General features: G+C 61.2%; 80 protein-coding genes and 4 pseudogenes (1 of these 84 cut by a window edge). 54 read left to right on the forward strand and 30 right to left on the reverse strand.

Annotated features, from left to right (window positions below; all coding sequences use genetic code 11):
* The 3 genes in view from M727_RS0135000 to M727_RS0135010 are tightly spaced (at most 25 nt apart) and all read left to right on the forward strand, a layout consistent with a single transcriptional unit that may run on beyond the window.
* A protein-coding gene (locus M727_RS0135000) for a class I fructose-bisphosphate aldolase (RefSeq protein ID WP_027156389.1) crosses the window boundary here: on the forward strand, positions 1 to 93 show its 3' end. The gene continues 750 nt to the left of window position 1, outside the view; 93 of the gene's 843 nt are visible here — the last part of the coding sequence; the start codon falls outside the window, past its left edge; its stop codon occupies positions 91 to 93.
* A gap of 25 nt (positions 94 to 118) precedes the next feature.
* A complete protein-coding gene (locus tag M727_RS0135005) occupies positions 119 to 1,633 on the forward strand; it encodes an FGGY-family carbohydrate kinase (protein WP_027156390.1) in 1,515 nt (504 codons plus the stop codon).
* Complete coding sequence (locus tag M727_RS0135010) at positions 1,630 to 3,252, forward strand: GMC family oxidoreductase N-terminal domain-containing protein (protein ID WP_027156391.1); 1,623 nt, start codon at positions 1,630 to 1,632, stop codon at positions 3,250 to 3,252. The genes M727_RS0135005 and M727_RS0135010 overlap by 4 nt, the downstream gene beginning before the upstream one ends.
* Before the next feature lie 45 nt (positions 3,253 to 3,297).
* On the opposite strand, the gene M727_RS0135015 is transcribed toward M727_RS0135010, so the two are convergent.
* Positions 3,298 to 3,552: a helix-turn-helix domain-containing protein gene (locus M727_RS0135015; RefSeq protein WP_027156392.1), complete on the reverse strand. Its 255-nt coding sequence runs from the start codon at positions 3,550 to 3,552 to the stop codon at positions 3,298 to 3,300.
* Between the two features lie 228 nt (positions 3,553 to 3,780).
* Complete coding sequence (locus tag M727_RS0135020) at positions 3,781 to 4,569, reverse strand: class I SAM-dependent methyltransferase (RefSeq protein WP_027156393.1); 789 nt, start codon at positions 4,567 to 4,569, stop codon at positions 3,781 to 3,783.
* Positions 4,570 to 4,730: 161 nt separating this feature from the next.
* Between M727_RS0135020 and M727_RS0135025 the strand changes: the two genes are divergently transcribed.
* From M727_RS0135025 to M727_RS43700, 4 genes are all read left to right on the forward strand, one after another.
* Positions 4,731 to 5,813, forward strand: coding sequence for an ABC transporter substrate-binding protein (locus M727_RS0135025; RefSeq protein ID WP_051505900.1), 1,083 nt, complete (start codon positions 4,731 to 4,733; stop codon positions 5,811 to 5,813).
* Positions 5,803 to 6,870: an iron ABC transporter permease gene (locus M727_RS0135030; protein WP_027156395.1), complete on the forward strand. Its 1,068-nt coding sequence runs from the start codon at positions 5,803 to 5,805 to the stop codon at positions 6,868 to 6,870. Before M727_RS0135025 ends, M727_RS0135030 begins: the two co-directional genes overlap by 11 nt.
* Positions 6,864 to 7,649: an ABC transporter ATP-binding protein gene (locus tag M727_RS0135035; protein ID WP_027156396.1), complete on the forward strand. Its 786-nt coding sequence runs from the start codon at positions 6,864 to 6,866 to the stop codon at positions 7,647 to 7,649. Before M727_RS0135030 ends, M727_RS0135035 begins: the two co-directional genes overlap by 7 nt.
* 268 nt (positions 7,650 to 7,917) lie before the next feature.
* Positions 7,918 to 8,412, forward strand: a complete 495-nt coding sequence (locus M727_RS43700) for a hypothetical protein (protein WP_245269220.1) — start codon at positions 7,918 to 7,920, stop codon at positions 8,410 to 8,412.
* 130 nt (positions 8,413 to 8,542) lie between these two features.
* Here M727_RS43700 and M727_RS38960 read toward each other — a convergent pair whose 3' ends face one another.
* Positions 8,543 to 9,487: a lipid kinase gene (locus tag M727_RS38960; RefSeq protein WP_051505882.1), complete on the reverse strand. Its 945-nt coding sequence runs from the start codon at positions 9,485 to 9,487 to the stop codon at positions 8,543 to 8,545.
* A 160-nt stretch (positions 9,488 to 9,647) separates the two neighbouring features.
* On the opposite strand from M727_RS38960, the gene M727_RS0135050 reads away from it, so the two are divergent.
* The 12 genes and pseudogenes from M727_RS0135050 to M727_RS0135105 all read left to right on the forward strand — a co-directional run bounded on the left by M727_RS0135050 (position 9,648) and on the right by M727_RS0135105 (position 21,427).
* Positions 9,648 to 9,881 (forward strand): AbrB/MazE/SpoVT family DNA-binding domain-containing protein, encoded by a 234-nt coding sequence (locus M727_RS0135050; protein WP_027156398.1) that lies wholly within the window; start codon positions 9,648 to 9,650, stop codon positions 9,879 to 9,881.
* Positions 9,878 to 10,274, forward strand: a pseudogene (locus M727_RS38965) (type II toxin-antitoxin system VapC family toxin). Before M727_RS0135050 ends, M727_RS38965 begins: the two are co-directional and overlap by 4 nt.
* A 156-nt stretch (positions 10,275 to 10,430) precedes the next feature.
* Positions 10,431 to 11,513, forward strand: a complete 1,083-nt coding sequence (locus M727_RS0135060) for a DUF1611 domain-containing protein (RefSeq protein ID WP_027156399.1) — start codon at positions 10,431 to 10,433, stop codon at positions 11,511 to 11,513.
* Positions 11,492 to 13,072, forward strand: coding sequence for an ABC transporter transmembrane domain-containing protein (locus M727_RS0135065; RefSeq protein ID WP_027156400.1), 1,581 nt, complete (start codon positions 11,492 to 11,494; stop codon positions 13,070 to 13,072). Before M727_RS0135060 ends, M727_RS0135065 begins: the two co-directional genes overlap by 22 nt.
* A 291-nt stretch (positions 13,073 to 13,363) precedes the next feature.
* Entirely contained in the window at positions 13,364 to 15,208 is a 1,845-nt protein-coding gene (locus M727_RS0135070) for a TRAP transporter large permease subunit (protein WP_027156401.1), read from the forward strand.
* A 29-nt stretch (positions 15,209 to 15,237) separates the two neighbouring features.
* Positions 15,238 to 16,254: a TRAP transporter substrate-binding protein gene (locus M727_RS0135075; protein ID WP_027156402.1), complete on the forward strand. Its 1,017-nt coding sequence runs from the start codon at positions 15,238 to 15,240 to the stop codon at positions 16,252 to 16,254.
* Between the two features lie 80 nt (positions 16,255 to 16,334).
* On the forward strand, positions 16,335 to 17,138 hold the full coding sequence (locus M727_RS0135080) for an SDR family oxidoreductase (RefSeq protein WP_027156403.1): 804 nt from the start codon (positions 16,335 to 16,337) through the stop codon (positions 17,136 to 17,138).
* A 2-nt stretch (positions 17,139 to 17,140) separates the two neighbouring features.
* On the forward strand, positions 17,141 to 17,995 hold the full coding sequence (locus tag M727_RS0135085) for an IclR family transcriptional regulator (RefSeq protein ID WP_027156404.1): 855 nt from the start codon (positions 17,141 to 17,143) through the stop codon (positions 17,993 to 17,995).
* Positions 17,992 to 18,168 carry a hypothetical protein gene (locus tag M727_RS42180; RefSeq protein WP_156941742.1) on the forward strand — a complete coding sequence of 59 codons (177 nt, stop codon included), beginning with the start codon at positions 17,992 to 17,994 and terminating at the stop codon, positions 18,166 to 18,168. The genes M727_RS0135085 and M727_RS42180 overlap by 4 nt, the downstream gene beginning before the upstream one ends.
* Positions 18,168 to 19,793: an acyl-CoA synthetase gene (locus M727_RS0135095; protein WP_027156405.1), complete on the forward strand. Its 1,626-nt coding sequence runs from the start codon at positions 18,168 to 18,170 to the stop codon at positions 19,791 to 19,793. Before M727_RS42180 ends, M727_RS0135095 begins: the two co-directional genes overlap by 1 nt.
* 10 nt (positions 19,794 to 19,803) lie before the next feature.
* On the forward strand, positions 19,804 to 20,562 hold the full coding sequence (locus M727_RS0135100; protein WP_027156406.1) for an SDR family NAD(P)-dependent oxidoreductase: 759 nt from the start codon (positions 19,804 to 19,806) through the stop codon (positions 20,560 to 20,562).
* 10 nt (positions 20,563 to 20,572) lie between these two features.
* Positions 20,573 to 21,427 carry a DUF296 domain-containing protein gene (locus tag M727_RS0135105; RefSeq protein ID WP_027156407.1) on the forward strand — a complete coding sequence of 285 codons (855 nt, stop codon included), beginning with the start codon at positions 20,573 to 20,575 and terminating at the stop codon, positions 21,425 to 21,427.
* Positions 21,428 to 21,524: 97 nt separating this feature from the next.
* Here the strand turns inward: M727_RS0135105 and M727_RS0135110 are convergent, their stop codons facing one another.
* The 5 genes from M727_RS0135110 to M727_RS0135130 all read right to left on the reverse strand — a co-directional run bounded on the left by M727_RS0135110 (position 21,525) and on the right by M727_RS0135130 (position 26,201).
* Complete coding sequence (locus M727_RS0135110; RefSeq protein WP_236473244.1) at positions 21,525 to 22,448, reverse strand: branched-chain amino acid ABC transporter permease; 924 nt, start codon at positions 22,446 to 22,448, stop codon at positions 21,525 to 21,527.
* A 59-nt stretch (positions 22,449 to 22,507) separates the two neighbouring features.
* Entirely contained in the window at positions 22,508 to 23,395 is an 888-nt protein-coding gene (locus M727_RS0135115) for a branched-chain amino acid ABC transporter permease (protein ID WP_027156409.1), read from the reverse strand.
* A gap of 69 nt (positions 23,396 to 23,464) precedes the next feature.
* Positions 23,465 to 24,661, reverse strand: a complete 1,197-nt coding sequence (locus M727_RS0135120; RefSeq protein ID WP_027156410.1) for an ABC transporter substrate-binding protein — start codon at positions 24,659 to 24,661, stop codon at positions 23,465 to 23,467.
* Positions 24,662 to 24,706: 45 nt separating this feature from the next.
* A complete protein-coding gene (locus M727_RS0135125; RefSeq protein ID WP_027156411.1) occupies positions 24,707 to 25,453 on the reverse strand; it encodes an ABC transporter ATP-binding protein in 747 nt (248 codons plus the stop codon).
* Positions 25,446 to 26,201 (reverse strand): ABC transporter ATP-binding protein, encoded by a 756-nt coding sequence (locus M727_RS0135130; protein WP_027156412.1) that lies wholly within the window; start codon positions 26,199 to 26,201, stop codon positions 25,446 to 25,448. Before M727_RS0135130 ends, M727_RS0135125 begins: the two co-directional genes overlap by 8 nt.
* 406 nt (positions 26,202 to 26,607) lie before the next feature.
* Between M727_RS0135130 and M727_RS0135135 the strand changes: the two genes are divergently transcribed.
* Entirely contained in the window at positions 26,608 to 28,776 is a 2,169-nt protein-coding gene (locus M727_RS0135135; RefSeq protein ID WP_036264583.1) for an amylo-alpha-1,6-glucosidase, read from the forward strand.
* A 277-nt stretch (positions 28,777 to 29,053) separates the two neighbouring features.
* Here M727_RS0135135 and M727_RS42735 read toward each other — a convergent pair whose 3' ends face one another.
* The 4 genes from M727_RS42735 to M727_RS0135155 are packed head-to-tail and all read right to left on the reverse strand — an operon-like array spanning position 29,054 to position 31,202.
* A complete protein-coding gene (locus M727_RS42735) occupies positions 29,054 to 29,227 on the reverse strand; it encodes a hypothetical protein (RefSeq protein ID WP_198032760.1) in 174 nt (57 codons plus the stop codon).
* Positions 29,228 to 29,260: 33 nt separating this feature from the next.
* On the reverse strand, positions 29,261 to 30,388 hold the full coding sequence (locus M727_RS0135145; protein WP_027156414.1) for a WD40 repeat domain-containing protein: 1,128 nt from the start codon (positions 30,386 to 30,388) through the stop codon (positions 29,261 to 29,263).
* A 14-nt stretch (positions 30,389 to 30,402) separates the two neighbouring features.
* On the reverse strand, positions 30,403 to 30,729 hold the full coding sequence (locus M727_RS0135150) for a hypothetical protein (RefSeq protein WP_036264587.1): 327 nt from the start codon (positions 30,727 to 30,729) through the stop codon (positions 30,403 to 30,405).
* A complete protein-coding gene (locus M727_RS0135155) occupies positions 30,726 to 31,202 on the reverse strand; it encodes a hypothetical protein (RefSeq protein ID WP_027156416.1) in 477 nt (158 codons plus the stop codon). The genes M727_RS0135150 and M727_RS0135155 overlap by 4 nt, the downstream gene beginning before the upstream one ends.
* A 568-nt stretch (positions 31,203 to 31,770) precedes the next feature.
* Here M727_RS0135155 and M727_RS0135165 point away from each other — a divergent pair.
* The 8 genes from M727_RS0135165 to M727_RS0135200 all read left to right on the forward strand — a co-directional run bounded on the left by M727_RS0135165 (position 31,771) and on the right by M727_RS0135200 (position 40,745).
* Positions 31,771 to 33,438, forward strand: a complete 1,668-nt coding sequence (locus tag M727_RS0135165) for an aromatic/alkene/methane monooxygenase hydroxylase/oxygenase subunit alpha (RefSeq protein ID WP_027156418.1) — start codon at positions 31,771 to 31,773, stop codon at positions 33,436 to 33,438.
* A 54-nt stretch (positions 33,439 to 33,492) separates the two neighbouring features.
* Complete coding sequence (locus M727_RS0135170) at positions 33,493 to 34,554, forward strand: 2Fe-2S iron-sulfur cluster binding domain-containing protein (protein ID WP_027156419.1); 1,062 nt, start codon at positions 33,493 to 33,495, stop codon at positions 34,552 to 34,554.
* 50 nt (positions 34,555 to 34,604) lie between these two features.
* Positions 34,605 to 35,663, forward strand: coding sequence for an aromatic/alkene monooxygenase hydroxylase subunit beta (locus M727_RS0135175; protein WP_027156420.1), 1,059 nt, complete (start codon positions 34,605 to 34,607; stop codon positions 35,661 to 35,663).
* 17 nt (positions 35,664 to 35,680) lie between these two features.
* Entirely contained in the window at positions 35,681 to 36,052 is a 372-nt protein-coding gene (locus M727_RS0135180) for an MmoB/DmpM family protein (protein ID WP_023799649.1), read from the forward strand.
* A gap of 73 nt (positions 36,053 to 36,125) precedes the next feature.
* Positions 36,126 to 37,148, forward strand: a complete 1,023-nt coding sequence (locus M727_RS0135185) for an amidohydrolase family protein (RefSeq protein ID WP_027156421.1) — start codon at positions 36,126 to 36,128, stop codon at positions 37,146 to 37,148.
* A 5-nt stretch (positions 37,149 to 37,153) separates the two neighbouring features.
* On the forward strand, positions 37,154 to 37,954 hold the full coding sequence (locus tag M727_RS38975) for an iron-sulfur cluster assembly protein (protein ID WP_036264591.1): 801 nt from the start codon (positions 37,154 to 37,156) through the stop codon (positions 37,952 to 37,954).
* Between the two features lie 77 nt (positions 37,955 to 38,031).
* Positions 38,032 to 39,663: a molecular chaperone GroEL gene (locus M727_RS0135195; RefSeq protein ID WP_027156422.1), complete on the forward strand. Its 1,632-nt coding sequence runs from the start codon at positions 38,032 to 38,034 to the stop codon at positions 39,661 to 39,663.
* A 38-nt stretch (positions 39,664 to 39,701) separates the two neighbouring features.
* Positions 39,702 to 40,745, forward strand: coding sequence for an NAD(P)-dependent alcohol dehydrogenase (locus tag M727_RS0135200; protein ID WP_027156423.1), 1,044 nt, complete (start codon positions 39,702 to 39,704; stop codon positions 40,743 to 40,745).
* Positions 40,746 to 40,925: 180 nt separating this feature from the next.
* On the opposite strand, the gene M727_RS0135205 is transcribed toward M727_RS0135200, so the two are convergent.
* The 3 genes from M727_RS0135205 to M727_RS0135220 all read right to left on the reverse strand — a co-directional run bounded on the left by M727_RS0135205 (position 40,926) and on the right by M727_RS0135220 (position 44,497).
* Positions 40,926 to 42,926 (reverse strand): sigma-54-dependent Fis family transcriptional regulator, encoded by a 2,001-nt coding sequence (locus M727_RS0135205; RefSeq protein ID WP_027156424.1) that lies wholly within the window; start codon positions 42,924 to 42,926, stop codon positions 40,926 to 40,928.
* A 178-nt stretch (positions 42,927 to 43,104) separates the two neighbouring features.
* Positions 43,105 to 43,578, reverse strand: a complete 474-nt coding sequence (locus M727_RS0135210; protein ID WP_027156425.1) for a hypothetical protein — start codon at positions 43,576 to 43,578, stop codon at positions 43,105 to 43,107.
* A 268-nt stretch (positions 43,579 to 43,846) separates the two neighbouring features.
* Entirely contained in the window at positions 43,847 to 44,497 is a 651-nt protein-coding gene (locus M727_RS0135220; protein ID WP_027156426.1) for a GntR family transcriptional regulator, read from the reverse strand.
* A gap of 200 nt (positions 44,498 to 44,697) precedes the next feature.
* Between M727_RS0135220 and M727_RS38980 the strand changes: the two genes are divergently transcribed.
* The 3 genes from M727_RS38980 (at position 44,698) to M727_RS0135235 (ending at position 49,211) form a co-directional block, all read left to right on the forward strand.
* Positions 44,698 to 46,092, forward strand: a complete 1,395-nt coding sequence (locus M727_RS38980) for a malonyl-CoA decarboxylase (RefSeq protein WP_084647043.1) — start codon at positions 44,698 to 44,700, stop codon at positions 46,090 to 46,092.
* A 22-nt stretch (positions 46,093 to 46,114) separates the two neighbouring features.
* Positions 46,115 to 47,635, forward strand: a complete 1,521-nt coding sequence (locus M727_RS0135230; protein WP_027156427.1) for a malonyl-CoA synthase — start codon at positions 46,115 to 46,117, stop codon at positions 47,633 to 47,635.
* Between the two features lie 226 nt (positions 47,636 to 47,861).
* Positions 47,862 to 49,211 carry an SLC13 family permease gene (locus M727_RS0135235; RefSeq protein ID WP_027156428.1) on the forward strand — a complete coding sequence of 450 codons (1,350 nt, stop codon included), beginning with the start codon at positions 47,862 to 47,864 and terminating at the stop codon, positions 49,209 to 49,211.
* Between the two features lie 196 nt (positions 49,212 to 49,407).
* On the opposite strand, the gene hutC is transcribed toward M727_RS0135235, so the two are convergent.
* From hutC to M727_RS0135275, 8 genes are all read right to left on the reverse strand, one after another.
* Positions 49,408 to 50,139: a histidine utilization repressor gene (gene hutC / locus M727_RS0135240; protein WP_027156429.1), complete on the reverse strand. Its 732-nt coding sequence runs from the start codon at positions 50,137 to 50,139 to the stop codon at positions 49,408 to 49,410.
* Entirely contained in the window at positions 50,136 to 51,158 is a 1,023-nt protein-coding gene (locus tag M727_RS0135245; RefSeq protein WP_027156430.1) for an alcohol dehydrogenase catalytic domain-containing protein, read from the reverse strand. The genes hutC and M727_RS0135245 overlap by 4 nt, the downstream gene beginning before the upstream one ends.
* 6 nt (positions 51,159 to 51,164) lie before the next feature.
* Positions 51,165 to 52,487, reverse strand: a complete 1,323-nt coding sequence (hisD, locus tag M727_RS0135250) for a histidinol dehydrogenase (protein WP_027156431.1) — start codon at positions 52,485 to 52,487, stop codon at positions 51,165 to 51,167.
* Positions 52,488 to 52,521: 34 nt separating this feature from the next.
* On the reverse strand, positions 52,522 to 53,322 hold the full coding sequence (locus tag M727_RS0135255) for an ABC transporter permease (RefSeq protein WP_027156432.1): 801 nt from the start codon (positions 53,320 to 53,322) through the stop codon (positions 52,522 to 52,524).
* Positions 53,319 to 54,263 (reverse strand): ABC transporter permease, encoded by a 945-nt coding sequence (locus M727_RS0135260; protein ID WP_027156433.1) that lies wholly within the window; start codon positions 54,261 to 54,263, stop codon positions 53,319 to 53,321. Before M727_RS0135260 ends, M727_RS0135255 begins: the two co-directional genes overlap by 4 nt.
* Before the next feature lie 66 nt (positions 54,264 to 54,329).
* The gene (locus M727_RS0135265; RefSeq protein WP_027156434.1) at positions 54,330 to 55,436 is read right to left on the reverse strand and encodes a PotD/PotF family extracellular solute-binding protein; all 1,107 of its coding nucleotides are present in this window, start codon (positions 55,434 to 55,436) and stop codon (positions 54,330 to 54,332) included.
* 35 nt (positions 55,437 to 55,471) lie between these two features.
* Positions 55,472 to 56,617: an ABC transporter ATP-binding protein gene (locus M727_RS0135270; RefSeq protein ID WP_027156435.1), complete on the reverse strand. Its 1,146-nt coding sequence runs from the start codon at positions 56,615 to 56,617 to the stop codon at positions 55,472 to 55,474.
* A gap of 102 nt (positions 56,618 to 56,719) precedes the next feature.
* A complete protein-coding gene (locus M727_RS0135275; protein ID WP_027156436.1) occupies positions 56,720 to 57,493 on the reverse strand; it encodes a glucose 1-dehydrogenase in 774 nt (257 codons plus the stop codon).
* Between the two features lie 237 nt (positions 57,494 to 57,730).
* Between M727_RS0135275 and M727_RS43705 the strand changes: the two genes are divergently transcribed.
* On the forward strand, positions 57,731 to 57,973 hold the full coding sequence (locus M727_RS43705) for a hypothetical protein (RefSeq protein ID WP_027156437.1): 243 nt from the start codon (positions 57,731 to 57,733) through the stop codon (positions 57,971 to 57,973).
* Between the two features lie 211 nt (positions 57,974 to 58,184).
* Here M727_RS43705 and M727_RS38985 read toward each other — a convergent pair whose 3' ends face one another.
* The gene (locus M727_RS38985) at positions 58,185 to 58,427 is read right to left on the reverse strand and encodes a hypothetical protein (protein WP_036264594.1); all 243 of its coding nucleotides are present in this window, start codon (positions 58,425 to 58,427) and stop codon (positions 58,185 to 58,187) included.
* A gap of 579 nt (positions 58,428 to 59,006) precedes the next feature.
* Here M727_RS38985 and M727_RS0135290 point away from each other — a divergent pair.
* The 3 genes from M727_RS0135290 to M727_RS44135 all read left to right on the forward strand — a co-directional run bounded on the left by M727_RS0135290 (position 59,007) and on the right by M727_RS44135 (position 61,056).
* Positions 59,007 to 59,579 (forward strand): transglutaminase-like cysteine peptidase, encoded by a 573-nt coding sequence (locus M727_RS0135290; protein WP_245269222.1) that lies wholly within the window; start codon positions 59,007 to 59,009, stop codon positions 59,577 to 59,579.
* A gap of 273 nt (positions 59,580 to 59,852) precedes the next feature.
* Positions 59,853 to 60,620, forward strand: a complete 768-nt coding sequence (locus tag M727_RS0135295; RefSeq protein WP_027156439.1) for a TylF/MycF/NovP-related O-methyltransferase — start codon at positions 59,853 to 59,855, stop codon at positions 60,618 to 60,620.
* A 307-nt stretch (positions 60,621 to 60,927) separates the two neighbouring features.
* Positions 60,928 to 61,056, forward strand: coding sequence for a hypothetical protein (locus M727_RS44135; protein ID WP_287138750.1), 129 nt, complete (start codon positions 60,928 to 60,930; stop codon positions 61,054 to 61,056).
* 181 nt (positions 61,057 to 61,237) lie between these two features.
* On the opposite strand, the gene M727_RS0135300 is transcribed toward M727_RS44135, so the two are convergent.
* A complete protein-coding gene (locus tag M727_RS0135300) occupies positions 61,238 to 61,765 on the reverse strand; it encodes a class I SAM-dependent methyltransferase (RefSeq protein WP_027156440.1) in 528 nt (175 codons plus the stop codon).
* Between the two features lie 173 nt (positions 61,766 to 61,938).
* A complete protein-coding gene (locus tag M727_RS0135305; RefSeq protein ID WP_027156441.1) occupies positions 61,939 to 62,871 on the reverse strand; it encodes a GSCFA domain-containing protein in 933 nt (310 codons plus the stop codon).
* A 418-nt stretch (positions 62,872 to 63,289) separates the two neighbouring features.
* Between M727_RS0135305 and M727_RS0135310 the strand changes: the two genes are divergently transcribed.
* The 8 genes from M727_RS0135310 (at position 63,290) to M727_RS0135355 (ending at position 73,044) form a co-directional block, all read left to right on the forward strand.
* Positions 63,290 to 63,937: an FkbM family methyltransferase gene (locus tag M727_RS0135310; RefSeq protein ID WP_027156442.1), complete on the forward strand. Its 648-nt coding sequence runs from the start codon at positions 63,290 to 63,292 to the stop codon at positions 63,935 to 63,937.
* A 163-nt stretch (positions 63,938 to 64,100) separates the two neighbouring features.
* Positions 64,101 to 65,081, forward strand: coding sequence for a glycosyltransferase family 2 protein (locus tag M727_RS38990; RefSeq protein WP_051505889.1), 981 nt, complete (start codon positions 64,101 to 64,103; stop codon positions 65,079 to 65,081).
* Between the two features lie 308 nt (positions 65,082 to 65,389).
* Positions 65,390 to 67,195 carry an ABC transporter ATP-binding protein gene (locus M727_RS38995; RefSeq protein ID WP_084647044.1) on the forward strand — a complete coding sequence of 602 codons (1,806 nt, stop codon included), beginning with the start codon at positions 65,390 to 65,392 and terminating at the stop codon, positions 67,193 to 67,195.
* 6 nt (positions 67,196 to 67,201) lie between these two features.
* A complete protein-coding gene (locus tag M727_RS0135325; RefSeq protein WP_027156443.1) occupies positions 67,202 to 68,380 on the forward strand; it encodes a hypothetical protein in 1,179 nt (392 codons plus the stop codon).
* Positions 68,381 to 68,550: 170 nt separating this feature from the next.
* Positions 68,551 to 69,573: a hypothetical protein gene (locus M727_RS0135330; RefSeq protein WP_156941745.1), complete on the forward strand. Its 1,023-nt coding sequence runs from the start codon at positions 68,551 to 68,553 to the stop codon at positions 69,571 to 69,573.
* The gene (locus tag M727_RS0135335) at positions 69,563 to 70,735 is read left to right on the forward strand and encodes a hypothetical protein (protein ID WP_027156445.1); all 1,173 of its coding nucleotides are present in this window, start codon (positions 69,563 to 69,565) and stop codon (positions 70,733 to 70,735) included. Before M727_RS0135330 ends, M727_RS0135335 begins: the two co-directional genes overlap by 11 nt.
* A gap of 153 nt (positions 70,736 to 70,888) precedes the next feature.
* On the forward strand, positions 70,889 to 71,962 hold the full coding sequence (locus M727_RS0135340) for a hypothetical protein (RefSeq protein WP_027156446.1): 1,074 nt from the start codon (positions 70,889 to 70,891) through the stop codon (positions 71,960 to 71,962).
* Between the two features lie 395 nt (positions 71,963 to 72,357).
* Complete coding sequence (locus tag M727_RS0135355; RefSeq protein WP_027156447.1) at positions 72,358 to 73,044, forward strand: sulfotransferase; 687 nt, start codon at positions 72,358 to 72,360, stop codon at positions 73,042 to 73,044.
* A 21-nt stretch (positions 73,045 to 73,065) separates the two neighbouring features.
* Here M727_RS0135355 and M727_RS0135360 read toward each other — a convergent pair whose 3' ends face one another.
* On the reverse strand, positions 73,066 to 73,983 hold the full coding sequence (locus M727_RS0135360) for a sulfotransferase family protein (RefSeq protein ID WP_027156448.1): 918 nt from the start codon (positions 73,981 to 73,983) through the stop codon (positions 73,066 to 73,068).
* Positions 73,984 to 74,157: 174 nt separating this feature from the next.
* Between M727_RS0135360 and M727_RS39485 the strand changes: the two genes are divergently transcribed.
* The 7 genes from M727_RS39485 (at position 74,158) to M727_RS0135405 (ending at position 83,707) form a co-directional block, all read left to right on the forward strand.
* Entirely contained in the window at positions 74,158 to 75,327 is a 1,170-nt protein-coding gene (locus M727_RS39485) for a glycosyltransferase family 4 protein (RefSeq protein WP_051505891.1), read from the forward strand.
* A gap of 108 nt (positions 75,328 to 75,435) precedes the next feature.
* Entirely contained in the window at positions 75,436 to 76,251 is an 816-nt protein-coding gene (locus M727_RS39005) for a glycosyltransferase family 2 protein (protein ID WP_084647046.1), read from the forward strand.
* Between the two features lie 78 nt (positions 76,252 to 76,329).
* Positions 76,330 to 77,061 carry a hypothetical protein gene (locus M727_RS39010; protein ID WP_051505892.1) on the forward strand — a complete coding sequence of 244 codons (732 nt, stop codon included), beginning with the start codon at positions 76,330 to 76,332 and terminating at the stop codon, positions 77,059 to 77,061.
* 1,445 nt (positions 77,062 to 78,506) lie between these two features.
* Positions 78,507 to 79,226: a Crp/Fnr family transcriptional regulator gene (locus M727_RS0135390; protein ID WP_051505893.1), complete on the forward strand. Its 720-nt coding sequence runs from the start codon at positions 78,507 to 78,509 to the stop codon at positions 79,224 to 79,226.
* Positions 79,227 to 79,633: 407 nt separating this feature from the next.
* Positions 79,634 to 80,404: a response regulator transcription factor gene (locus M727_RS39015; protein WP_051505894.1), complete on the forward strand. Its 771-nt coding sequence runs from the start codon at positions 79,634 to 79,636 to the stop codon at positions 80,402 to 80,404.
* Between the two features lie 59 nt (positions 80,405 to 80,463).
* Positions 80,464 to 82,404, forward strand: coding sequence for a GNVR domain-containing protein (locus tag M727_RS0135400; protein WP_236388973.1), 1,941 nt, complete (start codon positions 80,464 to 80,466; stop codon positions 82,402 to 82,404).
* A gap of 436 nt (positions 82,405 to 82,840) precedes the next feature.
* The gene (locus tag M727_RS0135405) at positions 82,841 to 83,707 is read left to right on the forward strand and encodes a sugar transferase (protein ID WP_084647047.1); all 867 of its coding nucleotides are present in this window, start codon (positions 82,841 to 82,843) and stop codon (positions 83,705 to 83,707) included.
* 72 nt (positions 83,708 to 83,779) lie between these two features.
* Here M727_RS0135405 and M727_RS0135410 read toward each other — a convergent pair whose 3' ends face one another.
* Positions 83,780 to 84,022, reverse strand: a complete 243-nt coding sequence (locus tag M727_RS0135410; RefSeq protein ID WP_051505895.1) for a hypothetical protein — start codon at positions 84,020 to 84,022, stop codon at positions 83,780 to 83,782.
* A 150-nt stretch (positions 84,023 to 84,172) separates the two neighbouring features.
* Here M727_RS0135410 and M727_RS39020 point away from each other — a divergent pair, with 150 nt between their 5' ends.
* Both M727_RS39020 and M727_RS42185 read left to right on the forward strand, forming a co-directional pair.
* The gene (locus tag M727_RS39020; RefSeq protein WP_051505896.1) at positions 84,173 to 85,606 is read left to right on the forward strand and encodes a hypothetical protein; all 1,434 of its coding nucleotides are present in this window, start codon (positions 84,173 to 84,175) and stop codon (positions 85,604 to 85,606) included.
* A 77-nt stretch (positions 85,607 to 85,683) separates the two neighbouring features.
* Positions 85,684 to 85,948, forward strand: a pseudogene (locus M727_RS42185) (transposase); the annotation flags it as partial.
* 17 nt (positions 85,949 to 85,965) lie between these two features.
* Here M727_RS42185 and M727_RS42745 read toward each other — a convergent pair.
* The gene (locus M727_RS42745; protein ID WP_027156455.1) at positions 85,966 to 86,154 is read right to left on the reverse strand and encodes a hypothetical protein; all 189 of its coding nucleotides are present in this window, start codon (positions 86,152 to 86,154) and stop codon (positions 85,966 to 85,968) included.
* On the opposite strand from M727_RS42745, the pseudogene M727_RS41270 reads away from it, so the two are divergent.
* Together M727_RS41270 and M727_RS39025 are read left to right on the forward strand one after the other, a co-directional pair.
* Positions 86,147 to 86,308 (forward strand): annotated as a pseudogene (locus M727_RS41270) (transposase); the annotation flags it as partial. The gene M727_RS42745 and the pseudogene M727_RS41270 overlap by 8 nt on opposite strands.
* Positions 86,309 to 86,408: 100 nt before the next feature.
* Entirely contained in the window at positions 86,409 to 87,206 is a 798-nt protein-coding gene (locus M727_RS39025) for an FkbM family methyltransferase (protein ID WP_051505897.1), read from the forward strand.
* A gap of 34 nt (positions 87,207 to 87,240) precedes the next feature.
* Here M727_RS39025 and M727_RS42190 read toward each other — a convergent pair.
* Positions 87,241 to 87,496: pseudogene (locus tag M727_RS42190) on the reverse strand (integrase core domain-containing protein); the annotation flags it as partial.
* Between the last annotated feature and the right edge of the window lie 264 nt (positions 87,497 to 87,760).

Below are 87,760 nucleotides of genomic sequence, written 5' to 3' on the forward strand. Positions count from 1 at the left end.
TCCAACCCTCGCGCCGTCGTGAGGGGACTGATGGCGATCATCCATGAGAATGCCGACGGTGCGGCGGCCTGGGAGCTCTACCAACAAGGATAATCTTTGTAGCTTGGGAGGAGCTTCAATGCAGCGATACATTTTTGGCCTTGATGCGGGCAATACCGTCATCAAGGCCATCATCTTCGACACCGCAGGTCGCGAGCTGGCGCTTGCCACTCGTGACGGCCGTTCCTGCATGCCAGAGCCCGGCCATGTCGAGCGGGACCTCGGCGAATTGTGGCGCAACGCCGTCGAGGTCATCCGCCAATGCCTCGACCAATCGGGCATCGACCCCCACGAGATCGCGGTGATCGGCTGCGCCGGCCACGGCAACGGGCTCTACGCGCTGGACCGCGGCGGCGACCCGCTGCTCGGCATCCAGTCGCTCGACACGCGCGGCGTCGGCATCGTCAGCGAATGGGCGGCCGCAGGCGTTGGCGACCGGACCTATATGCACTGCCTGCAACGGCCCTGGGCGGCGCAGACTCCGACCCTCCTGGCGTGGCTCAAGCGCCACGATCCGGCACTTTTTGCCAAAATTGGCACCGTCTTCCTGTGCAAGGATTTTGTCGTCAACCGCCTCACCGGCGCACGCTCGACCGAGACCTCGGACATGTCGGGCTGCGGGCTTTTGCACATGCCTGGCCGACGCTACGAGCCTGAGTTGCTGGCCGCCTACGGTCTCGACGATTGCATGGAACTGCTGCCGGACGTGCTGGAAGCCTCCGACATCGCCGGCCATGTCACGCGCGATGTCGCCACTGCCACCGGCCTTCTTGCGGGCACGCCTGTGGTGGCCGGCCTGTTCGACGTCGTCGCCAGCGCCATCGGTTCGGGCGTCACCAGCACCGGCGCCGCCTCGATCATTGCCGGCACCTGGAGCATCAACCAGGTTATCACCGAAAAGCCGATCCGCGACCCGTCGATCTTCATGCTGTCGACGTTCGATCCGCTGCGCTACCTCGCCATCGAATCGAGCGCCACTTCGGCCGCAAATCTCGAGTGGCTCGTGCGTGAGTTCTTCGAGTATGCGCCGCCGGCAGGCGCATCGCCATTCGAGATCTGCAGCGAGCTTGTTGCTTCCGTCGATCCCGCGGGAGACGTGCCGATCTACCACCCATTCCTTTACGGCTCGCAGCAGAACGGCAAGGCGCGTGCCGGTTTCTACGGCATCGCCGGCTGGCACACGCGGGCGCATATGCTGCGCGCACTGTTCGAGGGCGTCGTCTTCGAGCACCGGCGCCATGTCGAGACGCTGCGTCGAGCGGGAGCGACTGTCAGCCAGGCGGTTCTTTCGGGCGGCGGCTCGCGCAGCGCCGTCTGGCCGCAGATATTCGCAGATGTGCTGGACGTGCCGGTGACCGTGGCGCGCAGCCGCGAGACAGGTGCGCTGGGAGCTGCGATTGCAGCCGGGACAGGCGTCGGCTTGTTTGCCGACTTCTCTGCGGGCGCCGCCGCGATGACCGCGCCCGACCGCTGCTACCAGCCCAACAGCGCAATCGCACCGGCCTATGAGCAGCGCTATCGTCTCTATGGCGAGATCAACCAGGCCATGGGTCCGCTATGGGACAGGATGGCAAGCGAACGGACGCCCAATTGACACAGACCGCTGCCGATTTTGGACACTACGACTTCATCATCGTCGGCGCAGGTTCAGCCGGCTGCGTGCTGGCCAACAGACTTTCGGCCAATCCAGCCATGCGCGTGCTGCTTCTGGAAGCCGGCGGCAGCGACCGCTACCACTGGGTCAACATTCCCATCGGCTATCTCTACTGCATGGGCAACCCGCGCACCGATTGGCTGATGAAGACCGAGCCGGAGCCCGGGCTGAACGGTCGTGCGCTCAACTATCCGCGCGGCAAGCTTCTGGGCGGCTGCTCATCGATCAACGGCATGATCTACATGCGCGGCCAGGCGGCCGACTATGATGGCTGGCGGCAAGCCGGAAATCTCGGTTGGGGCTGGGATGACGTGCTTCCGTATTTCCGCAAGTCCGAGGACCATTTTGGTGGCCCCAACGACCTTCACGGCGCCGGTGGCGAATGGCGCGTCGAGCGCCAGCGCCTGTCGTGGCCGATCCTCGATGCCTTCCGCGATGCTGCCGAGGAACTCGGCATCCCCCGGACCGAGGACTTCAACGGCGGGACCAACGAAGGGTCGGGCTATTTCGAGGTCAACCAGAGGAAAGGCGTGCGCTGGAATACCTCGAAGGCGTTCCTGCGCAGCGCGCTGCGACGGCCGAATTTGCGCGTCGTCACCGGCGCCGAGACCGAGACGCTGGATTTCGACGGAGCTTGCGTCACCGGCGTCGTCTTCCGCATGGGCGGCCAACTGCATCGAGCGCGGGCAGGCGGGACGATCCTTGCCGCCGGTGCGATCAATTCGCCGAAGCTGCTCGAGCTTTCCGGCGTCGGCCGACCTGCCGTGCTTGGCGCAGCAGGAATCCCGGTTCGCCACGCGCTGGAAGGCGTCGGCGAGAACCTGCAGGATCATTTGCAGATCCGCACAGTCTTCAAGGTCGCCAACGCCTCGACGCTAAACCAGCACTACCACAATCTGTTCAGCCGCGCGGCCATGGGCGTCGAATACGCCATCCGTCGCAGCGGACCGCTGTCGATGGCGCCGAGCCAGCTTGGTATCTTCGCCAGGAGCGACCCACGCCTGGAGACGCCCGATCTCGAATACCATGTCCAGCCGTTGAGCACTGACCGGCTGGGCGAGCCGCTGCATCGCTTCCCCGCGGTCACGGTTTCGGTCTGCAATCTCAGACCGGAAAGCCGCGGCACCGTCCACATGGAGGCGTCCGATCCGCAGGCGGCTCCGAAGATCCGGCCGAACTATTTGTCTACCGAGGGAGACAGGACCGTGGCTGTGGCATCGCTCCGCCACGTCCGCCGCTTGATGAAGGCGCGCGCCATTGCCCGTTTCGCGCCTGAGGAAATGCTGCCCGGTGCACATTATGAAAGCGACGAAGAACTCGTCCGCAAGGCCGGCGATATCGGCACGACGATTTTCCACCCGGTCGGCACCTGCAAGATGGGCTCAGGCTCGACGGCAGTGGTCGACGGCCGGCTGCGGGTGCACGGCATTTCTGGCCTGCGCGTCATCGATGCTTCGATCATGCCGACGATCGTTTCCGGCAACACCAACTCTCCAGTGGTCATGATCGCGGAGAAGGCATCGGAGATGATCCTGCAGGACGCCAACCAGGAGAAATAATCCGCGGTGGCGCATCTAGTGGAGCGCGGCCGCGCGGGCGTCCCATCAGAACAGGTCCTCGATGTCGGCGGCGCTGCCCTTGGTGCGCGGGCGGATGACGATTTCCAGGTCGAGCGCCGAGAGCGCGGCCATCAGCGTCCGCAGTTGGACCGCGGGCTCTCCGGCCTCGAGGCGTGAAACTGTTCCCTGGCGCAGGTGAATGCGATCCCCCAGTCCGCCTTGGGTAAGGCTGGCCTGTTTGCGGACGCGGCGTACAATGGCGCCGAGCTGTTTTTCCGTTCGGGCGATTTGCTCGGTCATGGAGCGCCTCCAATAGAGAATATACGCGAAGACGTATAGATCGGAAATATACGTATTCGCGTATATTCCAATCTTATACGCATCTTGGAGTAAAGCTAAAAAAGGCGCGTACGCGGATAACCGAAGATAACGACCATGCTTCGTCCACATGACGGCTTGGGAGGGACGGCCGCGGGTGGTGGCCTTTTAAGGTGGCATGGAGCGACCGATTCCGGCAGCGCCGAGGTGTTACTGCGGCTTTTTCGCGCAGATCGCGAAGCGGTGTTGAGTGGCGCGTTCGAGCGCCTTGGGCCAACTCATCCGTCGAGCCTGGGCGCGATGGATCGCGCCCAGTTTCCAGTCCACGACCGGCTGCTCGAACCCGGCTTCGGCCAGCAAGCGAACTATCTCTTCCGCTCGTGCGCCGTCTGAGAAATAGACACGGGCAAGAATGTTCTGATGACGTCTGGCCATGGCGGCGCCGTCATTGTCCGAGACCCGGGACGTGCCAGCCGTGAGCTTCTCCCAAAGTTCCCGCATACGCGTCGCCCAGTTGCGGCTGACAAAATCGCCATCGATGACCAGCAGCCTGCCGCCGGGCTTCAGCAGCGAGAACCATTCGGCAAAGGCCGCCTTCGGATCCAGCAGCGTCCAGACCAGGTGACGGGTGACGATGACATCGTAGCTCGCCCTGTCCTCGAGCGTGCGTTCGGCATCCCTCACGGTGAAGCGGATATCGGCGGAGCGTTCTTGTGCCTTGGCGCGCGCCTTGGTGAGCATGGCTTCCGACCAGTCGAGGCCTGTCACCACAAAGCCCAGATCGTGCATCAGATGCGAAATGACGCCTGTCCCGCAGGCGAGATCCAGGGACGCCCGCCCGGCGCCTGGCCCAAGGTGCCTGGTTATGAGCGCGTGCCAGGCGGCACGCTCCTGCTCGGAAAAAATCTCGTGGCCGACCTGCAGGTCGAATGTCTCGGCGCGGTCGGACCAATAGTCCCGAATCTCGTCGCGCAGCGAATAGTTTGCGTGAGCCGTCATCGCCCGAAACGCACTCCCCAAAGCGGCTACATTGGAATTGCTCTAAAAGAAAATTCTTGATTATACAATTCATGTTTCATAAGCGGGGCCGGCAACTGAATTGCGAGAGCCCAATGATTTTGAAATCGATATTTGCGGCCGCGGTCGCGCTCGCGGCCTTGATGCCGCTTGCCCCAGGCGCGCGCGCCGAGACCGTCACCGACATTGCCGGCCGCAAGGTCGAGGTGAAGACGCCGGTCGAGAAGGTCATCCTCGGCGAAGGCCGGCAGATCTACCTGATCGCCGCGCTCGATACCGACAACCCTTTCAAGCGCATCGTTGGCTGGCGCGAGGATTTCTCCCAGGCCGATCCCGACAATTACGCCGTCTATCTGGAAAAATTCCCGTCGATGGCGGCGATACCGACCTTCGGCGGTTTCAAGGACGGCACCTTCGACATCGAGCAGGCCATCGCGCTTGACCCGGACGTGATGATCATGAACATCGAGTCCAAGCAGGCAACCGAGGACGCGCAATATATCGAGAAGCTCGCCGCCGTCGGCATTCCGGTGGTCTATGTCGATTTCCGCGAGCAACCCTTCACCAACACCGAGCCGAGCATGCGCCTGATCGGCAAGCTGCTTGGCCAGGAACAGCGGGCCGAGGCGTTCATCGCCTACCGCGCGGCCCAGATCGCGCGCGTCACCGATGTGATCGCCGAGAAGAATCCGAAGCGCCCGACCGTGTTCATCGATCGCGCCGGGGGCTATTCCGATGATTGCTGCATGAGCTTCGGCAACGACAATTTCGGCAAGTTCGTCGACATGGCCGGCGGGGCCAATATCGCGGCCGACCTGATCCCGGGCACGTTTGGCGCGCTCAATCCCGAACAGATCATCGCCAGCGATCCCGACCAGGTGATTGTGACGGGCGGCAATTGGGAGGCCTACGTGCCGGGCGGAAAATGGGTCGGCGTCGGTCCCGGCGCCGACGAAGCGGCGGCACTGAAGAAACTCAAGGGCCTGACCGAGCGGCCCGCGCTAACCGGCATCAAGGCGGTGGAGAACGGGCAGGTCCACGCGATCTGGCACCAGTTCTACAACAGCCCCTATCAGTTCGTCGCCATACAGCAGATGGCCAAATGGCTGCATCCCGACCTGTTCGCCGATCTCGACGCCGAGGCCACCTTCAAGGAGTTGCACGAGAAGTTCCTGCCGGTCGGGTACAGGCCTGGCCATTGGGTCTCGCTCTCCGATGAGCAGTGAACCGGCCGCACTGTCAGCCAAGCAAGGGCGCGGGCTCTACCGCGCCCTTGTCCTGCGCAAGCAGCTGATCCTGGCGGGGCTCGCCCTGGCGCTGCTGCTGAGCCTCTGCATCGACCTCGCGCTCGGGCCCGCAAGCTATAGCCTCGACCAGGTGGTGCTCGCCCTGGTTTCTCCCGGCAGTGTGCCGCTTCAGGTGCGCGTCGTGTTGTGGGACATCCGGCTTCCCATCGCGCTGATGGCAGTGGTCGTCGGCGCAGCACTGTCGGTCGCCGGTGCGCAGATGCAGACCATCCTCAACAATCCGCTCGCCAGCCCGTTCACGCTCGGCATTTCGGCGGCGGCCAGCTTTGGCGCAGCACTCGCTCTCGCCTTCGGCGTCGCGCTGATCCCGGCCGCGATCGAATATATCGTGCCGCTCAACGCCTTCGTGGTGGCGATGCTGACCGCGCTCGTCATCCACCTTCTGAGCCTCAAGCGCGGCGTGACGGTCGAAACCATCGTGCTTCTCGGCATCGCGCTCGTATTCACCTTCAATGCGCTGCTGTCGCTCGTCCAGTATCTTTCCTCCGAGCAGGCGCTCGCCGCGGTCGTGTTCTGGACGATGGGAAGCCTCACCAAAGCCACTTGGCCCAAGCTCATCATCACCAGCCTCATCCTTCTCGCAACACTTCCGATATTCGTGCGCCGCGCCTGGGCGCTGACGGCGCTGCGGCTAGGCGAAGACAAGGCCGCGAGCTTTGGCGTCAAGGTCGCACGCCTCAGGCTCGAAACCATGATGATGGTGAGCCTCCTTGCTGCCATTCCCGTCGCCTTCGTCGGCACGATCGGCTTCATCGGGCTTGTCGGTCCGCACATCGCCCGCATGCTGATTGGAGAAGATCAGCGCTTCTTCCTGCCCGCCTCGGCGCTTTCGGGGGCGCTCATCCTTTCGGCGAGTTCGGTTGCCAGCAAGTCGCTCGTTCCAGGCACGATCTTCCCGATCGGCATCGTCACCTCGCTTATCGGCATTCCCTTCTTCATCTCGCTGATCCTCTCGAATGTGAGGCGCTCATGGTAACGATCAGGCTCGATGGTCTCGGCGCCTTCCACGGGCCACGGCTCGTCCTTTCGGATGTTTCAACTCCCATTTTCCGGGGTGGCGAGGTTGTCGCCGTGATCGGACCCAACGCAGCGGGGAAGTCGACGCTGTTCAAGCGCATCGCAGGACTTCTGAAGGGCCCGGGACGCGTCTGCCTCGAGGGAGCGGTGAAGGGGCCGGACGGCATCTGCTATATGCCGCAGGATACGGCAGCCAACGCGGTGCTGACCGTCTATGAATCGATCCTGCTCGCCCGCAAGCAGGGCTCGGCCTGGTCGGTCAGCGACGGCGACCTCGCACTCATAGACGGCATCCTGGCCGCGCTCAGCATCTCGGATCTTGCCTTTCGCAACGTCGGAGAATTGAGCGGGGGGCAAAGGCAGGTGGTAAGCATCGCCCAGACCCTGGCTCGCGAACCTGAAATCCTGCTGATGGACGAGCCGACGTCCGCGCTTGACTTGCACCGGCAGGTCGAGGTGCTGACCTTCATGCGCGGGCTTGCGCGCAAGCACGGGATCGCAGTGCTGATCGCAATTCACGACCTCAATCAGGCCCTGCGCTTCGCCGACAAATGCATCGTCATCGCCGAGGGCCGGATGATCGCCTGCGGCACGCCGGAAGAGGTCGTTACGCCGGCACTCTTGCGTGATGTGTACCGCGTCGAGGCGAGGATCGAGCGCTGCTCGCGGGGCATCGGTCATGTCATGGTGGACGGCGTTGCCGCCGAAACGGCAGCGACTGCGTCGATAGCAGCCTGAGGCATCTGCGGTCGAAAGCCAAACCTGGAAAATAGATCAGAATTCTGGCGTAAATCCTTGAATCAAAAATATTTGCTATCACCATGGCGGCTATTTGGGCGAGGAATGGAGGCGTTCGCTTACGACCGCTGCACGTCCCTCGACGAGCCACTGTCGTACGAGATACCTTGGGTAGACAGAGGTCATGAAAACGCGCGATAAGGTTAGCCTGCGCTAGATTCAGAGATGGCCGGGGCACCAGATGATGGCACGCCGAATGTGCAACGCAATGCTTGGCTTCGCGGCGCTTGCCATAACCGCGTGCCAATCGGCTCCTGAAACGCCGCGACCCACTGTCGAACCTGCGTTAGAACCTGGACCCATTCCTGCCCAAACCGCCTCGGATCCTGCCGCTGTTCCTTCCGGCTCGGCAATTATTGATCAATCCGTGGCGGTCACTCCCCCTGCCAAGACCGTCCCGACAAAATATGCTGCTTTTTCGGGTCTATGGGCCGGACGATTGGATGGGATGTATGACGCCAAACTTGCTGTTCAGACGATTTCTTCCAATGGCAAGGTGACGGTCACCTATGCGTGGGGAACTCTGGGCGACAACCATCCAGGAGAGGCCGCCGGCACTGGAAGAATTGTGGGGACTACGTTGAAGCTCGAGCGCCTGCCGAATGGCGCAGACGTCAGTTTTGTCATGCGGCCCGACAGAACCCTGGCGGGAACCGTCAGGCTTGCCGGTCAGACCTACACGGGCGCGTTCGTCAAGCAATGATCGAAGACATGCCCGGAAGGCTATGTTGCTGTTGCCAGATCAGCCCGCGTCCTTCTTCCAGAGCGCCGACTCCTGATCGAGAGATGACCGCAGGCAGTTGGGTTTATTCGACGCGCGCTTGATCGCCAGTCTAGCCGCCGTTTGCGCTGACCGCGTCACCAAGCACCTTTGTGCGGGGCTGTATGCGCGCCACGGCAGGCGCGAACACCGAAATTGCCTTCGGGTGGACCTTGAAATGCGCCGGGGTCGAGGTGACGATCTCACCGTCAGTGTTCACCGGCATCGGCCTTTTCGTCTCGATGTCGAACTCGACGCATCTGGCCGTGCGAACCTCGCTCCAGGCGCCGTGCGTGCCGGAGCGGAACGAGCGCAACAAGAGCGCCATTTTCCAGAGATTCGTCATTTCCAGGCTGTACAGGTCGAGATGGCCGTCATCGATCTCCGCGGTCTCCTCGACGACGTTGCCGCCGCCATAGTGGCGGCCGTTGCCGACCGCTATCTGGTAGGTCTCGACTTCGGTCGTTGCGCCCTTTTCGGTAATCCTTGCTTCAAAGTGGCGGGCCTTGGTCAACACTTTCATGGCCGCCAAGGCATAGCCAAACCTGCCGAAACGCTTCTTCAGCGCCGGATCCAGCCCCTGGGCAAGATCGGTGCTGAGGCCGATGCTCGCGACGTTGAAGAAGGCGTGACCATTGACGGTCCCGATATCGATCAGACGTCGTCCGCCCTCTACTATCACGTCGGCCGCCTTCCCAAGATCCAACGGTATCTCGAGGGTGCGCGCCAGATCGTTCGCCGTCCCCATCGGAATGATGCCCATCGGCAGCCCGCTTTCCATGACCGCGACCGCCGCCGAGGACACCGAGCCATCGCCGCCGCACACGATCACAAGATCGGCCCTATGGCGAAGGCGCACGATGTCGCGTGCTATCTCGGGCAGTGCCTCAAATGTCTCGACGCTGACGCGGAGCCCTCCGGTTTCCAGCCGCTCGACGACCGGTGCGAGAGATTCCTGCCCGCGTCGTGCCTTTGGATTGATGAGTAGAAGCGCGCGTCTGTTCGTGATGTCATTCATGCGGCGTAGATAGGGTGCGTGCCTGCGGATTACGACGTCGACAGGCGCCTGGGAAAACAAGTCACAAAATCATGGCTTTGGCAGCCGTTTGCGGAGGTTGAAATTCGGCTGACATGGTAATACCTTGTGGAAAATGGGTATTACCAAGGTGCAAGATGAGATGACCAACACAGTCACAGCCAAAGGACAGGTGACCATCCCGAAGCCGGTCCGTGACCTGCTCGGAATCGTTCCGGGCAGCAAGGTTGATTTCCGCCGCACCGATGACGGCAATGTGGTGATTGTGCGTAGTGACAAGAAGCAGCCCGCGAGCCGCTTCGCGAAATTGCGCGGCCATGCCGGCAAGGGCCTCGACACCGACGCGATCATGGCACTGACGCGTGGCGACGCGTGACGCTGGTCGACACCAACGTTTTGCTCGATCTTGTCACGGACGATGCGAACTGGGCGGATTGGTCGATCGCCCGGCTTGAGGCGGCAAGCCTCGATCGCCGTTGTTGATCAACGATGCGGTCTATGCCGAACTTGCCGTCCGCTATGACCGCATCGAGACGCGTTTCTTGACGAAGCCGGTCTCCAAATGGCTCCGATGCCCCGGGCAGCACTGTTCCTCGCCGGAAAGGTCTTTACGCAGTATCGCAAATCGGGCGGATCGCGCACTGGCGTGCTGCCTGACTTCTTCATTGGCGCCCATGCGGCCGTCAATGGACTGCCGCTGCTCACCCGCGACGTTGGCCGCTACCGCACCTATTTTCCATCGCTGAAACTGATCGCACCGGGCGCCTGAACAGCCCGCCTGCCCGAGAACATGTGTGCGTAGGCCCCGCGGCTTGGGTCTACGCCATCGTGGCGAAAAGAATTGCAACTCCACCGAGAATAATCCTGGTTCAACCGCGTTCTCCCCCAAGGTAACAGCGCCCCCTTGGTGACCGGAGAGACCACAATGGAAATTCTTGACTGCGAACGCATCGCGAAGGCCAAGCGGGCTTTCACGACCCGCCGAATTCCCACTGAGCGCATGCGGATGTTGCTTTCGCCTCCTGCCGAACCGAAGGCAGGCGACCTGGTGCTCGCGCGGATCGAGGCGCTCGGTCACCACAAGTCGGTCGAGCTGCCCTCGGGACGCAAGGCGGCACTTGCCGCGACGGACGAAGTCGTCCTGGCCTACGGCAACCGCTACGCCCCTGATCAGTTCGAGGCGATCGTGCCGGCAGATCTCGGGCCGTGCCATATGGTGGCGGCAGGCGGAGTGGCTTCGCGGGCGTTGGCATGGCACGACAAGACCATGTCTCCGACTGCGATCGTGCCGCTCGGCCTCGTCACCAACTCATGCGGCCGCGTTCTGAACGTTGCAGACTTTGCGGTCGCGCCGCAGCCGGCGCGGCTCACCCCGCCGACAATCGTTGTCTTCGGAACGTCGATGAATTCGGGCAAGACGACAACAGCTGCAAGCCTCGTGCGTGGTTTGACCAGGGCAGGTTTCTCAGTTGGTGCGGCAAAGGTGACCGGAACCGGAGCCGGCAATGATCTCTGGTCGATGATGGATGCCGGAGCATGCGCCGCTCTTGATTTTACTGATGCCGGCTTTGCCACGACCTATCTTGCCCCAATCGATGCCATCGTCGAGGGCGCGCAGCATTTGCTGCATTCTCTTGCCGCCACCGGGGCGGAGATCGCGGTTCTGGAGGTCGCGGATGGGCTATTCCAGTCCGAGACGGCCGCGCTGGCAAAGTCCCCGAAATTCCGCGAGCTGACCGGCGGCGTGCTGTTTGCCGCAGGCGATGCGATGGGCGCGGTGGCGGGCTGCGAAAGGCTGCGCGAGCTTGGATACGACGTGCTCGGGCTCAGCGGGCTCCTGACATGCTCGCCGCTGGCGCGCCGGGAAGCAGGCGCTGCCAACGTCCCTGTCTATGGCGTCAAGGAACTCACCGATCCGGCGACCGCGGCAAGCATAGTCTCAGGGATATTGAACCCGCGCCTGATGGTGATCGCTGGAGGTGCACAATGCCTCTACCAGGAATCCTGATCGGCACGCGACTGGTCGCCCTTGCGGTTCTTGTCGCCATCGGCTTTGCCAAGGCCGCCACGTCGCTCGCTCTTGTCGCCATCGTCGGTGCGGCGGTTTCCGGGAAACCGCAGCCGCTCGGGCAGGGCAGGCTGATCGTGGCCAGCCTTTCGCTCGGCATCGCGCTCTTCGCACTCGGGGTGATGCAGCGCCGACAGGGGGCAGCTTTTGCACTGGACTATGTGCGCGAGGTCCGCAAACTGCTGGTCGAGCAGCTCTTCGCGTTGCCGCCTGGCGCCGGCCGGACCGGTCTCGGCCTGGTAATGACCCGCCTCGTCACCGACCTCTCCGCCATCAGATCCTGGCTGGCCGACGGCGTCGCTTCCCTCTTTGTTGCGGGTCCTTCCGTCGTTCTCATCGTGCTTGGCGCCTTCTGGCTTGCCCCGGGGGTTGCGCCGTTCCTGCTTTGCGGCGTTCTTGCCTGGTCGATCGTCTGTCTTGTTGCCCTGCCGTTTCTTCACCGGGCCATCCGCGAAAGCCGGCGGAGGCGGGGACGGCTTGCCGGCCGTCTCGGCGACATCGTTGTCGCCCGGGCGGCGTTTGCCCATTTCGGCAAAAGCGGAACGTCCACACGCAAGATCGACCGGATGTCGGAAGCGCTCAACATGTGGCTCGTTCGCCGGGCAGGGTGGTCGGGGGCTGCGCGCGCGTCCAGCGACTTCGTCATGCCCGTGATCGTCGTTATCCTCGTGGCCTATGCGTTTTCGGGCCGCCCGGCGATTCTCGTTGGCGATCTCAGCACGCTATTGCTCCTCGCCGGACTGACGGTTGGCCAGCTTTCCGACCTCGCTCGCGCCGCCGATTATCGGCTTGCCTATGTCGAGTCCCGCCGCCGGATTGCCTCCATCCTGGCAAGGCCGGTGCTTGCGGATCCTGTGAGTCCAATTCCCCTGCCGCGCTCGACGTCAGGCCGGCGGCTGCGCATCGAATTTCATTGCCGAAACGGCACGCCGTCAAAAGTGCTGGAGGCCGCGCCCGGCGCCTCGATCCTGCTTGGCGGTGATACGCCTGAAGCACGCAGCGCGCTTTTTTCCAGCATCGCAGGTTTTGAGGAAAACAGCGGCCTGGCGGTTTTCCTTGATGACATCCCCGTCAACAAGATTTCGCAGCGCGACCGGCGCCGGGCAATCACCCTTTTGTCGCCGGCGATCCCGTTGGTGCGGGCAACGATGGTCGACAATATTGCCCTGGGAGCGCCCTCAGCGACCTCGCAGGAAGAGATAATCGCCACGGCCTCGCTGTGCGGCCTGGCAGTCGATGGACCTCCAGACAGCAGCCAAAGGCGACTGGAGCCTGCTCGCGTCAGTGCAATGCAGGCCGCCCGAATCCGTGCCGCACGAGCGCTGGTCCGATCAGCGGCCGTGCTCCTTATCGACGACATCGATGTCTGCAAGGACCGGGACTTGCTTGCGGCCGTTCTTGCACACGCGCGTGCCGCGCAAACGACAGTGATCGTCTCGTGCGAAGCAGCCACTGCGGGCATGGAATTCGATGATACCTGGCTTCTCGATTGCGCGTGATCGAGAGATCGCCCTTGCGCCGCTGCATGTCTTGCTGCAACCATAAACAGTCGCGACTAGCGACATCGATCCACAATATGGATCGAATTTTCGCCGCAAGTCGCTGATATACAGCCGATTGGATGGCAAAAATCGGTTATGCGAAATAATTGGTCCATGATATAGACCTGTATGCGAAAATCTGGAATGAGCGGGAGGAGATCGCTTCGTTCCCGATTTCGGCGTGAGCAGGCGTTGTTGCCTGGTCCGAGCGGAGGAGCTTGAAGCATGGCAGCCGCCAGCAACAACACGATGATCGTCGATACGCCGGCCGAGGTGCTGGATGCGCGGCCAGGGTCGCGGCTGATGTGGCCGGTCGAGGCGGTGGCCTCGATCCTGCTCCTCTTCGTCATCGGTCTGCTGCTCGCCGGCGTCATCTCGCGCTACGTGCTATCGCTGCCGATCGTCTGGATCGATGAGGCCGCCTCCATCTCCTTTCTCTGGCTCGCCATGCTCGGCTCGGCGATTGCCATCGACCGCAACGAGCATCTGCGTCTTACCATCTTCCTCAACCTGATCCCCGAGCGCGGCCGCCACTTCGTGGACGCCCTCGCTTTGCTCGTGGTGGCGACCGTGCTGCTCGCGCTGATCGTGCCGGCAAGCCAGTATGTACAGGAAGAGTGGTACGTCACCTCGGCGGCGCTCAACATTCCGATGAGCTTCCGCGCCTCGGCAATTGTCGCCGGGCTGGCATTGATGTCGGTTATCGCCGTGGGCCACGCGATCCGCGCAGCGACGCTCGCCAACCTGGCCGCCGCTGTCGCAGTCATTGCCGCACTGGCCGTGGTCGGCTGGCGGCTTTCGCCATTGTTCCTCACGCTCGGCTACGCCAACATCGTCATCTTTCTCGTCGGCGTGGTGGCGGTCTGCCTTCTGCTCGGCGTGCCGATCGCTTTCTGTTTCGGCGTCGGCACGATCGCCTTCATCGCCTTCAGCACGCACGTGCCGATGATCGTGCTTGTCGGCCGCATCGACGAGGGGATGTCGAGCCTCATCCTGCTGTCGGTGCCGATCTTCGTTCTGCTCGGCTGTGTGCTCGACGCGACAGGCATGGGCAAGGCGATCGTCGAGTTCATGGCGTCGCTGCTCGGCCATGTGAAGGCCGGCATGTCTTACGTGCTGCTGGGCTCCATGTTCCTCGTCTCGGGCATTTCCGGTTCGAAGGTTTCCGACATGGCGACGGTCGCTCCGGCACTTTTCCCCGAAATGAAGCGTCGCGGCCACAAGCCCAAGGAGATGATCGCGTTGCTCGCAACCGGCGCTGCGATGGCCGATACGGTGCCGCCGTCGATCGTGCTGATTGTGCTCGGCTCGGTCGCCGGCGTTTCGATCGCCGCGCTTTTCACCAGCGGCTTCGTCATCGCCGTGGTTCTGTTGCTCGTCCTTGCGGTGCTCGCGCGCTGGAAGGCTTCGGGCGAAAGCATGGAAGGCGTCCATCGCGCTCCGTTCTCGCTCGTCTGGAAGACGTTGCTCCTCTCCGCCCCCGCACTGGTGCTTCCCTTCCTGATCCGCGGCGCCGTCGGCGGCGGCGTCGCCACCGCCACCGAGGTTTCCACAATCGCCGTGCTCTATGCGCTGGTCATCGGCGCGTTGTTTTATGGAGGCATCGGCGCGAAGAAATTCTACGCCATGCTGGTCGAGACGGCGGCGCTGTCCGGCGCCATCCTGCTCATTCTCGGCACCGCCTCGGCAATGGCCTGGGCGCTGACGCAAACCGGCTTCGCCAACCAACTGGCCATCTACATGACTGACCTGCCGGGAGGCTGGTTCTCCTTCATGCTCGTCACCATCGCCGTCTTCATGGTTCTCGGCTGCGTCCTTGAAGGTCTGCCAGCGATCGTTCTGATGGCGCCGATCATGTTTCCGATCGCCGCTCGGCTGGGCATCAACGACGTGCACTATTCGATGGTCGTCGTGACGGCGATGAACATCGGGCTCATGGCCCCGCCTATCGGCATCGGCTTCTACATCGCCTGCAAGATCGGCGACGTCTCGCCCGACGAGGCCATGAGCGCCATCTGGCCCTACCTCGGTGCGTTGCTTGCCGGCCTGTTGCTGATCGCCGCCGTCCCGGCGCTGTCGGTAGCCTATCTCTAGCCACTCGGATTCAACCAGGAGGAAACACGATGACCATCACCCGCCGCAGCTTGATGATTGGCGCAGCCGCATCCATCCCGCTCGTGAGCACCATTCGCTACGCCGGGGCGCAGGCGGCGGAGTTCAACTACAAATACGCCAACAACCTGCCGCTCACCCACCCGATGAACCTGCGCGCGCAGGAAGCCGTCGAGAAAATCCGCGAGGAGAGCGGCGGCCGCGTCGCCATCCAGATATTCCCCAGCAACCAGCTCGGCGCCGACACCGACATGCTGAGCCAGGTTCGCTCGGGCGGCGTCGAATTCTTCACGCTGTCGCCGCTGATCCTTTCCACGCTCGTCGCCAATGCCTCGATCAGCGGCATCGGCTTTGCCTTCTCGGACTACCACGCGGTGTGGGCGGCGATGGATGGCGACCTCGGCAAATATGTGCGCGGCGAGATCGAGAAATCGAACCTGGTCGTCATGGAAAAGATCTGGGACAACGGCTTCCGCCAGATCACCAGTTCCGTCGGCCCGATCGAGACGCCCGCGAACCTCGAAGGCTTCAAGATTCGTGTTCCGGTCAGCCCGCTCTGGACCTCGATGTTCACCGCCTTCAGGTCGGCGCCGGCCAGCATCAACTTCGCCGAAGTGTATTCGGCGCTGCAGACGAAGATCGTCGACGGGCAGGAAAACCCGTTCGCCATCATCTCCACGGCCAAGCTCTACGAGGTGCAGCAGTTCTGCTCGGTCACCAACCACATGTGGGACGGCTTCTGGTTCCTCGCCAACAAGCGGGCCTGGGAGGCGATGCCGCAGGACATGCGCGAGATCGTCGCTAGGAACCTCAACGAGGCCGGCGTGAAGGAGCGCGAGGACGTCGCCAAGCTCAATGCCACGCTTGAGCAGGAGCTCGCCGCCAAGGGCATGAAGATCAACCATCCGGATGCGGCCCCATTCCGGCAGACGCTGAAGGACGCCGGCTTCTACTCCGAGTGGAAGGGCAAATACGGCGACGAAGCCTGGGCCATCCTGGAAAAGGCTGTTGGCGCCAGCCTGACCTGAGTGCAGGGCAGTTCCCGGGCGGGCAGGGCATGTGGCTCAACCGCCCGATAACAGCCGCGATTTTTGTAAGGAATTCGATGGTGGTCGACCGGCTCAGGGGAAAATCCGCAATCGTCTTCGGCGCGGGGTCGTCCGGACCCGGCTGGGGCAACGGCAAGGCAGCGGCGGTCGCCTTCGCGCGCGAAGGCGCTCGTGTCGCCTGCGTCGATCTCGCAGCGGCGGCCGCCGCTGAAACCGCGGCGATCATCCGCGACGAAGGCAACCAGGCGATCGCGTTGTCGGCCGACGTGACCAATCTGGCCTCAGTCGAGTTGGCAGCAGCGGCGGCAATGGAGGCGTTCGGCGCCATCGACATCCTGCACAACAATGTCGGCGTGACCCATATGGGCGGTCCAGTTGAACTCGATGAGGACGCGTTCCAGGCCGCCCTCGATCTCAATATCGGACCGGTCTACCGCACCGCCAAGGCGGTGTTGCCGCATATGCTCAAGGGCGGCGGCGGTGCGATCGTCAATATCTCGTCACTCGCCGCGATACGCTACGTCGGTTATCCTTATTTCGCCTATTATGCGGCCAAGGCCGCGGTGAACCAGGCCACCGTGGCGCTGGCCATGCAATATGCCCGGCAAGGTATTCGCGCCAACTGCGTCATGCCGGGCCTGATCGATACGCCGATGATCTACAAGCAGATTTCCGGCCAATACGGTTCGGCCGACGAGATGGTGGCCGCCCGCAACGCCATGGTGCCGATGGGCAGGATGGGAACAGCGTGGGACGTCGCAGCGGCGGCCGTGTTTCTTGCCTCCGAGGAAGCGCGCTTCGTCACCGGCGTTTGCCTGCCTGTCGATGGCGGCCAAAGCTGCGCCGTCTGCGAGCTCCGCTGACCATGGACATCGCGCCCCCGGAACGCGATCAGACCGGCTCGCAGAGCGTCGACCGGGCGCTCAGCCTTCTTTCGATGGTCGGCCGGCACGCCGACCGTGGTGTTTCGCTCTCCGATATCGTCGAAGAAAGTGGGCTCAACAAGCCGACAACGCGCCGCCTGCTGCTCGCGCTGATGCGCGCGGGAATGATCGAGCAGGACGAGACGACGCGGCGCTATTATCTCGGCGAGGAGGCCTACGTGCTGGGCAGCCTCGCCTCGCGACGTTTCGGCTTGCTTCAGGTCTCGATGGAAAGTCTGCTGCGCCTTTCGAAGAAGACCGAAGATGCCAGCTTCCTCTCGGTTCGCCGCGACACATATTCAGTCTGCCTCTATCGCGAGGAAGGGACCTACCCGGTCAGGACCCACGCGCTGCAGGCCGGCTTCGAGCATCCACTGGGCGTCGGCGCCGGCTCGCTCGCCATGCTCGCCGCACTCCCCGACGAGGAAGTGGAAGCGGTGCTGGCCGCCAATGACGCGGTGCTCAAATCCGACTACCCAATGCTCCCGGTCGAGCAGATCCGGCGCGACGTCGAAACGACGCGCGCCAACGGCTATTCGCTCAATCCCGGCCGCATCGTCGCCAATTCCTGGGGCGTCGGGGTTGTGCTTCGCAGCGCGGACGCACGGCCAGTCGGCGCACTGTCGATCGCGGCGATCGACAGCCGGATGCAGCCGGCAAGACAAATCGAACTCGTCGGATATCTCATGCAGGAGGCAAAGCGCGTCGAGGAACGGCTTGCCCAGATGTTTGCCTCGCGCGCGCATATGCGCGAGCACCCCACTTTAAAGCCGCGCACCAGGAGGTTGTCACAATGACGGAGGCTCACACCGACGGACGGGCGCATTCCGCGTTAGGAAAGTCGGAATTGGAAAACACCGGGCAGTTGATGGCGACGGCAGCGGCGCCCACGCCTGCTCATGCCGGTGTCGAGCCCTGCGACGTCGCCGCCATCTTCGTCTACGTGTCGTCGCTGGGGCGCGCGAAGTGATGACCATGGCTGCAGGCGGCGTGACGCCTCCCTCCACGCGCGTCATGAACCTCTCGCATTTTTTGACCCAGGCGGCACGCCGCAATCCGCACGACATCGGCTTCGTCTGGCGCGAGCGGCAGTGGACATGGCGCGAGATGGAAGCGCGGGTCAACGCGATGGCCGCCGCACTCCGCGACGACTTCGGCGTGACAAAGGGAGATCGAATCCTCGTCCAGTCGGCCAATTGCAACCAGATGTTCGAATCTATGTTCGCCTGCTTCCGGCTCGGGGCCGTCTGGGTGCCGGCGAACTACCGCCAGTCGCCGGACGAAGTCGCCTACCTTGCCAAGGCGAGCGGCGCGCGTGGCCTGATCTGCGGCGCGGGCTTCCCGGCTCATGCTGCTGCCTGCCGGGAAACAGCCCCCGGGATCGACTTCGTCCTGTCGATCGGCGCGGCCGAATTCGGCGATGACTACGACGCCGTCGCCGCCCGTTTTGCCGGCCGGACCGTTGCCAGCGTCGCCGTCGATCGCGACGATCCCTGCTGGTTCTTCTTCACCTCCGGCACGACCGGCCGGCCAAAGGCCGCCGTGCTCACGCATGGCCAGATGGGCTTTGTCATCACCAATCATTTGTGCGACCTGATGCCCGCCACGACGCGCGACGACGCCTCGATCGTGGTGGCGCCGCTGTCGCATGGGGCCGGCATTCATCAACTCGTGCAGGTGGCGCACGGCGCCAAGTCTATCCTGCTGCCAACCGACAAGCTCGACGTGCCGACGGTCTGGGCGCTGGTCGAAGAATGGCGGGTGACCAACGCCTTCACCGTGCCGACCATCCTCAAGATGCTGATCGAGGACGACAGCGTCGACCGGTTCGACCATTCCTCGTTGCGCTATGTCATCTATGCCGGTGCGCCGATGTACCGCGCCGACCAGAAGCGGGCGCTCGAGAAGCTCGGGCCGGTTCTGGTCCAGTATTTTGGCCTGGGGGAAGTCACGGGCAATATCACTGTGCAGCCTCCTTCCTATCATTCCGTCGAGGATGGCCCGCAAGCGCGCATCGGAACCTGCGGTTTCGAGCGCACAGCCATGCAGGTCGAGATCCAGGACGACGCCGGCAACGCCGTCTCGCCGGGCGAAACCGGCGAAATCTGCGTGATCGGGCCTGCAGTCTTCGCCGGCTATTACGACAACCCGCAAGCCAACGCCGCAGCGTTCCGCAGCGGCTGGTTCCGCACCGGCGATCTGGGCCACATGGCCGAGGACGGCTTCGTCTACATCACCGGCCGCTCGTCCGACATGTATATCTCAGGCGGCTCCAACATCTATCCGCGCGAGATCGAGGAGAAGATCCTGCTCCATCCCGACATCAGCGAAGCCGCCGTTCTCGGCATTCCCGATCCCGTCTGGGGCGAGGTCGGCGTCGCGGTTTGCGTCGCACGCGCCGGCGTTGTGCGCGAAACGGTCGCGATCGAGCGCTGGCTGGAAGGCAAGCTCGCCCGCTACAAGATGCCCAAGCGCTTCGTGTGGTGGGAGACGATGCCCAAATCGGCCTATGGCAAGATCGCCAAGAAGTTGATTCGCGAAGAGCTGGAGCGCCGCGGCGAGTTGGGACCGCCCGAGCCGAAGCTCCCGGCATGAGGAGCAGGCGATGAACAGCAGCCACCAAAGCCGCGCCGTGGCGATCACCGGCGGCGCATCGGGCATCGGCCTTGAGACCGCGCGCTTGCTGACCGAGCGCGGCTTCGAGGTCTTCCTCCTCGACCTCGCCGCGCCAGCGCTGGGTTCGGCCTGCACGGATCTCGGCCTGCGCGAGGAACGCGGCATCGTCTGCAACGTCGTCGACGAAGCGGCTGTCGACGAGGCCATTGGCCGGATCACCGCCGCGCACAGCCTCACCGCAGTCGTGAACTGTGCCGGCATAGCGATGGACCGGCCGTCGGTCGAGACCAGCGTCGAGGATTTCCGCCGCATTGTCGACGTGAACCTCACCGGAACGTTCATCGTCTCGCGGGCTGCGGCGCGCTACTGGCTTGAACGGAAGCTGCCGGGAGCGATTGTCAATATCAGCTCTGTTTCTGGTCTTTGCGGCAACAAGGGCCGCAGCGCCTACGGCGCATCGAAAGGCGGCCAGAATCTGCTCACGCTCGTCATGGCCAATGAGCTCGGCGTCGATGGCATCCGCGTCAACGCCATCGCACCCGGGCCGATCGAAACGCCGTTGACGCAGGCCGTCCACACCGAGGATGTCCGTCGGCAGTGGTTGGATCGCGTGCCGCAGCGCCGCTACGGCACGCCGCGCGAGATCGCGGGAGCGGTGGCTTTCCTGATTTCAGACGAGGCCAGCTACATCAACGGCCAGATTCTCGCCGTCGATGGCGGCTTCATCCATGCCGGCCTTGTCGCCTGAGATGGCTCCGATGCGCAGCATCCGCCATCCCGGCCCGATGTCGCCGGAACGTTTTGCAGCGATGCCCTGCGCCGCAGAGCCGCTGACGCTGCGGCTTGAAGCCGGCAGCGCGATCAATGACGCCGTGGCGCAGGCCCTCGCGCTCGCCGGGTTCAGCGGCGGGTATATCCGCCTGCGCAACGCGCGGGTTGACCCAATGCGCTACGTCATCCCCGCCGCCTCTCCCGATGGCACGCACGCCGCCTGGTACAGCGATACATTCGCACCGGCAGGCATAACGGTCATCGAGGATGCGGGCCTCGTCGCCGGCCGGCGCGACGAGCGGCCATTTTTTCATTGCCATGGCATCTGGCGCACCCCCGACGGCGTGCGCCACATGGGCCATCTCCTGCCGCTCGACTCGCGCTTGGCGGAGCCGGTTGAGGTCACCGCCTGGGGTATCGAGGGCGCGCTGTTCGACGTGCGCGACGACGCCGAGACGAATTTTCGCCTTTTCGCGCCGATCAGGGCTCCGCTCCTGGGTGAGCGCCGCAGCCGCCGCGCAGCCATCTGCACGGTAAGGCCCAACGAGGATATCGGCCAGGCGATCGAAGCCATCTGCCGACGGCACGGCTTTGACCACGCCGCGATCCAGGGCATCGGCAGCCTGGTCGGCGCGGATTTCGACGACGGCTCGGCGGTCTCCTCCTATGCGACGGAAGTTCTCGTCACGGACGGCGCCCTGCGCTCCGGTCGTTGCACGCTCGACATCGCGCTGGTCGGCATGGACGGTGAGATAAGCGCAGGCCGCCTTCGCCGCGGCGCTAACCCCGTCTGCGTGACGTTCGAATTGCTGGTTATCGCATCCAATGAGGAACCTGCATAGTTGAGGATGCTGACCACGCTGTGCGCCCGTGTCCGTTGCGGCCCCACTTGGTCGACCGTGGATCAGGATCATCCGAAATTTAGGTTTCACGACCCGGTCAGAGCGGTTTTCGGATCCATTTTGCCAGGACGCCAACGATGCCTTCCCGGAACGACAGCACCGCGACAACGAAGATGATGCCCTGGCCGATCGTGACCCAGTCGCCGAATGTCGCGAGGTAGTTCTGCATCGTGACGATGACTGCCGCGCCGACGATCGGTCCGAACACCGTGCCCATGCCGCCCAACAGCGTCATCAGCACGACTTCGCCGGACATCGTCCAGTAGACGTCGGTAAGCGACGCCAACTGGAACACGATGGCCTTGGTTGCGCCGGCGACGCCGGCGAGCGTGGCCGACAGCACGAATACGGCGAGCTTGTAGCGGTTGACCCGATAGCCCAGCGAGATCGCGCGCGGCTCGTTCTCGCGGATCGCCTTCAACACCTGTCCAAACGGCGAATGGATGATCCGATAGATCAGCAATATGCCGGCGAAGAAGATGGCGAGCACGAAGAAATAGAGAACTTCGCTCGAACGCAGGTCGATCAGCCCGAACAGATGGCCGCGCGGCACGGCCTGGATGCCGTCCTCGCCGCCGGTAAACGCCGCCTGCAGCGAGAAGAAATAGATCATCTGCGCAAAAGCCAGCGTCACCATGGCGAAATAGATGCCGTGGCGGCGAATGGCGAGGGAGCCGATGGCGAGACCGAGCACGGCTGCCACCAGCGTGCCCGCGATAATGGCAAGTTCAGGCGTCAGGCCCCACACCTTTGCCGCATGGGCCGAGACGTAGCTCGCCATGCCGAAATAGGCTGCGTGGCCGAAGGACAGGAGACCGCCAAAGCCGAGCAACAGGTTGAAGGCGCAGGCAAACAGCGCGAAGCACAGCACCTTCATGACAAAGATCGGATAGAGCAGAAATGGCGCGGCGACGAGGAAGACGAAGAGCGCGGCGAAGATCGCAAGGTGATGACGGGGCATGCCCGCGGCGCCGACGGACGTTATGGCCGCCATAGCGATCGGGTTGGTGTCGGTTGTCATCACACACTCCGTCCAAACAGACCCGCGGGCTTGACCAGCAGCACGAGCGCCATGATGACAAAGATCACCACCGCCGAGCCTTCCGGATAGAATACGCGGGTCAAGCCCTCGATCAGCCCAAGCCCGAAGCCGGTGAGGATCGAGCCCAGTATCGAGCCCATGCCGCCGATGACGACGACGGCAAAGACGACAATGATCAGGTCTGCCCCCATGTTCGGATTGACAGCATATATCGGCGCGGCGAGCACGCCGGCGAAACCCGCGAGTGCGACGCCGAAACCATAGGTGAGCGTGACCAGCAGCGGCACGTTGATGCCGAACGCGCCGACCATGGTCGGGTTCTCGGTCGCAGCCCTGAGATAGGCGCCAAGCCGGGTCTTTTCGATGATGAACCAGGTCGCGAGGCATACGATGAGGGAAGCCACGATCACCCAGGCGCGCGAATTCGGCAGGTACATGAAGCCAAGATTGTACCCGCCGTTCAGAAGCGGCGGCGGCGGGTACGGCAGGCCGGATACGCCGAAAAACTGGCGGAAGAAGCCGACGATGATCAGCGCCAGGCCGAAAGTGAGAAGCAGCCCGTAGAGATGGTCGAGGTGATAGAGCCGTCGGATCAGGACGCGCTCAAGCACGATGCCGGTGACGCCGACAATCGGCGGGACGATGAACACAGCCCACCAGTAACCGACGCCAAGATAATTGAGCAGCATCCAGGCGCCGAAGGCGCCCAGCATGTACTGGGCGCCATGCGTGAAATTGATGATGTTCAGGAGACCGAAGATGACCGCCAGCCCGAGGCTCAGAACCGCATAGAAGGAGCCATTGATCAGCCCGAGCAGCAATTGCCCGAACAGGACCTGTGGCGGAATTCCAAGCAGTTCGAACATGGTCGCTCCAGCTGACTTACCGACAAAACGACGCGCCGAGATGTTCGGCGCATCGTTGGCGAGGCTCGCTCACTTGACGAGCGAACAGCCGCCTTCGGCGAGCGGGCGGAACGCCTTGTCGGCCGGAATGGTGGCCACCGTCTCGAAATAGTCCCATGGAGCCTTCGATTGGTCCGGCTTCTTGACGCGGAACAGATACATGTCGTGCAGCTTGCGTCCGTCGGCGCGGATGGTGCCCTTGCCGAACAGCGGATCCTCGGTCGGCATTTCCTTCATTTTGGCCATTACCTTGGCCGCATCCTTGTCGCCGACGGCCTCGACGGCCTTAAGGTAATGCAAGACGGAAGCGTAGACTCCGGCCTCGATCATCGAAGGCTTTTGTCCGGCGTTCCGCTCCTGGAAACGGGCAGAGAACTCCCGCGTTTGATCGTTCTTGTCCCAGTAGAACGCGCTGGTGAGCACGAGGCCTTGCGCCACTTCGAGGCCAAGCGCATGCACGTCGTTGATGAACATCAGCAGGGCGGCGAGCGCCTGGCCACCCTGCGTGATGCCAAATTCCGACGCCTGCTTGACCGCGTTGATCGTGTCGCCGCCGGCATTGGCGAGGCCGACGACCTTGGCGCCCGACCCTTGCGCCTGCAGCAGGAAGGACGAAAAATCCTGGCCGGGGAAAGGATGACGGACGGCGCCGAGAACCTTGCCGCCCGATGCCTCGACGACCGCCGTCGTATCGCGCTCGAGCGCGTGGCCGAAGGCGTAGTCGGCTGTGACGAAGAACCAGCTATCGCCGCCCTGTGCGACCATGGCCGAGCCCGTGCCGTTGGCAAGCGCCCAGGTGTCGTAGGTCCAGTGGACGGTGTTGGGCGAACAGGCTTTGCCGGTGAGGTCGGACGAGGCCGGACCTGAGGCGAGGAAGATCTTGTTCTTCTCCTTGGTGATCTCGTTGACGGCGAGCGCCACCGACGAGGTTGGCACGTCGGCGATTACATCGACATTTTCGGTGTCGTACCACTGGCGAGCGATGTTCGAGCCGACGTCCGGCTTGTTCTGGTGGTCGGCGGAGACGATCGACACATTGATGCCCTTGTCCGTCGCCTTGAAGTCTTCGACCGCCATCTGGGCCGCGATGACCGAGCCTTCGCCGGCGATGTCAGCATAGATGCCCGAACGGTCATTCAGAACGCCGATCTTGACATCTGTGGCGTAGGCCGCGCCGGCCAGCAGCAGGCTCGCTGTCGAAGCCAGGACAAATCCCATTTTTTTCATCGCTACTTCCCTCCGATTGCGGCGCAACGCGCCGTTGATGATTGTCTAGACGCCGAGATAGGCGTGCAGCTTGTCGATGTTGGCGTCGAGTTCGTGGTTGGGGATGGTGTCGATCACGCGCCCCTGTTCCACCACATAGTGACGGTCCGCGACCAACGCGGCGAAATGAAAATTCTGTTCGACGAGCACGATCGTGAATCCCTCGTCCTTGAGCCGGGCAATGGTGCGGCCGATCTGCTGCACGATGACCGGTGCAAGCCCTTCGGTCGGCTCGTCGAGCAGCAAGAGCTTGGCGCCCGTCCGCAAGATCCGGCCGATGGCGAGCATCTGCTGTTCGCCGCCCGAGAGCTTGGTGCCTTGGCTCGAAAGCCGTTCCTTCAGGTTCGGGAAGAGCTCGAAAATCTGCTCGACGGTGAGCCCGCCCGGGCGCACCTGCGGCGGCAGCATCAAATTCTCCTCGACAGAGAGGCTGGAAAAGATCGCCCGCTCCTCGGGGCAGTAGGCGATGCCCATCTGTGCGATCAACCGCGACGGCAGCTTGATCGTCTCCCGACCCTCGTAGGTGACCGAGCCCGAGCGCCTGGAGAGAATTCCCATGATCGCCTTCAGCGTCGTCGTCTTGCCGGCGCCATTGCGGCCGAGCAGCGTCACCACTTCGCCTTCGCCGACCTCGAAACTGACGCCGTGAAGCACATGGCTCTCGCCGTACCAGCCCTGCAGGCCTTCGACGCGGAGCAGGGGTCTCGCCGAGGGGCCAGCAGCCGGCCTGCTTGCAAGTCCAACTTCAGACATGTCCGGCCCCGATATAGGCTTCGATAACGCGCGGATCCTTGGAAACCGCAGCATAGTCGCCTTCGGCGAGGACTTTGCCGCGCGCGAGCACGGTGATGCGGTTCGACAGCGAGGCGACGACCGACAGATTGTGCTCAACCATCAAAATGGTGCGGTTCTTGGCAATGCGCCGGATCAGCGCCGAGATGCGCTCGATGTCTTCCTGCGCCATGCCGGCCATGGGCTCGTCGAGAAGCAGCATTTCAGGGTTCAACGCCAGCGTCGTCGCGATTTCAAGGGCGCGCTTGCGGCCGTAGGACAGATCGCTGGCGCGGATATCTGAAAACGCGGTCAGGCCGACATCGGCGAGAAGAGCCGCACCCTCGCTGTTGAACTTGGAGAGTACTGTTTCGGAGCGCCAGAAATCGAAACTGTCGCCGCGCCGGCGCTGCAGCGCGATGCGAACATTCTCGAGTGCCGTCATGTGCGGAAACACCGCCGATATCTGAAAGGAGCGCACAAGGCCCAGCCGCGCGATGTCGGCCGGCTGCATCCTGGTGATGTCGCGGCCCTGGTAGCGGATCGCGCCGCGCGTTGGCTGGAGGAATTTGGTCAGCAAGTTGAACAGGGTCGTCTTGCCTGCGCCGTTGGGGCCGATCAGTGCGTGGATCGATCCTCGCTCCACCGTCAGGTTGACATTGTTGACAGCGACAAAGCCCCCAAATTCCTTAGTCAATCCCGCCGCTTCGAGGATCGCTCCGGAATTCATGCGCGGCAGCCCTCGCCGGTCATCGGCGTGAAAACGTGGAACCGCGCTGCGAGGCTGCCCGCCCCCAGGGTGACTTCCATGGTTCCTCCCGTGGCTTTCCCGCCCCGCAACAAACGACCTAATGCACAACGCGTCAAGGCTGCAATTTTTCAGATGCCTCGGTTCGACAAACTTTTGAAGAGCGGTTCACGGTCGGGCGCATGTGCAGCGACTGCTTGGCGATCTATCGTTCGCTCTCGGAGGGCATAACGAAAGCACTTGGCTCTCGAAACAGGCGCGCTAAAAACACCGCAATAATGACTATATCTAGCTAACGGAGCAGGGAGATGGGCTCGGCTGCCTGGCGTTAGCCGGCAGGGATCAGCGCCTGAGCCACTTGGCCGCTTCTGAACAGGAGAGGTTGACCATGACCAGTCAACTGGAAGACCGCAAGCTTGATCCAGCCGTGGCGCTCCCGGCGATCGACGAGATGGCGCCGCGCGAGCCGCATCGGCAATTTGCGCTGAAGCACGAGGACTGCTTCGTCGTCTCAGACAGCTACGGCGACATACGCGGCACCGGCGACGGGCTTTTCCGCGACGACACGCGTGTACTGTCGCGCTTCCGTCTGTTCATCGGCGGCCGGATGCTGTCGCTGCTCGGCGCCTCGCTGTCGCAAGACAACATCCTGTTTACCGCCAATCTCACCAATCTGGCCACTATCGGGCCGAATGGCAGCGAAGCGTTGCCGGGCGTCGTCCACATCGACCGGACGCGGTTCATCTGGCAGGACCGCATGTTCGAACGCATCACCTTCACCAACTACTCCGCGCGCGAGGTGGTCTTGCCGGTTCGGCTCGACTTCGACGCCGATTTCCGTGACATGTTCGAGGTGCGCGGCACCACGCGCAGCCGCCGTGGTCGCGCCCATGACGCGCTGGTCGGTGCGGCGAGCGTCACCTTCCGGTATGAAGGCCTCGACAATGTGGCCCGTCAATCGGTCATCGCATTCTCGTTCAAGCCCGATCAGCTGCATCCCAACCACGCCGATTTCCTCATTCTCGTGGCAAGGCGTGACAGCAGGGCACTGTACCTCGAGGTCGGTCACAGCGAAGCTGTCCCCTCCAGTGATCGCTTCCGCGCGGCCGCCGCGCGCGCCCGCTTTGCCATGCGCTCAAAGCGCCGGCAGGGCGCCACCGTATTCAGCTCCGGCCGCGTGTTCAATGACTGGCTGACACGCACGCGCGCCGACATCGCGCTGCTGACGACGGATCTGGAGACGGGGCCATACCCCTATGCCGGCATCCCGTGGTTTTCGACGGCTTTCGGCCGCGATGGCGTCATTTCCGCCTTGCAGATGCTCTGGCTCAATCCCGAGCTTGCCCGTGGGGTACTGGCCTATCTTGCCCACTATCAGTCGACCGACACCTCTGTGTTCGATGATGCCGAACCCGGCAAAATCATGCATGAAACCCGCAAGGGAGAAATGGCCGTGCTGCGCGAGCTGCCGTTCGGCCGCTACTATGGCGGCGTCGACACCACGCCACTCTATGTCTACCTGGCTTCGTCCTACGCCGATCGCACCGGAGACGAGGCGTTTGTGGATCGCATGTGGGACTCGCTGGGCGCTGCCACTGCCTGGATGGAAGAGGTCGGAGCCCGCAACGGGGAAGGCTTCGTAACCTACAACAGGGCGGCCGACACAGGTCTGTTCAACCAAGGTTGGAAGGACAGTTCCGATGCCGTCTTCCATGCCGACGGCACCATCCCCAAAGGGCCGATCGCATTGGTCGAGGTGCAAGGTTATGCCTTCGCCGCATATCAAGGGATGGCGGCGCTGGCCGTCAGGCGCGGCGACGACGCCAAGGCGGCGCACTGGAGCGCCCTGGCAGAGAGGATCCGTCAGGCGGTCGAGACGCATTTCTGGATGCCGGACCGCGATTTCTATGCTTTGGCGATCGACGGAGAAGGCAAGCAATGCGCGGTCCGCACGTCCAACGCCGGTCACCTGCTTTATGTCGGGCTGCCGTCGGCGGAACGGGCGCAGGCACTTGCCAGCCAGTTGCTCTCTGCTCATCTTCATAGTGGCTGGGGCGTTCGCACACTGGCCGACGACGAGATCCCATTCAACCCGATGTCATATCATAATGGCTCGATCTGGCCGCACGACACCGCGCTCTGCGCCTCCGGGCTCGCCCGCTATCACGAACGCGACAGCGTCGTGAAGCTGATGAGCGGTATGTTCGAGGCGGCGGTCCGTTTCAACATGCGGCTGCCAGAGCTGTTCTGCGGCTTTACGCGTGCGGCCAGCGATTCACCGGTGGCCTACCCGGTCGCCTGCCTGCCGCAAGCCTGGTCGGCTGGCTCCGCTTTCATGATGCTGCAGGCTTGCCTGGGCATCCGGGTTGACGGCTGGAAGCGCGAGATCACCGTCGAACGCCCGCGGCTGCCGATCGGCATCGACAACATCGTTATCCGCCACCTGGCCATTGACGAGGCGAAAGTCGATCTCATCTTCGAGCGCATTGGCGACCGTGTTGCGTGTTATCTCGACCACCGCCATGAGGGTCTGGTGCCTCTGGTGGTGCGCTCATAACGCAGGCCGGCTCCCCATGCGCTCCGTGATGGACACTGCCATCAATGACTACGGCGCAACTGGTACCTGCGCCGATCGCCAGCGCACCGACTGTAGGGTGGTACCTGCTGCATTTGCGAGCGCTGGATTGAGTCGCGCCTGGGTGAGCCTCGACCAGGGTAAGTCGCAATCTGAAGGAATGGCATACACAGCCAGCGCAGCGCAAAACCTGTACGGCGAATCCGCCTGAAGCTCCTTCGGAGCTTTGGCTTTTCGAGCGCATTGATTGGTCGTGAGTTTAGTTGGTCTTCAACTGGCCGACGCGGTTTTCGGCAATCCAGCGGGCGGCAAGCACCAATGCGCCCATACTGAAATCCTTGCCGTGTTTGGCCACCATTTCTTCCGACAGCTTGGCGAGCCGTTCGAAGAATTCGTCCTTGCTCTCGTCCTTGGGGGTGGGTTCGGTTTGCATCCTGTGCTCCTTTTGCATGCGGGCCTGCCTTTGCTATTTGAATATCTGCGCGGGAAAGGTGACGATCGCGGCGGTGCCGTCGACTGCGCCCACTGCTAGGTGGCGTCCGTCGCCGGACCAGGCAAGCGCGGTCACCGCGCTGCCCAGCGGCCTGACGAGGAGTTCGTCTCGCGCGCCGATCTGGGCGATGGTGATCCGGCCGTTGGCATAGCCGGCCGCAATCAGTTTTTTCTCCGGGTGCGCAGCCACTGTCTCGACCGGAACCAGCCCGGCTCGGCCAGTCTCCAGCGCGCCCGAGGTGTCGCCGTCAAGTGGCGGAGCGGTCATCGACCAGCCGGCGATCCGGAAGGCGCCCGACGCAAACAGCGCATGCTCCGGCATGCTCCAGCACAGTGTCCGGACCGGCGATGGAAACCCCGCGACGATGCCGCAGCGATCATCGGTCATGCTGACCAGGGCAAAGCCCCCTGTTTCGAGCCCGCAGGCCAGCCATGTGCCATCGCCACTCCAGCGGATCGACACCGGGCGCGCCGAAAAAGACACCTCGCGCATCGGGGTAGCATCGCCGTCGACCGCCCAGATCGACAGTCCATCATCCCGGCCGCAGGCTAGGCGCCGCCCGTCTGGCGAAAAGGCAAGCGCATCCGTGGACGGTGTCGCATCGTGTCGCAGTCGTACCGCATCGCCTTGGCCGCGTGCCAGGAAGACATCCTGCCGGTTGGCGACGGCTGTTATGGCCGTCCGGGGGTTGTGGTCGACGGCGACGACCGGCCCGTCGATCTTGACCAGCGTCTCCATCACCTTGCCGTCCGCGGCCAGATGCACCGCTTCGCCAGCCTCCGTTCCAGCGAGGAAGCCGGAGGAGAGGTAGCTGGCGAGCGGGACGTCTCCATCCCCCAACGCAGCGGTGGCGATCAACGGTGCCGGTGGCTTCTCGCGCGGGCGGATCGTCGTCCGGCCGAGATCGCCGCTCACCCTGATCCGCGACTCCGGCGGCTCCTGGTCCGCGACCGCCGCTATGGCGACCGTTCCGTCCACGCTGGTGCATGCGACAGCCGAGCCATCGGCGCTGAAGCGCAGGTCGGCGATCGCCGACGGACGACGCCAGCTTCGCGCCAGCAGGTCGAACAAGGTCAGGTTTTGTATCGCGTGCTGGTTCATGACCATTCCCTTCGTCAGTTACCCACCGTCGCCGCGAGGCTGCGGTCGACGTCCTCGACCTCACCCTCCGCGGCGGCGATGCGTTGCTCGCACCTCGCGCCTTCCTGCATGACCGCCGCGACTCTCTCCTCCGCCTTATGCAAATCCTGCACCAGTTGCGCGCTGGCGCCGCTCCTGCCGATTTCGAGTTCCAGGCGCAGCACCTCCATCTCGATACCGGCGCGTTTCTGATTGAGCCGCAGCGCCTCGGCAGTCAGCGCTGAGACGTTGGCGACAAGAGCGAGCCGGCGGGCGAGCAACATGTCACGCTTGGTAGTTTGCCCCATTGGATACTCCATCATTTTTCGGTCCCAGCCATCGGTCCGGGTGGTTTTTCGAAAGCCGATAGCAATTTGGGCAATGTGCCGGCCTGCGAATGGAATTGTTTTTCGGCCGTCTCGATGTGGCTTTTGAGCTGATCCCAGATGTCGACGCGGATCATCGATGTCGTATCGCCGGTAAGGCGCTCTATCTCCTCGACGCGGAATTGCCGTGACAGCGAAACGCCGGAAAACACGAAGTCGCGCAACAGGATCGCATGGTTCTCGATGAACAGATGGATCATCGGATGCGTTTCCGTGGTGACGCCGCCGGCGGCAAGCTCGGCCCGGATGAAGTCCTGGAAGTGGCTCTGGAGGCGGTGTTGGCTCTCGCCCATAAAGCGCATCACAAAGACCAGATCGCGGGGCATCAGCCTGACAAGATCGCCGGTGACGCCATCAGCCTGGCTGGACATTGGCTCGGGCTGCCTCCGGCTGTCTTTGTCGTTCGCCACGGTTTTTCTCCAGTGCGAGGCCCGTCCGTGAGCCATCGCCCTCAAATAGTAGAGAAAGGAGAAGAATAAAATAGATGATGTGTGTTTTTCAAATTTGCTGCGAATGCTAACTTGATATGTCGCAATTGCGAATAGATATTAAATATTACATGCGTACGTTACAACTGTAAAAGAACGTTACAGTTCCCGTCCTCTTCATGTGCCGAAAGGGCGGCGATTTGTTTTTAGCGTCAGGCACGGGCACCATTTTCAAATTGGCACGGCGCTTGCTTTATACATTTCCACAAGAAGCCCATCGCGCTTTTGACGCGGTGCCAAAAGAACGAAGGAACGGAGGAAGCAGGTCACGTCCGCTTCGATACGCCCATCGCATATGCGGTTGGCTCCGCGGTCCCTGCCAGACGCCTCGAGAACCTTTGCCACGATCCACTTGAATGGCCGGACCATGAGTCGCGCCTGAACGCGCAACCCTTTGTCGTGCCGTTCGCACTCTCACTAGCGGTGCTGTGCGCCGCTCCATGCCGGGGTCAAGGGACCTGCGGCTCAAACCTGGTGGAGGCTTATGACCATGACGTCTCTGACGCTCAACAAGATTACCTCGCAACGCGGAATTTCCGTCGGCGAGGCAACCAAGAAGATTGCCGATCTCGGCTGGAATCCTTCCTACGTCCAGGAAGCGATGACGTTTCCGACGGACTACAAGATCAACAAGACGCCGCGCGACCCGATGAAGCAGGTTTTGCGGTCGTACTTTCCGATGCAGGAAGAGAAGGACAACCGAGTTTACGGCGCGCTGGATGCGGCATTGCGCGGCGACATGTTCCGCAATGTGGAGCCGCGCTGGGTCGAGTGGATGAAGCTCTTTCTGGCGATCATTCCCTTCCCGGAAATTTCGGCTGCCCGCTCGATGGCGATGGTCGCCCGTATCGCTCCTGGCGAGGAACTCAGGACCGGCTTCACGATGCAGATGATCGACGAGTTCCGGCACTCGACGATCCAGATGAACCTGAAGAAATGGTACATGGAGAACTACATCGATCCGGCTGGCTTCGACATCACCGAGGAAGCCTTCGGAAAATGCTACGCCACGACCATCGGCCGGCAGTTCGCTGAAGGCTTCATCACCGGCGACACCATGACTGCCGCCTGCATGTACCTGACCGTGGTGGCCGAAACCGCCTTTACCAACACGCTCTTTGTCGCCATGCCTTCGGAAGCCGCCCGCAACGGCGACTATGCGCTGCCGACCGTCTTCCTGTCGGTGCAGTCCGACGAGAGCCGGCATATCGGTAATGGCCACTCACTGCTGATGGCGGCGCTCAAGGAGCCGGAAAATCACCTCTTGCTCGAGCGCGACCTGCGCTATGCCTTCTGGCAGAACCACGCGATCGTCGATGCGGCCATCGGCACGTTCATCGAATACGGCACCACCAACCGCGACAAGAACAAGGAGTCTTACGCGGAAATGTGGCACCGCTGGATCTATGAGGATTACTACCGCACCTACATGCTGCCGCTCGAGAAATACGGCATCAAGGTCCATCACGACGACGTCCAGGCGGCCTGGGAACGCATCACCAAGAAGAACTATGTCCACAAGGTCGGACAGTTCTTCGCGGTCGGCTGGCCGGTCAACTTCTGGCGCATCGAAGCCCAGACCGACAAGGACTTCGAGTGGTTCGAGCACAAATATCCGGGCTGGTACGCCGAATTCGGCGACTTCTGGAAATGGTACGCCAAGCTCAGCCACAAGGGCGAGAAGGTACTGCTGTTCAACAGCGACGTCGGCTACGTCTATCCACATCGCTGTTGGTCGTGCCTTGTTCCCTGCCTGATCCGCGAGGACATGGTGGTCGGCGAGATCGACGGCCAGTTGCACACCTTCGCCCACGAACTCGACAAGTGGACTGCAACCGTGGCGTTCGCCGACGAATATCAGGGCCGTCCGACGCCGGCGATGGGCCGCTTCAGCGGCAAGCGCGAATGGGAGACGCTCTATGACGGCTGGGATCTGGCCGATGCGATCAAGGACCTGAACTTCGTCCGCTCCGACGGCAAGACGCTCGTCCCGCAGCCGCATATGCGCTTCGCCGACAAGGAGATGTGGACGCTGGACGACGTGCGCGGCAACAAGCTCGGGTCGCCGCTCAACGCGCTGCGTGCCATGTCACCCGCGGACCGTGAGAAGCACCTGGCGGAATACCGGGCCGGCTTCACGATCACCCCCTGCAACTGATCAGGCCAAAGGGGGGCGGGTTCGTCCCGCCCCTTCCTTTCACTGGAGGTCCGTATGTCGGAAACCCACACGGTCAGGCTCAGCCCGGTCGGCGTCGAATTTGATGTCGAAAATGGCGAAACGGTACTCAACGCCGCTTTCCGCCAGGGCATCGCCCTGCCGCACGGCTGCAAGGAAGGGCAATGCTCGGCCTGCAAGAGCGTGTTGCTCGAAGGCGAAGTCGACATGCTGAAATACTCGACTTTCGCGCTGAACGACATGGAGAAGGAGAGCGGCCACGTCCTTTTGTGCCGCTGCATCGCCTACTCCGATCTGGAAGTCGAGCTTCTCAACTACGACGAGGAGATTTTGGCGAAAGCGATCGCCGTGAAGACGTTCAACGGCCGGATTGCTCTGATCGAGCACCTGACCCACGACATTCGCGGCATCGAGATCGAACTCGGCTCGCCGATAAAGTTCTGGGCGGGGCAATATGTCGACATCACGGTTACCACGGAAAAAGGGGAGACGATTACGCGCTCGTTCTCCATGGCAAATACGCCGGACCAAACCGAAAAACTCTGCTTCATCATCAAAAAATACCCTGAGGGAAAGTTCTCTGGAGAACTCGATTCCGGAGGAATCAAGGTTGGAGCCGAAGTCACCGTCGTCGGACCCTACGGAACCTGTTTCCGTCGGGAAGAACGGCAAGGACCCCTAGTCCTGGTCGGCGCCGGCTCGGGCATGTCGCCGATCTGGTCGATCCTCAACGACCATCTGAAGAGCGGCGAGAAACGTCCGGTCTATTTCTTCTACGGTGCCAGGACCCGCAACGACCTGTTCTATCTCGACAGGATCGCCGAGCTGATCGGCCAGCATTCGGATGTCACTTTCATTCCCGTGCTGTCGCACGCGACTGATGACGCCGAATGGGAAGGCGAACGCGGTTTCGTACACCAGAGTGTCGACGCCAAGCTCAAGCAACTTGCGGTCGACGGGCAGGGCGATGTCCATGCCTGTGGCCCGCCACCGATGATTGATGCGCTTCAGCCGGTTCTATTCATGAACGGGTTCGAGACTGAGCGGATCTTCTTCGACAAGTTCACCACATCGACAGGTGCTACGCCGACCCACTGAGGGGACGGCCACGCAACTGCAACCACAACTGCAACAAGGGAGTGAAGACTATGCCAGCTATCTCGAGTTCAGTCGGATCCGGAGCCGCCGGCGCGGCGATCTTTGCCGATTCCGACAGCCGGAAGTACCGGTATTTCGACCCGAAGGGCCAGCGCGCCACGCACTACGAAGACATGACGGTCGACGTACAGCCTGACCCGGAGCGTTATCTGATCCAGGACTGGATCATCTCCTTTGCCGACGGCAAGGGCGCTTATGTCAAGCAGAACACTGCTGCGCAGAGCTCCAACTGGCATACCTTTCGCGCCCCCGATCAGGAGTGGGAACGCACGCACTACCAGCGCCAGTCGAAAATCGAGACGATGGTGCAGAGCGTCATCAACAACGCCCGCAAGTCGGGGGCGCCCAAGACCTTCGATAAGGCCTGGGTCAAGATTCTGCAGACGCAGCTCGGCGCCTGGAAGCACTCCGAATTCGGGCTCGGCACCTCGCTGATGCAGGCGCAGCGTTACGGCTACACCCAGATGATCAACAACGCGACGCTGACCAACTCGTCCTACAAGCTGCGGCTTGCCCAGGACATCACGCTCTACCTTGCCGAGATCGGCATGGACCTTCCCGACTGGGACGACGAACTTGGCAAGAAGGCCTGGCTCGAGGACAACAACTGGCAAGGTACCCGCGAGGCGGTCGAAACCATCATGGGCGCGACCGACTATCTCGAACAGTATTTCGCCATCAACATCGTCTTCGAGCCGCTGGTCGGGGAAGCATTCCGCTCAGGCTTCCTGATGCAGATCGCCGCCGCCAACCACGACTTCATAACGCCTGCGGTGATCTCGGCAGCCGAGGCCGACTACGAACGCAACCTCGCCAACACGATCGACCTCATGCACATGCTCGCCAACGACGAGAAGCACGGCGCGGCGAACAAGAAGCTCTTCCAGGGCTGGGTCGAGAAACACGGCGCGCTCGCCGACAAGGCAGCCACCGGCCTGCAGCCGATCTGGTCGATGCCGCATTCAAAGCCGGTCGCCTTTGCGGATGTCCGTGCCAAATCCGAGGAACGGATTGGTCAGATACTCCGCGAACTTGGCCTCAAGCGCTGACACAGGGAGAAACCGTCATGTCAACTGCAGCACGCGACGCATCGCAATCCAACATCTTCCGGGCGATGAAGGACATCACCTTCGAACAGACGATTTCGCATCAGTGCGGCGTCACCATGAACGACTCCGTGGAAGCCAGGGCCATCGCTGAATTCATGGGCCTGAAGCCGAACGTAACCGTAACCTACCAACCGGCGATGATCCGGATCGACGGCACCGGCAAGCTGATCTTCAAGATGGATGAAATCAGCGAATATCTCGGCCGCGAGATGACGGCGGAAACGTTCGAGGTCAACAGCTCCACCCACTACGGGCGGATGGTGCGCATCGACGACAACACCGTGATCCTGTTCGGCAACATGGACGAGATGTTCGAATACATCGAATAGCCGGCAAAAAATCAGGCGTGCCGGCTGGTTGCGGCACGCCGAACCGATCAACACGCATCTTGCGGAGGAAAGAATGTTTAGGACACCGGAAGGCAAGGATATTTTCGTGGTCGACGGCCACACCCATTTCTGGGACGGCAGCCCGGAGAACCAGAAGAATATTCACGGCAAGCAGTTCATCGATTGCTTCTACGCCTATCACACGGGGATGAGCCCCAAGGACCAGCTGTGGGAGAAGAGCAAGTTCGAGAAATACAGTGCCGACGATCTCTATCGCGACCTGTTCATCGACGGTCCAGACGATATGGCGATCGTCCAGTCGACCTATCTCAAGGACTTCTACAAGAACGGCTTCAACACGATCGAACGCAACGCCGAGGTGGCCAAGCGTTATCCGGACCGTTTCATCGTCAACGGCGCCTTCGATCCGCGCGACGGTGAGAAGGCGCTTGAGTACATCCATTTCCTCAAGGAGACCTACGACGTCAAGGGCGTGAAGATGTACACGGCCGAATGGAACGGCGCCTCGAAGGGCTGGAAGCTCACCGATCCCGATGCCTACAAATGCTTCGAACTCTGCGACAAGCTCGGCATCAGGAACATCCACGTCCACAAGGGCCCGACGATCCTGCCGCTCAGCAAGGATGCGTTCGACGTGCATGACGTCGATCATGCGGCGACGGATTTCCAGGGCCTCAACTGGATCATCGAGCATTGCGGCCTGCCGCGTCTTGACGATTTCTGCTGGATCGCGACGCAGGAAACCAACGTCTATGGCGGGCTTGCGGTGGCGCTGCCCTTCATCCATGCCCGCCCGCGCTATTTCGGCGAAGTCATCGCCGAACTGCTGTTCTGGATCGGGCCGGAGAAAATCCTGTTCGGTTCCGACTACGCGATCTGGACGCCACGCTGGCTGGTCGAGAAATTCTGGGCCTACCAGATCCCCGACGACATCGCCGCAGAACGCGGCGTGCAGCTGACCGACGAGATCAAGGAGAAGATCCTCGGTCTTAATGCCGCGCGTCTCTACAACATCGACATCGCAGCCAAGAAGAAGGCGCTCGCCAGTTCGCCCTTCAGCATCGCGGCGGAGTAGGGGCCATGGCAACCGCCGCCAGCGTTTCCGGCAACCGCGAGAAGGAGCTCTGGCGGTGCCTTGGTGAGGTCAATGACCCCGAACTCGACGAACCGATTACCGAGATGGGCTTCGTCGAGCGAGCCGTGATGACGGGCGATGGCAGCGTGGAGATAGATTTCCGCCTGCCGACCTACTGGTGCTCGCCCAACTTCGCGTTCCTGATGCTGGACGGCGTCCGCAAGGCGCTCGACCAACTCTCGTGGTCGCCGGCCTATCGCGTCAAGCTGCACGACCACATGTTCGCGGAAGAGGTCAATCGCGGCATGGCAGCCGGCAAGACATTCGGCGATATTTTCGCTGAACTTGCCGAGGATCAGGATCTCGGCGCCTTGCGCGAAACCTTCAGGATGAAGGCATTCAAGCGGCGCCAGGAGGCGGTTTTGCGGGGCCTTCGGCAGCATGGTCTGACGGATCGGGAAATCCTCGGCATGGACCTGCCGGCATACGACGTCGCGCGGCTCGAGGCGGGCGAAGCGGCCAAACAGAAGCCGAGATACCGGGCGGCTCTGATCGAGCGTTTTCCCGGCCGCCGGGCGGATGATCCTGTCTTCGTGACCTGGGAAGGGCAACGCATACAGACTGCCGCACTCGGCACCCATCTCGCTGAACTGCGCGGTGTGCGCGTCAATATGGAATTCAACGGCGCGCTTTGCCGTGGGCTCAAGCAGACCAGATACAAGGAACTGGATGTGGTCGACGGCGAACCGACACTGGTCGATTTCATCATGGATCGCGTGCCGGCACGAGCCGCGCCGACCGCCTGAACTAGAGCCGAAAACAACGGCCTCCCTCGCACGAGGCCCCTAACCAACAACCCGCCCGTAAGGCGGAAGGAGGAATCATGCCCAAAATAATGCTTCACAACTCCGACGCCCGCCGCGCTCTCGCCCGTGGCGTCTTTCGGCTGGCCGCTGCCGTCGAGCCGACGCTCGGCCCCAAAGGCATGAACGCCATGATCGACCGGCCGATCGGCACGCCGATGGTGACCCGTGACGGCGTCAGCATCGCCTCCGAGATCGAATTGCACGACCGTTTCGAAAACATGGGCGCGCAGGTCGTTCGCGAAGTGTCGATGCAAACCAACGAGGTCGCCGGCGACGGTACCACGACTGCCATCGTGCTCGCCAACGCTCTCATCCAGGGCGGTGTGGAGGCGAATGAACGCGGCGTGAAATCCGTCGATCTGTGCAAGGGCATCGACCTTGCCGTGACAGCGGTGGTGGCGGCGCTCAAGGCTTCGGCCAAGCCGGCTAAGGGCAACGGCATTCTCGCCTCGGTCGCTAACATTGCGGCGACCAATGCCAAGCTTGGCGCACTGGTGGCGGAAGCCCACCAGCGGGTGGGGGCCGAAGGCGTCATCACCACGGACTTCAGCGTCACCACCGAGACCACGCTCGATGTGGTCGAGGGCATGTCCTTCGACCGCGGTTATCTCTCTCATCACATGGTGACTGACCAGGAGAAGATGGAGGCTGTTCTCGAACGGCCGTACATCCTGATGACCGATCTCAAGATCAAGCAGCCCGAGGCGCTGGATGCGGCTCGCCGCATTGCCGCCGAGGATGGTCGGCCGCTGCTGATCGTGTCCGAGGAAATGTCGCCGGAAGTCGTGGTAACGCTGCTCGGCAAGCAAGGACCTGGAAAATACCTCGTTGTCCATCCGCCGGAATATGGCCATTGGCGCAAGGCGATGATGGAGGATCTGGCGATCATCACCGGCGGCAAGGTGATCGCGCGCGACCTCGGCGGTCGGCTGGAGGACATCACCGCCGACGATCTCGGAACGGCTGACCGGGTGAAGACCAGTTCGTCCTACACCTCGATCATCCGCGGCGGCGGCGACCACGCGGCAATCGCGTCGCGTCGCGCTCAGGTGCAGCGGCAGTATGAAGCTTCGCCGCCGAATATCGATCAGGACAAGCTGCGCGAACGCCTGGCCAAGCTTTCTGGCGGCACCGCGATTCTCTATGCCGGCGGTGTCACGCCGGTCGAGCAAAAGCGAACCATTCAGCTCATCGAGGATTCGCTGAATGCGGTGCGCGCCGCATCCGAAGAGGGCGTGGTCGCCGGAGGTGGCTCGGCGCTTGCCCAGATCGCGCCGCTGCTCGAGAAGGTGGCGGCAGACGTCGACGGCGATGTCGCCGAAGGCGTGCGCCTGGTGCGATCGGTGCTGTCGCGGCCGCTCTGGCGCATAGCCGTCAATGCCGGCGCCGATCCCGAAGCGGTCGTGGCGGAAGTCACGCGCATCAACGGCGGCTACGGCTACAACGCGTCTGCCGGCAGCTACCAGAACATGTTCGAGGCAGGGATCATTGATCCGGTCCGCGTCACCTACACAGCACTCGCCAACGCAGCTTCGGTCGCGACGCTGATCCTGACCACCGAAACGCTGATCGGCCATCTCGCCGAGGACGAGGACCCGACGGCCGGACCGGCTCGCGGTGGCGGCTCTGAAAAGCTCGGCCGCGCCTGAAGCAATCCGAACAATCTCGACGTTGAAAGGATACGACGATGAAAGCTGCCAGACTTTACGAATACGACCCGCATATGAACGTCCAGCTCAGGGTCGAGGAGGTCAAGGCGCCGACCATTACCGCTCCCGACGAGGTCATCGTGCGGGTAGGTGCTGCCGGCCTCTGCCGCACCGACCTCCACATCATCGAGGGTGTGTGGAAGCCGACCATGGATCCAGAGGGCACGCTGCTGCCTTACATCATGGGCCATGAAAATGCAGGCTGGGTCGAGGAGGTCGGCAGCGGCGTCAGGTCGGTCAAGCGCGGTGACGCCGTGATCTGCCACCCCTTCCGCTCGTGCGGCATCTGCCTCAACTGCCGCCACGGCGAGGATATGTACTGCGATAACGGCCAATTTCCGGGCCTCGGCATGAACGGCGGCTTCGCGGAGTATTTCATCACCAGCGAGCGTTCGTTGATCAAGCTGAACGCCAACGTCACGCCGATCGAGGTGGCGCCGCTTGCCGACGCCGGCATCACCGCTTATCGCGCCGCCAAGCGCGCCGCCAAACTGCTGCGACCAGGGAGCTATTGTGTGCTGCTCGGCATAGGCGGGCTCGGCCACATCGCGCTGCAATCGCTGCACGCGATCTCGGGCTGCCGCATCATCGCCGTCGATCGTGAGCCGGCAGCACAGGTGCTGGCCAAGGATCTCGGCGCCGACTTCGTCCTCGATGGCGGACCGAACGTCATCGAGGAGGTCAGCCAGATCACCGGCGGAGGCGCCCATGTGGTCATCGATTTCGTCGGCGAGCTCGGCGTCGAAAACATCTGCTGGAAGATGGTGCGCAAGGGCGGGCAACTGTTCGTCGTCGGCTATGGCGGCAATATCAATGTGCCGACCGCCCATCTCGTCATCGAGGAGATCAACATCGGCGGCAGCCTGGTCGGCAATTTCACCGAGCTTGTCGAACTGATGGAGCTCAACGCCGACGGCAAGGTGAAGATGCACTACACCGAATACAACCTTGCCAGCATCAACACCGCGCTCGACGATTTCAAGAACCGCCGGTTCACCGGCCGCGGCGTCATCGTGCCCTGAAATGTATGGACCGGATTTCGCGCGGACGGGTGCGGTGTCCGGTCACATCTAGAGGGAGAGAAAGGGTCCATCACCAAGATCGGTGCTGCTGTGGTAATTTCGCTGACCATTGGCATGACTTTCCCCAGCCAGTGGCGCGAATGCCGCGCGGCGCTTTTGTGCCGGTGACGGGTTCTGATCCTAGAGGAAACCGCGGCGGATGCCGTATTGGTCGAGTTTGCGATAGAGCGTCGGCCGGGAAATACCGAGCCGCCGCGCGACCCGACTGAGATTGCCGCCCTCGGCTGCCAATGCGTTCTTCATCGCCTGGCGTTCCGCCTCGACGAGTGTGCCTCCAGGCGACTCGGCTGACAGGGTCTTGCCATCATCGGACGTGGCGCTGGGCGCCGCGATTTCACCGGGGAGATCGTGGAGCCCGATATCTCGGCCCCGCGCCAGGACATGCAGCCGCCCGATGAGGTTCTTCAGTTCGCGTACATTGCCCGGCCATTGATAGGCGAGCAGGGCATCGAGCGCTTCTTGCGAAAATTCCAGCGGGTCCTCGCCCGCTGCGGTGGCGATCTGCCGGTTGAAATGTTCGACCAGCAGCACCGCATCCTCGCCGCGCTCGCGCAGCGGTGGAACAGTGATCGAAACCGCGCCAATTCGATAGTAGAGATCGCGGCGGAATCGGCCTGCGGCAATTTCTTGCTTGAGATCGCGATTGGTCGAGGCGACCAGGCGCACATCCACCGGGCGGCCCCGGCTGTCGCCAATGCGGTTGACCACGCGCTCTTCCAGGACACGCAGCAGAAACGGCTGGATCTCGAGCGGCAATTCGCCGATCTCGTCGAGACTGAGGACGCCGCCATGGGCGAGCTCGAAAACCCCCGGTTTGCCTTCACGCGAGGCGCCGGTAAAGGCGCCGGCGACATGGCCGAACAACTCGCTGCCGAACAGGTCCCTGGTGATCGCCCCGCAATTCATGGGGATGAACGGATCGTTCGCCGTGCGCCGGCTGCCGGCATGGACAAGCCGCGCAAACAGCTCTTTCCCGACCCCTGTTTCACCCTCGACCAACAGCGATGTTACGCTGCTCGACCGGGCGACGCGGCAGGCGACGTCGATGGCGGCATGTAGCGCTTCGCTTTCGCCGACGATCATGGCGACAGCATCCTGAAGATGCTTGTTCACTTCCCGGTGGACCACCGCCGCACTGGAGACTGCCGGCACGGAGGGGAACACCAGCGCCGCGCCGCGGAGGTCGCCATCGAGCTTCAGCGGGGTGATATGGCAGGATCGCAGATGGGCCGGCAGCGCCCTGGCAAGGTCGGCTTCGGAGCCGGAGGACGGAAGGTTCATCAGCCAGCGGCCACGGCCTGGCTCCATCGGGCCGTCCATCATCTCAGTGGCCTCGCCATCAGGCACATTGTTGCAGAAGATGGCACGACCGCGGTGGTCGACGATTACAAGCCCGTCCTTTCGGCGGTAGCTGGGAGCCGATGAAATGAAAGCTTCGAGCAGGCGCGTGCGCTGTTCCTGCTGCTGTTCGGCCAATGCCTTTTCGATCTGCCGGGCTGTCGCGGCGACGAGCGCGGTGTTGTGCGGCCTGAAGATCGGCGAATAGCCTGACAGGTCGACCACACCGATGATCTTGCCGTCCAACGGGTCGCGAATCGGCGCGCCGGCGCAGGTCCAGGATTTGATGCCGGCGCAGAAATGCTCGGCCGCATGCACGAAAGTCGGCTCGCCGGTCCACAGCGCCGTACCGATGCCGTTCGTCCCGACGGCATCCTCGTTCCATTTGCCGCCGATGGCGAGGTGAATATCCATGCCGTCATGCAGCGTCTTCTTGTCGCCGATGGCGTCGATCAGCACGCCGTCGCTGTCGGCCAGAACCAGCATCGCGCCGGTCCCGTCCAGTAACTGGCCAAGCGAGGCGAACGACCGCCGCGCCGCCGAAAGCAGTTCTGCATTGGCCCGAGTCAGATATTCGATTGCGTCGCGATCACTGCTCAGCGGCGCTTCAATGCCTTGGGCGTTGATGCCGCCGGTGGCACTGCGATACCAGGAATCGTGAATGAGGGAGCGGACGTGGCTTGGGTGGACTGGATCGCCGGCGCATTTGGGCTCGTCGGCCAGGAAACTTTCCCAGGCGCGCATGGTGGCACGCTCGTCATAGTCGATGTTGCTCAGAGCCATTTGGCCCGTGGCCAGCGACCTACGCGCCGGAAGGGCATCGATCTTCATCTGATTGGGGGCTATCTCGCGTTTCATTCAGTCATCACAGAACCTTTGAGGTATGCCATTTCTGTATGCTGTCGCGTTCGTAGGCTGCCGCGAGTTGGACGTGAAGAAGCACGCCCAGGCGTTAGCCTGATCAGTTGATGCCGAGCTTCGCGCCGATGTCGAAGGCAAGCTGTTCTTCGGTATAGGTGGCAGCGAGGCGGGATCCGTCCATGTCGGCAAGCGCCTCGGCAACGATTTCGTCGACCGGCGAGAAGAAGCCATTCTGCTTTGTTGCCAGCACGAAGACCTGGTCGCCGCCGCGGTCGCGGATATCGCCGATGTGATGAAGTTGACGGCCGGTGTTCTGATCCTTCGAGATGACGCGGCCGTTCATGGTGACATGGATGGACGGTTTGGCTTCGGTCACAGGCGCGGCACTGCCGCCAACATGGATGATCAGACCTTCCGCCTTTGGTTGCTGTCGTGGCTTCCTGGAAGCTGAATAGCCGCCACCGCTGATCTGGTCGGCAAGGCGGACGATGGTCGAGCGGTTCTGCTCGATCAGTCTTTTGACTTGTGCGTCCTCGCGCCGCGGGCCATCCCGCTTGGAGATAATCTCGACCATGAATCCTCCCAGATTCGCTCCGCGTCGCCGTTTCTACGGCTCAATTCTTCTTTTGCGGTGAACCCTACACCGCCTCGGCGAAGTTCGCCATTCATATCAAGATAGCGCCAAAATTTGCTTTGCTGGTAGCAGGCGGCTGCTACACGGGATTTCCGATAATCGGAACGCCCGCTTGCTCAGATGCACGCCCGCTGCCATGCCGGCCTCGGCATGCGGCTTGGCTTCATTGAGGCGGCGGTGAAAGGCGAGAGGCTCGACTTGTGACGGACTATCTGCTCGCCATCGTCGCTACAAGATCGCTGAAACGCTCGCCCTGGATGCTGACATGCTGGCGCAGGAGCGTGCGCGCCTGCTCCGCGTCGCCGGCGAGGATTGCTTCCACGATCGCGCCATGCTCAGCGAACGACGTGGCAACGCGGTTGCGCACGCGCAGTTGGAGACGCCTGTAGGGCTGCAGACGGCGATGCAGTGCGACGCACTGCTCGGCCAGAAAACCGCTGTGGCTGGCAGTGTAGATAGCTTTGTGAAAGCGTTCGTTATCGTAATAATAGGCGTCGCTGTCGCCGGCCGAAGACGAACGCTCGCAATCTGCATGCGCGGCCAGGATGGTTGTGCGATCGGCATCGGTGAACCGTCGCGCGGCCAACGAACCGGCCAAGCCTTCAAGTTCCGCCATCACCTCGAACATTTCGAAAATGCGGTGCGGTCCCGGATCGATCACCACGGCACCCCGGCGCGGCCGGATCTCCACCAGCCCGATTGCGTTCAACTGCATCAGCGCCTCGCGCACCGGCGTTCTCGAGACGCCGAAGCGTGTTGCCAATTGCACCTCGTCCAGTCGTGCACCGGGGGCGAAGTCGTTCGAGATTATGCCGTTTTCAATCTCGTCACGTAGGCGCTGAACGACATTCTCCGACATTTTTTGGGCCTTCCAATGCAATATGATAAATCTTGTATGCAAGAACGTTGACTTTGCGTACAAGAATGTCTAGTTAACGATACCACAAAAGGCAAGTTGCACACAAATGGGTGGGCGCATCCGAGCACCGGCACGCGTCGAGACCGCGCGGCGGGTCTGCTTGCGCCGATTTCGATTTTTTTGCCAGGAGGGACTCCGACATGGCAGGCATCTCGTTCTTTAGCGATATGGTGCAAAGCATTACCGATCGCGGCCGCAGGCTGGTTGCGGCAGGGGCGCGCAGCGAACCGGTCCAAGCCGAGACGAATATCGAAACACTCTGCGACATGCTGTTGTCGAGCCGGGGCGAGGCCTCGGGCATGGCATTGGCCGCCGAGGTCCTTCAGCGCTGGGCCCAACTGGACGCGGCCGGTCAGCAAGACTTCGTGCGTATGCTGCACGAACAGTTCGGCCCAGACATCGCCAAGCTTGACAAAGCCATCGAGCGCTACCGCAGCGACAGGAGCTCGGACGCCGTCATCGAACTGCACCAGGCCGCCGAGCCGCGTCGCCAGGAACTGGTGCGCAGACTGAACCTGGCCCCCAAAGGCACGGCAAGGCTGGTGGAGATGCGCGAGCGCCTGTTAGCCATGAAGGATGCGACGGAACCGTTTCGCGCTGTCGATGCCGACTTCGCCCACCTGTTCGGCTCATGGTTCAACCGCGGTTTTCTGACCCTGCGTCCGATCGACTGGTCCACGCCAGCCGACATCCTGGAGAAGATCATCAGATACGAGGCGGTGCATGAAATCGCCGGCTGGGAGGAACTGCGGCGGAGGCTAGCTCCAGCCGACCGCAGATGCTTTGCGTTCTTCCACCCGCGTCTCGCAGACGATCCGCTGATCTTCGTCGAGGTTGCGCTGACCAGGGCGATTCCCTCTGCCATCGCTGATGTGCTCGATGTAAACCGTTCGCCGATCACGGCCCAGGACGCCACCACCGCTGTCTTCTATTCGATCTCCAACTGCCAGGACGGACTGCGTGGCATCTCTTTCGGGAATTTTCTGATCAAGCAGGTGGTGGAGGATTTGCGCCGCGACCTGCCTGGCTTGAAGACCTTCGTGACGCTGTCGCCGGTTCCGGGTTTCGCTGGCTGGCTGGCAAGACTGCGCAAGGCGGCCGATGCGAGCCTCGATGATCAGGCCCTCAAGACGCTCGAGCTGCTGGACGATCCGAACTGGGCGGACAATCCGCAGAAGGCACGGCTCGTTGAAGCGGTGCTTCTCCCGCTCGCCGCACGCTATTTCATTAGGGAACGGGCCACCGGCAGACGGCCGGTCGATCCTGTGGCGCGTTTTCATTTGGGCAACGGCGCTCGCCTTGAACGGCTGAACTTCCTCGCCGATCGCTCCGCCAAGGCGATGCGACAGTCCCAGGGCTTGATGGTCAACTACTTTTACAAGTTGGACGACATCGAGGCGAACCACGAAGCCTTGGCGCAGCATGGCGAGATCGCTGCTTCGCCGGAGGTGAGAAAACTGGCGGCAACCGCTTCGACCGACACCGATATCGCGGCCCCGGTTCGTCGACGCCGCACCGAAATGCAGAAAACCTAATAAGCAGATTGGGAGGAGTTCAATGAGCAATCATCTGTTCGACGCCATGCGAGCATCCACCAAGTCAGGCGAGTCGATTTTCATCGAGACTATTGATGGTCAGCGTTGGACCTATGCAGATGCGCTGCGGCTCTCCGGACAGATCGCCAGCGCAATTGATGTGCTCGGCGTTCGCCCGGGCGACCGCGTCGCGGTCCAGGTGGACAAGAGCCCGCAGGCTCTGATGCTCTATCTCGCATGCGTGCGCTGCGGGGCGATCTATCTGCCGCTGAATACCGCCTATACGCTGGCTGAACTCGACTATTTTATCGGTGACGCCGAACCGCGGCTCGTCATCGTCTCCTCGAAGTCGCGAACTGATGTCGAGACGATCGCGCACGGCTACGGCGCGATTGTCGAAACGCTCGATGCGGACGGCGCCGGGTCGCTCATGGAGTTGGCCCGGGACGAGTCTGACGATTTTCTCGACGCGGCGCGCGCGCCTGACGATCTCGCCGCGATCCTGTACACATCTGGAACCACCGGCCGTTCCAAGGGCGCAATGCTGACGCACGACAACCTTTTGTCCAATGCAATAGCACTGCGCGAATGCTGGCAGGTGACGGCAGCCGACCGGCTGATCCACGCGCTGCCGATTTTTCACACGCATGGGCTCTTCGTGGCGACCAATGTCACGCTCATCGCCGGCGCCTCGATGTTTCTGCTGCCAAAGTTCGATCCGGAGGAAATCCTTTCTCTGATGCCGCGGGCGACGCTGATGATGGGGGTGCCGACCTTCTATGTCCGGTTGCTTCAGCATGAGGGCCTGAACCGGGAGACGGTCGCCAATATCAGGCTGTTCATCTCCGGCTCGGCGCCGCTGCTCGCTGAAACCCACGCCGCATTCAAGCAGCGCACCGGTCACGCCATTCTCGAACGCTACGGCATGACCGAAACCAACATGAACACCTCAAACCCCTATGACGGCGAGCGAAGGGCAGGGACAGTAGGTTTCCCACTCCCGGGCGTGTCGGTGAGGGTCACCGATCCGGCCACCGGCGAGACGCTCGGACCAGGCAAAACCGGCATGATCGAGATCAAGGGCCCGAACGTTTTCCGGGGCTATTGGCGGATGCCTGAAAAGACGGCGGCGGAGTTCACCAAGGACGGCTATTTCACCAGCGGCGACCTCGGCAAGATCGATGAGGCGGGCTATCTCCACATCGTAGGCCGCGACAAGGACCTGGTGATCTCCGGCGGCTACAACATCTACCCGAAGGAAGTCGAGGGTGAGATCGATCAACTCGACGGTGTCGCCGAGAGCGCGGTCATCGGCATTGCACATCCGGATTTCGGCGAGGGGGTGACGGCCATCGTGGTGCTCAAGCCCGGTGCCACAATGGACGAAAAGGCGGTGCTCAACGCGCTGCGCGACCGCCTTGCGCGCTACAAGCAGCCGAAACGGGTGATCTTCGCCGAGGACCTTCCGCGCAACACCATGGGAAAGGTGCAGAAGAACCTTCTGCGCGACCGGTTCAGCAACCTTTACATGCCCGCCTCCTAGAGCATGATGCCGAAAAGTGTGAAGCGGTTTTCGGACGACATCATGCTCTATCTCTTTGATTTAGAGCCGGATTCAGATTTCAGGTCGACTTGACCTGAAATCATCCGGCTCTAGGAGGCGCTGACGACCCTGCGTTGGTGCTTGGGAGCGAGACCAACGCAGGCTGATCTACCCACCGATGGAAATGAGAACGGGCGCCTGAAGGCGTTTCCCGAGGGAGGAAGCTATGAACATCCAGATTCTGTCGATCGCGCTGCTGGTCGGCATGTTCGTGATCGCCACCATGCAGCCGATCAATATGGGCGCACTCGCCTTCGCATGCGCCTTTCTGGTCGGCTCGCTCGTCATGGCTATGAAGCCGGCGGAAATATTTGCTGGCTTCCCGAGCGACCTCTTCCTGACACTGGTAGGCATCACCTACCTGTTCGCCATCGCCCAGATCAACGGTACTATCGATTGGCTGGTCGAGGGCGCGGTCAAACTGGTGCGCGGACATGTGGCCTGGATTCCCTGGGTCATGTTTCTGGTCGCGGCCGTCATCACCGGCTTCGGTGCGCTCGGACCTGCGGCGGTGGCCATCCTGGCCCCGGTGGCGCTGGGTTTTGCGTTCCAGTACCGCATCAATCCGGTCATGATGGGATTGATGGTTATTCACGGTGCACAGGCGGGCGGCTTTTCGCCGATCAGCGTCTATGGCGGCATCACCAACCAGATCGTCGAAAAGGCGGGGTTGCCGTTCGCGCCGACATCACTGTTTCTCTCCAGCTTCTTCTTCAACCTGGCCATCGCCGTCCTCGTATTCTTCGTCTTCGGCGGCTCGAAGGTGCTGCATAAGTATTCGGTCGCGTCGGGACCGCTGCCTGACCTCCACCCCGAGGGCGTGACGCAGTCAATCGTCGGCCACGGCGGCACGCCGGCTACTCCGATCAGCCATCACGTCTTTGAGGAGCAGACAAAAAACGTGTCGGCGCTTTCCGGCCTGACGACGGAAAGGCTGACGACATTAGTCGGCCTAACCGCGCTCGCGGTCGGCGCACTTGTCTTCAAGTTCAATGTCGGCCTTGTGGCGATCACCGTCGCGGTCGCGCTTGCGCTCCTCTCGCCGAAGACCCAAAAGGCAGCGATCGACAAGGTCAGTTGGTCGACGGTGCTCCTGATCGCCGGCATCATCACCTATGTCGGCGTCATGGAGAAGATCGGCACGATCGACTACGTCGCCCAAGGCATTTCAAGCCTGGGCATGCCGCTGCTGGTTGCACTCCTCCTCTGCTTCACCGGCGCCATTGTATCGGCATTCGCCTCATCCACGGCGTTGCTGGGAGCCATCATTCCACTGGCCGTGCCCTTCCTCCTGCAGGGACAGATCAGTGCCATAGGTGTGGTTGCGGCGATCGCGATCTCCACCACCATCGTCGACACCAGCCCGTTTTCGACCAACGGTGCGCTGGTCGTCGCCAATGCCCGGGAAGCAGAGCGCGAGGGCGTGCTGAAGACGTTGCTGATCTACAGCGCGCTTATCGCCGTCATCGGCCCTGTCATCGCCTGGCTGGTTTTCGTGGTCCCCGGGTTGGTTTGAACGGTCGGCCGCTTTCCGGACATTCCCAATCAGTCTGGCCGCTCCGGTGCAATCTGGCCGGCGGCCAGGCTCGACTCCCGAACCTGATCTGGTCGGCGTCAACAAGAAAACGGCGGCGCAGGCAGAACTGATTTCCCTGTCAAGGCAGCCGTTGGGCCGATAGTGCTGCCCGCTTTGCCTGGCGGGCCGTCGCTGCTCATGCGGGCGAGGGCGCGTAGCGGCTGCCCAGCGAATAGCGGCTGCCGACATAGGTGAGCTTGTTGACGGTGGCGACCGTCGCGCCCGACCAGGTCCGCCGATGCAGGAGCAGGCAGGGGTCGCCGGGTCGGATCTTCAAATGGCGGGCCGCCATCTCTTCTGCGGCGACGGCCGAGATCACATGCTCCACTTCCGTCAGCGGCGTCGCCCGCTGCAGATAGTCGTAGGTGGTGGTCGCCACGAAATCTTGCCGATGGTAGTCCGGTGCGAGAGCCGGATTGACAAAGCGTTCCTCGAGCTGGACGGGCACATCGTCTTCGAAATGCACGATGATCGAATGGGCGACCGGTCTGCGGCGCGTGAACTCGAAGGCGACGACGAGGTCCAGCGCCGGGTTGCGGATCTTCTCGAGCACGACGACCTCGGCCCTGTGGCGCGCGCCGCGCGCGGCGATCTCGCCGGCGATGTTCCTGATTTCGATGAGGGCCGATTGCGGTTTCGGCGGCGCCACAAAGGTGCCTACGCCCTGGATGCGCAGCAGGTGGCCTTCCGAGGTCAGTTCCCTCAGCGCCCGGTGCACCGTCATCCTCGAGACGCCGAGCGTGCTGACCAGCTCGTTTTCGGAAGGCAGCCTGCGGTCCTTCGGCCAGTTGCCGCTGCCGATATTGCCGAGCACGTAGTCCTTGACCTTTTCGTAGAGCGGCCCGGCGGTTTCGGTAAGCCTGATCATCGTCCGCTCTCCATCCGGACGATGGTCTTCAACCCGCCGCTCACGCCGGCGATCAGGCGCTGGTAAGCGGCGGGAATTTCGCCGATCGCGATCTCGTCGGACACGAAGCGCGAAAGCGCGGGCGCGAGATCGCCAAGCATCGAGACGGCCGGCGCAAGCTCGTCGGCGAAGGCGTGGCAGCCGACAAGGGCGATCTCGCGCTCGACCAGCAAGTTGGGGTCGAGGTCGAGGCGGCCATGCGAAATGCCGACCAGGGCCAGCGTGCCGCCGCCGGCCAAAACATCGAGCAGCCGCGCCATCACCGCCACGCTGCCCGTCGCGTCGACGGCATAGCGTAGATCGGGGGCATGGCGCAGATTGGGATCGCAGGGCAGGGCGTCCAGGTCGACGACGGTCGCGCCGCTCACCTCGGCCACAAGATCCGCACGCGCTGCATTGCGGTCGGCGACGAGCACCGGTCTCTCGCTGCGCCGCGACAGGAGCAGCGCCGCCAGCCCGCCGATCGGGCCGCAACCGGCGATAAGCACCGGCGCCCCGGCCGGCGCCGACAGCCGCCGCACTGCGTGCAGGGCGACCGCCAGCGGCTCCGCCATGGCGGCGATTGCGGGATCGAGCGCCGGGTCATGGCGCAGGAGCAGCCGCGCCGGCAGCTGCGTCTCTTCCGCGAAGCCGCCGTCGCAGACCTCGCCTACAAAGCCCAGTGTGGCACAGACATTATGCAGGCCGGCGCGGCAAGCAGGACATTCGCCGCACCAGAAGCGCGAATCGGCGACGACCCGGTCTCCGAGCGCAAACTGGGACACGCCGGCCCCGACGGCGATCACCTCGGCGGCGAACTCATGCCCGGCGACGCTCGGCGCGCGGCTGATCCACTGGCCGGTGCGGAAGTTGTGGAGGTCGGAGCCGCAAATGCCGGCGGCCGTCACCTTGAGCCGCACCCATCCAGGCGCCGGTTCGCCGGGAGATGGCACGTCCTCAACCCGCAAATCGCCCGCCGCATGGAGTCTGGCCGCCTTCATCGTCCGCTACCGCGCCAGATATCGGTCGCGCACGCCGGAGACGGCGTGTTCATGCGAGGAGAAGCCTTCATAGCGGGCAAGTGTGCGGGCATGGCGCGCGAATTCCGGATAGGCCGCGGCCGTCACGTAGCCGATCGAAGAGCGCTTGACGAAATCCGTGACCGACAGCGGTCCACAAGTACGGGCCCAGCGACTGGTCGGCAGCACGGCGTTGGGGCCCAGCCCGAAATTGCCGATCGAGACCGGCGTGTGCGGCCCCATCAGGATCTCGGCAGCTTCGGTGATGTGGCCAAGGTGCGCGAACGGGTCGGTGGAGAGGATCTCCAGATGCTCCGGCGCGTAGTCGTTGATGAAGCGGTAGCTCTCCTCGATCGAGGCCGTCAGCACGATGCCGCCACAGGCGCCGGTCAGCACCGCGGTGGAGAACGCGACCCGTTGCTCGCTCATGCGCGCCCAGTGCTCCGGCAGCGCCGCCAGTGCCTCCTCCGCCACGCGGCGGCTGTGGGTCACCAGATAGGCCGACGAGTCCGGTCCATGCTCCGCCTCGATGAGGAGGTCGAGCGCGGCCAGTCCGCCATGCACGCTGTCGTCGGCGAGGATGATCGCTTCGGACGGACCGGCGGGAAGGCCGGGATCGATGACGCCGGCAAGCAGCCGCTTGGCTGCAACCACCCAGGGGCTGCCTGGACCGACGATCTTGAGCGCGGCCTTGATCGTCTCTGTGCCGTAGGCGACCGCGGCGACCGCCTGCGCACCGCCGCATTTGTAGACCGTTTCGACGCCGGCGAGGCGCGCCGCAACCAGCGTCGCTGCGTCCACCGAACCATCGGGCGCCGGCGGCGTGACGATGGCAAGCTCCGGGACGCCCGCCACCACTGCGGGCACTGCGGTCATCATTGTCACCGAAGGGAACGCCCCTTTGCCGCGCGGGACATAGAGCGCCACCGAGCGGATCGGCGTGAAGCGGTCACCGGCAAAGGCGCCGGGCCGCATTTCCTTGAGCCACATCGCTTCCGGTTTCTGCTCTTCGTGGAAATGCCGGATGTTGTCGATGCCGAAGCGAATGGCGGCGATCACGTCCTCGTCGACCATGCCGAAGGCGGCGTCGAACTCGGCGGGGCTGACCTTCAGTCGCGTGGCATCGAGATCTGCCTTGTCAAAGTCGCGGGCAAAGCGAACGAGCGCGGCGTCGCCTTCTGTTCGGACCGCCTCGATGATCGGTGCGGCCTTCTCTATAAAGCCAGAGAGATCGGTCTCTGAGCGCCGCATCAATGCCGAACGAGCGGCGGCGTCGAGTTGGCTCAGGTCGTGGAATGATACGTTTGGCATAGATTTCCTTTGCGGCCCGACGAGCCGGCTTTCCTCATTTCGATTTCAGGAAGATGTCGAGCCCGACCAGCCTGTCGAGCAGGAAAACGGCGACAGCCGAGCAGGCGATGAAGACCACGGAGATCGCGGCGAGATCCGGCGTGATGATCGAGCGGATGGAGTTGTAGATCAGCACCGGCAGCGTCACGATGCGGGCATCGACGAGCAGCAGGCTGACCAGGAACTCGTTGAGCGCCAGGATGAACATCAGCAGCGAGCCGGTGATCACCCCCGGCATGACCGCCGGCAAGGTTACGGAGAAGAACACCTGGAGCGGCGGCGCGCCGCAATTGGCGGCGGCCAGTTCAAGATCCGGGTCAAGCCCGGTGGCGCTCGCCGTGACCGCCCAGATCATGAAGGGCAGGTTGATGACGCAGCAGGCGATCCCGACCGGCCAGAGCTGGCCGAGAATGCCGGCGTTGCCGAAGATCAGCATGAGGCCGATGCCGGATCCGATCAGCGGGATGGTGAATGGCAGCAGCAGATAGATCTGGATCGTTTTCTCAAAACGCACCGCATATTTCGCCAGCGCGATGCCCGCCAGCGTGCCCACTGGAATGGCAACGATCGTACAGACCGTCGCGACCTGGAGCGTGCGCAGGAAAGCATTGCGCAGGTCGGAGGCCTGCGAAATACGCGCGTACCACCGCAGCGACAGTCCATCCGGCGGAAACGTAATGATGTTGCCGCCGGTAAACGAAGCGCCGAGCACAACGATCGTCGGCGCCGAAAGGGTCACCAGGGCGATCGTCACCAGGGTCCACAGGACAATCGATTTGCTGCGCGAGCCGCTCACGCCCGCGACCTCCCCATGGCGAGCGTTCCGGCTCCAAACAACGCGAACACCAAGCCGACAAGGATTGACCCAAGCGCGACCAGCATAAGCGCCAGCATCGCGCCGAGACCCTGGTCGGAGGTGCGGAAGAACTGGTCGTAGATGGCGTTGGCGATGAAATCCTGCGACCCGCCGCCAAGGATCGCGGGGACCGCGAAATCGGTGAGCGAAAGCGTCAGCACCACCACGCCGGCGCCGACGAAGCCTGGACGAGCGAGTGGCAGCACGACGTGGATGAACGTGCGAACCCAGTTCGCGCCGAGCGATCCAGCGGCTGCCTCCAGCTCTTCGGGAATGGCGGTGAGCGCCGGCGCCAGCATCAGTACGGCAAACGGCAGCATGTACTGGACGAGGCCGAACAGCACGGCGGGGTAGTTATAGATGAGCCGCATCGGGGCGACCCCAACAAGGCCGAGCGCCTCGTTCACCATGCCCTGGTTGCCGAGGATGATCAGCCAGCCATAGGCACGCACCACCTGGCCGATGAAGAACGGCAGGAACAGCGCGATCAGCAGGAATTTGCGCAATCCTGGCGAACGCGTGCGCACCATCAGATAGGCGTAGGGAAAAGCGAAGACGAGCGTCACCGCGGTGACGATCAGGGCGGCAACGAGGCTGCGCTGCGCGACGACCAGGAACAGTGGCTCGGTCAGCGCGCGGCGGAAATTGGCGATGGAATAGTCGTCGGAGAACTGGAAGGTGGTGGTGTCGAGCGTGCGCAGGCTGGCATCCGCGATCTGGATGAGACCAAGCACGAGCAGCCCGACAAGCAGCACCGCCGGAAGCAGCATCAGATAGGGCGTAGCGCGCCTGAACCGCGCCGGCCAGATAGCGGCGGCAACGCCTTCCAACGCATCCATGATGCGCCATGTCAGGGGATAGGCTGTCCTGGCTGCCCGCATGAAAAATCCGTAACCGACGTCGTGAAGGAGCCGGTGCAGCACGAGCGCAGCACCGGCCGACCGGCGTCAGCCCTGCATGATCGCCTTGAACTTGGAAAACCACTCGCTCTCATTCTCGACCTGGATCTTCGAAGAGATGCGGATAAGGCGCTGGAAATCCGCTTCGGTGGTCGGATAGGACGGATCGCCCACCAGATCCTTGGGCGGCGTGAGGCCCGGCACTACGCCCGGCAAGCCAAGCCCATCCAGCCAGATCTGCTGGGCTTCCTTGGTCAGGGCGTGATTGATGTACTGCTTGGCCCAATAGAGTTCGTTTTCCGGCAGGCCCTTGGGAATCCACAGACCGTCCGTGTCGAATTTCGCACCTTCCTCCGGCACCACCCATTCGATTTTCACGCCGTTCTTGCGGGCCTCTCGGGCGTTGGTCGAAATGGTGCAGGCGGCGTCGATCTCGCCGTTCTGGAACCAGGTGGTGAAGTCGGGATCCTCGCCGAGCAGCGGCTGCTGTGCCTTCATCTTGGTGATGAAATCCCAAGCCGGCTGCATGTTGCCCGGTATGTCCTCCAGCTTGCCACCACCGGCGACCTGGGCGGGGAAATGGAAGCCGATGCCGTCATTGTAGAAGGCAAGCCGACCCTTGAACTTCGGGTCGAGCAGATCTTTCCAGGACTTGGGCGGTCCATCCGGGAATGCCGCAGGCCGATAGGCAAGCACATAGACATAACCGTAGGTATTGACGATCGGGAAACCTTCCAGGCCGGCCGGCTTGGCAAGGTCCGTCACATTGGCCAGGTTCGGCAGGTCGGAGAGGTCTTCCGTCACGCCGCGCAGTGCCGATTTCGTGGCATTGGTGGTGGTGTCCCAGTTGATATGGATCGGCGGGACGCGTTTCTGCGCCACGGCCGCCCAGACCTTGGGCTGAATCTCGTTGTCTTCGGTCAGGTCGTGACGGACAGCAATCCCCGTCATCTTGGTGAAGCTGTCGGACACCCCGGCCTTCAGGCTATCCACCCAGCTGCCGCCCCAGGCGCGCACGATGATCTCCGCCGGCTTTTCGGGCTCCTGCGCATAGGCGCCGCGCAGGCCGAGCGCCGAGGCGCCGCCGAGCGCAGCTGTGGCCTGAAGGAAGGTTCTGCGGGAAACATGGGATATCTTCGGCTTGAAGCGCTTCATCTGCATTCTCCTCTGGGTTTGACCGGTTTCCGGTTCTATCGAAAAACAAGCATGTCCCTGGCGTTCCACCCCAGGAACACGCTTTCGCCTATGTCGAACTGCGTGTGCGCGGCGGGATCATGGTCGAAAACGCGAATGACCTCGTCGCCAATCGCGGCGCAGGCGACCTCGTAGACCGTGCGCTCGCCTTCGAAGATGGTGTCGGTGACAGTCCCGGCCAGCACGCAATCGAGCGTCGACAGCTGCGCAGCATCGCCGGCGAGACGGATCTGTTCGGCGCGGATCGCTCCCGATGCCTTGTCGCCCTCGGCAGGCGGATTGGCCGGATCGCCGAGCTTTCCGGCAAGCATCAGATCACCCCGAACGACGGAGACATCGCCCGCTTCCGATACGGCCCGTACCGTGCCGGCAATGAAGTTGGTGACGCCGATGAAATTGGCGACGAAGGCGTTGCGGGGCTGGCGGTAGGTGTGGATCGGTCGTGCCTTCTGCTGGATCTCGCCCTGATCCATGACGACGATATCGTCGGAAACCACCAGCGCCTCGCGCTGGTCGTGGGTGACGTTGATCGTGGTGACGCCGAGCTCACGCTGGATGCGGCGGAATTCGAGCTGCATTTCTTCGCGCAGCTTGCGGTCGAGTGCGGCGAGCGGCTCGTCGAGAAGCAGCAGGTCGGGCTCAAACACCAGCGCGCGCGCAATCGCGACGCGCTGCTGCTGCCCGCCGGACAGTTCGTGAATGCGCCTGCCGCCGTAGCCTCCGAGCCGGACCAGCGCGAGATATCGCTCGACGCGGTCGGGAATGGTGCGTGCGTCGCGCCGACGCATCTTCAGCGGGAAGGCGACATTCTCGGCCGCCGTCATATGAGGAAACAAGGCAAGTCTCTGAAAGACCATGCCGATCGACCGCTTGTGCGGTGGCACCGCGCTCACCGCTTCACCGTTGATGAAGATCTCGCCGCTGCTCGGGGTCTGGAACCCGGCGATCATGCGCAGGAGGGTTGTCTTGCCGGACCCAGACGGCCCGAGAATGGTGAGAAACCGGCCCTTCGGCAGATCGAAGGACGCATTCTTGACGGCTTGAACCCCATCGAAGTCCATCCCGACGTTGCGGACCGTGACGGCGATTTCCCCGTCGCCTTCCGCTACGTGCGAAGCTGCGGCCCGAAAACGCTCCTGCATTGTGGTTCCCCTTTTGTCGCCGGTCGCATGCAAGAACGCCCAGCGTGTCAGGTGGTATATACAACCATATACAAGCTCGGTCTACACGATCCTCTCAGTCGCTCAGATGGATGCGAGATAGCCGCCGTCGACCGGGAGGCAATGCCCGGTGACATAGGCGGATGCCCCGCTCGCCAAAAACACGACAGCGCCGGCCAGATCCTGCATCGTGCCGAAGCGCCGCTGCGGGATCTTGGCCAGCATCGCCGTCTGCCAATCGGGATCCTGATAAAAGGCGTCCGTCATCGCCGTATGGAAATACCCCGGGGCGATGGCGTTGACCCGGATGCCGAGCGATGCCCATTCCGCGGCGAGTGCGCGCGTCATGCCCAGGAGCCCGGACTTGGATGAGCCGTAGGGTACCGCGGTCGGGATGCCGACATAGGAGGTCAGCGAGCAAAGATTGATGATCGCGCCACCGCTGTTGTCGGCAGCCATCCGCCGCGCCGCAGCCTGCGCGCAGAAGAAGGCGCCCTTCAGATTGGTCGATACGATGCGGTCCCATACCGCCTCGTCCACGTCGAGCGAGGGCTGGACTTTTTCGTAGCCGGCGTTGTTGACCAGAATGTCGAGCCCACCAAAGGCATCCGCCACCTCGTCGACCACCACGCGGATGCGATCGGTGTCGAGCACGTCGAGAGACCGGCAAAGCGACCTTCGCCCATGTGCGCTAATTCGGTCCGCCGTCTCACGAAGGGAATTTTCGTCGCGGGCGGTCACCGCCACATCGGCACCGGCCGCCGAGAGCGCCTCCGCGATGGCCTGGCCGATGCCGCGGCTGGCGCCCGTCACCAGCGCTTTTTTTCCCGTCAGGTCGAACAGGCGAGCGGCGTCCATGGCGGTTTCCTGCATTCCCGAAAAAAACCATGCGGTCGGATTGGAAACGAACACCAGTTGCGGCCGATTGTCTATACATCTTGAGCTATTGCGGGGGGTGCCACCAAAACGGCGCGGCGCCGGTTTGCGGCGATCGGTTGAACGACGGCATCCCGGATGGCCCCCCATCAGAACGCCATCAACTGGCGTCTCGCTGGCAAAGCCATTAAGCTCTATCAACGGCAAAGGGAGTCCCACATGGTCGAACCGCGGCTTTCCGTGCGCAGCGCAAAGGCTCGTGATCTTGCGCACCGGCTGGCTCGGCGCGAGAACCGCTCGATCGCCGACGTGGTTGAGCGCGCGCTGGAATCCTATGAGGTCCGGCAAGCCGGTCATGAGCCGGCGTCGACGTTCTACGCGCGTATCGCTAGCGCTTATGGCGTCGAAATTGACCTTGAAGCGGCGATCCGGGGCGCTCGGCAGGTTGACGCGGAGCTTTGATCTTCCCTGCTGCCAGATTCATTTCCGAGACGCTAAAGAAGTCGCCCGAGCCTGCCTTGTCGCATGGTTGTTCGCCATGGCGCCTCGAAAGGCTCGCCTGAGATGTTGAATTCACCCTAACGGTGCGATTTTCCTGAGCGCCCTTGTCCAACCACCCCCGCTGAATGCGGGGTGATTGGACAATTTTGCCTGGGAGGAAAAGTCCAGCGTATCAACGGCTGCCCGCCCATGGCGCACGACCCTTAAGAACCTTGCCGGGCTGTGGCTGTTCTTCTTTCGGAGCGACCACCGGTTGAGGCAAGGAAGCCGTGTGACTGGTATCCAAGGTCATTCCGCTGTTGTCGACGCCAAGAGCGAAGCCGCGAGTCGGGTCGCGGTCCGGGTTTTGATTGGCCGCGAGCGAGACGCCTGTCGACAGGGCGAGGAGGGCGATAGCGGTTACAAGTTTGTTCATCGTGCTGTTCCTTTCAATAATGAGCAGACCCGCCGACGGCGGCTCGCGCGGAATTGACTCCTGCTTTGCGAAATCCCGTCGGCTCCCTGTCTCGCCATCATGACGAGGCTTCCTGCACGGATGAAACTACGCTAGGCCTGTCGCAGAGGTTTGCCCGAGTGCTATCGAAGTGTATCCGAATGTATGAGAATCCATGCGAGGTCCCGCCGCTCTTGGACTTCGACAAATTTGGCTACAATTTTTTTCGGCCGCCTGTCGGCGTTTGCGCGGCCAGATACCTGTCGGGCGCCGTCATCAGGTCCAGGTAAGCGGAGCCGCCGAAGAACGCCGATGACGTAAAAGCGGGACAATTCCCCTGATCGGGTGAACGCATAATTTGCTGATCGGGCGACCTCGCGGCGTCCATCGTCAGGTGGTTCGCGACCGTCGCTTTAAATTGTGCGGCGGCTGTGTTGATGCGCCCAAAAAAAGATGGTAACGCGGTATTAAAGATTGTTTCGGGTTGTTACCTCTGGGGCGGGGCGAATGGGATTGGTGGTACCGCGGGCATGGCTGTGTGCCGGCCTACTGATAGGCTTGATGATGTCCGCGACGCCGATGGAGAAGGCTTCGGCCGACGTCGTGCCTGGCGCCATGGCCACCGGGCAGCCAACCTCCATCCCTGTCGGCTACATCGAATTCTGCAGACGGCGGGCCGCGGAGTGCGCAATACGATCAGGCAAGAGCGCTCCAGTCCTTCTGTCCGCGGGCATGGAAGGCAAGCTCGCCTCCGTCAACAAGCTGGTGAACAGATCGATCAGGCCCGCGAGCGATCTGGACGTTCACGGCATGATGGAATTCTGGTCATATCCTGACCACGCGCTCGGCGACTGCGAGGATTATGTCCTGCTCAAGCGCCGGTTGCTCAGGCAGCAGGGCATATCGCTGTCGAACCTTCTGATCACCGTCGTCAGGAAGCCGGACGGCGAGGGGCACGCGGTGCTGACCGTCAAGACCGACAAAGGCGACTATGTGCTCGACAACCTCAACGACGATGTGAAGCCTTGGTCGGTAACTGGATATCGATTTATAAAAAGGCAGTCGTCTACGCATACCGGGCGCTGGGTCGCGATAATCGAACACCCCGATGTACTGGTCGGGGCAGTCGACTGAACCTCCCGAATTAGCGGATCGACAATGCCTGGCGCCGGCGCTCCATGCCGGAGAACGGCCAGGGATGCCCGGCTCCGCGTCTGTTTCCGCACCGGCCCAGGCACATGACCCGTGATCTTGAGTCGCACTGCATGGGAGTTCCATTCCAGGCATAGGCTTATTACGAGCACCGGGACGCGCTCCTTGCGGCGCTCGATAAGCCAATGTCGTTCAGCCGGAACTCGATTTCATTCCGCGCCTGATGCCGGTAGAGCTTTCTCTTCTGCCCGTGTTATGGACATGTCGAATGCTGGAGGATACAGGATGAAATTGAGAGACGCGGCACTTGCTGTCATTTCGAAAAAACGCAGAGGCGTGGCCTGGTATAAGGTCTCTCAGAAGAAGGCCGACAAATACGGCTTCTATGTTTATTCCAGTCATATGGTCTGGAAAGACCAGCCGTTTTTCCGAAAGGCGCTGCAGCGGGTCAAAAACATCCGTGGGATTCCAGATCCCCGGGCTTTCGTCCTGCAAAGCTGCTTGCGATCGATCGAGCGCATCGACGGCGACGTGGCCGAATGCGGCGTAAGGCAAGGCCGCTCGACGATATTCATGCTGATGAGCGATCTTCGGCCACGGCACTACCACCTTTTTGACTCGTTCGCCGGCCTCTCGGAACCGACAGCAGAGGACCGCAAGCCAAACGGCCGAACGCCATGGAAGTCCGGCGATCTCAGCACCGACGAGAAGGTAGCCAGGGAGAATATTTCCGACTTCAGCAACACCACTTTTCATGTCGGATGGATACCGGAAACTCTATCCAACGTATCTGACCGGCGCTTCGCCCTGGTCCATATCGACGTCGATCTATACGAGCCGACACGTGACGCGCTCGCCTTCTTCTACGATCGGGTGTGCGCGAATGGCATGATCATATGTGACGACTACGGCTCTGCGCTCTGTCCTGGCGCCCGAAAGGCCTTTGATCAATTCTTCGAAAACCGCCCGGAAGGCATCATCGAACTTCCAACGGGGCAGGCGATTGTCGTAAAGGCAAGCTAGTGCGCGGCATTCCGCGGCAACCAGCCGCAGGGCTCGCGCAGTGTTTCAGCTTGCACAAACAGTCCCACGAAGAACTGGGGAAAACAGAAAAATTGCGCAACAAAAGTAGCAGGTATTGGGAAAAACTGGTGCGGTCGAGAATTGTCGCACTTTGAGGCAGGCAAAGGACCTAGCAGAGAAATGGCTCTCACCTCGTCCCTTGATTCCATTGCAGGACCCGGCGGGGCGCCCGCACCCTTGAGCTACTTCAAGCAGCGAAAGATTCTCGCCCCTTGACGGCTGCCACGCCGGCTGCAGAATCTCTGGCATGGCGCGGGAGATAGGCATTGGCGACGAGGTGGCTGTGACTGCCACGGTGCGCCGGCGTGTCACTGAGGGCGGCGTAAGCGTCTCGATCCCGAGCTACAATTTCCCGCATTCGAGACAGCACGTCTAAGGTCAAGCGCGGCCAGAAGATCGACCTTACCGGAGACACCCGGATAGACGATGAGGGCGGCAAGGTCACGATCGGACCTCGCGGTCACGGTCGACATAGGAACGGTCAGTCTGTGGCGAAATATCGGGCGCCAAAGCGCAAGGTGCCGCTGTGCGACAAGGCGGGCTGAACGCAACAAGCCCTAGTGGCGATGATAAGCCTGAACCGTGCAGCCGCGCGGCGACTGGTGGCGATGAGATAAGCTGAATCCAGCGCCCTCGATTAAAGACTGAAGACGAATATCTTTTTCTTTTGGAACCCGCGCCACTACGGTCTGTGCGCGGTTGATGATGTCGGCAAAGATGCGATCAGCCTTATCCTGGCCCAATCCCCTGCGGACATGCTGGTAAACAGCTAGGAGCAGAACGACATCATAGCTGTCTCGGAGAACGGATGGAAGCTTTCGGCTCCCCAAGTTCATGGCATCAAATCGGCTTTCGACGCCAGATCCCAGAAAAATTGAGCGAGCCACGCCGATATGCGGTTTCAGGATGTCGATGCCGTGGATGTAAGCCGGCCTATGCTTGGCGATTTCATAAGCGACGATGCCCATATTGCAGCCGACATCGAGGATCGTCTTGCCGGCGTAGTCTACCCCGCACGAAAACAGCCCGTCGAGGCGATCCTCCCACGTTCCTGCGAATTTCTTGCGGGTGTTCCAAAACAGCATGAATTAGCCTCTCGTGGCTGGATAGGTCGGCGGCGTTATATCGGTCAAGAGCGCGCTGCGCTAGTCTAGTTTCCGTCCGCAAACGTCTAGCGCTGAATGGCTGCGGCTACTCTCCATCGACACGAAGAGACGATGTCACGGCGGCAAGGCACGGGGTGTCCGTACGATGACGCCTACGACGGAGCAAAGTACGCGTTGAAGAACTGTTCAACGATGTCGTCGACGACCGATCTCTTTACGTGCCGTAAGTCCTCTTCGTAGCTACGAGTGAGGCCTCCATAGGTGACAAGCTCGAATGAGGGAAGGTAATGGACATTGTCCCGTTCCCGGCAGACTTGACCAAGCACAGCCCGAAGAACGGATTTGCCTTCAGTGTTCGCCGTGACGACATCCGCGTCTTGAAACGTCCGAGCCAATGCAACCGGTGAGACTGTGAGAATTATCGGTGCATCGGGTTTGTGTTGACGGACCATGTCCACGGTAGCCATCACGTTGGCATAATTTTCCTGAAAGCTGCTGACGTGAAGCGTCGTTTCCTGCATTCCGCCTCCGCCACGATAAAGCGGTTTCTGTGCTGCTACCTTGCCACTGGCCCTGTTGATGAAGACCTCAGTCATTCCGAAGGTAAATATGAATGCCGTGGCCGCATCGAAGCCAACCCGCATCTCCCTGTTCATGCTCTCGATCACCTCTTTGAGAACTTCCGGAGATTTGGCGAGGATGAGACGGCGGTAGGGGTCCTGAAAGCAGATCGGACCCCAAGGCGCAGGTTTTTTGATCTGCCACCAGTCGTCATTGGCTTGATGCCACAAGCCGAGCATTTGCTCAATCTGAAGGCGAACAGTGAAGGTGTTATAGAAGTTCATATGCTCTCGCCCGGGCAGCTCATCTACAATGGCTTGCGCTGGGTCGAAACTGATATTTCTGTAAGACGGAACGCAGGCGACCTGCTTGCTTGTTAACGCAAGACGAATTTCCTCCGCAAAGCAACTTCCCATCGTGAAGAATATATCGTTTCGAGTGAATACTGCGTTTTTACGGATTGTAATGACGCCTGAACTGGAAAAATCGCCATACTTGTTATTCAGTTTGTCCGCAGCCGCCAAATGGATAGGTTGAATGTACCCGAGTCGCTTGCGGAGCCGAAGATACTTTCGTCGAACTCGCTCTAGCAATGTCACATCGCTCCATGATCGTCATAGTTGGCCGCTGACAACAATGCCCGACGTTTAGCCCGCTTCCCCGCTGGCCGCAATCCGGCCGGCACGCCGCCAAAGCTCGCAATCACTGCCGTCATGCGGAAGCCCATTATCGTCGCAAACGCTCTCTTCAAAGCCAACCGAAAATAGGCCCCAAGCCCCGATCATTAAAGCGACTGCTCTAAGACACGCCAAGAATCGCGGCGACGCTGTTGCAGAGCAGCACCAAAATTGGCATAGAACGTCTCCCTCTCGTCTGGATTTTGCGCATAGAGGATTTTGGTGCCGACGTTCAGTGGAGTCGACAGGATCTTTTTGTGTGACTATGAACGTTAAATTGCTAAAATATCACGCTTACAGCCGTTGGTTCGGGCGTCCCTCATGGAATGCTTCGTATCTGTTCGGACGGGCCTGCCGGCGGCTGAAGCCAGGCGATATTGTCATAGATGCCGGCGCGAATCTGGGTGAGATCACCTCGGCCCTGGCTAAGACGGGCTCGACGGTTCATGCGTTCGAGCCAGACCCCTACACCTTCGAACGGCTGCGCAAGAACGTTGGAGCATTCAAAAATGTCCATCTGTATCAGAAGGCGCTAGCCGACCAATCCGGGACTGCGAAGCTCTACCGGTCACTTAAATTCAGTTCTGACCCAGACTTTTGGTCGCAATCCTCTTCATTGTATGCAGGCAAATCTAACATTTCGAAAGACGACTACACTGATGTTGAGCAGTTAAGTATAGTTGATTTCGTTCGAAACCTTGGATCTCCAGTGAGGATACTGAAGATTGATGTAGAGGGCGCGGAAGTGCCAATGCTCGAATCGATACTATCCTGTGGATTAATGAACAAGATCGATATGATATTTGCCGAAACCCACGAGAAAAAAATCCCACAGCTTGCAGAACGTACGCGCGCGCTCCGCGAAGCAATCAAACGAGATTGGGCCAATAAAATCAACTTGGACTGGCACTAGTCATCTCCCCTGGATGTTGACGAGTTGGATCGCGCCTTCATAACCACCTTTGCCATCACCTATAACAAGTCGAGTGATGAGCGACGTTCGAAAAAAAACATGGCGATCCGAACATGGCCGCTGCGACCTTGTAAGGACAGCCCCTTGAAATTTGTGAGCTCAAATGAAGAAAAGAAGCCAGTTTCATATTTTCCGTAGATCGATTGCCGACACAATTCAGTATAGATTTCGCAATGCGCTGAGGAAAGACGATTTAGAAGCGCGTGGAAATCTATCGCCAGTTTCTCAAAAAGAAATCTTGCTTGTGTCAGTCGTCAGGAACGAATACCCTGAGATAATTCCATTCCTTGATCACTATCGATCGATCGGCGTTTCCAGATTTGCCATTGTCGATGACCGTTCTGAGGACGGGACACGGGAATTTCTGTTGAGCCAGCCAGATGTGGACGTATTCATCTCACGAAAGACCTATGGAGAAGCAGGGCGCGGAACTTTCTGGCGACAGGATATAATCCGCAGATACGGGTTCAACCGGTGGTATGTGATCGTGGATGGGGATGAATACCTGGTTTATGATGGCATGGATCGCCACGACCTGCATGACCTCGCCGGTTGGATCCAAAAAAGAGGCATGAAGCACCTGCTGGCGCCGATGATCGACATGTATCCGGCAGGAGACTTAAGGGACTTTCCGTTTGACCCAAAACGCGCTCCTTGGGAGATAGCCGATCATTTCGATGCTTCAGGATACGATTACACGACGAGCCCGCAAAATATCAAAATCCGAGGTGGCCCGAGAAGCCGGGCGTTTGGTACGCACACCCTAACAAAATATCCGTTCGTATACGGAGATAGATTGACGATCTTAAATTCAATTCACGCTCCGCTACCCTATTGGCGTAACCACGTGGAGAGTTATGGCGCTCTTCTTCATTTTAAGTTTTTCTCTAATTTCACGACGAAGGCTCAGGTCGCGGTCGATGAAGGCCAATATTGGAACGGTGCGTCAAAATACAAGGAATACCTTTCCGCCACTATCGGCAAGCCGGACTTCAATGTGATGAGCGATATTTCGCAAAGGTATTCGGGTATTCAGGATATAATCGGTGCGGGCCTGACCCAAGCTATTTCTTGGAATGATTAGATCGACAACCCGGTCCTTGGCTGCTCACCAATTCTCGCGGTTGGGAGCCCGATTTTGCCGGAGGCTCTATTCCAAAGCCCAGGCGATCATTCCTCTTGGACCCTTCGGAGAGTTGTGTATGCTCCCATAGTCGCCGATCCCGTCAACGCGGGCTGGCATCCGGATTCGGCATTGACTGCGGGTCCGAACAAAGTCACAGACAAGCAATCCGACATAGATTTATAGCAGATGTGCGAGCGGTGTCGCGAAAGTCGCATGGATCGGCAAAGGCCAACTGACACCGACGACACATCGCAGCAGGAAACCGAATGAGCGCAAAGAGACGAATTTCAGCGGCCTTGGCGTACCCGCTGGTCAAGCGCCTGATCCTCGAGAACCTGCCGCCGCACATAAAGCTGTATCTCGCCGGTTTGCTGTGCACGATTGCCGGTGCGGCGGCGACGTCCGGATTTGCCTGGATCATGCGTGACATGATCAACAGCATCTATATCGACAGGAACGCCGCCGCCGTTTGGGGTATCAGCGCGGCAATCATCGGACTTTCCGCTGTCAAGGGCATCGCGGCATACGGTCAAACCATTACGACCGGAAACGTCCGCAGGGCCATCGTGTCGGACCTCCAACACCGGCAGTTTTCCCGGCTGATGCGCCTCGACATTGGCCATTTCGTCAATCAGCATCCGGCCAAATTCATTTCCAAGATAATGTTCAATGCACGCGCCGGTGCGTCCGTCATCATCACGCTGACGAGCAACACGGCCTCTGACGTTTTGACCCTGGTCGGACTGGCAAGTGTCATGGTCGTGCAGGACCCGACCATGTCGCTTATATCGGCGGCGGCTTTGCCGGTGATCTTCCTCTCGGTGAGCACGATCACGCGAAAGATCAAGTCGCTGGCAAGGGGCGAAACAGAGCTGGCGGCACAGGTTCAGTCGATCGGCACGGAAGCCATAGACGGCATTCGCACCATCAAATCGTTCCAGCTCGAGGACAAGGCGATCGCCAGTTTCGCTAAGGCTGTCCGCAAGATGGAAAGGCGCGGCGTCCAGATCAACCGGACATCGGCGTTGATGAGTCCATTGATGGAGACGGGCGGCGGCTTCATCATCGGCCTTTTCCTCATTTATGCCAGTTGGCAGACCCTCGGAAACGGCAAGACACCAGGCGAATTCATGGCCTTCATAACCGCCTTTCTGCTTGCCTATGAGCCCGCCAAACGGCTGGCCCGGGTCAATGTCGATATCCAGAAGCTAATGGTTGCCGTCGAGCAGATGTATGATTTGATCGACACGCCCGAACAGCGACAACTCGCAACCGCAGGCGAGCGACTGACCGGCGTCGAGGGCGGTATCCGTTTTGAAGATGTGGCCTTCTCCTATGGAGGCAACAGCCCGGCGCTGCACGGTGTTTCCTTCGAGGTCCGACCTCGTGAGAAGCTGGCGATCGTTGGCCGCTCCGGCGCTGGCAAGACCACCATCGTCAATCTGATCTTGCGCCTGATGGAGCCGGACAGGGGCAGGATCTTCATCGACGACAAGGACATTGCGAAGATCAGCCTGGCCGACGTTCGCGACAATATCGCACTGGTGTCACAGGATATCTTCCTGTTCGAAGGTTCAATCCGTGACAATATTCGCGACGGACGCCCGAACGCCACGGATCAAGAAATCGATTCCGCGGCGGAACTCGCCCGGGTCACAAGTTTTGCATCGAACCTTGAAAACGGGCTCGATACGCTTGTCGGGCCGGGCGGTGCCAACCTGTCGGGCGGGCAGAAACAACGAGTTGCCATCGCGCGCGCCCTGCTCAAAAACGCTCCGGTGATTGTCTACGATGAAGCAACATCCGCGCTCGACGGCGAAAACGAACGGGCGGTCATGGAGGCTGCCTTCGACGATGCATTTCAGCGCACTGTGATCTGCATTGCGCACAGGCTTTCAACCATCAAGGCGGCCGATCGCATTCTCGTATTCGACGCTGGCATCCTCGCGGACTCCGGGACTCATGAAGAGCTTGCCAGGCGCAGCGAAATCTATCGCTCGATCTTCCATCTGGAGACGTCCGCTCCGCTCGTCGAAAGCGGCAAAAAGCTGCGGCAGAGCGTATTGCGCTGAAGGCCGATGACCAGTTTTTACCACGGTTCCTACATCCGGTATGTGATTGGTGGATTGGGCCTGCGGTTGCGCAGATACACAAAGACCGTGCGGACGCTGTTTACCGGCTCCAAGCCTCGTTCCGTTCTTGAGCAGCAGGCCAAGGTCGACGCGCTGATCGCGCGGCGGGACTGGACAGGGCTTGAAGCAAGTACCAATGAAATGGCCATCATGGCCGATCGTGCCCGCGACCCTGAGATGATGCAGAAGGCAGGCCAGGCGTTCGAACGGCTGGGCAACTTAGCGCGGGCGGCCGAGCTTCGGCTTTCCGCTCGCCGGCAACGAAAAGGGAAAGGTGCCAATGAGTGGACTGGAGAAGACCTCGGTTCGGATAGGCTGCTGATCGATCTTGTGGAGGATGACCCTCGCAGTCTTGGCCGGGTTATCCGCCATGCGCGACTCGCCGGCGCCGCCGCTGCATGTGCGCAAAGTGCGACGATTCGGGTCGAGCCGCGCCTGGTATCGCTTGTGCAGCGGACGTTCCCGAATGCGACCGTGGTCCCAGCACAGCAAAATATCGTCGGTGACAAATTTGCGACCTTCGAACATCTCGCTTGGGTATTCGGACGCGATGCCGAAAAACTTGCCGCCGACTTCGTGCCGCTGCGAGCGGATCCTGAGCTCGTCGAGACATTCCGCAGGCGCTATCGCTCGATGACGGATCTGCCACTGGTGGGCCTGTCCTGGGGCAGCAAATCACACACCAAGGACGTCCCTGATTTCCCCGAATGGGCACGGTTCGTCGCCCGGACACAGGCGACGTTCGTTTCCCTCCAATACGGACAGATCAAGCCAGCGCTGCGGCGCCTGCGCAACGGCAATGACGCACGGCTTATCTATGATGACAGTGTCGACCAGATGCTTGATATGGACCGTTTCGCCGCGCAGATCGCCGCGCTCGATGCCGTGGTAACGATCAGCAATACGGCGGCGCATCTGTCCGGAGCACTCGGCGTGCCGACTATTTTCCTGATCGACGACAAGTTTCAGACAGCGTGGCCGGTGATTGGCGATCGAACGCCCTGGTATCCGAACGGCGTCGTCATGCGCAAGGAAGGACGTCCGTGGCCGGCGGTGCTCGACGACGTCGGCCAGCGGCTCTCGTCGATTCTGACGGCGCGTTCGACGCTGTCTAGCGAAAGTTGAGGGTCGCCGTGCCGAGCAGACGATCCATCCTTGAGAAGGCAAAAGCTGCCGACCTGCGCCCGCAAGGTGTTGACGGCAAGCGACTGCAGAAGGTTCTCGATCGGGCAAAGAAGTTTTTTAAGCGACCCTCGCGCCATGCTGACGAAAGCGTCAAACGCCATGCGAGCCTGATGGCGCAGAGTGTCGAACGGCGTGACTGGCAGGCGGCCCGGGAACATGCGCTGGCACTCGGCCTGCTCGGTGAGCAGCTTGGCGATCGCGGGCTTGTCAAAAAAGCCGGGCGTGGACTGAGACGTCTCCGCGGCGGTAATCGTGCCTGGCAGTTGATTGCGTCGAGCAAGCAAGTGCCCGGCCGGCCCGAATGGGATGGCAGTGATCTTGCGGGTCGCAGGCTTGCCGTCGAGCGGCGCGAAGGCGATCTCGCAATCTTCCTCCAGTTCGCGTCGCTGCTTGGCCCGGCGGTCGCGGCCGCCGACCGGTGCACCGTCCTGATCGAGCCGCGGCTGGCGCCACTTTATCGCAGAACATATCCCGCGCTCGATGTCAGACCAGAGGCGGAAGCGGCGGCGGCGGTCGACGCCGATGTCTTCGCCTGCTTCGAGACACTGGCGAGGCACTTTTGGCCGGATCAGCCGAGGGCGCATGCGCCCTTCGTTCCGTTGGAGCCGGACCGCCGGCTTGTCGCCGAGTTGCGCGGCGCCTATCTCGATCATGGCCCGGGGCCCCTGATCGGCTTTGCCTGGGGAAGTCTGAACAAAAGCAAGGACCTGCCGGTTCTGGATGACTGGCGGGCGCTGCTCGGCAGTCTGCCGGGCCATTTCGTCAGCATGCAATATGGCGATGTCGGGCCGGCGCTCTCCGAATTCGAGCGGTGGGCGCCGGGACGCATCATCCATGACGCGTCCGTGGACCAATTGTCGGATATGGACCGCTTCGCCGCGCAAATCGCCGCCCTCGACGCGGTGGTGACGATCAGCAATACCGGTGCCAATCTGGCGGGAGCGCTCGGCGTGCCGACCGTCGTCCTGCTCGACGATGGGTTTCGGCTGTCGTGGCCTGCCTTCGGCGAGACCGTCGCCACGTATCCAAGCGTTCGACTGGTGCGAAAGGGCGGCCGGGCGTGGGCGTCCGCGATGCGGGAAGCAGGTGGACGGGTTGCGCAAATCATCGGTGGAGCTGGTGATGGAAGCTAGTCAACTGCTTCGCCGGGTTCGCCGCTTTGTCGCGCTCGCAGGCTACAATTACAAGGTCTGGTTCCGTCGTCACCGGCGGCAGCTTTTCCTGCGCTGGCGCGATGGCGACATTGCCGATCAGATGGCGGATTATAGGCGAAGCATCCAGGCGCGCGACTGGTCGGCGGCGCTGCCGAAAGCCCTGGCGCTGGGATCGATCGCGAAGTCGAGGCGCGAGGTCCACCTGCTCGACGAGCTCAGCAAGGCGCTGATGCGCATGGGCGCCTACGGCCCGGCGGCCGAACTCAAGATCGCCCGGCGCCACATCGTCGAGGGCCGCGCCGACGGCGAATGGCTGGGCCAGGATATCTCGGGCCAGGTCCTGCTCGTCGATCTGATGGAAACCGAAAAGCAGGGTCTGGCCACCGCGATCCACCATGCGAGTTCCGTCGGCCGCGCGCTCGCCCGGGCCGCTCGTCTGATCGTCCTGGTCGAGCACCGCTTGGTGCCGCTGTTTCAGCGGACATTTCCCGCCGCCGATGTGCGGGCCGTCGGTCAGGGGACCAAGGCAGCCTATGGCGAGGCCCAGCTCTTTGCCGGCGTCCAGCATCTGACCGCCGTGTTCGAGACGGATGAGACCACGATCCGGGAGCATTTTGTTCCCCTGAAGCCGGACCCGGCGCGGGTCGCTGACCTTCGCGCCCGCTATCGCAGGAACGGCCGGCCGCTGGTTGGCGTCGCATGGGGCAGCTCCAATCCTGGCAAGGACCTGCCGCCACTTACGGCATGGCGCGGGCTGCTCGGTCGACAGGACCTGCAGTTCGTTTCGCTGCAATATGGCCGGATCGAGCCCGACCTGAAAATCTTGACCGATGGTAATCCGGCGCGCATCTTGCACGACGTCTTGGTGGATCAACTCGTCGACATGGATCTTTTCGCCGCGCAGGTCGCGGCGATGGACGCCGTCGTAACCATCAGCAACACCGGGGCGCATCTGGCCGGCGCACTCGGCATCCCTTCGGTCTTCATCCTTGGTGACGGCTTCAAACGTTCCTGGCCGGTCGAGGGCGACCGCACGCCTTACTATCCTTCCGCCGTGCTGGTCTCGAAGCGGGAACGACCCTGGGCTGCGGTGATGGAAGACGCACAAAACCACATGGGCTCACTCATCAGCACTGTTTGAATCCACCACGCAAGGCATCGCGAGTGTCCCAGGCAGGTTACAACCAGCGGACAGTCAAGCGCCTTCTTGACGGCGAGACCAGTGTAAACTAACCGGCGGGCGGCCGTTCTAAATTTCACGGGCAAGAGGCGATGCATATCTTTGGGTAGTAGTTTGGGAAACAAGGCGTCTTCTCCTGTCAGCGATGGCTTTGTGCAGCGGCTCCTCGCGGCGTACCGGCTTGTGCATCCAGGAAATCTGTTCAAGCGCGGGCGTATCTACGCTCGCGGCAGGGCAGCGACGAGGACGGTCTACTTCGTCCCACACAACCGCAACAATGTTCGGCTGCTGGCTGACGCGGCAGAAATTCTGGGTGACCGCGGCATCCGCTGCATGTTCGCGCATCTCGATGGATTGAAACGCGGCGGCGTAGCGCGGCCTGAACTCAACGCCCGAGGAATATCGCATATCGGCTTTGCTGAGCTCGAGCGGATGATCAGGCCCGGTGACATGCTGGTGACTGGAAGTGACTTTGCGCCGCAATTTTTTAGGCGGTTCATCGACTCCATCAACTTCGGCATGGTCCGTGTGGTCGGCCTCATCGGAGGTGCGCGAGAGCTGCGGCCGCATCGATTTGTGAGAGCTGACTACATCCTGTCGATGGGACCAGCGGCGCTGCAGCAAAGACGACAGCCGACATCTGTTGTCGGCTCCCCGGTCATTGAGCGTGCCGCCGCAAGCGCTGGCGCCAGGCACGAAGAAGGGCTTTTTGTGCTGGTGAACTTCAAGGGGAATATCGCGGACCCTGCAGATCGCCAGGCGATTGAAGCCGTGGCAGCCGCATGTGCGAAACTCGGCCTTGCCCATGTCGTTAGCGTCCACCCCACGATGTTCGCAAAAGTCGATATGCCGAACAAATCGCCCCTGGATTTCGCACAGTTGCTCCCGGACGCTCTGGCGCTCGTAACGCGCCCAAGCACCACTGTTTACGAAGCAATCGCCTGCGGCATTCCGGTGGTGCTGTTTCCGCTGGTTTCGCCCATGGTCGAGTTCGACAGCCCGATGGGCGCTTTCAAACCAACATTGTCGGAGCATGACCTCGTCGAGGACATCCGCGCTGCGGTCAGGTCAAGGCCGACCTATTTTGAGCAAAGCCGGGATTTCCTCAATGCCAATCTGTCGATTGATCCAAAGGTGCCGGCTTCGCAACGGATCGCCGAAGCCTTAATCGATATCTACAATCGCTGATCTGCTCGATCAAAGTGCCCGCAATCGGAGTTCTCACGTTGAGTTTGTTGTCCAACTTTTTTGCAAGCAAGCCGTCGCTGCTTGTCGTCTCATTTCCCAAATCCGGGCGGACCTGGCTGCGCGTCATGCTTGACGACCTGGGCGTCGCCGACCAGAAGAATCTGAGCGACATTGCGCAAATCGACCCGACAAATCTCGCTACAAACGGCTCCTAGCGGGACACTGCGGTGTCTGATATTTCAGGCGCAAGTCACGTGCGAAAGATTGCGCTTCTGCGCTATGAAGATGTGCAGCGGGATACAAACGATGCTTGCCCGGCTCGATTACAGGAAGCGGCTCGATGACGCCTTTCAACGGTATGGCATGTCTTATTCCGACGGCAGGGCAGGTGTGAATTGATCCGATGCACCGGCTTTGTCTGCGGTTGCGGGCATAGCGGCACAACCCTGATAGCGACGATTCTTGCTTCGCATGCCGATGTCTTTTTGCCATTCGAAGAATCCAACGTGTTTTTCAAATGGACCCCACTTGCGCTGTATCGCTACTCGAAGCTGAAACAGGCGGCCATTGGGGCGGGCAAGTCGGTGCTGCTTGAAAAGACACCGCGTCATATCAGGCGTGTCGACCGGATACGACGTCTGGTGCCGGGCGCGAAGTTCGTGATGCCGGTACGCGATGGGCGCGATACCGTTGCTTCGCTGACCAAGCGGCTTGGCGATGCGACCGAGAGCCTAGATCGCTGGATTTCGGACAACACAATGGTGCTTGCCGAGCGCGGCAGCACGGACGTCCTGATTTACCGCTACGAAGATCTTGTCAATGACCCGGAAGCGACCATCGAAAAGATCTGCACCTTCCTGGGATTGTCGTTCGACCAGAGTTTGCTCGACTATCATCGGAACCCGCAACGATGGTTCACACTTGATGCGCAACCCCAACATGCCGCGCTCCGCAACCAGCAGGTCAACAAGCCGATCTATGATGGCCGCGGCCGCTGGAAGACCGAACTGGGTCAAATGGAATTGAAGGAGCTTACCGAGGGACGCGGCAAACCGCTGATGCAGGCGTTCGGGTATGTTTGAGGGTTCCGTCGAGTGGGTTGTTCACTCTGGAAGCGCGCGCGGATAGCCAAACTGATCGAAGTCGCGCTCATAGGCGCGGTAGATGGTATCGGCCAGTTCTGGCGTGAAATAGTCGGCAAGCCTGCGGCGCGAGGAGGTGTGCAGAGGTGGCATCGCCGCGCGTCGCATTTCCTCGCTTGCACCGACATGATCGAGAACCCGTTCGAAATCTCGTGCAAAAGTCTCGGTTTTGCCGATGAGGTCGAACACAACGCCTGGAAGGTCGACGATGTCGCTTTGCCTCTGCCAATGCTTGTCGATGCGCCATGTCGAGGTCGTGCAGGCAAAGGCGACGAAATCAGCAAACGACAGGCTCTTGTCAGCACCGACAGGCAGCGACGGATCCGCCCTTTCGCGATGGGCCAGATAGACCTCCACCCTGCCATAGCCAGGCACAAGGGGGCGGTCGCGATATTGGTCGGCCCAGCACGACAACAGCCTTGTATAGGGATTGCGAACGAAGGTGAACCGCAAGGCTTCGGGACTTGTGGCCATGCGATGGAACTGCACAATGCCATGGCGAGGCGCCTGCAAGCTCGACGCCTTTCGGTTGTGCACCTTCCAGTTCTGGTCGCTGCGCCACTCCGACACGGTATCATTGCCGATCATGGCTGCAAGGTTGCTGCGAATGCGGCTGCTCGCCGCCTTCGGCGTGGCGAGATACAGGATCTTGAGTTGCGGGACGACGTCGATCAGGTCGTCCGGCAGATAAGCCGTCTGCATCGCTCTGCGGTAGAAAGCCAGAGCTTCCGGATGCGCCCAGGCTAGAAACGGCTCCTTGACCAGACCGCGGAGATTTCGCAGCCCCGGTCGCAACGAGCGCTCCAGGCGGCGGATCACCCCGACTTTGCGTTTGCCCGAGACGGCTTTGTCGGCGGGCGAGACATGGCTGGTGGTCATCGGCAAAAACCCTCGCCTTGAAAGCAGTCTACCGTCGTGGCATAGCCGCAACCACGCGGAACTATACGCCAGCGCCCCTATCCAGGATCGGCTTGCCACGCTTAATAGACTGCGAGCAAAGTCCCGCCAAGTTGGAAAGCTTGATCGGCTTGCAAAAGGGCGTAGCGAGGTCGCATGGATTTGCCACGGCATGATCAACGGGTTCAAGCTGACCCGAAAAAGCCTATCCTGTTCGTGCGCCAGCGTTACGCGCCCTTTGGCGGAGGCGAGATCATGCTGGAAAACATCATGGCGGCGTTCGCCGCGCGTCAACGGCCGGTGGCCGTGCTGTCAGGCGACTGGCCGCGACACGAAGGCATAGAGTTCATCCAGTGCGCCGGCCGCCGCTTTCCCCGCTACCTGCGGGCGACGTCCTTTGCTCGAGCCGCCTGCCGCAAGATCGCCGAAATGCCACCGGCCCTGGTGCAGAGCAACGATCGCCTTCCGTGCTGCGACGTCTTTCGGGCCGGGGAAGGCGTTCATGCCGCCTATCTTGCCGAGCGACGGCGTTTCGAGACGCGGCTGGGCAGGGCAGCGATGGCGCTGAGCCCGTTTCACCGCCAGACGCTGCGCCTCGAGCGCGCGACCTATGCCAGCCCACGGCTTAAAGCGGTGATTGCCATTTCGAAAATGGTGGCGGAGGACATTGTCCGTCACTACGACTATCCGGCCGAACGCGTGCACCATATTCCCAACGGGGTCGACCTGGACCGCTTCAACCTGGAGTTGCGCCGACAGCATCGGGCCGTGGTCCGCTCACGGCTTGGCGTCAACGATGACAGGCCGGCCGTTCTCTTCGTTGGCTCGGGTTTTGCGCGAAAAGGACTTCTTGCCTTGATGAAGTCTGTCGCAATGCTCGATGGTGAGCCGGAGTTATGGGTCATTGGCCACGATTCGCGCGCCGATACGTTCCAGCGGGCCGGTGACAAGCTTGGTCTTGGTGCAAGGCTCCGCATGCTGGGGCCGCAAAAAGATACGCTGCCCTGGTACGGCGCCGCCGACATTGCGGTGCTGCCTTCCATCTATGATCCATTCGGCACAGTGGTGATCGAAGCCATGGCCAGCGGCTTGCCCGCCGTCGTCAGCACCGGGTGTGGGGCGCGCGAGCTCGTCGATCGCTTCGAGCCGACGCTTGTTTGCGACGCAGCCAGCGTAAACGACCTCGCCGCCGGGCTTGCCCGCGCGCTGCAGCTGTCGTCACGGCCCGAGACTGCGGCCAAGGTCAGGGCGGCAGCCGAACACTACGATTTCAACGTCATGATCAGGAGAATGATAGCGCTGTACGAAGATCTCGACCTGAAATAATTTTCGACATATTTTTTGAATCCGTTAGGATCACCGGAGTGCCAACCGGCCGGGGGGACAGTTTCATTTGAACAACAGTCGCAGTTTTGATGCCGGAACCGTCTGACCGTGCCGGCGCTCTCAGTCGTCATAATCAGCCTCAATGAGGAAGCGTGCATTGCACGTTGCCTTCGCTCGGTACTTTTTGCCGACGAAATCGTCGTCCTCGACAATAACAGTACTGATCAGACCAGGGACATCGCCAGTGGGCTCGGGGCCAAGGTGCTGATCACCCTCGATTGGCCGGGCTTCGGCGCGCAAAAAAACCGCGCCCTCGCCGCGGCGACAGGCGATTGGGTCCTTTCGCTTGATGCCGACGAATGGGTCGAGCCGCCGCTGGCAGCGGAAATCAGGGCCGCAATCGCCAACCCGAAAGGCTGTGACGGCTTCGAAATACCAAGACGATCGCGCTTTTGTGGGCGTATTGTCCGCCATGGCGGCTGGTCGCCCGATCTGGTGCTTAGGCTTTTCCGTCGCCAGTCCGGCCGCTTCAGCAACGACACCGTGCATGAGAAGGTGGTGGTGAATGGCAAGGTCTCGCGATTGTCCCACCCCCTGGAGCATGACTCCATCGCCGACCTGGCGGACGCGCATGACAAGATCGGCAGATACGCGCAAGCGTCCGCCGCGCGGATGCTTGCCGAGGGGAAAAAAAGCTCGATCAGCAAGGCGGTTTTGCGCTCGGTCTGGGCTTATATGAACAGCTATGTCTTCAGGCTGGGGTTTCTGGACGGTTCGACCGGTGCGATGGTCGCCGCTTATTCGGCCGGCTACACCTATCAGAAATGGGCGCTTGTCGCGTTGGGTGGCAAGTCGAGGTGCGCCGAGGAAAGCCGGGCCGGGGTGAACGGCAAATCCGCGGGTTTCAGAAATCGCCCTGGCTAATTTCCGCGCCATTGTTGCCGAGTTGTTGCCAGACAGTTAGTGTGTGCCCGTTTTGAAATTGGAGCCAAGGTACTGAATATGACTGATGCGTTTAGGGTATTCGTTGGATGGGACAGCCGTGAGCCGATCGCCTACGACGTGGCGCGGCACTCTTTGCTCAAAAACGCTTCGGTGCCTGTCTCCGTCATTCCACTCAAGCAGGACGAGCTGCGTGCCCGTGAACTGTATTGGAGGGAGAAAGATCCGCTCGCGTCAACAGAGTTCACTTATACGCGGTTTCTCACGCCTTTTCTCGCCGACTATACGGGCTGGGCTTTGTTCTGCGATTGCGACTTCCTGTGGCTCGGTGACGTCGCAGGTTTGCTGGAATACACGAAGTCGAACAAGGCGGTCTATTGTGTCCAGCACGACTACACGCCGAAGGCCACCACCAAGATGGATGGCGTTGTCCAGACATCCTACCCTCGAAAAAACTGGTCCTCGCTGATGCTGTTCAATTGCGCGCATCCTGCGGTTAAATCGCTTACGCCGGAGGTCGTGAACCGCGAAAGCGGCGCCTACCTCCACCGAATGCAGTGGGTCGCCGATGAGGATTTGGGCTCGCTGCCGGTAGAGTGGAACTGGCTTGAAGGTTGGAACGAAAAGCCGGCGCATGGCACACCCAAGGCGGTCCACTATACAAGTGGCGGTCCGTGGTTTGCCGAGTGGCAGAATGTCGACTATGCGGATCTGTGGATAGCCGAACGCGACGAGTTCCTGAGCAGTGCCGATCAAGCAGAGGCTGCTCTTTCGCGCTCGGCGAGCCGGTAGCCCAGTCAAAAAGCCCCAGCGGCTGGCGGTGGCGATGCCTAACGCCGCTTGAGGTTCCCGCGCTGACGGCCGGTCTTCGCGCGCCGTGCTGCGGCACGACCTCGCCGAACACCGGGTTGGGCGCGCTCTTCGCGGGCGCCGGGACGGCCCGTATCGTTTCGACCAGGGTCGGGCGCTGCTTCGCCCCGGCACAAGCGCCCTCTACATCTGCCCGTCCAGCCATTCCCGCAAATCGCGGTCCTGCTTGTTTTCGGCAACGTGCAGCGAGGGCCGCCTCCAGACATACCAGATGGCGGCAAGCACCCCGGCAGCCCACGTGCCGGCGAAAACATTCGCAATGAGGTCGATTGGAACCTCCCAAGCCGGCTAGAACATTAGCACGGCATCATTTAGGAGGGCGACACCAATTAGGAGTAGAGCAGAGCGGGTGGAGCCGTAGGAGCCTCACCGCCATCCACCGTCTCAACCAGCTATCCCTTGCGAGGTCGCGGCCAAGACGGCGATGAGCAACAGCCATGCGGTCACCTTGAAGACGGCGCGTAGCATTCTTCGTCAATGGCAACGATCGGACGCAACGCTGCTCAACATATCAAGGCGCCGACCAATCCAGTGCGGTTTGAAGCGGCCGCTCGCAGCGTCAGACATCCCCCCCCTCTTCAGGGTACGTGGCGAGCGGTCTCTTCGCATGTGCGAGGCGATCGGGGCTAACGCGAATGGAGTATGCCTCGCGCCTGTGTCGCGGCTGAACCCAGAGACAATTTGGCTCGAAGAGGGACTGTCAATCGACGCTTTCCGGTCCTGGAACTGCAGCGAAGGTTACTCATCGAGCCGAAGTGGCCGAACCTGTGAACGAACGCTCTTGTCCGTTCAAACCTCGTCACCGCAACGAGGGAATCTCGTACCGGGCCCAGCGCGACCTGCTGGTTTTGTGAGGCATCTGGCCTCGGGCGGTTGCACTGAGTGACCCGGTGGCTGCTCGATCTGGCGGAACCCGAGGTGCAATCTGCGAGCGAAATCAGATGGTTGGATGGATGGGGTAGCGGCACGTTCCGCCTGGTTTTGAACGACCGCCGGTTCGCCCCCGACAACGTCGGCGCGACCGCAAGTCAGCAGCAATGCCTGGCCTTGCTGTCGGTCCGGCTAGCCAGTCACGCCGAAAGCCGTAAGCGATCCGGAAGGGTGGCGTGTTCGAAAGTTGCACGGTGTCGCCAAGCGCTTCCGACCGCCGGAGACCTCGCCATTCGAATGGATGGTGCAGAAGGGCGGTCGAACTTTATGATGAATTCGGGTGCCACTGCGCTCGATCAGGCGTGATCCTTGCTTTTTTGTGAGAGTGCAGTGCAATATCACCCAATGGTTGTAGCCCGTGCAGGGTACTCAACACGTCAAAGCTGGAGTACGTTTTTGCGTAGGGAGGGTATCAGGGGAGGATTGGCGGGGTTCGAATGACGTATGCTACAAGCCTTTCATTGAGTGAGAATGAAAACCGTCCGACCTCAGTCGCAGTCAAAAGCGACGATAAGGCGTATATCAAGGCGCTAGGCTTCGTGCCGAAGCGATATGCGGCGGAGACCGCTATCGTCAATCAGGGGGAGGACGGCGATCGCGTCTTCATAATCGAGTCTGGCTGGGGTTGCATTTCTCATGACCTTGCCGGTGGACAGCGACAGATTTTGGACTTTGCCCTGAAGGGCGACATTGTCTTGCCGCAGACGTACACGGGCGCTGCTCTCCAGACATTTGTGGCTCAAACCGACCTTGCGGTGCTGGAGGCCTCCGCCAAGACGCTTGCTCTTGGAGCAGCGAAGTCGCCCCACATAGCCTCGCTTTTTCTTGAAACGCTCGCGCGCCAGCGAGCGCTTGTTGCCCAACACCTCACCAATATAGGCCGACGCAGCGCCTTGGCGCGTACAGCGCACTTGCTGCTCGAGCTGAGAGCGCGCTTGGAGCGCGTCGGCGCCGCCAGCCGCACTGGCTTTGCATGCCCTCTCACCCAGTACGACCTCGCGGACGCGCTCGGCCTGACGCCGGTCCATGTCAATCGAATGCTGCGGGAATTGCGGGAACGCGGGTTTCTGGAGTTCCGCCAAGGTCATGTCCGCGTGCTGGATCGGCTGGGCGTAACGAAGTTTGCCGAGTTCGATGACAGGTACATCGATGGTTGACACTTATTTTGGCGCACGATGCAAAGGCGGCGCGACGCGCCTTGAAGCCGCACTGCCATCCGCGACGCCCGCTGTCATTAGCGACGGACCGCCGCGCCTGGCAAACAACGCGAGGCGCAGATCGAGTCGGTGTGCTCTCTGGCTACCATCCCTCCTAGACCAAATTGCTAGGGCCAAGTGAAGGAGTAAAAAATTTTTTACGTTTTATTAACCTAAATTAGTGAAGGCACACCTTTTCGGCGATAAACATTATTGACGGGGTAGTGCTGTCCAAGGTGGGGCTTGGGAAATCCCGAAGTTATAGTGAAGGCGACGCGAACAGAGCATCGTTTGCGGGAAATTGTATTTGCCTGCAGTACATCTCGTACTGATCGCGAAACGTTGGGTAGAGTTTGGGGAGTAAGTTCATGGTTCCGACAATTCAACTGGATAGCAAATCACCCGGTGCACTGGAATTCGTATCGCGCAAGGCCGGGAATGGAATACATCTTCATAGGCATGGCTTGACCGAATCCTGCCTGGCTCTGCTGGACGAGCGAGTGCTTGACCGACAATGTCTTGCGCAATGCCTGACCGCCTATGGCATCGGGAAGGAAATCCTGTCGTTCGGCTCGATCGAAGAGTGGCGGCATCAAGAGAATGCACTGTCGATATCGGCCATCCTGCTGAACGTGGGCAGCCGAAAGGTGACAGATGCAAGGACCGGCAGCGAAATCGCCGATCTCGTGAACGAGGCCCACCCGGTTCCGGTGGTGATTTTGGCCGATACCGACGATCTGGAGCAGATTCTGAAGGCGTTGAATTATGGCGCAAAAGCCTACATCCCTTCATCGATCCGTTTCGAGATCTGTGTTGAAGCCGTAAATCTTGTCCTTGCCGGTGGCACATTTGTCCCTGCAAGCAGCGTGCTTGCCCAGCACAAGGCAATCGACACAACCGTCGAAATGACAAGGCCCATGGCGAGTGTGTTCACGGAGCGGCAAGAAGAGGTCGTCCAGGCTCTCAGACGTGGGAAGGCGAACAAGATAATCGCTCATGAGCTCAACCTTCGCGAGAGCACGGTCAAGGTCCATATCCGCAACATCATGAAGAAGCTGAAGGCGACGAACAGGACGGAGGTCGTCTACAAGCTCAATGAGATGTTTCCTGGCGCCCACCTGTTGGGCAGATCGAGCTAAACGGTTGGCATCATAACAGTGGCGCGGCTGCATGCTCGAACCGGGACCCATCGGTGGCGATGCTGCTCGACCGTTGCAGTTCGCCGCTCTTTTTGTTGCAGATATGGATTGAAGCCATGCTAGACCGGCCGTCGGCGGCAATTGCTCACAAGCCATGGCTCGGGGCGGACGCACCGCAGGACTTTATCAGCCTCGCTGACGTTGTCTCGTTTGCTCGGCAGTATCTTTTCTCGATTCTGGCGTTCGTCGTCGCCGGAATCGTTTTCGCCACGTTCTACTTTGCAACCTCGGATCCGATTTATTCGGCGCGCACCCAGATCCTGATCGAACCGAAGATACCCAAAAACCTTCAGCAGCAACCCGCCGAAGTGAACCTGTCGCTCGATACCGCTCAGGTCGAGAGCCAACTTGCAGTTCTGCGCTCCCAGAAGATCGCGATGATGGTGATCGATGACCTTGGACTCATGGACAATCCAACTTTCGGAGATCTGGACGGTCCAACCATAGGCGAGAGGTTTCGCAGAGCCTGGATGAGCATCGTCGATGCCGGCGGGCTCCATGCCGGCAATGCTGCGCTGACGGATTTCTTCCATCGCGTGCTTCCCTGGCCGGATCGAATGGAGGCGAACAGCCCGCAGCTGGAATCCGAGCGTCGGCGTCAGGCGGTGGAGATGTTCAGCGATGGCCTGGATGTCCAGCGTGTCGGTGTCTCCTATGCAATGGACATCACATTCCAGTCTCAGGATCCGGCGTTGGCGGCACGCATCGCGAACGCCACGGCGGAAGCGTTCGTGCGCGAGCAAGTGCAAACGACAACCGCAACGGCTAGCGAAGGCATCGCATGGTTGGAAAGGCGGATGCGGGAGGTCGGTGATCAGATGAACCGGGCGACCCGGGTCGCCCAGGAGTTTCGCGCAAAACACGACTACAGCATCGGTCAGGACGAGACGTCCGTCGCCGGACAGGACCTCGCACACAGCGAAGGACAGCCAACACACCAGATTACGCTGGAGCAGTTGGAGGTTACCGCCGACACCTATCGAAAGATGTATGAGAGCCTGCTCGCGGCGTATACAAACTCGGTCGACCAACAGCCTTATCTGATCGCCGATGCTCGCGTCATCACGTCCGCGACGAGCCCCAAGAAGGCAAGTCGGCCGCGCAAGACGCTGATCCTCGCCTTTGGCGCACTTGCCGGGATGGTAGCTGGCATCGGGTTCGCCGTGGCGCGACGCGGGCTCGATCGGAACGTGAGGACCCCGCGTCAGATCCGTCGCGAACTGGGCCTGGCCTGTATTGGAGAATTGCCGCCGGTCAGCTTCAGGCGGGGTGGTTTTGGCCGGCTTGACGAGGTGCTCAGGAACCCGGACTCTTCATTCAGCGGCAGCCTCAGGAGCGTCAAGGCGATCATGGGCCTGGCCGGGGCCAACCCTTCAAGGCGTCGCATCGGAATTACATCCGTGTCCCCCGGCGACGGAAAGAGCACCATTGTAAGCAATCTGGCGGCGCTGTGTGGGGGAGCGGGCACAGCGACCCTCGTGATCAACGCCGACGATAAGTCGGCACTGGCCAACGAACGTCTCTTTTCCGCCGATTTCAATATGATCGATCGGGATTCCGGCAGTCCCAAAGACATCGGCAAGCAAATCCGATTTATTGAAAAGACATCGTTTTATTACGTGAAGAACGATGCGTCGAATTCGGCGAATTTGCTTGTTCCCGATAATATGGAGAAATTGCTGAACGAAGTTGGTAGTTACAGTATCGTCATTGTTGAACTCCCACCGTTTAGTTCAGGAGCCGAAGGGCTTGCTCTCTGCCCGCTTCTCGATGGCGTGATTGTGGTGGCGCAGTGGGGCGTGACGTCGCTTGATCAACTGGAAGACCTGACGCAGACACTCAAAAGCACCAATTCTTCCGTCCTTGGCGTGTTGATGACACGTGTTCGTACTGTTTCGGCTCGGCGTTACCGGAAGCGCGCAGGTCAGGCGCCGCGCTGACATCCTGTCCTCCTCGCGGTGGCGTCGAGCTAATGCATGTCGCGCAAAAGCATGCCCTCCGGCTCGAACCGAGGGTGCGCAGCGGTCTCGCGCGACGACGACATGCATCAGACAAGAACTTAAAGCGCGTCGCATGAATCCGTTCAAACGCGACGCGCTTTAGAGCCCAGCGGCAAGTCTCGACACCGCCCCGTCAATTCGACACTTGCCTGTCAAATTGAATCCGCGCCCCTTAGGGCGTCGCGAGTCGAACAATCGATTCCGATATCGTGCCAGGCATTGAACGGAGCAGCCATTCGTCCGTACCCGGCCTAGCAACTAAGTGGTAGCCCACGCTGCCAAACACCCCCGATCTACCACCTTTTCCCTGCTTGCCGGAGATCAACCGTCGTCGCCAAAATGCAAACGAAAAGTTGAAATCGAGCGCAAGCGGAAAATGTCCAACGTGATCGAAAGTAACCTGCGGCAGTGCGAAGACCTGGCTATTGAAGGCTGGGTTATACTGAGCGGCGCCAGGCCCGCCGCGACTTCGCTTCTTCCGCGCGAAAGCGACGCGGCCGCGAGATCGAATACGCCGGACCTTTCTTCGCCTCAAATCAACGCAAGCCATGACCATGGCGCCGTTCCGTTTGAGCCGGATATGCGCACGGCAAGCATTGAGGACGATGCGCGGAGCGAAAGCCGACAGCCGCTCGGCGGTTGGGCCAAGAGGCTGCTGGATCTGATGGTGGCCTCGACAGCGCTCATCCTGGCCGGTCCGATCCTGGTTGTGATCCCGCTTCTGATCAAGGCGACCACAGGCGGTCCGGTGCTGTTCGTTCACCAGCGCATTGGTTTCAATGGAAAGGCCTTCGACTGCTACAAGTTCCGCACCATGGTGCGGAATGCCGAGGAGGTGCTCGAACAGCATCTGAGTTGCAATCCACAAGCCGCCCAGGAGTGGGCGGCCAATCAGAAGCTGAGCTGCGATCCGCGTATCCTGTTTTTCGGAAAGATGCTTCGCAAATCGAGCCTGGATGAACTGCCGCAGTTGTTCAACATCTTGCGGGGCGACATGAGTTGCGTCGGCCCGCGTCCTGTCGTTGCCGACGAATTGCAACGCTATGGCGCCGCATCGCATGAATATTTGAAGACGCGGCCAGGACTGACCGGCCTCTGGCAGATAAACGGGAGAAACACGACCGAGTATTCGCATCGCGTATTGCTGGACACGCAGTACGTTCGGACATGGTCTCTACGCCGCGATCTTTCGATCCTGATGCGGACGATACCGGCCATGATGAAGTTCGATCAGACCTCCTGACCTTGGCTATATCAGGGGCACGGCAGAAACGGCCTCAAGCGATTGTCGCCCACGAGGGGTTGTCGCCCCACTCTATTGTCGCCTTGGGCGATGCCGCAGCACGGCAATTGCAAGGCCGACCAGGTAGGCAATTTGGGTGGCGACAACAAGATAAAACGTCGAGCGGATGGTGTTTGGAACAGACAGGTGAAGAAAACTGCCTACAGCGATGCTGCCGACGATCACCACCAAGGTCGCCACGATCAGCGCCGGCGCGCGCAACGTAAGCCCTATTGCCAGGGCAAGACCCGCAACGCCGACAATGGCAAGCAACACGTCGATCTCCTCCCTGGGTCAATCTACGCTGCGAGAAACCAACCTTGTCCCAAGGAAATCAGAGTCGCTCGTTTTTGTGAAGCCAACCATTTAGCTCAGCGGTTTCGGCGGCGCAGTCATGGTTTGGATCATTGATCGTCGGAGTGTGAAATGCAGGTTTCCGTCGTCGGGGCACTGATTTGCACGGGAATCCTGGCCCTCGTCGTCTGTATGCGCTGGTCGATGATCACTGCGCTGATTGCCTCGCTGGCGTTTGGTGCGACGGCAATCGGGACAATAACCTCCCTTGGCGGTTCATCGCCGCTTATCTTTACCGTCTTTGCTATGCTCGTGATACTAGCCGCGCTGGCTCGACGGGGAATCTGGAGGGAAATAGGAGCGGTCTTCCTTCGTATAGGTGCCGCATGGATCGTCTGCTTGCTGATGATCTATGTCTGCATCGGAGCGCTGTTGTTTCCGAGGCTCTTTGCAGGGCAGACGAGCGCCTTCGTCGCGTCCCGCACGGCCAGGGGCGTCTACGAAGCGGCCTTGGCGCCGGTGTCTGCCAATATCTCTCAGGCGGGTTACTTTATTCTGGGCGGGTTGACCTTCCTGGCGACCTGTCTGCTGCTTCAGCGCAGCGGCACGTTAGCGGATATCAGGCGGGGCTTCTTCCTATGGTTCAGCTTGCACGTGGTGATGGGCGTCCTGGATTTGCTAGGCAAGATGAGTGGCGCCGGTGACATCCTTGCTCCGATCCGCACCGCCAACTACAGCATGCTGACCCATGTTACCCAAGCCGGGTTTTGGCGGATTGCAGGGGCCTTTTCGGAGGCATCGGCGTTTGGCGGAGCATCGCTGGCGGGACTCGCGTTTACCTTTACCTATTGGCGAAAGACCGGATCAAAGCTTGCATTGGCGCTAGCAACGTCCCTGTTTATTCTACTGCTGCTGTCGACGTCATCGACCGCCTACGTCGGTCTTGCGATCGTGACCGTGCCTGTAGTCATTTCCATCGTGAAGTCGCTCGCTTCAGGTCGGCTGAGATCGGAGGAGGCACTGCTTGTCGCGTTTCTACCGCTGCTGCTCCTCTCCGGGCTGGCCGCAATTCTGTTCTACCCTCATGTCTTCGATCCTGTATTGCAGCTTGTCGACAGCACGGTGATCAACAAAGCTACGTCAGCCTCAGGTCAGGAGCGCAGCTACTGGAATTATAAGAGTCTGCAGTCCTTCTTCGATACGGGCGGGCTGGGGATCGGTCTGGGGAGTTCGCGGGCCTCGAGTTGGCCGATCGCGGTGCTTTCCCAGTTGGGACTGTTCGGCGCCGCGATGATGATAGTTTTGTTGGCAATGCTGGTCCGGGGACTGCGGGGTGGCCGCGGTCGCCTCGATCCCGATGTCGATGCGATCGGGTCGAGCGTCCGCGCTTGCGCCTTGTCGGCGCTCGTGGCCGGATCCCTGGCAGGTGGCAGCGCCGACCCGGGTATCGTATTCTTGGTTCCCCTTGCTGTCGTTCTTGTCAGCCGGATCCTGGTTGTTGAAGACGGCCGCGATACTCGGGCTCCATATCCCCACGGTGACGGCCAACTCGCTGAGGTAGGCTGACGGCTGCCAATCCTAGTGCAAGCACTAGGATTAGCCTGTGACGAAGCATCAGATCGAAGTGATCACGTCGAGGCCCCGGTCCGTTGACCCAGGCGCTGTGCTGGGCGCATGCACGTCGCAAGTTCTTCGTGCTCGCCGACATCATGGCAAGCGCGGCAAGGATGCCGCACCAATCTCCCCGATCGCCTTCGAGGCGGTCAAACGCATGGACGCACTGTTCGAAATCGAGCGTGACATCAACGGCCTTGCCGCCGACGAACGACTGCAACGACGCCAGCAGGCCGGCCGATCGCAGAGGCGCTTGAGGAATGGATGCGGACCGAGCGGGCAAAGTTGTCCCGAAGCTTCGTCCCAGCGCTTCAGCACATAGTCGATTGGCTCAGCAACCGGCGAAGCTTTGGCTGTTGCGGGCTCCGATCGTGGTGCCGGTCGGACCGCCTTTCATGGGCGACGCTGATCAAACCGCCAAGCTCAACGACGTCGATCCGCAGGCCCGACTGGCCGATATCCTCGCCCGCGTCGCCGACAAGTCCGATCACACCCGGCATGCCGCCGCCGCCGACCCGGCTGATGGCGGGGCTGGCGATCCTCAAGCACACCTTCAACCTGTCAGACGAGGTGCTGTGCGAGCGCTGGGTGGAAAACCCCTACTTCCAGTATCTGTGCGGCGAGGAGTTCTTCCGCCACGCACCGCCCTTCGACTTCTAGCCCTTACCTCGCATGGCTAAATTGACTTTCCTTGCGCCGTTTCCTCCACTGGCGGCGTGCGTGCGCGCTTCCAAGCTCATCGACAGGGGATGGCATGACGATAATCCAAACGGCCGAAAAGGCGCGTCACCATCGGTCGGTGCACGCGATTTTCAAAGGCTTGATGAACCCGCAGAACATTTCGGCTGTCGCCAAAATACTCGGACAATGCAACCGTCCAATTGATTTCCTCCGTCGCTACCTGTCCTTGGGCGGAGGTGAATACCCCGTGTCATACGTGATCTCGACACCCACCGGGAAGGCAAAGGTTACTGCGTTCAATGCCGACGACGTCATCACAATTAACGAGGTCTTCTTCCGTGGCGACTATGGAGACAGCAGGAAGAAGGAAGTCATCGTCGACTTTGGCTCGAATGTCGGAATATCTGCTATCTATTTCCTGACTAGGCACTCAGGCAACTTCGTCTACTGCTTCGAACCTCTGCCACAGAATATCGAGCGCCTCAAAAATAACTTGAAGGCGTTTGAAGGTCATTTCGAGCTCAATCCAGTGGCGGTAGGCTATGCTAACGGAACCGTTGAGTTCGGGTGGGAGCCATCCGGACGCTATGGCGGCATCGGCCAGCCTCTCGCCGACAAGATGACGGTTCAATGCGTGGATTCAAACAAGGCGCTTGAGAGGGTCATTAAAAAGCACAGTCGAATTGACTTGCTGAAGATCGATATCGAGATGCTCGAACGGGAGATCACCGAACGCATTCCAATGGAACTGTCCAGATTAATCGAGAGGATCGCGATAGAATGGCACTTTGTGAACAATCCATTGCCCGCAACGCATGAGATGGCTTGGCGGAGGCCGATTACGACGCTTGTTCGCCTGCCAACACTGTGATGGACTGACGCCTTTGAGGATTCCCACACGTCGCTTATAAGCGTTCTCGGAGTACCTCGTAAGGGTCTCGCCTTTGAAGGCACCACGAGGCCTCCGAAAGGTTATAGAAGCGCTTCCATTCATCCAGATTGGCTTCGAGATCGATGTCGTCCTTATAGGTCAGGAGCTGGTAGAACTCTTCCTGATCAGGGCGATGAGAGCGCTCGACCTTCCGTTCAGCTGTGGCGATGCCGGCTTGATGATAACCTTGTCCTTGACATGCCAGTGGAACCGGCCTGGAATGCATGCCCGTAGCTAGCACTTACGGAAGGAGAGGCCACCGGCAACGGTGCGCACAGCGTTTGGGACCGTCAGAAAATTCTGTTCGCGAGGCCATGATGATGTGAGGTGGCTTGAAAGCGACCGCACTCGGTGAAGGAACGGATCGCTAATACTTCGACCGCTCGTCGATGACGCGCTGGCGCAGCCGCATGGGCGAGGAGCGGATCGTCGCGCTTTTGCAGGGAAGCCTCAGCATTGCGGTCAAGACCGGGGCGATGAAGCCGACCGACACG

The organism is Mesorhizobium sp. WSM2561, from assembly GCF_000513915.1.
Lineage (GTDB): Bacteria > Pseudomonadota > Alphaproteobacteria > Rhizobiales > Rhizobiaceae > Mesorhizobium > Mesorhizobium muleiense.

What these genes read in the sequence shown, in the direction of transcription:
- M727_RS0135005 (WP_027156390.1), top strand. Translation starts at nt 119, where the DNA reads ATGCAGCGATACATTTTTGGCCTTGATGCGGGCAATACCGTCATCAAG.
- M727_RS0135015 (WP_027156392.1), bottom strand. Translation starts at nt 3,552, where the DNA reads ATGACCGAGCAAATCGCCCGAACGGAAAAACAGCTCGGCGCCATTGTA.
- M727_RS0135020 (WP_027156393.1), bottom strand. Translation starts at nt 4,569, where the DNA reads ATGACGGCTCACGCAAACTATTCGCTGCGCGACGAGATTCGGGACTAT.
- M727_RS0135025 (WP_051505900.1), top strand. Translation starts at nt 4,731, where the DNA reads ATGCCGCTTGCCCCAGGCGCGCGCGCCGAGACCGTCACCGACATTGCC.
- M727_RS0135030 (WP_027156395.1), top strand. Translation starts at nt 5,803, where the DNA reads ATGAGCAGTGAACCGGCCGCACTGTCAGCCAAGCAAGGGCGCGGGCTC.
- M727_RS0135035 (WP_027156396.1), top strand. Translation starts at nt 6,864, where the DNA reads ATGGTAACGATCAGGCTCGATGGTCTCGGCGCCTTCCACGGGCCACGG.
- M727_RS43700 (WP_245269220.1), top strand. Translation starts at nt 7,918, where the DNA reads ATGCTTGGCTTCGCGGCGCTTGCCATAACCGCGTGCCAATCGGCTCCT.
- M727_RS38960 (WP_051505882.1), bottom strand. Translation starts at nt 9,487, where the DNA reads ATGAATGACATCACGAACAGACGCGCGCTTCTACTCATCAATCCAAAG.
- M727_RS0135050 (WP_027156398.1), top strand. Translation starts at nt 9,648, where the DNA reads ATGACCAACACAGTCACAGCCAAAGGACAGGTGACCATCCCGAAGCCG.
- M727_RS0135060 (WP_027156399.1), top strand. Translation starts at nt 10,431, where the DNA reads ATGGAAATTCTTGACTGCGAACGCATCGCGAAGGCCAAGCGGGCTTTC.
- M727_RS0135065 (WP_027156400.1), top strand. Translation starts at nt 11,492, where the DNA reads ATGCCTCTACCAGGAATCCTGATCGGCACGCGACTGGTCGCCCTTGCG.
- M727_RS0135070 (WP_027156401.1), top strand. Translation starts at nt 13,364, where the DNA reads ATGATCGTCGATACGCCGGCCGAGGTGCTGGATGCGCGGCCAGGGTCG.
- M727_RS0135075 (WP_027156402.1), top strand. Translation starts at nt 15,238, where the DNA reads ATGACCATCACCCGCCGCAGCTTGATGATTGGCGCAGCCGCATCCATC.
- M727_RS0135085 (WP_027156404.1), top strand. Translation starts at nt 17,141, where the DNA reads ATGGACATCGCGCCCCCGGAACGCGATCAGACCGGCTCGCAGAGCGTC.
- M727_RS42180 (WP_156941742.1), top strand. Translation starts at nt 17,992, where the DNA reads ATGACGGAGGCTCACACCGACGGACGGGCGCATTCCGCGTTAGGAAAG.
- M727_RS0135095 (WP_027156405.1), top strand. Translation starts at nt 18,168, where the DNA reads ATGACCATGGCTGCAGGCGGCGTGACGCCTCCCTCCACGCGCGTCATG.
- M727_RS0135100 (WP_027156406.1), top strand. Translation starts at nt 19,804, where the DNA reads ATGAACAGCAGCCACCAAAGCCGCGCCGTGGCGATCACCGGCGGCGCA.
- M727_RS0135105 (WP_027156407.1), top strand. Translation starts at nt 20,573, where the DNA reads ATGCGCAGCATCCGCCATCCCGGCCCGATGTCGCCGGAACGTTTTGCA.
- M727_RS0135110 (WP_236473244.1), bottom strand. Translation starts at nt 22,448, where the DNA reads ATGCCCCGTCATCACCTTGCGATCTTCGCCGCGCTCTTCGTCTTCCTC.
- M727_RS0135115 (WP_027156409.1), bottom strand. Translation starts at nt 23,395, where the DNA reads ATGTTCGAACTGCTTGGAATTCCGCCACAGGTCCTGTTCGGGCAATTG.
- M727_RS0135120 (WP_027156410.1), bottom strand. Translation starts at nt 24,661, where the DNA reads ATGAAAAAAATGGGATTTGTCCTGGCTTCGACAGCGAGCCTGCTGCTG.
- M727_RS0135125 (WP_027156411.1), bottom strand. Translation starts at nt 25,453, where the DNA reads ATGTCTGAAGTTGGACTTGCAAGCAGGCCGGCTGCTGGCCCCTCGGCG.
- M727_RS0135130 (WP_027156412.1), bottom strand. Translation starts at nt 26,201, where the DNA reads ATGAATTCCGGAGCGATCCTCGAAGCGGCGGGATTGACTAAGGAATTT.
- M727_RS0135135 (WP_036264583.1), top strand. Translation starts at nt 26,608, where the DNA reads ATGACCAGTCAACTGGAAGACCGCAAGCTTGATCCAGCCGTGGCGCTC.
- M727_RS42735 (WP_198032760.1), bottom strand. Translation starts at nt 29,227, where the DNA reads ATGCAAACCGAACCCACCCCCAAGGACGAGAGCAAGGACGAATTCTTC.
- M727_RS0135145 (WP_027156414.1), bottom strand. Translation starts at nt 30,388, where the DNA reads ATGAACCAGCACGCGATACAAAACCTGACCTTGTTCGACCTGCTGGCG.
- M727_RS0135150 (WP_036264587.1), bottom strand. Translation starts at nt 30,729, where the DNA reads ATGATGGAGTATCCAATGGGGCAAACTACCAAGCGTGACATGTTGCTC.
- M727_RS0135165 (WP_027156418.1), top strand. Translation starts at nt 31,771, where the DNA reads ATGACGTCTCTGACGCTCAACAAGATTACCTCGCAACGCGGAATTTCC.
- M727_RS0135170 (WP_027156419.1), top strand. Translation starts at nt 33,493, where the DNA reads ATGTCGGAAACCCACACGGTCAGGCTCAGCCCGGTCGGCGTCGAATTT.
- M727_RS0135175 (WP_027156420.1), top strand. Translation starts at nt 34,605, where the DNA reads ATGCCAGCTATCTCGAGTTCAGTCGGATCCGGAGCCGCCGGCGCGGCG.
- M727_RS0135180 (WP_023799649.1), top strand. Translation starts at nt 35,681, where the DNA reads ATGTCAACTGCAGCACGCGACGCATCGCAATCCAACATCTTCCGGGCG.
- M727_RS0135185 (WP_027156421.1), top strand. Translation starts at nt 36,126, where the DNA reads ATGTTTAGGACACCGGAAGGCAAGGATATTTTCGTGGTCGACGGCCAC.
- M727_RS38975 (WP_036264591.1), top strand. Translation starts at nt 37,154, where the DNA reads ATGGCAACCGCCGCCAGCGTTTCCGGCAACCGCGAGAAGGAGCTCTGG.
- M727_RS0135195 (WP_027156422.1), top strand. Translation starts at nt 38,032, where the DNA reads ATGCCCAAAATAATGCTTCACAACTCCGACGCCCGCCGCGCTCTCGCC.
- M727_RS0135200 (WP_027156423.1), top strand. Translation starts at nt 39,702, where the DNA reads ATGAAAGCTGCCAGACTTTACGAATACGACCCGCATATGAACGTCCAG.
- M727_RS0135205 (WP_027156424.1), bottom strand. Translation starts at nt 42,926, where the DNA reads ATGGCTCTGAGCAACATCGACTATGACGAGCGTGCCACCATGCGCGCC.
- M727_RS0135210 (WP_027156425.1), bottom strand. Translation starts at nt 43,578, where the DNA reads ATGGTCGAGATTATCTCCAAGCGGGATGGCCCGCGGCGCGAGGACGCA.
- M727_RS0135220 (WP_027156426.1), bottom strand. Translation starts at nt 44,497, where the DNA reads ATGTCGGAGAATGTCGTTCAGCGCCTACGTGACGAGATTGAAAACGGC.
- M727_RS38980 (WP_084647043.1), top strand. Translation starts at nt 44,698, where the DNA reads ATGGCAGGCATCTCGTTCTTTAGCGATATGGTGCAAAGCATTACCGAT.
- M727_RS0135230 (WP_027156427.1), top strand. Translation starts at nt 46,115, where the DNA reads ATGAGCAATCATCTGTTCGACGCCATGCGAGCATCCACCAAGTCAGGC.
- M727_RS0135235 (WP_027156428.1), top strand. Translation starts at nt 47,862, where the DNA reads ATGAACATCCAGATTCTGTCGATCGCGCTGCTGGTCGGCATGTTCGTG.
- hutC (WP_027156429.1), bottom strand. Translation starts at nt 50,139, where the DNA reads ATGATCAGGCTTACCGAAACCGCCGGGCCGCTCTACGAAAAGGTCAAG.
- M727_RS0135245 (WP_027156430.1), bottom strand. Translation starts at nt 51,158, where the DNA reads ATGAAGGCGGCCAGACTCCATGCGGCGGGCGATTTGCGGGTTGAGGAC.
- hisD (WP_027156431.1), bottom strand. Translation starts at nt 52,487, where the DNA reads ATGCCAAACGTATCATTCCACGACCTGAGCCAACTCGACGCCGCCGCT.
- M727_RS0135260 (WP_027156433.1), bottom strand. Translation starts at nt 54,263, where the DNA reads ATGCGGGCAGCCAGGACAGCCTATCCCCTGACATGGCGCATCATGGAT.
- M727_RS0135265 (WP_027156434.1), bottom strand. Translation starts at nt 55,436, where the DNA reads ATGAAGCGCTTCAAGCCGAAGATATCCCATGTTTCCCGCAGAACCTTC.
- M727_RS0135270 (WP_027156435.1), bottom strand. Translation starts at nt 56,617, where the DNA reads ATGCAGGAGCGTTTTCGGGCCGCAGCTTCGCACGTAGCGGAAGGCGAC.
- M727_RS0135275 (WP_027156436.1), bottom strand. Translation starts at nt 57,493, where the DNA reads ATGGACGCCGCTCGCCTGTTCGACCTGACGGGAAAAAAAGCGCTGGTG.
- M727_RS43705 (WP_027156437.1), top strand. Translation starts at nt 57,731, where the DNA reads ATGGTCGAACCGCGGCTTTCCGTGCGCAGCGCAAAGGCTCGTGATCTT.
- M727_RS38985 (WP_036264594.1), bottom strand. Translation starts at nt 58,427, where the DNA reads ATGAACAAACTTGTAACCGCTATCGCCCTCCTCGCCCTGTCGACAGGC.
- M727_RS0135290 (WP_245269222.1), top strand. Translation starts at nt 59,007, where the DNA reads ATGATGTCCGCGACGCCGATGGAGAAGGCTTCGGCCGACGTCGTGCCT.
- M727_RS0135295 (WP_027156439.1), top strand. Translation starts at nt 59,853, where the DNA reads ATGGACATGTCGAATGCTGGAGGATACAGGATGAAATTGAGAGACGCG.
- M727_RS44135 (WP_287138750.1), top strand. Translation starts at nt 60,928, where the DNA reads ATGGCGCGGGAGATAGGCATTGGCGACGAGGTGGCTGTGACTGCCACG.
- M727_RS0135300 (WP_027156440.1), bottom strand. Translation starts at nt 61,765, where the DNA reads ATGCTGTTTTGGAACACCCGCAAGAAATTCGCAGGAACGTGGGAGGAT.
- M727_RS0135310 (WP_027156442.1), top strand. Translation starts at nt 63,290, where the DNA reads ATGAACGTTAAATTGCTAAAATATCACGCTTACAGCCGTTGGTTCGGG.
- M727_RS38990 (WP_051505889.1), top strand. Translation starts at nt 64,101, where the DNA reads ATGAAGAAAAGAAGCCAGTTTCATATTTTCCGTAGATCGATTGCCGAC.
- M727_RS38995 (WP_084647044.1), top strand. Translation starts at nt 65,390, where the DNA reads ATGAGCGCAAAGAGACGAATTTCAGCGGCCTTGGCGTACCCGCTGGTC.
- M727_RS0135325 (WP_027156443.1), top strand. Translation starts at nt 67,202, where the DNA reads ATGACCAGTTTTTACCACGGTTCCTACATCCGGTATGTGATTGGTGGA.
- M727_RS0135330 (WP_156941745.1), top strand. Translation starts at nt 68,551, where the DNA reads ATGGCGCAGAGTGTCGAACGGCGTGACTGGCAGGCGGCCCGGGAACAT.
- M727_RS0135335 (WP_027156445.1), top strand. Translation starts at nt 69,563, where the DNA reads ATGGAAGCTAGTCAACTGCTTCGCCGGGTTCGCCGCTTTGTCGCGCTC.
- M727_RS0135360 (WP_027156448.1), bottom strand. Translation starts at nt 73,983, where the DNA reads ATGACCACCAGCCATGTCTCGCCCGCCGACAAAGCCGTCTCGGGCAAA.
- M727_RS39485 (WP_051505891.1), top strand. Translation starts at nt 74,158, where the DNA reads ATGGATTTGCCACGGCATGATCAACGGGTTCAAGCTGACCCGAAAAAG.
- M727_RS39010 (WP_051505892.1), top strand. Translation starts at nt 76,330, where the DNA reads ATGACTGATGCGTTTAGGGTATTCGTTGGATGGGACAGCCGTGAGCCG.
- M727_RS0135390 (WP_051505893.1), top strand. Translation starts at nt 78,507, where the DNA reads ATGACGTATGCTACAAGCCTTTCATTGAGTGAGAATGAAAACCGTCCG.
- M727_RS39015 (WP_051505894.1), top strand. Translation starts at nt 79,634, where the DNA reads ATGGTTCCGACAATTCAACTGGATAGCAAATCACCCGGTGCACTGGAA.
- M727_RS0135400 (WP_236388973.1), top strand. Translation starts at nt 80,464, where the DNA reads ATGCTGCTCGACCGTTGCAGTTCGCCGCTCTTTTTGTTGCAGATATGG.
- M727_RS0135405 (WP_084647047.1), top strand. Translation starts at nt 82,841, where the DNA reads ATGTCCAACGTGATCGAAAGTAACCTGCGGCAGTGCGAAGACCTGGCT.
- M727_RS39020 (WP_051505896.1), top strand. Translation starts at nt 84,173, where the DNA reads ATGCAGGTTTCCGTCGTCGGGGCACTGATTTGCACGGGAATCCTGGCC.
- M727_RS42745 (WP_027156455.1), bottom strand. Translation starts at nt 86,154, where the DNA reads ATGCCGGGTGTGATCGGACTTGTCGGCGACGCGGGCGAGGATATCGGC.
- M727_RS39025 (WP_051505897.1), top strand. Translation starts at nt 86,409, where the DNA reads ATGACGATAATCCAAACGGCCGAAAAGGCGCGTCACCATCGGTCGGTG.